Raw genomic sequence first — 115343 nt, forward strand, 5'->3', positions numbered from 1 at the left:
AGGCCGGAAGTGGAAGCGGGGACTAAAGACCCGTGGAGCTGACCGGTACTAATAAGCCGATCACTTCACCACACCAACAAGCTCAAAATTGTTGCGACGCGTCCACTGTGCGGTTCCCGAACCACCAACACACCCCAACCAGACACACCCCTTCGGGTGCGGAGTCTGGTCTGGGAAGGTTTGTGTTGATAGTTCCATAGAGTTACGGCGGCCATAGCGAGGCGGGAAACGCCCGGCACCATTCCGAACCCGGAAGCTAAGCCCCTCAGCGCCGATGGTACTGCCCTGGAGACGGGGTGGGAGAGTAGGACACCGCCGAACACCCATTAAGCCGAAAGGCCCCACACCCCCCGGTGTGGGGCCTTTCGCACACCCACCACCAACCCACCAGCGCACACGCACAGCCCAGTACCACCTCGGACACCCAGCCCCACCGAGCCCCGCACCCCTGGCGCGGGGCTTTCCTGCATCCGCGACGGGTATTCCGCGTTCCCGCTCGTGTCCGGTGGTTCTCCTTCCTCCTTCTCCTTCTCCTTCCTCCTTCTCCTCCTCGCGGTGTGGGTACCGAAGCGCGTGGTTAGGGTGGGGTCAGGACCGGTGAGTTCAGACGAGGGGGCGGCGATGCTGCGCGTGACGGTGAGTGGCTCCGGGGCACCCCGGGTGGTGCTCGGCCCGGGGGAGACGCTTCTCATCGGGCGGGCGCCTGATCAAGCACTTCCCGAACGCGACGCGACGGAGCAGCTGCGCCTGACGGCGCTGGCACTGCCCAGGGTCGCCGGCCACGTGTCCCGTCTCCTCGGTGAGGTCGCGGTCGGCGAGGAGGTCGTGCGCCTGCGCTGGCGTGGCAGCACGGGGGCCCAGCTCTCCAGCCTGTTCGACGCCCCCGGCGGAGCCCGGCGCGTCACCCTCTCGGAGGGCATGGTCGCGCTGCTGGACGAGGGGGATAACCAGCTGCTGGTGCTGCAGGGGCGTCAGCACCCCGATGGCACCTTCACCGACCTCCTCGTCTCGGTCGACGTCGAGCTGGTCGACACCCCCGCCGTCGTCGCCTCCTGGGTGCCGCAGCCCGATCCCGACTCCGCTCCCACCACCGAGGCGCCACGGCTCGAGCCCTGGTCACGGGAGTGGTACGTCGCCCTGGCGCTCGCCGAACCGTGGCTCAGCGGCGAGGACGACTACCCGCGGCCGCCGTCGAACCGCGAGATCTACGAGCGCATCCTCGACTGGCGGGGACACGCGTGGAACCTCGAGCGGGCGCAGCGCGTCGACGATGCGATCCGCGTGGTCGCCCGCATGGCCTTCGGCATCGCCGACGATCCCTTCACCCAGGTCGAGGGGCGCGTCCAGAACGTCCGGTTCGCCGTCGGCCGGCGGTCGGCCGAGGTCCAGCTCGTCACGTCGAGCGACCTCTCGGCGGTGCTGGGAGCCCAGGCGCGAGGCGAGGGCCTGCGTCCGGTCCTCGGTTCCAGCCCGGGCTGACCGGTCGCGCCCGACGCGCCGCAGCCCGACCCCGTCCCCACCTCCACCCGTACGCCCTCCCGGACGCCTCAGCGTGGGGGAGGGCGTCGTCGTCGCGCCTGAGATCGACTGTGCTCGGCCCGTGCATCGGCCCCACGTGGCGGAACCTTCCACCCCGGCGGGGCTCCCGTTCGGTGGCCGTCGAACCTAGCGTCGAGGACACCAGATCCCGACGTCGAAAGGCACGGCCATGTACGACAGGAACACCTTCTACGGGCTCGACCCGGAGTACTCCCGCAACGCCTCCCGCGGCATGGAGCAGGGCGCCGGGGACCTCGGCAGCCTGGTGGGCTCGATCTCCGCGATGCTCGACTCCGTCACCTGGGAGGGCGCCGGCGCCAAGCGGTTCCTGGGGGACTGGAACGGGGCTCTGCGCCCCGAGCTGCAGGCGGTGACCGAGTCGCTCGCCGAGTCCGCGCAGGAGCTGCGCGTGCGGGCCGAGATGCAGGAGAAGGCGAGCAGCTGACCCGGAACCTTCCACCCCCCGCAGGGGTGCGGCGGCGGTCACGTCCGACCTAGCGTCATCGACACCACGTACGAACCAGACACCACGACACAACGGAGAGGAGGCGGGAGATGTCCTTCCAGGGAGCCGATGTCAGCGCACTCGACAAGATCGCCACCACCTGCCAGGAGGGTGCCGACTTCGCCCAGCAGGTCGTCGTCGCGCTCAAGGTCGTCGTCGCCGCGCTCAAGGCGATGTCCTGGACGGGGTGGGCCGCGGCGTACGCGGCCTACCTCGAGGCCACGGTCATCCCCTGGGTTCAGGCGACGGGCCGCTACCTCGAGAACGCGGCGCGCATGCTGTCGCTCGTCTCGCAGATCCAGAAGTCCACCAGCGAGGACTCGCCCACGGTCACCATCCCGAAGGGCGGCTACACCCCGGTGCAGCTCCCCGCGGGGACGGCCACCAACCCGCCGCGCCTGAGCACCCCCGAGGTGCGCATCACCGTCACCGTGGCCGGTGGCGGCGCGGCTGGTGGCGGCGCGACGGTGTCCACCCCCACCGGGATCGGCGGTGGCGCCACCACGGGTGGTGCCGCGACAGGCGCTGCCACGGGCGGCGGGGCGACCGTCACCACCCCCGTCGCCCCGACCGCGGGGGCGGGAGCGGGTGCGACGACGGCGGCCAGCTCAATCACGGGAGGAACCTCCCTCGGCGGCTCGATCTCCCAGGCCGGCGCCGCCATCTCCGCCATCGGCAAGGGCATCACGGGCATCGGTGACGGCGTCTCGCAGATCGGCGCGGGGATCGACCAGATCCGCGGTGGGATCGAGTCTCTGACCGGGGGCGGATCCGGCAGCGCGTCCGGGAGCACCGGGGCCGGCGGAACGATCGGAGCCATCGGTGCGGGCGCGATCGGCGCCGGCGTCGTCGGGACCGGTGCGGGTCTCGGAGCGCTGGGGTCGAGCGGAGCGCTCGGGTCGAGCGGGTCGCTGGGCTCGATCGGGTCGTCGGGCTCGATCGGTTCCGGCGGCGTCGGAGCCGGCCTCCCGGGTCTGACCGGTGCCGGGGGCGGCTCCGCGTCGGGTGCCGACGTCGGCTCGGCCTTCCAGATCGCCCCGGGTGGTGGCTCGCTCGGATCGGGGGGCCTCAGCTGCTCCGGCGCAGGAACCAGCTCGTCCGCCGGGCTCGGTTCCGGGTCGGGCGGAGGCCTCGACCTCGGCGGCTCGTCCCTCACGTCCCCGTCCCTCACCTCACCGTCTCCGACGTCGCCGACGCCGATCGCACCGGCCTCGGCCGGTGGCGGCGGGGTCGAGTCCTCCGGTGGCGGATCCGGATCGACCGGCGGTGGCACCGGCGGCGGGACAGGTGGGGGCTCCGGCTCCGCACCAGGGTCCACGACCGGAACCGACGGCGGTGCGATCCCGGCCGCCCCGGCCACCCCGGCCCCCGACGCCCCCGTGACGACCGGTGCCGCCTCGGCGTCGCCGTCGTCCCTGGGCAGCACCGTGGACCCGCCCGTCACCGCCACCCTGAGCTCGGGCTCGCTCGCTGAGAGCGCCGGCGGCCTCCCGCCGGCCGCGCTCGCCGCACCGCTCGGACTCGCCGGCCTCGGGGCCGCGGGCCTGGGGGCGCTCCGCGGCAAGGCCCGGCAGCAGGACCAGGGCGAGCTCGCCCCCGAGATCGTCTGACCGCACCACCAGCACCAGCACCCAGCACCACCTGACCGACGCCGTCCGGCCGCCGGTCACCACCTCCTCGCCACCTCGGTGGCACCCACGAAAGGACACTCATCATGAGCACCACCGTCTACGGCATGGACATCAACGCGGCCCGCGACCTCGTCCGGGTGATGACGACCGACGCCGACACCATCACGCAGCTGACGTCCCGCCTCACGCAGCAGCTCGAGGGCACCCCGTGGCAGGGCCCGGACTCCCAGCGCTTCCGCACCGACTGGCAGGGTCAGTACGTGCCGGCGCTCAACAGCGTCGTGCAGGCGCTGCAGGAGAACGCCCAGATCCTCGCCTCGCAGGCGGACGACCAGGAGCGCGCCTCCAGCTGACCGGCGCACGCACGACGGCGGCGGCCACCCTTCGGGGTGGCCGCCGCCGTCGTGCCGCCTCGTGCCGGAACCTTCCACCCCCGGCCGCGTGGACGCGGCCCCCGGCCCTTCCTACTGTCGAACCAGCAGCAGTTCTGCAGCGACGAAGCGACGAGGGAGAGCCATCATGTGGCGACTGAGTGTGGTGCCGACCGCGGAGAGCGCGCTGGAGCCGGTCGACGTCGTGATCGACTCAGCGCCGCACGGGTGCGTCGCCGACCTCGCGGCCAGCCTCGGTGAGCACCTCGTGGGTGCGGGATCGCGCGTGCTGCTCGCCCCGGTCAGCGACGGCCGTCCGTGGCCGGCGCAGCAACGGCTGCTCGACTCCCCGCTGCGCGACGGCGGCCTGCTCCACGTGGCCTCGGTCCCGAGCGACTGGCTGACCCGCCCCGCGCGTCAGCGGCGACCGCGCGCCGTGCTGCGCGTGCTGTCCGGCCCCGAGGCGGGCCGCGAGGTCGAGCTGCACGGCGACGTCGTGACGCTCGGTCGGGGGAGCGACGCGCAGGTGCGGCTCGCCGACCCGCTCGTCAGCCGGACCCACGCCCGCCTGCTCCTGGGGGCGACGCCGTCCGTCGTCGATCTGGGCTCCGCCCACGGCACACGCGTCGGCGACCGCGAGGTGACCGGGGCGCAGCCGTTCGCGTGGGGCGAGCCGATCGTGCTCGGCGCCACCGAGGTCGTCCTGCGCCCGAGCGGTGAGGTCACGACGCCTGAGCGCGAGCAGGGCGTCCTGCGCCCGCCGCGTTTCGGGACCGCCGTCGTCGCGACGGAGCTCGATCTGCCCGCCCCGCCCGCCTCACCCAGGAAGACGCCGTTCCCCTGGCCGATGATGCTGATGCCCGTGCTCATCGGCGGTGGCATGCTCGCGATGAGCCGCAGCCCGATGTCGCTCATCTTCATGATCGGGTTCCCGCTGATGATGGCGATGACGAACATCGTGCAGCGCCGGCAGGCCCGCAAGGAGTTCGAGGCCGAGCGCGACCTGTGGCGCGGTGACGTCCGCGAGGTCCTCACGACGCTCGACACCTCGGCCGCGACCCAGCGCGAGAACGCGTTCGACGACGAGCCCGATCTCGACGCCGTCGTGGTGCGGGCCCGCACCCGCCACCACTCCCTCTGGACGCGGCAGCAGGACGACGACGACTTCCTCACGGTGCGCTCGGGGCTGGGGGAGCGCCCCGCGCTCGTCACGGCCAAGCGCCCCGGCGGCGGCGACCGCGCGCTCCGAGCCGAGGTCAGCCGCGCGCTCGCCGAGCGCACCACGCTGCCCGACCTGCCCGTCCCGCTCGACCTCACCGCCGGGCTGAGTGCGGTCACCGGTCCGGTCGACGACGTCGACGCCTGGGTCAGGGCGGCGATCGTCCGCCTCGCCGTCACGCACTCGCCCACGGACCTCGCCGTCACCGCGGTGCTGGGTCCCGGCCGCAGCTCGCTGGAGACGTGGCTGCGCTGGCTCCCGCACGTCAGCTCCGCCGGGCCGGCGCCGGTCGCGATCGGTGCCGCGCAGGGGCAGGCGCTCCTGGAGAGCCTCACCGTCACGGGCGGCGGGACCGGGCACACGCTCTGCCTCGTGGACGAGGGCGCCGGCCTGACCCGCCGGCACGTCGAGGCGGTGGCGCAGCAGGCGGCCGAGCGCCAGCTCCACCTCCTCTGGCTGGGGGAACGGAGCGAGGAGGTGCCGGCCGCGACGGCGCGACTGGTCGACCTGCGCACGGGCGAGCTCGCCCACGCCCGCCGCGGCGGCGTCGAGGAGATCACCACCCCCGAGACGCTTGACCTCGCGGTGGCCTGGTCCACCGCGCGATCGCTGGCGGGGTATCGGGACGAGGCCGCGGTCGGTGCCGCCGAGGCGCTGCTGCCGCCCGTGGTCCGCCTCCCCGACCTCACCGGCTGCGGGAGCGACGACGTCGAGCAGGTGCTCGAACGCTGGGCCACCAGCCGCGGCCTGCGCGCCCAGCTCGGCGCCGGAACCGACGGGGCCGTGACCATCGACCTGCGCGAGGACGGTCCGCACGGGCTCGTCGCCGGGACCACCGGCGCCGGCAAGAGCGAGCTGCTGCAGTCCCTCATCTCCTCGCTCGCGGTCAACAACCCGCCGAGCCGCATCACGTTCCTGCTGGTGGACTACAAGGGTGGTGCGGCGTTCCGGGAGTGCGCGCAGCTGCCGCACACGGTCGGGTACATCACCGACCTCACCCCGGCCCTGGTGCAGCGGGCGCTCGTCTCGCTGCACGCCGAGCTCACCACGCGCGAGCACCTGCTCGAGCGCTACGGCGCCAAGGATCTGCCCGACCTCGAGCGCAGCCACCCCGAGGCCGCTCCGCCGAGCATGCTCATCTGCGTCGACGAGTTCGCCGCGCTCCTGGCGGAGGTACCGGACTTCGTCGACGGCATGGTCTCGATCGCGCAGCGCGGCCGGTCGCTCGGCATGCACATGCTTCTGGCCACGCAGCGCCCGGCCGGCGTCGTGACACCCCAGATCAAGGCGAACACCGACCTGCGCATCGCGCTGCGCGTCGCCTCGCCCGACGACTCCACCGACGTCATCGACGCGCCCGACGCCGCGCAGCTCTCGCGCCGCAACCCCGGCCGGGCCTGGCTGCGCCGCACCGGCCACGGCACCCGCGAGCTCGTCCAGGTCGCGTGGGTCGGGGCTCGTGAGCTGCGACGCGAAGCTTCCGCACCGGTCGAGGTCCGGCCCTTCGACGCGCGCGGCGGCGCCGCGCTCGCCGTGGCCGACGAGGAGGACGGCCGCCTCCACCCCCGCACCGACCTCGAGCGCCTGGTCGACACCGTCACGACGGCGCACCTGAGGACGGGTGCCACCGCACCCCGGCGCCCCTGGCTGCCGCAGCTGCCCGAGGTGCTGCCGCTCGGCGTCGCCGGACCCGGCCGCCTCGTCATCGGCGCGGACGCCGCTCAGGCCGCGCTGGTGGACGGCGCGGGTGCGCTGGAGTCGCTCTCGGTCGAGCCCGGCGCCGGTCAGGCGGTGCTCGGCATGATCGACCGACCCTCGGCGCAGACCCAGGAGCCGTGGGTCGTCGACTTCGCCCGCGCCGGCCACCTCCTCGTGCTCGGCTCCTCCGGTGCGGGCAAGACGGAGCTGCTGCGCACGCTCGCCGTCGGCGTCACCGCGGGCGGCGACCCCGCTGCTCCGCTCGTCTACGGCCTCGACTGCGGCGGCGGCGGCCTGGCGGTGCTGGCGGGTCTGCCGTCCGTGGGCACCGTCGTCGTCGAGGCGCAGCGCGAGCGGATGCAGCGGCTCGTCCGCATGCTCCACCGCACCGTGTCCGACCGGAACGCCGCGATGGCCTCGCGCGGCGTGGCCGATCTCGCGGCGCTCGCGGCCACCGGGGTCGACGTGCCCCGCGTCCACGTGCTGATCGACAACCTGCCGGCGCTGCTGGAGTCCTTCGAGGGCGGTGGCTCGATGCGTCGCCAGCACTCGGACATGCTCGTGACGATCCTGCAGGAGGGGCGTCGCGCCGGTGTCCACGTCACGGCGACGGCCCCGCAGCGCACGGGCGTGCCCGCCCCGGTCGCGGCGGCGTTCGGCCAGCGCCTCGTGATGCGCATGACGATCCCGGACGACTACATGATGCTCGGCGTCCCCGGTGGCGTGCTCGACGCCGACAGCCCGGCCGGTCGCGCGCTGCTCGGCAAGCACGAGGTCCAGGTCGCCACGATCGGCGGCGCCGGAACGCCCCTGCAGGGCGAGCGGCTCGCGGCGGTCGCCGCCCAGGTCGCCGAGCGCTACCCGGAGGGGGCGACGTCGGTGCCGGGCATGCCCGACCGGCTCCCGCAGACCGCGCTCCCGGTGCCGGTGCGGGACGAGGTGACGGTCGGGGTCGAGGAGGACATGGTCGCGCCGGTGACGCTCGCGCTCCTGGAGGGGCCGGTGCTGGTGACGGGTCGTTCGCGCAGCGGCCGCACCACCCACCTGATCGGGCTCTCGCAGCTCGCGCGCCGCGCGCAGCGGCCCGTGGCCGAGGTCGTCCTGGTGGGGCCGCGGGCGGCCGCGACGGCGCAGGCGTGGCCGGGTGAGGACCTGCTGGTGCTCTCGAGCCCCGAGGAGGTGACGGACTGGCTGGCCGGCCCGGGCGCCGTCGGCCCGGTCGGGCCCGCGTCCTCCCGCGGCGAGGACGCCTGGCGCCTCGTGCTGGTCGACGACGTGCACGAGTGGGAGCGCGCGTGGGAGGCCTCGGGCCCCGAGCGCCGCGCCGTCGAGGCCCTCGCGGCGTGGGCCGGAGGAGCGGCAGCGCGACGGACGGCGCTGGTCGTGGCGACCGACGCCGACGACGCCCGCACCCGTCAGCACATCCCCGGTCTGGTCTCGACCGTGCGCCGCTCGCGCCGCGGGGTGCTCCTGAGCCCCGAGATGGGCGACGGCACGCTGCTCGGCGCCCAGGTGCCGATGTCCAGCCACGAGACGCTCGCCGGACCGGGCCGAGGGCTCCTCGTCGCCGCCGGAACCTTCCTGGTGATCCAGGCCACAGCCGCCACGATCGTCGTGGAACAATCGGCGGCAGCACAGGGCGGGAGCCCACGATGACCACCACACGAGGGAAGGGGCCGACCATGCGCGGGTGGCGGAGGCCGAACGGCGAGCGCGGCGCGGTCGAGGTCGGCGTCGCCATGGCCGGGGCGCTCCTCGTGGTCGGCGCGATCGTCGGCAACGGCGTCGCCAGCACGCTCGTGGACATGTCCGACGGCGCCACCTGGCTCCCCGAGGACGAGCAGGGCACGGTGGTCCAGATCAACCCCGCGACCGGCGAGCCGGAGCGCCGGCTCCAGATCGCGGCGGCCGACGCCGAGCTCGAGCTCGCGCAGCGCGACGGCCGGCTCATCGTGACCGACCGCGCCAGCGGGGCCATCACCGCCATCGACCTCAGCACGCTCCTGGCCAGCGGTCAGCGCACCGCGGCCGATCCCGCCGACACCCGCGTGCTCGTGGGCGGTGGGCACGTCGCCCTCGTCGAGCTCGGTGAGGGTGTGGTGCGCGCCGTCAGCCCGCTGACGCTCGCCGACATCGGCACGCCGTACCGGACCAACGCGCTCGCGGACGCCGCGATCGACGACTCCGGCCGGGTCTGGGTCATCGGCCAGGACGGTCAGCTGCAGGAGCTCGAGTACCGCGCGGACGCCCGCGAGCACGCGGTCCGCACCGACGTGCCCGTCGAGGCCGCCGGCCCCGCGTCGCGGCTCGTGCCGCACGCGCGGGGCGTGACGGTCTTCGCCCCCGACCGCGGCGCCGTCGTGCAGGTCGGGTCCGGCAGCGACATCACCGCGGGTGTGCCCCAGCTCGAGGGTGCGGTCGAGGTGGCGCCGCGCTCGCCGTCGGACCTGGTGCCGGCCTCGGTGCCGGAGCTCGGCCGCGTCGTCGTGCTCAGCGGCCGCAGCGTGCTGTCGGTGGACGTCTCGGCCATCGGGTGCGAGCGTCCGGCGCAGCCGCAGACGTTCTCCGGCCGCATCTACGTGCCTTGCTCCGGGGCGGGCAAGGTCGTCGTGCTGAACGCCGACGGCACCCGGGCGGCACCGGACATCATCGTTCCGGGCGGCGGTGACCCGCGCCTGACGATCGACGAGGGGCGCCTCGTCGTGCACACGCGGGACGGGTCGGGCGGCTACGTCATCGTCGACGGGTCAGGGACGACCCGCGTGGTCGAGCCCGAGCCGACCGCCGTGACACCGGTGCCGGTGGACCGCGCGCTGCCGCCCCGACCCCAGGTGCCGGTCGTTCCGCCGCAGCAGAGCGGGACGACGCCGCCGACCACCCCGCCCACCACGCCCCCGGGTCAGCCCACGACACCTCCGGTCGAGACGGAGACGCCGACCGACCTGCCGACGACCGCGCTGCCGACGCCGCCGACCCCGACCCTCCCGACACCGACGCTGCCCAACCCCACGGACACCGGCACGAGCACCCCGCCGCCGAGCACGGGTGGACCGACGGAGACCGGGACCGGGACGGCCCCGGTCGGTGACTACGCGCCGTCCGACGTGCGCGTGGTGGCGACGGCGGATCCGACCGTCGCGACCGTGACGTGGCAGGCCTCCCAGGTGCCGGCCGTGCGCTACCAGGTGACGGCGTCCACGGGCGTCGGCACCGAGGTCGCGGCCGGTGCCGCGCTGACGTCACCGCTCACGGGGCTGACGTGCGGCCGCACCGTGGACGTCCGCGTGACAGCGGTGCACCAGCCGGCCACGACCGAGTCCGTGACCCGCGAGGTCCCGTACACCACGCCCGCGTGCGCGCCGGGGGTGACGCCGACGGACACGCCGACGACGACCGAGCCGCCGACGGACACCCCGACGACGACCGAGCCGCCGCCCCCGACGAGCGAGCCGCCGACGGACACCCCCACGAGCGAGCCGCCGACGGACACCCCGCCGACGGACACCCCGACGACGGGACCGACGTCCCCACCGCCGCCGACCGCCGCGCCCGTCACCAACGTCACGGCGACCGCCCAGCCGAACGGCACCGTCGTGGTCAGCTGGAGTGCCGCACCGGAGGCCGACAGCTACAGCGTCCAGCCCGCCGGGAGCGGGACCGGCACGTCCACCACGGGTACGAGCGCGACACTGCCCCAGGCACCGGGGACGTCCGTCGCGTACGACGTCATCACGCATCTGGGCACCAGCACGGCGCGATCGGCCCCGAGCCAGACGGTGACGGCGGCCGGTGCTCCGGCCGCCCCGGGCGTCGGCGTGACGGTCACGCGCGACTCGCTCGAGCAGGTGACGCTCTCGTTCGCCGTCACCCCGGGAGGCGACGGCGGTTCGCCGATCACGGGCTACACGCTGAACTACTCGGGAACCTCGATCACCCCCAACCAGGTCCCGCTCGGCACGCAGACGACGCACGTGGTGGCCGTCGACTGCTCCGGCCAGGCACTCTGCCGCGACGGCGGGACCGTGGAGGCGACCGTGACGGCGACCAACGCCGTCGGCACGAGCGGGAACGGACGGGGATCCGGCAGCCTCGGACCGGCGGCGATCCCGCGCGACGGCGATCAGGTGCTGAACGGATCGACGAGCCGAACGACCACCAGCACGGTGGAGCTGTCCATCACCTACACCCCTGTTGCCGCCTGGTCAGAGACGCCCGGGACGTGCACCTTCCAGGAGGACGGGGGACCGGTGCAGGTGATGGACTGCGCGTCCTCGACCCGTGTGGCTTCCGCGATGTCCCAACGGAACGCAGACCGCTCGATCAGCGCGACCGTCACCTTCACGGGTGGTGGAATCACGGCGTCGACGAGCCTGAACGAGTTCTGGCCCGGTGAGGCCTACTGCGACCCCAGCGGGATCTGCTACCAGCTGCAGTCCGCCCCGGACACCGAGGTCGAGATCGTCCCGCTCCCGTGGACCCCGCCGCAGGTGCCGAACCCGCCCGTCGTCGCGGCCGGGACCCTGATGCTCGGTCTCGCCGGTCTCCTGCGCGTCACACGCCGTCGCACCGAGGCCACCCACCCCGATCCGACCGCGGCCGACGCGCCCACCACCCCGGAGGACCGATGACCACGCCCGCCACCACGACGGACGTCACCGAGGCCCAGGTCGCCTCCTTCCGGGTGCTCCACGACCGCATCGTCGACGCGGTCGAGCAGGCGCTGCGCGGCAAGCGGCCGGTCGTCGAGCTCGCCGTCGTCTCGCTGCTGGCCGGCGGCCACGTGCTCCTCGAGGACGTGCCGGGCACCGGCAAGACCACGCTGGCCCGCGCCGTCGCCGCGGCCCTGGGCGGCAGCTCGCGCCGCATCCAGTTCACGCCGGACCTCCTGCCCTCCGACGTCACGGGCACCTCGGTGTTCGAGCCCAGCACGGGCGAGATCACGTTCCGTCCCGGGCCGGTGTTCACGCACGTGCTGCTGGCCGACGAGATCAACCGCGCCGCCGCCAAGACGCAGTCGGCCCTCCTGGAGGTGATGGCCGAGCGGACGGTGACCGTCGACGGCGTCGGCCGCCGCGTGCCCGACCCGTTCCTCGTCATCGCGACCCAGAACCCCGTCGACCTCGACGGCACCTACCGCCTGCCCGAGGCCCAGCTCGACCGGTTCCTGGTCAAGATCGAGATCGGCTACCCCGACGCCGAGCACGAGATCGACGTGCTCCGTCCCGGCAGCCGCGCCGGTTCGGTCGAGCACGTGCCGCAGGTGACGACGCCGGACGAGGTCGCCGCCGCGTCCGCGGTGCTCCGCGGTGTCCACGTCGCCGAGCCGATTCTCAGCTACATCCGGGCCGTCGGCGCCGCCACCCGCGACGACGCCCGCCTCCGGCTCGGAGCCTCGACCCGCGGGCTGCGCGGGCTCGTGGCCGCCGCGCAGGTGTGGGCCGCCACGCAGGGTCGGCACTACGTCGTCCCGAGCGACGTCCAGCGGCTCGTCGTCCCGGTCCTCGGCCACCGCGTGATCCTCACGCGCGACGCCGTCCTGGCCGGTACGGGCACCGAGCAGGTGCTCCTGGACGTGCTCGACCGTGTCGAGGTGCCGCGCCCCGGCGCGGCCTGAGCCCGTGCCGTCGATCAGCCCGGACCGCTGGGGTTCGCCGCGCCTCACCGCGCGAGGCACCACGGCCGCGACGCTCGGTGCGCTGCTCCTCCTCGGCGGCCTGTGGGCCAGATACCCCTCGCTCGTCGCGCTCGGCGCGGGCCTGGTGGTGCTCGTGTTCGCCTCCGTCGTCGGCGTCCTCGTCGCCGTCCCCGTCCGCGTCGAACGCCGCACGAGCAGGACGCGCGTCACGCGGCTGGCCGACTGCACCGCCGAGATCACCGTCACCAACCTGTCCTCCTGGGCGTCGATCCAGCTCGAGGGCTTCGACCGCGTCGGCGCCGATCTGCGCCCGGTCGCGCTCCCGCGCCTCGCCCCCGGCACGAGCGGCATCGGCACCGAGGTGATCCCGACGGCGCACCGCGGCCGCGTGAGGTTCGGGCCGCTTGTGCTGCGCCGCTCCGGCGTCGCCCGCCTGGCCGTGCGCACGAGCGAGCACGGCGAGGCCGCCAGCGTCCTGGTCGAGCCCCGCGTGCTCGACGCGATCTCGCTCGCACCCGGGCTGCGGCGTGGCCACACCGGCGCGCAGGAGCGCATCGAGCACGGCGGGACCGACCTCGTCGGCCTGCGCGAGTACATCGCCGGCGACGACCTGCGGCGCCTGCACTGGGCCACCAGCGCCCGGCGCGGTCAGCTCATGGTCCGGCAGGACGCCGACCCCGCGCTGCCTCACCTGACCGTCCTGCTGGACGACCGGCTCGCGAGCTACGCCGCGCCCGCCGATCTGGAGGAGGCCGTCGACGTCGCCGCGAGCCTTCTCGCGACGGCGGCGGCCACCGAGAGCCCGGGCCGACTGCTGACGATCGCCGGTGACCTCGAGCTCGAGAATCCGCCGAGCCGGGTGGCCGACGGCGGCTCCGACCTCGCGCCCGACGTGCGGGAGGCGCTCGCGCTCCTGGTGGGGCGCGACGACGACGCCGGGCACCCGGGGGCACCGTCGGCGACGGTCGACGGACCCGACGTGCTCGTCGTCCTCACGGGCGTGCGCGCCGACCTCGGTGCGCTGCTGCTCGAGGCCGCCGCCGCGCCGGCGGCGGTGATCGCCGTCGTCGACCCCGATCCTGTCGCGCTCGTCTCGGCCGTCCAGGGCGTGACGCTGCTGCGCGGCCCGCGCGCCGAGGACCTCGTGCACGGCTGGCGCTCGGCGGTGGCGCGATGACGACGGCGGTCCCCGAGCAGGACGCCCACCCCCGGGCGTGGTGGGTGCCCGTCTGGACGGTGGCGCTGCTCCTGCTCGGCTGCGTGCCGTACGCCTCGGCCTACGCGTGGTGGCCGGCGCCGCTGGTGCTCGCCGGTGTCGTGCTGGCCGCGTTCGGCCTCGTGCTCCTCGGTTCGCTGCTCCGGCTCGCGCGCTGGGTGGTGGGTGTCGTGGGGGTGGGGCTGCTCGCCGTCATCACCTCGACCATGGCCAGCAGCGGGCTGGACGGCGTGCCGGCCGGCGCCCGCTCGGTCGCACCGCTGCTGGACGCACTGCCGCGCCTGCTCACCGCGCCCCGCCCGGCGCCCTCCGGCGCCGCGTTCCTCGCGCCCGCCGTGCTGCTGGTGGGGGTGGTGGCCCTCGCGGTCGCGCTGGCGGTGGTCGGGACGGGGCTCGCACGCGGACGCGATCGCGCGGATCGGTCCCGTCAGGGTGGGGTCGCCGGCCTGGTCGGCACGATCGCGCTGCAGGTCGGTGCCGCGCTGCTGGTGGCGGGCCAGGACGTCACCGCCGTCGTCGTCGCCGTGCTGACCCTCGCCGTCGCCGGCCTCGGCTGGGTGCTCGGCGACGCCCCGGCGCGCGCCGCCTCGGGCCGCCGCCACGGCGTCGCCCTGCCCGGCGCCCTCGTGCTGCTGGCGGCGACCACCGCCGTCGTCGCCCTCGCCGTCCCGACCGCGGGCGCCTTCGAGGCCCGCCGCTACGTCACCCCGCCGACCCTGCCGGCCGAGGCCGTCAACCCCGTCCCCGACGTCACGGGCTGGCTCCGGGGCGGGGAGACCACGCTCTTCAGCGTGACGTCGCACGGTGGTCCGCTGCCGCAGCGGCTGTCGCTGGCGGTCCTGCCGGACTTCGACGGTTCGACCTGGCGGCTCGAGGCGCGGCTGCGCGCCCCGGGCGTCGTGGACGAGCCCGACCTGCCCGCCGGGACGAGCCGGGCCACGCTCGACCTCGAGATCGCGGTCGACGAGCTCGGCACCGCGTGGCTGCCGACGCTCGGCAGGGTCGAGCGCATCACCGGAGCCGCGCCGCTGGCCGACGTCGACACGGGATCCCTGGTCCTGGCCGACGGTGCGGGTGGGAGCGTCGCGGCCACCGACTACCGCGTCCGCACCACCGTCGATGCTCCCGAGCAGGATCGCGCGGCCGGGGCGGGGGTGCCCGACGCCGTCGAGGCGGCGCGCTACCTCGAGGTGCCGCGCGTCAGCGACGACCTGCGCGCCGAGGCGGTCGCCCTCACGCAGGGCGCGACGACGCGGCTCGAGCAGGCGACGCTCCTGGCGGAGGGGATCCGTGCCGGGCGCGAGCTCGACGACGCCGCCGTGAGCGGGTCCTCCTACGGCCGGCTCGCCGAGTTCCTGTTCCTGCCGGCCGAGGAGGGCGGGATGCGGGGCACGCGCGAGCAGTTCGCCGGGTCCTTCGCCGTGCTCGCGCGCACGCTCGGGCTGCCGTCCCGCGTGGTCGTCGGTTTCGAGGTCCCCGGCGCGGGTTCCGCCGACGGCACGGGCGTCACCGCCGCGACGGTCACCGGCGCCGACGCCACGATCTGGGCCGAGATCTACCTCGCCGAGGTCGGGTGGGTCGCGTTCGACCCGAGCCCCGAGAGCAGCGGGGGCGACGGCGGCGGCGCGGCCGTCACGCCGTCGCCCGCGGGCGACCCCGGTCCCGACGGCGAGGAGAGCCCCGTCGCGGACGAGCCGGAGACGCTGCGCGACGACGTGCCGGCCGACGGCACGCTCGCACCGGACGCCGGCGGGGTCGGGACCGGCGCGTTCGTCGGGGGCGGCGTGGTGATCGCCGTCGGGCTGCCGCTCGCGGCGCTCGCGCTGCTCCGGGAGCGGCGCCGGCGACGGCTGCGCCGCGCCGGTGCGCGCGGTGCCTGGCAGCACGTGACGGACGCGGCCTGGCTGGCGGGGATCGAGCAGCGCCCCGGCGACGACGCCCGCGCCGTCGCCGCCCGCGTGGTCGGTGCGGGCGCCGAACCCGCGGTGCTGCGGCTCGCCGAGCGCGCCGAGGCGGAGGAGTTCGCGCCCGCCGCGGCCGCTGGGCAACCCGGTGGCGACGGCGGTGCCGACCGGTCGCGGGCCGCGGGGGAGTGGGAGCTCGCGCGCCGTGCGAGCCGCGCGCTGCGCGGCGGGGTGCCGTGGGTCCAGCGGCTGTGGTGGGGCGTCTCGCCTGCGGTGCTGCGGCGCTGACGGCGCCGCGCGGTCCGGGGCGCCGGACGTCAGCGTTCGAGGCAGCGCGACGCCGAGGCGCCCTGGTCGAGGGCGCCGTCCACGGTCCCGATGCCGACGACGGCGAAGCACACCCGCACGCCGGGGTCGAGGCCCTCGGCCACGAACGCGGTCGTGCCCGCCTCCAGGAGGTCGTAGGCCACGATCGGACCGCCCTCCACCTGGCTGGCCACGAGCACCTGGGCGGCCTCGTCCGGCGGCGCGTTCCAGGTGATCTCGGCCGACGTGCCGCGGTCGACGGCCGCGAGGCCGGTCGCCGCGAGGTCGGGGTTGCCCGTGGCGGCCTGCGCGCTCTCGTCCAGGAGCGTGCCGACGTACTCCGGGATCGCGCCGGTCGTCACCGTCTCGCCCGAACCGGTCGCGACGTCGGTGCCGCCGTCGGGCGTGCCGGGGCCGCTCGTGCCCGTCCTGGGATCCGCGGGCGACGTCGAACCGTTCTGTCCACCCTGCGGTGCGTCACCCCCGCGCACCATGTCGACGACGACCGGTCCGACGCCGATGGCCGCCCCCACGAGCAGCGCGCCGCCCAGGAAGGCCGCGACGCGACGGCCGGTCGAACCCGAGCCGGCCGACCGGGTCGGCGTCGGAGCCGATGCGTTCGGCGCGTCGTCGGGGGCGAGCCCGGTCACGTCCTCGTCGGCCGGGACCGAGGCCGGTCTCCTCGTCGTCGGCGCCGACGAGGGGGACGGAGCAGGGGCGGCAGCCAGGTGGCTCAGAGCCGATCGAGCGACGGGAGCCGCCGCGCGCGGCGAGGGGGCGGGGGTGGCGGCGACGGCGGTCGATCGCTCGCGCGTCGCGTCGGCGTCGCCATCCCCGTCGCCGCGCCCGACGTCGCGCCCACCAGCATCCGCCGACACCCCGTGCACCTGCGCGGGATCCCAGCCGCGGTCCTCCGTCGGCACGGCGCGCAGCGCGGCCAGCACGGCCGCGGCGCCGTCGGGCCTGGTCCCGGTGTCCGGAGCGAGGCACGCCTCCAGGAGCGCGACGAGCGACGGCGGGACGTCGTCGCGCACGAGCCGCCGTCGGTCACCGGTCCTGACCTTGCGCAGGTAGGCGAGCGCGGTGTCCTCGTCCGGATCGTCAGCGGCGAACGGCGCGCGGCCGTCCAGGAGCGTGAACAGCGTGGAGCCGAGCGACCAGACGTCGTCGGCCGGGGTCGGGGTGAGGCCGTCCAGGACCTGCGGGGACGCGTGGCGGTAGCTGAAGCGCTCGAGCGAGGCGGTGCGCCCGGCGTCGACCATCCGGGCGATCCCGAAGTCGGCCAGCACGTACGACGTCGGCAGCACGAGGACGTTCTGCGGCTTCACGTCGCGGTGCAGCACGCCCTGCGCGTGCGCGTACGCGAGGGCGTCGGCGATCGCCGTACCGGCCGCGACAACCTCGGCGACGGGGAGCGGTCCGTGGCTGCGGAGCCGGTCGTGCAGCGACCCGAGGTCGTGGAAGTCCATGACGAGGCACGGGCGGCCCTCGGTCGTCTCCGGCGTCGCCAGCACGGTGACGATGTGGGGGTGGGCGCGGCCGAGGCGCACGGTGAGCGCGACCTCGCGCTCGAACCGCGAGCGGACCTCCGGCTCGGCGAGGTCGACGACCTTGATCGCCACCTCGCGGTCGACGGCGAGGTCGCGCGCCCGCAGCACGACGCCGTCGCCCCCGCGCGCGATCTCGACGAGATCGGTGTAACCGGGGACGGTGATCGTGGTGGCGACGCCCGTCGCGACGGCGGGGGTGACCGTGGCGGTCGGCGTCGGCTCGACACCGACCGCGAGGGCCAGGTCGTCCCGGGGGGCGGGGGCCCAGGCGTCGTCGTCGTCCACCACGGTGCGCTGGTCCTCCCGCTCGGCTGGCCGATCCGAGCGTCGGCCCGACCAGTATCGGCCACGCGCGCGCGATGAGGGGGACGAGGGGCCCGGTGTCGGGCAGCACCGCGGTGAGGTTCCGCGATGCAAGACGGTGATTCCACTGGTTGGTATTCAACGGGGATCGGGTCTACTGTGTCTCTCATGCAGCTCGCCTCGGTCCTCCTCGTCGTACCCACCTCGGGCGACTAGACGATCCTGCGATCCCAGCGCCCCTCAGCAGCCGAACCGGCTCGAGGGGCTTTTGTGTGTCCCGACCTCGTGAAGGAGTGACGATGACCAGGAGTTCCGGCTCGGTCCCGTCCCGCGGCCCCGCCTCACCCCAGCGTGCGCCCATGCCCGGTCGCCCGCGCCTCGCGCCGGCACCGTCGCCCGGCCCCGTCCCGGTCTCGCAGGGCGAGCGGATGACCGGTGCGCAGAGCATCGTCCGCTCGCTCGAGGCGGCCGGCACCGAGGTCATCTTCGGGCTTCCGGGCGGCACGATCCTGCCCACGTACGACCCGTTGCTGGACTCGGAGAAGATCCGGCACATCCTCGTGCGGCACGAGCAGGGCGCCGGCCACGCCGCGTCCGGCTACGCGCACGCCACGGGTCGTGTCGGTGTCTGCATGGCGACGTCCGGACCCGGGGCGACCAACCTCGTCACGCCTCTCGCGGACGCGAACATGGACTCGATCCCGATGGTGGCGATCACGGGTCAGGTCGGCGCCTCGAAGATCGGGACAGACGCGTTCCAGGAGGCCGACATCGTCGGCATCACGATGCCGGTGACCAAGCACGCCTTCCTCGTGACCGACCCCGCCGACATCCCGGCGCGCATCGCCGAGGCGTTCCACATCGCCAGCACCGGTCGCCCCGGTCCGGTTCTCGTGGACATCGCCAAGAGCGCGCAGGAGGCCGACACGATCTTCCGCTGGCCGGTCGAGCTGGACCTGCCGGGCTACCACCCGACCACCAAGCCGCACCTCAAGCAGGTGCGCGAGGCCGCGCGGCTGCTCGCGACGGCGCGCCGCCCCGTCCTGTACGTCGGCGGCGGCGTGATCCGGGCCGGTGCGAGCGACGCCCTGCGCAGGCTCACCGACCTCTCGGGCGCCCCCGTCGTGACGACGCTGATGGCGCGCGGTGCGCTGCCCGACTCCCACCCGCAGAACCTCGGCATGCCGGGCATGCACGGCACGGTTCCCGCCGTCGCCGCGCTGCAGCGGGCCGACCTCGTGGTCGCGCTCGGCGCTCGCTTCGACGACCGCGTCACCGGTCAGCTCTCGAGCTTCGCGCCGCTCGCGACCGTGGTGCACGCCGACATCGACCCGGCCGAGATCTCCAAGAACCGCCGCGCCGACGTCCCGATCGTGGGCGACCTCCTCGAGGTGCTGACCGACCTGGCGACCGAGCTCGCGAGCGAGCACGGCCACCACGGCCTGCCCGACCTCGAGGCGTGGTGGAACCAGCTGAACAAGCTGCGCGAGACCTACCCCCTGGGCTGGACCCCGACCGACGACGGGCTGCTCTCGCCGCAGCACGTCATCTCCCGCATCGGTGAGGTGACCAGTCCGGAGGCCACGTACGTGGCCGGTGTCGGCCAGCACCAGATGTGGTCCTCGCAGTTCATCCGCTACGAGCGACCGAACTCCTGGATCAACTCCGGCGGCCTCGGCACGATGGGCTACGCCATCCCGGCCGCCATGGGCGCCAAGGTCGGCGAGCCCGACCGCACCGTGTGGGCGATCGACGGCGACGGCTGCTTCCAGATGACCAACCAGGAGCTCGCCACGTGCGCGCTCGAGGGCATCGGCATCAAGGTCGCGGTCATCAACAACTCCTCGCTCGGCATGGTGCGGCAGTGGCAGACCCTGTTCTACGAGGGCCGCTACTCCAACACCGAGCTGAACACGGGGCACCAGTCCCGCCGCATCCCCGACTTCGTCAAGCTCGCCGAGGCCTACGGCTGCATCGGCCTGCGCTGCGAGAACCCCAAGGACGTCGACGAGACGATCCGCAGGGCGAACGAGATCGACGACGTGCCCGTCGTCGTCGACTTCGTCGTGAGCCGCGACGCGATGGTCTGGCCCATGGTGGCCGCCGGAGTGTCCAACGACGCGATCCAGTACGCCCGGGACATCACCCCGAGCTGGGACCGGGAGGACTGAGACCCATGAGCCGCCACACGCTGTCCGTGCTCGTCGAGAACAAGCCGGGTGTCCTCACCCGGGTCTCGGCCCTGTTCGCGCGCCGCGCGTTCAACATCCACTCGCTCGCCGTCGGCCCGACGGAGCACGACGACGTCTCGCGCATCACCGTCGTCGTCGACGTCGAGGAGCTCCCGCTCGAGCAGGTGACCAAGCAGCTGAACAAGCTGATCAACGTCATCAAGATCGTCGAGCTCGAGGAGAAGGCCTCGGTCCAGCGCGAGCTGCTGCTCGTGAAGGTCAAGGCCGACGACGCCTCCCGCACCGCCGTGCTGCAGGTCGTCGACCTGTTCCGCTCGCACGTCGTGGACGTCTCCCCGGAGGCCGTCACGATCGAGGCGACCGGGGGTCCCGAGAAGCTCACCGCCCTGCTGACCGCGCTCGCGCCGTACGGGATCCGCGAGATCGTGCAGTCCGGCACGGTCGCCATCGGTCGCGGCGGCCGCTCCATGACGGAGCGCGCCCTCGACCGCGTGGCCCGTTCCGCCTGACCGCCGCAGCCGGCCAGCACCACCCGCGTTCGCGCACCACCTGCCAAGCACCCACCCGAAACAAGGAGATACCCATCGTGGCTGAGATGTTCTACGACGACGACGCCGACCTGTCCGTCATCGCCTCGAAGAAGGTCGCCGTCATCGGCTACGGCTCCCAGGGCCACGCCCACGCGCAGAACCTGCGCGACTCGGGCGTCGAGGTCGTCATCGCGCTGAAGGAGGGCTCGAAGTCGGCCGCCAAGGCGTCCGAGGACGGCTTCCAGGTCAAGTCCGTCGCCGACGCCTCCGCGTGGGCCGACGTCATCATGATCCTGGCGCCCGACCAGCACCAGCGCTCGATCTTCACCGACCACGTGAAGCCGAACCTCGCGCCGGGCAAGACGCTCGCGTTCGCCCACGGGTTCAACATCCGGTTCGGCTACATCGAGGTCCCCGAGGGCATCGACGTCATCCTGGTCGCCCCCAAGGCCCCGGGCCACACCGTGCGCCGCGAGTTCGTCGCCGGTCGTGGCATCCCGGACATCGTCGCCGTCGAGGTCGACGCGTCCGGCTCCGCCTGGGAGACCGCGCTGTCCTACGCGAAGGCCATCGGCGGCACGCGCGCCGGAGTCATCAAGACGACCTTCACCGAGGAGACCGAGACCGACCTGTTCGGCGAGCAGGCCGTCCTGTGCGGTGGCACCTCGCAGCTCGTCCAGTACGGGTTCGAGACGCTGACCGAGGCCGGCTACCAGCCGGAGATCGCCTACTTCGAGGTCCTGCACGAGCTCAAGCTCATCGTGGACCTGATGTGGGAGGGCGGCATCGCCAAGCAGCGCTGGAGCATCTCCGACACCGCCGAGTACGGCGACTACGTCTCCGGCCCGCGCGTCATCTCCCCGGACGTGAAGGAGAACATGAAGGCCGTGCTCGCCGACATCCAGTCCGGCGCGTTCGCCAAGCGCTTCATCGAGGACCAGGACGCCGGCGCGCCCGAGTTCACCGAGCTGCGCGCGAAGGGTGAGAAGCACCCGATCGAGACCACCGGTCGCGAGCTCCGCAAGATGTTCGCGTGGCAGAAGGCCGCCGACAGCGACTACGTCGACGGTCAGGTCTCCCGCTGATCCGGAGCTGACCCCGCGCCGACGCCTCACCGGCGACGACGAACGCCTCGACCCGCCCAGGGTCGGGGCGTTCGTGCTGGTGGGAGCTCGCGCTGGTTGAATGGAGCCATGACGACGACGCCCCGTGACGACGACACCACGCCCGCCGTCCCGTTCGCGGGCGAGTCCTTCGACCAGGGTGAGGCCATCCAGCTCTACTGGGAGTCGGTGCGGGCCAAGGCGCGCATCGGCCGGCTCGCCGTCTACATGGGTACCGACCTGAGCGCCGCCGTCGCGCCGCCCGCGTGGTCGTTCGGCGACGATCCGAGGCTCGCGGACGAGCTCCTCGGGCACGTCCTGACGGGCCGCAAGACCGCGACGTCGACGGCGCTGGTCGAGTTCGGCGACGAGGCTCTGCCGCGGGTGGGCGAGCTCGCCATCCTGCTCGACGGCGCGGGCCACCCCCGTGCGCTCGTCCGCACGACCGCGGTGGAGACTGTCCGTTTCGACGAGGTCGACGAGGCGTTCGCCGCCGCCGAGGGCGAGGACGACCTCAGCCTCGGCTCCTGGCGCGAGCAGCACGAGATCTACTGGCGCCGCGTGCTCGGCCGGGACACGGTCGACCCGTCGACCGAGATCGTGCTGGAGCGGTTCGAGCTGCTCGACCCGCGCGTGGGCTGAGGGCGGCCGTGGACGACGCGGACGCCGTGGACGAGAACGCCGTGGACGCCGTCGAGCCGCTCCCGGAACCCCCGACGCCGGACCGGCTCGCCGCGCTGCACGCCCGCGCCGCGCAGATCGCGCCCCCGCTCGCGCGTGCCGTCCGCTGGCTCCGCTGGCCGTCGCTGCTCCTGCTGGTGGTGGCGCTCGTCGCACCGGTGCTGCTCGGTGCGCTCGCCCTGAGCTGGCAGGGGTGGCCGCGTCTCGTGGGCGTCGTGGTCGCCGTGCTCGCGCTCGTCCCCGCGCTCCTGTTCGGCCGCTCGCGCGCCGGAACCCTGCGGGCGGCCGAGGACCCCGAGGCGCTCGTCGCCGAGCTCACCGCCTTCACGAGCCACGTCCAGGGCGGGCTCGGCATCATGGACAAGCTCGCCGCGGTGACGCAGCGCGGCGGGGTGCGTCTGCTGGCGCGCCTGCGGGCCCTGTGGGGAGTCCTCCAGCTCCCGGGCGAGACGCTGGACCACCTCGACTCACAGACCCACCTGCGCTGGATCCTCCCGCCGCGGGTGGGGGAGACCTGGGCCAGGCTGCTCGCCACGGTCTGGACGACGGTCGGCTGCTACGTCGCGGCCGCCGTGCTCGGAGCGGTGTCGCTGACCGGAGCACTGTGACGCCGGCCGGTCACCTGCCGCCCGCCAACCCGTCCAGCCGAGCGTCCGACTGACGAGACGCCAGGTTTCATCAGGTGGGACCGGCGCTAGTCTCGACCCATGACGCGCACACTCGATCTTGCTGTGATCGCCGGCGACGGCATCGGTCCCGAGGTGGTGGCCGAGGGCCTCAAGGTGCTCGACGCCGTCCTGGCGGGTTCCGACGTCGACGTCGCGACGACGCCGTACGAGCTCGGCGCCGCCCGCTGGCACGCGACGGGGGAGACCCTGACCGACGCCGACCTCGAGGCGATCGCCAAGCACGAGGCGATCCTGCTCGGGGCGATCGGCGACCCCGGCGTGCCGAGCGGGGTGCTCGAGCGCGGCCTGCTGCTCAAGCTCCGGTTCGCGTTCGACCACTTCGTCAACCTCCGCCCGTCCGTGCTCTACCCGGGCGTGCCGACGCCGCTGGGCAACCCCGGCGAGGTCGACTTCGTCGTCGTCCGAGAGGGGACCGAGGGTCCCTACGTCGGCAACGGCGGCGCGCTGCGCGTCGGCACCCCCGCCGAGATCGCGACCGAGGTCTCGGTCAACACCGCCTACGGCGTCGAGCGCGTCGTGCGGGACGCGTTCGCCCGCGCCCAGGCGCGGCCGCGCAAGAAGCTGACGCTGGTGCACAAGCACAACGTGCTCGTGCACGCCGGGCACCTGTGGCGCCGTCAGGTCGAGGCCGTGGCCACCGAGTTCCCCGACGTCACGGTCGACTACTGCCACGTCGACGCCGCGACCATCTACCTCGTCAACGACCCGGCGCGCTTCGACGTCATCGTGACGGACAACCTGTTCGGCGACATCCTCACCGACCTCGCCGCCGCGATCACCGGCGGGATCGGGCTCGCTGCCTCCGGCAACATCAACCCGACCGGTGAGTTCCCCTCGATGTTCGAGCCCGTGCACGGTTCCGCGCCCGACATCGCCGGCCAGCAGAAGGCCGACCCGACCGCCACCGTGCTGTCCGTCGCCCTGCTGCTGGAGCACCTCGGTCTCACCGAGCAGGCCGCCCGCATCGTCCGCGCCGTCGAGACCGACATCGCCGAGCGCGCCGGGAGCACCGCCACCCGCACCACGAGCGAGATCGGTGACGCGCTGGCCGCACGAGTAGCCGGCTGAGACGCCGGCCGCCCGTCGAGGCCGGCGCCCCCGGAGCGAGATCGCTCCGGGGGCGCCGTCGTCCGTCGGACCGGGCCCACCGCGCGTTTCTGGCGTAGGTTCACCTCGTACTGATCCTGGAGGCTTTCCCGTGACCACCCCCCTTGCCGCAACGGCAGCCACACCCGCGTCGACGCCGACCTCGTCCTTCGAGATCCGCCCGTCCTCGAACCCCCGCACCGTCACCGAGCGCGGGGCCGTCCTGGCCGACCTGAAGTTCGGCACCGCGTTCACCGACCACATGGCGCACGCCACCTGGACGGTGGACGCGGGCTGGCAGGACCGGCGCATCGAGGCGTACGGCCCGCTCCAGCTCGACCCCGCCGCCGCCGTCCTGCACTACGCGCAGGAGATCTTCGAGGGCCTCAAGGCCTACGCGCACCCCGACGGGTCCGTGTGGTCCTTCCGCCCCGAGGCCAACGCGCGCCGGTTCGCGCGCAGCGCCGAGCGCCTGGCGCTGCCCGAGCTCAGCGAGGAGGACTTCCTGGACTCGGTGCGCACGCTCGTGCACACCGACGTCGACTGGGTCCCGACCACACCGGGCTCCTCGCTCTACCTGCGACCGTTCATGTTCGCCTCCGAGGCGTTCCTGGGCGTGCGCGCGGCGACGCGCGTGGACTACCTCGTCATCGCCTCGCCGGTCGGGCCGTACTTCGCGCGCGGCATCACCCCCGTCCACATCTGGGTGAGCGACGAGTACGCGCGCGCCGCGCCCGGGGGCACCGGCGCCGCGAAGTGCGGCGGCAACTACGCCGCCAGCCTGCTGCCGCAGGCGACCGCGGCGGCCCGGGGCTTCGACCAGATCCTCTTCCTCGACAGCGCGGGGGAGAACATCGAGGAGCTCGGCGGCATGAACGTCGTCGTCATCGGCAGGGACGGCACGGCCAGCACGCCGCGCCTGAACGGCTCGATCCTCGAGGGTGTCACCCGCTCCTCGATCCTGACCCTCCTGGCCGAGCAGGGCCTGGACGTGCAGGAGCGCGACATCTCCCTGGCCGAGCTCGTCGACGGCGTCCGCTCGGGCGAGGTGACCGAGGTGTTCGCGTGCGGGACGGCCGCCGTCGTCACCCCCATCGGCCGGTTGGCGGGCACGGACTTCGACGTCACCGTCGGGGACGGCGAGGCCGGACCGCTCACGCGCGACGTGCACGACCAGCTGACGGGCATCCAGTACGGCACGCGCGAGGACACGCACGGCTGGCTCACCCGCCTGGTGTGAGGTCCGCGGGTCCGACGGAGGGCGAGGTGGGTCGCTGTGGCATACTGCCTGCGTGGCACACCTCGCCCTCGTCATTACCTAGCGCGTCCGGCCCACCCGGACGCGCCGCCTCCCGCACCCTCGGGAGGCTTTTTCGTGTCCGGGCGAGCAATCCGTCAGCCTCCTCGGACGCGGCGGACGGGATCCACGGGATCAGGCAGGGCCACCGGCACCACCCACGCCGGAGACGCCGACTCCCACACTCGCGGTGAAAGCAGGCAACAGACATGACGACGCCCCACGCGCTCGACGGCGTGACCGTCGAGATCTACGACACCACCCTGCGCGACGGCGCGCAGCAGGAGGGCATGAACCTCACGGTGGCGGACAAGCTCGCGATCGCCCCCCTGCTCGACGAGCTCGGCGTGGCCGTGATCGAGGGCGGCTGGCCCGGCGCCATCCCGAAGGACACCGAGTTCTTCGGTCGGGTGGAGAAGGAGCTCGAGCTCCCGCGCGCCCAGATCGCCGCGTTCGGCTCGACCCGCAAGGCCGGTGGCCGGGCCCACGACGACGTCCAGGTCCGCGGCCTGCTCGACTCCGGGGCGCCGATCGTGACGCTCGTGGCCAAGAGCGACGTCCGGCACGTCGAGCGCGCGCTGCGCACGACGCCGGAGGAGAACCTCGCGATGATCACCGACACCGTGCGGTACCTGCGCGAGGCCGGGCGCCGCGTGATCGTGGACGCCGAGCACTTCTTCGACGGCTACCGCTACGACAGCGACTACGCCCTGCGCGCCGTGGAGGCCGCCTTCGCGGCCGGGGCCTCCGACGTCGTCCTGTGCGACACCAACGGCGGCATGCTGCCCGACTGGGTGCACGCGATCGTCACCGACGTGGCCTCACGCACGAACGGCACCCTGGGCATCCACGCCCACAACGACTCCGGCTGCGCCGTCGCGAACTCGGTCGCCGCCGTCGTGGCGGGTGCGCGTCACGTCCAGGGCACGATCAACGGCTACGGCGAGCGGACCGGCAACGCCGACCTCCTCGCCGTCGTGGCGAACCTCGAGCTCAAGCTCGGCGCGCGCTGCCTCGCGCCCGGAGCGCTGGCCGAGGCGACACGCATCGCGCACGCCGTCAGCGAGGTCACCAACATCCCGCCGTACGGACGCCAGCCCTACATCGGCGCCAGCGCGTTCGCGCACAAGGCCGGGCTGCACGCGAGCGCGATCAAGGTCGACCCCGACATGTACCAGCACATCGATCCGACGCTCGTGGGCAACGACATGCGGATGCTGGTCTCCGACATGGCCGGCCGCGCGTCGATCGAGCTGAAGGGCCGCGAGCTCGGCTTCGACCTGACCGGTCAGCCCGAGCTGCTGGCGCGCGTGGTCGACCGCGTGAAGAACGCCGAGGCGGAGGGCTACACGTTCGACGCCGCCGACGCCTCGTTCGCGCTCATGCTGCGCGAGGAGATCGACGGCGCACGCCCGGCCTACTTCCGCGTCGAGAGCTGGCGCGCCTCGGTGAACTACTCCGAGCGCGTGGGCGGCGACGGCGAGAGCGAGGCGACCGTCAAGCTGCACGCCGGCGGCGAGCGCGTCGTTCGCACGGGCGAGGGCAACGGTCCCGTCAACGCGCTCGACCACGCGCTCCGCGACGCGCTGCGGGGCATCTACCCGGAGATCGAGACGTTCGAGCTCATCGACTTCCGGGTCCGCCTGCTCGACACCTCGCACGGCACCGATGCCGTCACGCGCGTGCTGATCCAGACGACCGACGGCACGGACGTGTGGAGCACGGTCGGCGTCGGGGCGAACATCCTGGAGGCCTCCTACGAGGCGCTCGTGGACGCGCTGGTCTACGGGCTCGTGGCCCGGGGCGTCGAGATCCGGTAGGCCGGAGCCGGTCGTCGGTCAGGCGATCTCGGCGAGGGGCGCCTGGTCGACCACGAGGCGCACCCGGACCGCCTTGCGTGCGAGCTGCTTGCGCGCGGAGGCGAGCACCTCGGTCACCTCGGCGTCGACCGTCTCCTCGGCGATCGTCACGTTCAGCACGACCGGGTACTCCGGATCGGCGTCGTGCGGCGCGGGGGAGTGCTCGCCGACGGCGGCCGCGAGCCCGTTCTCGAGGGCGGCCCGCAGGTCCTCCGCGCTGCCGGCGGCGGACGGTGCCGTGTGCACGATCCGCACGACGACGCCACGCAGGCCCGGGTTCCACGCCAGCACCGGCGCGGGCTGGTCGGAGGGGACGATCTGCTCGGCGACCTGGAGCGTGGTGGCGGAGCCGAGCTGGTCGGTGACCGGATCGGGCTCGGGGAAGGGCTCGGGGTCGGGCTCGACGGTGGGCTCGGGGTCGATGACAGGCTCGGGCTCGTACGACGGCTCAGGAGGGAGATCTGGCTCCGGCTCCGGGTCGATCGCGGGCACCGCAGAGACGTCGTCGGGCGCGGTGACGTCCCGCTCCCTGACGCCTTGCTGCTCCTGGACGACGTCCTGCTGCTCGTCGACCTGCGGGGTGTTCTTGCGCCAGCGGAACCAAGCCATGCCCCAGGATCTCCCGCCGCCACCCCTCGAGGCAACACCGCGCGCGCCGGTGGGAGGATGGAGGCATGGTCGCTGCGAGCAGTCACGGTGAGTACAAGGTCCCCGGCGGCAAGCTCGTCGTCGCCGACGTCACGCTGGACGGGGAGGGCGACGGTGCCACCCTGAGCGGCGTCGCGATCTCGGGGGACTTCTTCCTCGAGCCCGACGAGGCGCTCGACACGATCAACGGCGCCCTCGTGGGCGTCCCGGCGTCGGCGAGCGTGGCGTCGATGGCGGCGGCGGTCGCTGCGGCCGTGGGCGACGACGTCGCCATGGTCGGGTTCTCGCCCGAGGCGGTCGCGATCGCGGTGCGCCGCGCCCTCGGCCACTCCACGAGCTGGGGCGACCACACCTTCGAGGTGATCCGTGGCGAGGCCGAGGTGCCGTTCATGCAGATGGCGCTCGACGAGGTGCTGGCGCAGTCCGTCGGTGCCGGCACCCGCGGGCCCACGCTGCGGTTCTGGGAGTGGGAGCGCACCACCGTGGTGATCGGCTCGTTCCAGTCGATGCGCAACGAGATCGACCCCGAGGGTGCGGGGCGGCAGGGGGTGACTGTCACGCGCCGCGTGTCGGGCGGTGGCGCGATGTTCATCCAGCCCGGGAACACCATCACCTACTCCCTGTACGTGCCCGCCTCCCTCGTGGACGGGCTCAGCTTCGAGCAGAGCTACGCGTTCCTCGACGACTGGGTGCTGGGTGCGCTGCGTGACCTCGGCATCAGCGCCACCTACGTGCCGCTCAACGACATCACGTCGCCCGCCGGCAAGATCGCGGGCGCCGCGCAGAAGCGGTACGCCTCCGGCGCGGTGCTGCACCACGTGACGATGGCCTACGACATCGATGCCGACGCGATGCTCGACGTGCTCCGCATCGGCCGCGAGAAGCTCTCGGACAAGGGCACCCGCAGCGCCAACAAGCGGGTCGACCCGCTGCGCAGCCAGACCGGCCTGCCGCGCGCGGAGATCATCGACGCGTTCCTGGCGCACTTCGCCTCGCGCTACGACACGCGCGCCGGTGACATCACGCCCGCCGAGCGGGCGGAGGCGGAGCGCCTCGTGGAGCAGAAGTTCGCCACGCCGCAGTGGTTGAATCGGGTCCCATGAGCTTCCACATCGCCAACCTGCCCGAGGCTGACGCGGTCCTGGACGAGGACTCCTTCGCGGTCGTCGTCGGGATGATGCTCGATCAGCAGTACGGCATGGAGCACGCGTTCCGCGGCGGCTGGAAGGTGCGGTCCCGGTTCGGCACGCTCGACCCCGCGGCGATCGCGGCCGCCGACCCCGAGGACTTCGTCGCGCTCTGCAGCCAGCCGCCCGCGATCCACCGGTTCCCTGGGTCGATGGCCAAGCGGCTGCAGGAGCTCGCCGCCCTCGTCGTGGAGCGCTACGACGGCGACGTGACGCGACTGTGGACCGAGGCGACCAGCGGCCGCGACCTGCTGAAGCGGGTGCAGGACCTTCCCGGGTTCGGCAAGCAGAAGGCGCAGATCTTCGTGGCCCTGCTGGCGAAGCAGCTCGACGTGCGGCCCGAGGGCTGGGAGGCCGCCGCGGGCGACTACGCGCTCGAGGGGTACCGGTCGGTCGCCGACGTGGTGGATGCCGAGTCGCTGCTGAAGGTCCGTGACTTCAAGCAGCAGAAGAAGGCCGCAGCGAAGGCGGCTGCGGCCGAGGACTGATCACCACGTCCCCCGCCACTCCCGGATGATCGCCACGACCTCGTCGAGGTGGGACTCGAGGAGGAAGTGGCCGCCGTCCAGCAGCTCCACCCGGGTGTGAGGGGCGTCGCGCAGGAACGCGGTCGCGCCCGCCGACGCGAAGATCTCGTCGTGCCGGCCCCAGACCGCCAGCACGGGCACGCGTGAGGACCGCAGCCAGGCCTGAACGGCGGGGTAGAGGTCGCGGTTCGTCCGGTAGTCGGCGAAGAGGGCCAGCTGCACCGCCTCGAGGCCCGGGCGGGCCAGGAGCGCGAGGTCGTGCTCCCACGCGTCGGGGTCGACCGTGGTGGGGTCAGGGACGCCGTGCAGGTACTGCCACTCGACGGCCTCGCGACCGAGCGCGGGAACGAGGGCGGCCCGGTTGGCGGGTGACCGGTCGTCGCCGTACGACCAGATCGGTGCCCAGAAGTCCGGCACGAATCCCTCCTCGTAGGCGTTGCCGTTCTGGGAGATGACGCCCTCGACGGCATCGGGATCGGCCAGCGCCAGGCGCCAGGCGACGGGTGCCCCGTAGTCCTGGACGTAGACCGTGTACCGCGCGATCCCGAGGTCGGCCAGGAGCGACCGCGTCACGGCGGTGAGGCGGTCGAACGTGTACTGCATCTCGTCGGTCCCGGGTGCGCTGGAGCGGCCGAAGCCGATGTGGTCGGGCGCGACGACGCGGTAGCGGTCCGCCAGGGCGGGGATGAGGTGGCGGAACATGTGGGAGCTCGACGGGTACCCGTGCAGGAGCAGGAGGACGGGGGCGTCGGCCGGCCCCGCCTCGCGGTAGAACACCTCGAGTCCGTCGATGGTGGTGGTGCGGTGGTGGACGGTGACCATGACTAACCTTCTATCGTTTGGTAACTGGTTAGTGAGACGGTAGCATGGTCGTCGTGGCGCCGAACCAGGGAAGAGGAGTCGATGTGCTGGACGACGAGGAGCTCGTGCTGGGTGTGCTCAACACGGCACCGGTCGTCGACGGTCGACCCACGGACGAGCTCGACGAACCCGGTGCCGCGGAGCTCGCCAGGCGACTGGGCGGTGACGGCTCACCCGCGGAGCTCGCGCAGCTGCGCGAGGTCCGCGAGCTGCTGCACGCCGTCGTGCGTGGGGAGGCAGGGGCCGTCGAGGACCTGGCCGTCTGGCTCGACGGCGTCGTCCTCGTCCCCGAGGTGGGCTCCGCCGGGATCGCCTGGACGCTCCGGGCGCCGGCCCACCGCGTGCTGGCGGCGCGCGTCGCGACAGCCTGGTCCCGCGTCGTCGCGGCTCGTCCCGGTCGACTGCGACCGTGCGGCAACGACGAGTGCCACCTGTTCCTGATCGACCGCAGCCGGCCCGGCACCGCGCGGTGGTGCTCGATGGCGACGTGCGGCAACCGGATGAAGGTGCGCGCGCACGCTGCACGGCGCCGCGACGAGGCGGCGTCGAGCGAGCGGGTCGACTAGCCCTGCGTCACGCTGACGTTGAAGGTCGCCGTCGAGAGGTAGAGCTCCTCGAGCACGACGAAGGTCGATCCCGGTGCCAGGTCGAGCTCGACGTAGGGGTCGTACTCGCTGCCGCCGATCGTCTCGGCCACCGTCTGGCCGCGGTCGTCGATCGAGGTGACCCTGGTCCCGGTCAGGTAGGTGAGCTGGCCGTCGAGCTCCTCGCTCGCACCGCGCACGTCGACGACGGCGCCCGCCTCGACGTCGGTGGTCAGCTTCAGCACCGCGATGCCGGCGTCGTCGGTCAGCTCCACGTCCACGGGCGTGCCGGGAACGACCTCGACGACCGTCGCGGGTTCGGCGACCAGGGCCGCCGTGGTCTCGAGACCGTCGCGCTCCGTGAGCACGACGTCGTAGCTCCCGGCGGGCAGCGTGAGCCAGTACCCGGGATCGCTCCAGGTGCCACCGACGAGCGCCGCCAGGGCATTGCCGCGGTCGTCGGGCAGCGCGAGCGGTTCGGTGGTTCCGGACGGCGTGATCGTCATCTCGACGTCCTCGTCGCCCGTCGCCCCGACGAAGTAGTCGCCGTCCGTGGTGATCTCCAGGACGGTGGTGAGCGCGCCGTCGGCCGGCACCGTTCCGGTGGGGGCGTCCGCGGGGGCGAACGGCGGCAGGGTCGAGGTGGAGGAGGGGACGGGATCGGCGCCGCCGCCCGGGTCGGCATTCGACGAACCGCCGTCGATCAGCGCGTTGGCGGCGACGGCGATGATCGCGATCACGACGACGCCGGCGCCCACGAGCCACCAGACGAGTCCGCCGCCCGAACGCCGAGGGCCGGTCGCGCCAGGGGTCGCCAGCACGGGCGCCGGGGTCCACGTGCTGACGGTGCGCGGCCCCTGGGTCGCCCGGAGGTCGGCGTCCGCGAGGTAGGGGTAGTCGTCCAGCGCCGTGGTCGGTCCGTGCGCCACCTCCTCCAGGGGCGCGAACGGCTGGGTGTAGTCGGTCCAGTCGTCACCGTCCCACAGTCGCACCTGGGGCAGGCCCTGGGGGTCGGGGTACCAGCCGGGTTCCTTCGTCAGCACGGTCCTAGTCTCGCCTACCTGGTGATCCGTCTCGCCTACCTGCTGATCCAGGGGGTGACCTCGGCCGTGCCGGCGGCGCCGTCGAAGTCGGCGACCATCACGACCACGCGGCCACCCTGGACGGCGTCGGGCTCGACGTAGGGGTCGAACGCGTCGCCACCGACGTCGGCGATCGCCTCGTCCGACCGGTCGTCGTTCTCCCAGAACAGGCCGTCCGACGCCACGACGGCGGCCGTGAGGTCGTTCCCGCTGGTCGATCGCACGTCGAGCTCGAGGTCCTGGCCCTCGGTGAGGTCGAGGTAGCCCACCCACACGCCGCCCTCCGGCACCTCGACGGAGGTGGGGACGGCCTCGGTCAGTGCGCCTCCGCCGTCGCCCAGGCTCGTGAGGGTCACGTCGATCTCCGCCGCCTCGGAGTAGTAGTCCGAGATGCCGACGGTGTGCTCGCCCGCGGCGAACCACCCCGCGATCATCGCGTCCTCGCCGGACAGACCGAGCGCCTGCGCGGGCAGCGGGTGGTAGTCGGAGAAGGAGAGCGCACCCTGCGGCGTCGAGAGGGCCACGTAGGCGTCGGAGTCGTCGGTCGAGCTGGCCGTGATGAGGTACAGCCCGTCGGCGGGGAAGGTGACGACGGCCTGCGCCTGAGCACCGGCCGGTACCGAGACCGAGGTGGTGGCACCCAGGGGCACGTCGACGTCGACGACCTCCTCGGCCCCGGTGGTCGGTGCCGCGGTGGCGCCCGTGGGGTCGGAGGAGGGGTCGCTCGGGTCGGCGGAGCCGGTCGCGACCGGCGCGGGGTCGGGCTGCGCGCGGTCGAACCAGCCTCCGCCCACGGCTCCCCACGTGACGACGCCGGCCACGCCCAGCACCAGCACGGCGCCGACGACGACGAAGGGCCAGCGCGGCGTTCGGGAGGCGGTCGAGGCGGACGTGGCGTAGCCGGGTTGGCCGTAGCCCTGGCTGCCGTAGCCCTGGCTGCCGTAGCTCTGCTGCGGGTAGCCCTGCTGCGCGTAGTTCTGCCCCGCGTAGCCCTGCCCGGCATACTCCTGGCCGGCGGGGTAGCCCTGGAACGTCGCGGCGGGCACCGTCGGAGCAGCTGGTGCCGCCGGAGCCGTGTGCCGGGTCCAGGCCGATCCGTCGTGGTATCGGACGTTCCCCGGATCGTCGGGGTCGGGGTACCAGCCGGGTACCGCGCTCATGCCGCTCGCTCCACCGCGGTCTCCTCGCGTCAGGTCAGGGGCCCGCCGGGGGGCGGTGCTGCACGGAGCCTACGGCCCGGCGACGTCCCTCGACCACGCCCCGCGAGCGGGTCTCAGAGCTGCGCGAGCGAGAGGGGCCGCACGACGACCTCTGTCGCGGCGTCGCACGCGTCGAGGTCGATCTCGAGGATGAGGCGCCAGTCGTGGTCGCCGTCGGGATCCTCGAGGATCTGGGTGACGTACCAGGTGCGACCCTCGGGCTCGATGAGGAGCAGCGACGCCGAGCGCGCGGCGCCGTCGGTGCCGATGTCGTCGTACTCGCTCCAGTACGGGCCCAGGGCGTCGGCCCAGCGCTGCGGGTCCCAGCCCGCACCGCCGTCGAGCGCCCCGAGCGCGGCGTACTGCTCGCGCGCCAGGAGCTCGACGCGGCGGAACGCCGCCCCGCGCACGGCCGTGCGGAAGGCGCGCTCGTTGGCCGTGAACGGCGGCGGGGTCTCGGAGTCGCCGAAGCGGCGTTCGGCCGCCTCGAGCTCCGCATCGGTGAGGCCGTCGGCGTCGACGGCGTCGCTCGCCGCCCCGGCCAGCGCCTCCCACTCGGTCAGGAGCGAGGAGTCGACCTGGCGCACCACCTCACCGAGCCAGGTCAGGACGTCCTCGACCTCGCTCGTGCGCAGGTCCGTCGGGATCACCTGGCGCATGGAGCGCAGCACGTCGGTCAGGTACCGGAGCACGACGCCCTCGCTGCGCGTCACGCTGTAGCGCGAGACCAGCTCGGAGAACGTCATCCCCGTCTCGATCATCTCGCGCACGACCGACTTGGGCTCCAGCTCCCAGTCGCTCACCCACGGGTTGGCGCGCGCGTAGATCTCGAACGCGCCGGCGAGGAGCTCCTGCAGCGGCTGCGGGTAGGTGATCTCGTCGAGGAGCTCCATGCGCTCCTCGTACTCCAGGCCGTCGGCCTTCATCTGGCCGATCGCGTCGCCGCGCGCGGCGTGCTGCTGCGCCATCAGCACGGGGCGGGGACCCGGCGTCGTCGCCTCGATGACGGAGACCACCTCGAGCGCGCGCGTGAACGGCTCCGCCTCGGGATCGAGCAGCTCGAGCGCCGCGAGCGCGAACGGCGAGAGCGGCGAGTTCAGCGCGAAGTCGTCGGGCATGTCCGCCTCGAGCGTGACGGTCGGCTCGCCGTCGCGCACGTACTGGCGCGGGGTGTGCTGGACGAGACCCGCCGACCGCAGCGAGCGGTAGATGCCGACGGCGCGGCGCAGGTGGGGGTCGGCCGCGCGGTGCGGCTCGTGGCTGTCGAGGACGAGACGCGTCATGCGGGCGACGGGGTCGCCCGGCCGGGCCAGCACGCCCAGCACCATGGCGTGCGTGACGTGGAACTGGGAGGTCAGCGGCTCGGGTTCGGAGTCCCGGAGCCGCTCGAAGGTCTTGTCGGTCCAGTTGACGTGACCGTCGGGCGCCTTCTTGCGGACGATCTTGCGGCGCTTGCGCTCGTCGTCGCCCGCCTTGGCCAGCGCCTTGGCGTTCTCCACGACGTGGTCGGGGGCCTGGACGACGACGTCGCCCACCGTGTCGAAGCCCGCGCGGCCCGCGCGACCCGCGATCTGGTGGAACTCGCGCGCCGTCAGGTGGCGCGAGCGGACGCCGTCGTACTTCGTCAGCGACGTGAACACGACCGTGCGGATCGGCATGTTGACGCCGACGCCGAGCGTGTCGGTCCCGCACACGACGCGGAGGTGACCGGCCTGCACGAGCCGCTCCACGAGCCGGCGGTAGCGCGGCAGCATGCCGGCGTGGTGGACACCGATGCCCAGGCGCAGGAGGCGGGACAGGGTGGTGCCGAAACCGCCCGCGAACCGCTCGCCGCTCAGAGCCTCGGCGATGGCCTCGCGCTGCGGCCGCGTGGTGACCTGGACCGAGGTGAGGGCCTGGGCGCGCTCGAGCGCGGCGGCCTGCGTGAAGTGGACGACGTAGACGGGCGCGCGACGCGTGGTGAGGAGCTCCTCGATGACCTCGGTCAGGGGGTCGAGGGAGTAGGCGAAGTGCAGGGGGACGGGGCGCTCCGTGTTCGCGATGACCTGGCACTCGCGGCCCGTGCGGCGCGTCAGGTCCTGCGTGATCGAGGTCATGTCGCCGAGCGTCGCGGACAGGAGCACGAACTGGGCGCCGGGGAGGTCCAGCAGCGGGATCTGCCAGGCGGCACCCCGCTGGGGGTCGGCGTAGAAGTGGAACTCGTCCGCGACCACGACGAGGTCGGCGTCGTTCTCGGTGCTGGCGGGGGTGGCGCCGAGCTGACCGCGCAGCGTCTGGGCCGCGAGGATCTCGGCCGTGCAGCAGATGACCGGGGCACCGGGGTTGATCGAGATGTCACCGGTGACCATGCCGACGTTCGCGGCGCCGAAGACGGCGGCCAGGTCGAAGAACTTCTCGCTCACCAGCGCCTTCACCGGCGCGGTGTAGAACGTCCGCGCACCACGGGCGAGGGCGGCCGCGTGCGCGGCGATCGCGACGAGGCTCTTGCCGCTCCCGGTCGGGGTGGCCAGCACCACGTGCTCGCCGCCGAGGACCGCCAGGGCGGCCTCCTCCTGGTGCGGGTAGAGCGTCAGACCCCGGTCGACCGCGTACGCCTCGAACGCCTCGTAGGCGTCGTCGGGCGACGTCCCCCGAGCCAGGGCGAGCGGGTGCGCGGGCGAGAGGGTGGTGGTGACGGGAGCGCGGGTCGGGGCGGGGGAGGGCACCCTGAAAACCTACCTTCGCTCCCTGGACAGCAGCACCAGCACCTCGTAGTGGTCGGTGTGGGGGAACATGTCGAGCACCTGGGCGCGCTCGACCCGCAGCGAGGGCATCGCCGTCAGGTCGCGCGCGAGGCTCGCGGCGTTGCACGAGGAGTACAGGACGTGCTCGGCGCGGGAGGTCTCGAGCCAGCCCGCGAGGTCGGGTCCGATGCCTCGCCGGGGCGGGTTGACGACGACGACGTCGGGCGCCCGCGCGGGATCGCCCAGGGCGACGGCTCCGGCGTCGTCGGCCCGGAAGGTGGCGCGGTCGAGCCCGAGATCGCGCGCGGTGCGCTCGGCGCTCGCGACGGCCTCGGGGGAGACCTCGACGCCGAGCACGTCCAGGTCGGGCAGCGCGGTCGCGGCGTGGAGCGCGAACCCGCCGACGCCGCAGTACAGGTCCCACAGCGTCCGCGGCCGCAGCTCCGCGAGCCAGTCGGTGGCGTGCCGGTAGAGGGCGGTGGCAACGGCCGTGTTGGTCTGGAAGAACGACCTCGGCCGCAGGTGGAGGGGGAGGCCGTCGACGGTCATGGTGAGCGTCGCGCCGTGCAGCACGATCTCCTCGGGCCCCTCGAGCACGGCCGCGTGCTGCGGGTGGATGTTCAGGCTGACGACGGCGATCGTCGGCAGCGACGCGAGCAGGGCCGGCAGGTGCTTGCGGATGCGGACCTCGGCCTCCCGCGAGCGGAGTACGAGGCGGACCATGAGGTCGCCCTCGGGGCTCGCCGTGACCAGCACGTACTTGAGCTCCCCGCGGCGGGAGGCGACGTCGTAGGGGGTGAGGGCCGCGGTCGTGACGAAGCGCCGGAGCTCGGGGAGGGCGTTCTCGATCGCCGGGTCGTGCAGCGGGCAGCGCGTGAGGTCCGTGACCTGCCCGGGCGGTCCCTCGATCGACTGGATGCCCAGGACGGGCTCGGCCACGGTGCCGCCGACGACCATCTTGGCCTTGTTGCGGAACCTGCTGTCGGGGCTGACGACGGGGGGCAGCCAGACCTCGGCGGGCAGGGCGAGCGGCGCGAGCAGGCCGCGCACGGCCGCCTCCTTGCGCGCGACCTGCGTGTCGTAGGGCAGGTGCAGCAGGGTGCAGGAACGGCACAGGTCCCGCTCGAGGTAGTCGCACCGCACGGTGACGATCCTGCCACCGTGCGGTGCCGGCTCACTCCGGCCCGCTCACTCCGGCCCGCTCACTCCGGCCCGCTCACTCCGGCCCGCTCACTCCTGGGGCGCGCCGCCGATGTTGACCATCCAGTAGGTGCCGAACCTGTCGAACGTCATGCCGAAGACGTCGCCCCACGGAGCGGCCACGAGCTCCTCGGTGATCCGGCCGCCGTCGACCAGCTTGGCCCACTGCTCCCGGATGACCGCATCGTCCTCCGGTCCGCCGAACAGGGAGATGGCCACGGAGGAGGACTCGGGCAGCGCCATCGACGCCGGGGTGTCCGCGGCCATGAGCCAGGCTCGGCCGTCGATGACGAGCTGGCTGTGCATGATCTTGCCGACCTCGGCGGGGTCCTCGGACAGGCCGAAGTCGCCGTAGGTCGAGAAGGTCGCCTCGCCACCGAAGACGTCGGCGTAGAACTCCATCGCGGCGCGTGCGGTGTCGCGGAACTGCAGGTACGGATTGACGTTGACGGTCATCGGAGTGTCCTTTGCCTCGAGGTCGTGCGAGAGGTCGAGCTGGCGGTTCGGACGATAGACCCGCGCACCGACACGAACTCATCGGTCGGGCCGGCTCGGGTCGGGTTGCACCGGATCGGGTCGGCCCCGACCGGAGCTACGGTCGCTCGGCGATGACCAGCTCGTTGCCCCACGGGTCGCGGAGCTGGGCGAACCTGGCGCCGGGGTCGCCGTCGGGGCCCGCGTGCGGGATGAGCCCGAACTCACGCCCCAGGTGGGTGAGGTCGCCGTCGAGGTCGTCGGAGTAGAGGATCAGGGCGGGGTCCGACCCCGTCTGGGTGCCGACGCGGTCCGACGTTGAGTCCAGGAGCCACACCCCCGTATCCCCGACGCCGCCCGTGCCCACGTGGAGGGCGCGGAAGTCCTCGCTGATCCGCGCGTCGAGGAGCACGGAGAACCCGAGCCCGCGGGTGTAGAAGTCGTGGGCGTCGTCGAGGTCGGTGACCAGGACGACGACCCGTCCGAGCGTCAGCACCGGTGATCGCTCCGCATCAGTCGAAGAAGTCCTCGAACAGCTCGCCGAGGACCATCCCGCCCAGGAGGCCTCCGGCGAGTCCGCCGAGGTCGTTGCTCCGGCGGCCGCCGCCGAAACCACCAGCGCCGAGACCACCAGCACCGAAGCCGCCGCTGCCGCGTCGGCGATCGCCACCGCCCCAGTCGTCGCGGTCGCCCCAGCCGCCGCGATCGTCGCGGCCGTACCCGGCCTGACCACCGTCGATGTCTCGTCGCGCCAGGTCGAGCGCCTCGGCCGCGAGCGACGCGGCGCGGCGGGCGAGCCCGAACGCCTGGTCGCGGGCGTCCTCGTCGGAGCCGTACCGGTGCACGTCGGTCAGGGCGCGTTCCGCCTCCGCGAGTCGGGTGCGGGCGTCGGCGCCGATGTAGCCACGGTGACCCGCGACGACGTCGCGCGCGATCGCCAGCTGTCGCTCGGCGTCGTCGATCGCGTGGGCGAGCTGGTCGCGGGAGGGGACGGGGCGTGCCGCCCGCTCGCGCGCGGTGTCGACGGCGCGGTCCAGGGCCGTGTTCGCCTCGCGCAGCCGGGACAGCTCGGCGAACGGGTCCGACGGCGTTCCCGCGCTCGGGAGGGCGGCGAGCGCTGCCTCGAGATCGGTCGCGGCCGCCGTGACGGCCGGGGTCGCGGGAACCTCCCGCACCGCGATCAGGTCGCCGCGCGAGTCGGCGACGACGGCGGCGAGCGTCGACTCGGCGCGGAGCGCCTCGATCTCGTAGGTCTCGACGGCCTCGAGCAGGGTGGCCGAGCGTCGGACGCCCTCCGTGGCCGCCTCGAGCGCCACGGTGGAGGCCGCGGCGTTGCCGGAGTCCCGGCGGCGCGCCGCGACGTCGAGGCTGTGCTCGGCGAAGGAGATGAGCTGCTCGACCTCGGCCGCGTTGTCGGCCACCTGGCGGACGGCGCCGTCGGAGTACCGCTGCCGCAGCCGCGCCACCGTCTCGTGCGCCTGGGGCACCTGCGCACGGATGCGCTGCGCCTCGCTCCGGACGTTCTCCACGACGGCGGGCGCCTCGCGGACCTTGGCGACGGCCCGCTCGAGGTCGGCGGTCCTGGCGTCCAGCAGGTCCTGCGCCCAGTCGGCGAGCTGGACGATCCGGGCGTTGCGCTCGCGCAGCTCCTCGGGGGTGTCGGGGATGTGGTCGGTGTTGAGCTGGTGCAGCCGGAACGCCTCGCCGAGGTGAGTCCGCACGCTCGCAACCGCCTCGCGCAGGTCGGAGGTCGCGGCGTCGCCGAGCTCGGCGACGGCGAAGTCCAGCTCGTCAGAGGTCAGGCGCAGCCGCTCGTCAGCCTCGACGAGGGCGCGACCGGCACGCTGCGCGAGAACGGCGTCCCGAGCGTCGAGCTCGTCCTGCTGCTGGTTCTTGCGGGTACGACCCCAGAAGAGCGATGCCATGGGCCGAGTCTAGGTCGGGTGTCCGGAGGGATCGGCTGTGGGGGGAGCGAAGGGATCGCTCACCCTCACGTCCTCGGGTGGGGTTCCACCTCGACCACCCGCACGGGGATCCTGCTGGCGAGGTAGGCCTCGATCGCGGACACGGTTGCGGTGAGGTCGAGGTTGCGGACGTAGTCCGGAGGCCGGCGGCGTCGGGGCGACGGCATCGACGGCATTTTGGACGCAGTCGCAGTCGCAGTCGCAGTCGCTGTCGTCGGTCCAGGCAGATCGGGAGCGGTCGAGGCGTAGCGGTGACCGGTGGGGGTCGTGGTGGTGACGACGGCGTCGGTCGATGTCGCGCTCCATCCCGGAGCGGTCTTCGCGTAGTTGCACGCCTCGCACAGTCCCTGGAGATTCGCGCTGTCGGTGGCGCCACCGCGGTGGTGGTCGACGACGTGGTCGACGTGGAGGATGGGCGCGTCGCACCACGGCGTGCGGCAGGTGTCGTCGCGCAGCGAGACGAAGTCGCGCAGACCCGCCGGCGCCGACCTGGAACGCGACTCGAGCGCGGCCAGCTGGTTCGAGCCGGGACGTGTGAAGAGGCGGCGGAGCCACACCCGCTCAGGTTCTTTCCCGAGCGTCGAGGCGACGAGATCGCGTGCCCACGGCGCCGGGACGGGCCCGTACCCGGTCAGCCGGGCCGGTTCGTTCCGGCCGGGCGAGCCCGGGGGAGCGAGCAGCGCCGCATCGGTCATCACGAGCCCGACCTGGAGGGGCACGGCCTCCACCACCTCGCGCCCGGTCAGGCGTCCGACGAGGGTGTCGGCCATGACCTGACCGCGCGAGCGCACGTCGCCGCCCGAGCGAGCGGCGTCCGCGGCCTGCGTGAGGGCGGCGTACGCACCGACCCCCTGCGCGACGGGGAGCAGGGCCGTCAGGTAGACCATCGTGTCCGGGGCCGGACGGATCGTGACGCACCGGTCCGCCACCGCCCTGCGGGCCCGACGCACCAGCGCCGCGGCGTCGAGGCGCTGGGCGATCCGTCGGGCGCGGGCGGCGAGCGAGCGGGCACCGACGCCGACCAGTGCCGCCGCGTCACCGCACAGCTCCCGGTCCAGGAGCTGACGGTCGGCGACGTCGAGGCACGCGGACTCGCGCACGAGAACGGTGGCGCGCCACTCGTCGAGCGTTCCGGTAGCCAGCGCGTTCAAGGTGTGGGGCATCTCGGTCGTCAGGGCCTTCGCGACGCCCAGCAGGGTCTGGCCCGCGTGCGGCGACTGCCCCCGCGCGAGCGCGATCTGGCCGCCGATGCCCGCACCCTGCTGCTTCGCCGGGAGACCGGCCGCCCGCTGCGCGGCCCGCTGCTCGCGGTCGAGGTCCGCCGACAGCCGGGCCTGCGCGGCCGTCGCCGCCGCCTTCAGCCGCTCGAGGGCGGCGATGACGTCAACGAGATCGGCGCCGGACGGGTGCGTTCCGAGGGTGCCCGGCGTGGAGGTCACGGTCGCCCGCGCGAGAGCGACGCCCACGAGGGCCGAGGACAACGACGCGATCGAGCCGAGCGCGAGATCGTCCGCGCGCAGGCGTTCGCCGCCCCTGTCGCCAGCGGCACTCCCCGACGCGGAATCGAACATGTGTCCAGTGCATCACCCGCCACCGACATCCGCTCCTGGACGCGCGCGCGTCCCGTGATCCCAGGCTGCCGGGAGCCGCTGAACGTCACGATCGCGTCACAACGTCGCGCGCGCCGCAAGACCGCACCCCGCGCCCACACTCTCCGGTCACGGGGCACACGCCCGCCACGACACGGGAGGCGGCACGACGATGCGAATCGCGAGATCACCACGAGGCGGCACCACCACCGCAACCACGCGCACCACGGCAACCACGCCAACCACGCGCACCGCTCGAACAGCCGCGACCCTGGCCGTCGGCCTCGCGCTCCTCGCCGCCTGCTCGGGCGGAGGCTCGACGTCGGCCGACCAGGACGTCCCGCGTCCCCAGCAGGGCTACGACTCCGGTGCCGAGAGCGCCGCTGCCGGCAGTGCCGACCTCCCCGCCCCCTCCGACCTCCCCGCCCCCTCCGACGGCAGCGCTCCCGCGGACGGCAGCGCCTCGGCCGACGGCTCGCTCGCCTCGGCGGAGCGCCTCGTCATCTCCACGGGCGATGTCCACGTCTCGGTCGAGAACCCCGTCACCGCCGCCGACGAGGTGGTGGCGCTCGTCGAGGGCGTCGGCGGGCGCATCGACAGCCGATCGATCGTGGGGGAGACGGAGGAGCAGCACCCGTACGCGAGCCTCGTGGTCCGCATCCCGTCGGCCGACCTCACCCCGACCCTCGCCTCGCTCGACGACATCGGCGAGACCGTCCGCAGCGAGATCGCGGCGCAGGACGTCACCGGCACCGCCCAGGACCTCGACGCGCGCATCCGCGCCAAGGAGCTCTCGGTGTCCCGCCTCGAGGCGCTGCTCGCCTCCGCCAGCACCAACGCCGAGCTGATCGAGGCCGAGTCCGCCCTCACCACGCGTCAGTCGGAGCTCGAGGAGATGCAGTCCCAGCGCGCCCGGCTGGGGGATCAGGCCGCGATGTCGACCATCACGATCGAGCTGACGGTGCCGTCGGAGGTCGAGGTCCCCGCCGTGCAGTCCCAGGGGTTCACGGGCGGTCTCGGTGACGGCTGGGCCGGCCTGGTCGCCTTCGTCTCGTCGGCGCTCGTCGTCGTCGGCGTGCTGCTGCCGTGGGTCGTCGCGATCGGCGTCGTCGGCGGTCTGGTCCTCCTCGCCGTCCGCCTCCGGCGCTCGCGGCGTCGTCCTACCGCCCCGCCGCCAGCAGAGCCCGCGTGAACGGATGGGCCGGATCGGCCCACACGCGCTCGACCTCACCGTGCTCCACCACGCGCCCGTCCTTCATCACGACGACGTCGTCGCACACCTGCCGCACGACGGCCAGGTCGTGCGAGATCAGGACGAGCGACAGTCCGCGCCGCACCTGCAGGTCGCGCAGCAGGTCGAGGATCTCGGCCTGGACGGTGACGTCGAGCGCCGAGACCGGTTCGTCGCACACGAGCACGTCGGGGTCGGCGGCCAGGGCCCGCGCGATCGCGACCCGCTGCCGCTGCCCGCCCGACAGCGTCCGCGGCCGCCGCGCGGCGATCTCCGGTCCGAGCAGCACCTGCGCCAGCAGCGAGTCGACCTCGCCGCGCTCCGGTCGGCGGCCGACGCCGGTGATCGCGTCCCGGAGCACGGCGCCGACGTCGAGGCGCGGGTCGGTGCTGGCCAGCGGATCCTGCGGCACGAGTCGAACGTGGCGGCGCAGAGGCCGTCGCGCCCGCTCGTCGAGGGAGCTCCACGGCTCGCCGTCGCGCCGGACCTCGCCGGTGTCGGGCCGCTCGGCCGCCAGCAGCAGGCGTGCCAGGGTCGACTTCCCCGATCCCGACTCACCCACGACGCCGAGCGCACGGCCGTGCTCGAGGCGCAAGGAGACGTCATCGACGGCGGCGAGCGCGCCGCCGCCCGGCAGCGGGTAGGTGCGGCGCAGTCCGGTCCCCTCGAGCGCCGCGGGGCGATCGGGCGACGACGGCGCGCCCCCCGTTGCGGGCGGTGGCTTCGGCCCCCGCGGCACCGCCGCCACGAGCCGCTGCGCGTACGCCTCGGCCGGTGCGGACAGCACCTGCGCCGTCGTCCCCTGCTCCACCACGACCCCGTCCCGCAGCACCACGACGCGGTCCGCGACCCGCGAGACGGCCCGCAGGTCGTGGCTGACCAGGATCATCGCGGTGCCCTCGTCGCGCAGCCGCGCGAGCAGCGCGAGCACGCCGGCGGCGACCGTGGCGTCGAGCGCGGTGGTGGGCTCGTCGAGCACGAGGAGGTCGGGGGATCCGACGATCGCGGACGCGATGAGCGCACGCTGGCGCATCCCGCCCGACAGGTCGCCGGAGCGCTGCGCCGCGCGCACCGCCGGCTGGTCGAGGCCGGCATCGGCGAGCGCCGTGAGGACCGCCTCGTGACGGTCGGCGCGCGACCGCCGTCGGCCCGGGTGCGCCTCGAGCGCCTCCCGCACCTCGGCCCCCACCGTGCGCAGCGGGTCGAGCGAACCCAGCGCGTCCTGCATCACGAGGCCCACGCGCGCCCCGCGCAGCCGCCGCCACCGTCGCTGGCTCAGGTCGCGCGCGTCCTGCCCGGCGAGGTCGAACCGCGCGGCGGTGACGGTCGCCGTCGACCCGCCCTCACCCGCGAGGCCGAGCAGCGCGCGCGAGAGCACCGACTTCCCGGCCCCGGACTCCCCGACGACGGCGACGCACTCGCCCGGCGCGACGCGCAGCGACACCCCGCGCAGCACGGACGCCGCGCCGGCGCCGCGCCCGAAGGTCACGTGCAGGTCCTCGACCGTCAGCACGTCCGTCACGACGCCACCCGTCCCAGCCGGCGCCCGAGCACGGTCAGGGCCGCCGCCGTCGCCGTGATCACGAGCCCCGGGCAGACCGTCAGCCACCACGACGTCGTCAGGTAGAGGCGACCGGCGTTCAGCATCGCACCCCACTCCGACGACGGCGGCTTGGCGCCCAGCCCGATGAAGCTGAGGGCGGCGACCCACACGACCGCCTGCCCGATGCCGAGCGTGACGACCGCGACGAGCGGCCAGAGCGAGTTGGGCAGCACGTGACGGCGCAGCACCCACGCACCGCTCCGGCCCTCGAGCCGGGCCGCCGCGACGTAGCCCGAACCCGCGACCGTGCGTGCGCGAGCGCGCAGGATCCGCGCGTACCCGGGTGCCGTCGCGAGCCCGACGGCGAGCACCGAGGCCGCGACGCCCGGCCCCTGCACGGCCACGAGGAGCAGCGCGAGCACCATGGTCGGCAGGGCGTAGAGCACCTCCACGACGCGGGCGACGCCGACGTCGAGCCACCGCGGCCCGAGCCCCGCGGCGAAGCCGAGGACGAGCGCGAGGCCGGTCCCGATCGCCGTCGCGGCCAGTCCGACGCCCAGGGACGACGACGCCCCGTGCACGACCCGCGTCCACACGTCCCGCCCGGACTCGTCCGTGCCGAACCAGACCCCCCACCCCGGCGCCTGCATCGCGCCGGCGGGGTCGATCGCGGTCGGGTCGCCGGGGGCGAGAACACCCGGTGCGACCACGGCCAGCAGCATGAGCGCGACGACGGCGGCCGCCACGCCACCGGGGACGCCGAGGCGCCGCGCCGTTCCCCTCACGACAGCGCCCCTCACGACAGCGCCACCGGCTCGGCGGACGCGTCGTCCGGCGTCGCCACCCCTGCGCGCGGCCGGCGCAGCCGCGGGTCCAGCACCCGCTCGAGCAGGTCGGTCACGGTCACCACGACCACGTACAGCAGCGCGACCAGCACGACGGCGCCGATCACCACGGGCACGTCACCCACGAGGGTCGCGTCCACCAGGAGGCGGCCGAGGCCCGGCCGTCCGAACAGCAGCTCCACCACCACGGCGCCCGACAGCAGCGAGCCGACCGCCCATCCCGACAGCGCCAGGACGGGGAGACTGGCGTGCCGCAGCGTGTGGTGCGTGAAGACCCGGGCGGGGGAGGCGCCCCTGGCGCGCGCCGACGTCGTGAACGGCGCCGTCCCCGCCTCCTCGAGGCCGTCGCGCATCAGCTGCCCGAGGAAGCCGGCGAGCGGCACCGCCAGCGTGATCGAGGGCAGCACGAGGCCGGCGGGCTGCCCCGGGGTGCTCGTCGCCGGGAGCCAGCCGAGGCCGGCCGCCACCACCGCGATGAGCACCGCCCCGAGCCAGAAGTGCGGGGTGACCGTGGCGACCACCTCGAGGCCGCGCAGCACCCCGGCGACGGCGCGCCCCACCGGCCCGCGGGCGCCGACGGCGACGAGGGCGACCACGAGCGCGAGCGCCCACGCGAGGACGAGCGACGTCGCCGCGAGGACGACCGTGCTCGGGAACGCGTCGCGGAGCAGGTCCGCGACCGGCACCCGACGCGAGAAGGACGTGCCGAGGTCGAGCGTGGCGACGCGTCGGAGCTGGTCGAGGTACTGCACCACCACCGGGTTGTCGAGCCCGTACTCGGTTCGAGCCGCTTCGACCGCCTCGGGTCCGGCCTGCGAACCGGGTCCGCCGAGGATGGCCTCGAGCGGGTCGCGACCCCCGCCCCGGAGCGCGAAGAACACCACGGTGGCGGTCACCCACACCACGAGCGCGGCGCGTCCGAGCGCGCCGAGGACGAGGCGGAGAACGGTCATGCGGACATTCTCGCTCGGTCCGTCCTGTCCGTCGCCGCGCGTCCCGATCGCGTCAGGACTGCGTCAGGGCGGCGTCGACGAACGTCGGTGTGGACACGGTGCCCAGGGTCTCGACGCCCTCGACGCCCCGCGTGAGGAAGTGGTTCTGCTGGTCGTACAGCGGGAGGATGTAGAACCCCTCGAGCACGATGGCCTGCGCCTGGGCGTAGAGGTCGGCGCGCTCGGCCTCGTCCTGGCTCGCCGAGGCTGCGTCCAGCAGGGCGTCGAGCGCCGGGTCCTTCACCTGGGCGTGGTTGGCGAAGTAGCCCGACGGCGCCGGCACGGTGGAGTCGGAGTGGTACAGGACGCGCAGCACGTCGGGGCCGACCTTCGTGTACGGGGCGCTGACGGCCTCGTAGGCGTTCTCACCGAGGGCGGTGTACCAGGCCGACAGGTCCATCGGCTCGAGCACGACCTCGAAACCCGCCTGCCGCGTGTTGGCCTGGATCTGCTCGAACAACGACTGCTCGGCCGCCACCGACTGGTTGGTGCTGACGGGGAAGCGGACCGTCAGACGCTCGCCGTCGCGCGTGCGGTAGCCGTCGGCGTCGCGCTCGGTCCAGCCCGCACCGTCCAGCAGCGCCTCGGCCTCGTCGAGGTCGTAGCCGAACAGGGACTCGTCGGAGTAGGCGGTGGGCTCCACGGACGCGAGCGGGGAGTACGACGGCGCCGTGACGCCCGCGAACAGGGTCTCGATCCCGGGCTCGGGGTTCGCCGAGCGGATGAACGCCTCGCGCACGGCGACGTCGTCGAACGGCGCCTGCGCGGTGTTGAGCTCGATGCGGTTGGAGCTGCCCGGTCGCGGGGCGTCGATGTGCGTGATGTCTGTGCCCTCGGACGCGACGATCGAGTCCGGCTGCGGGTTGTCGATGACGTTGACCTGACCGGAACCGAGCGCGGCGTAGCGCGTCGCGGCGTCGGGCAGGAAGCGCCACGTGATGCCCTCCAGCGCTGCGGGCTCGGCGGTGCCGTCCGGGCGGACGTAGTCCTCGTTGCGCACCAGGTCGACCTGCTGCTGCGGGGTCCAGGCCTCGACCACGAACGGGCCGGTGCCGATGGGGGCCGCGCAGTTGGCGTCCTGGCCGCGCTCGATCCCGGCGGGCGACTGGATGGCGGTCCACTGCTGCGACAGCGACTCCAGGAGCGCCGCGTCGGGGGCGGAGAGGTGGAAGCGCGCCGTCGTCGCATCGACGACCTCGACCTCGCTCACCTTGCCGACGGCGAGGTAGCCGGTGGAGGAGCCGGTGTCCGGATCCTGGAGGTGCTCAACGTTCGCCTTCACGGCGGCGGCGTCCACGGGGGTGCCGTCGGTGAACGTCCGGCCCTCGGCGAGCGTGAAGTCCCAGGTCAGGCCGTCCTCGCTGACGGTCCAGCCGGTCGCGAGCCACGGGGTGATCGTGCCGTCGGCGTCGCGGCCCACGAGCGGCTCGAGGTACTGCGTGGAGATCAGCGCCTGCGGGTAGTTGCCGCCGACGTGCGGGTCGAGGCACGTGGGTTCGGCGTCCCCGGTGGCGTAGACGAGCGTGCCGCCCGCCTGCGCCGACCCCGACGGGTCGCTCGACCCCGAACCCTCGCCGTCGCCCCCCGTCGAGCCGGAGCAGGCGGACAGCACGAGCGCGAGGGCGCTCAGGGCGATGACGGGGGCGGGACGGCGCACGGGGGCCTCGGTTCGGTTGGACCCTGCGCGGGAAGCCGTCGCGGGTCGGATTGTTGGTCGCGGTCCAAGTTTAGGCCGGCGGCGTCGTGATCCCCCGCCTAGGATCGCGTGATGACCACCACACGCGGTGCCGGCCGGCCCAGGGCCGCCTCCCGCGCGCTGCTGGAGGAGGCCGCGTGCGAGCTGTTCCTCGAGCAGGGCTACGCCGCGACGTCGGTCGCCGAGGTCACGATGCGCGCGGGGGTCAGCCGCTCGACCTTCTTCAACTACTTCGACACCAAGAGCGACCTGCTCTGGTCGGCGTTCGACGAGCAGGTGGTGGCGCTCGCGGCGCGGTTGGTGGCGGGCAACGGCGACGCTGCCGCTGCCGCCGTCCGCGAGCTGCGGGTCTTCGCGGCCGACCTCGGCCCGGACAGCGTCGCGCTGGCGTTCTCGCAGGAGGCCGCCATGGGGCTGGGGGAGGACCTCCGGCTCGCGGCGGTGCGGCGGCTCGCGGACGTGCGCGACGTCGTCGCGTCGTCCCTGCGCGCGGGCGGCGCAGGCGCCCTTGCGGCCGAGGTGACGGGCGCCGCCCTCGCGGGTGCGCTGCTGGCCGCGGTGCGGTCCTGGTCGCTGCGCGGGCCCGGTCGCGTGGCGCTGCCGGACGTGCTGGAGGAGGCGCTGAGCGCTCTGGGTCCGCTCGTGCGGCCCGCATCGCCCGCCCCGCGTTGACCCGATCCGGTCGCGCGACCAGCATGGAGGGATGGGACTCTTCTCCGGCGGTGGCGACCAGGCTCTCGAGCGACGCGTGACCGAGCTCGAGCGCGAGGTGCGCGACCTGCGGCTCCGGCTCGCGGGACTGACCGGCGCCCCGGGCGGCTACCCGACCACCGACGCCCCGGCGCGCTCGGGCGGCTACGAGCCGAGCGCGCGCGTGCTCTCCCTCCTGGCCGGCGACCAGGTGATCCAGGCGATCAAGGTCGTGCGCGAGGAGACGGGCTGGGGCCTCAGGGAGGCCAAGGACCACGTCGATCGCCTGCGCGGCTGATCCAGGTCCCACCGCTCGGCTCCGCGGTCGAGGCACCCGTGGTCGCGCGCTCGACGCACGCCTGCAGCGCCGCGACGTCCTGGCTCGCGACGGCGATCCGCAGGTCCACCTCGGCGCCGTAGCCCGCCTCGACGGGCCAGTCGCGCCGGCGGGCCTCGGCCTGGACGACGGCCGCCTGCGCGTACCCCGTGCGCACGTCGAACGTCAGCAGCCGGCGCCGCACCACGGGCGCGGCGAGGGCCAGCGCGTCCGTGACGGCGCCGCGGTAGGCGCGCGTCAACCCACCGGTGCCGAGGAGGACCCCGCCGAAGTAGCGCACCACGACGGCGACGACGTCGCTCACCCCGGCGCTGCGCAGCGCCTCGAGCATGGGCGCACCCGCGGTTCCGGACGGTTCGCCGTCGTCGTTGCTGCGCTCCAGGCCGCCCCCGGGGCCGATCACGAACGCCGTGCAGTGGTGCCGCGCGCGGGGGTGCAGGGCGCGCGCCTGCGCGATCCGCTCGCGCGCCCCCGCCTCGTCGGGCACAGGTGACAGCAGGCACAGGAACCGGGAGCGCGAGATCTCGGTCTCGCCGGTGACGGCGGCGGCGATGGTCGTGTACTCCTCGAGCGTCATCGCGGGGTGTCGTCGCCCCCGGTGAGGATCTCCAGCCGGGACCGGGCCACGCGGGCGTGCCGCTCGGCGTCGCGGAGCTTGCGTCGCCAGGAGGCGACGTTGGTCCGGGTCGAGTCGCGGTCGCGCGTCATCGTGGCGAGCTCGCTCTCGAGGACCTCCAGCATGCGGACGAGCGACTCGACCGTGTCGCGGGCCGCGCCGAGGTCGTTCTCGGCGTCCACGAGATCGGCGGTGGCGCGCTGGACGGCGGCGCGGTCCTCGCGGCCGTGCAGGCTGGGGTGCGTCATGGGTCGCTCGGGCGGCACGGCCGCGGGGAGCAGGGTGATCGTCGGACCGCGCCGGTCGCGGGGACCGCCGGAACCGCTCTGACCGGCTTCGGCGTCGGCCTCGTCCTCGTCCGCGTCCGCGTCCAGCAGCGTGAACCCCTCGTGCACGACGGTCCGCGCGAGCGTCCCGGCCCGCACCTGGTCGGCGACGGCGGGGTCCATCACCGCCGCCGTGAGCGTCTCCAGCACCCGGGTCAGCGTCTCGTTCGACGGCGCGCGGGCACCGTCACCCGCCTGCTCCCCACCGTGGTGCCACAGCAGGGACATCAGCGCGTCGGTCTTGAGGCGTCGCGCACGGTCGAGCCGGGCGAGCTCGGCGCGGTCCCTCGCCGTCGTGGCCCCGCGCAGGTCGGCGCCGACCCGCAGCAGGTCGTCCAGCTCCTCGGGCCACCGCCGGGCGACGCGGTTGACCCACGACGCGGCCACGGTCGGCTTCGGCAGCTTGCGCACGCGGGCCGCCCCGACCTCGTCGCCCTCGGCCTTGAGGTCGGCGGCCGCCCGGGCGCGCGCGGCGACGAAGTCCTCGGGCGCGAGCTGGTACAGCGACGCGACGACGTCGAGCGGGCCGGAGGACATGGCCCCAGCCTGTCGTCCGCGGGCCGCGCCGTCCACAGGGGCGTCCCGGCACGGGGCGGGGCGCTCAGGGCGCGGGGGAGTCCAGGAGCGTCTCGCAGACCCGGAGCAGCCGGCGGCGCACCGGCGCCGACCGCTCGGCCAGGTCGCGCTGCGCCGCGACGTAGGCAGCCTTGCCCGCCGGGGTCTCGATCGCGACCGGCTCCAGCCCGAAGGAGGACACGTCGTAGGGCGAGGCCCGCATGTCGAGGACGCGGATGTCGCGCGCCAGGGCGAACGCGTCGAGCGCCAGCTCGCCGGGCACGGCGGGGCCGAGGTGGATCGCGGTCTTCAGCAGGTCCATGCCGACGTGCAGGCAGCCGCCCTGGTCGAGCTCGACCTGGGTCTCACGCGTCGGCGTGGTGGCGTTCAGAGGCTGCGCGGCGTCGGTGAAGAACCGGAACGCGTCGATGTGGCTGCAAACGAGACGGTGCGAGCGGACGACCTCGTCGGTGCCCCGCTCGCCCAGCCGGAGCGGGAGCGCGTGCCGGTGCTCGCCCGGTGCCTCGCCGTAGACCATCGCCCACTCGTGCAGCCCGAAGCAGTCGAACCGCGCCGGGCGCTCCTCGACGGCGGCCAGCAGCGTGCGGTGGAAGCGGACGGCGCCGCCGCGGTCGGCCAGGAAGGTTCTCGGATCGAGGGCGACGACGCCGTCGTGCTCGACGAACCAGCGCACCGTCGCGAGCCGGCTGTCGGCCGCGTCCGCCAGGGCGACGCCGACGCCGGGGCTCCAGCGCGCGAGCAGCCCGGGCTTGACCGGGTAGTAGGTGAACAGGAAGTCCTCGACGGCGTGCGTCGCGCCCCGCGCCCGGCGGTCGCGGTAGGCGCCCGTCAGGTTCTCGGCCCGGGCGACGTGCGCGGCCTCGGCCCGCCTCCAGTCCGGGCGCGCGAGGGTGGTGGTCGCCGTCGTGGTCGCCGCCGCCGTCGTCCCGGGGGCGAGGCTCATCGCGGCCCCGTCGGCACGAGGAGCGAGGCGACGCCGTCGGAGGAGATCTTGAGGAGCCGCTCGAGCGGCCCCTGGCCCAGCACGGCGCGCCAGCCCCACGAGAACGCGATCGACGCGAGCGCCAGCACGAGCAGGGGCACGTTCGACCCGGGGTAGTAGACCGCGTCCGGGCCGAGCACGGCGATGACCACGAGCTGCGCCGAGTAGATCGTCAGCGACATCGCGCCGAGCGCCGCGAGCGGCGACAGCGCCAGCTCGCCGGCCCGCACCGACGTGAGCAGCAGGCAGAGGCCGACGACGGCGAGCCCCACCCCGATGTTCCCCGCGACCTCGAAGGCGGAGTTCGAGTGCGGCTCCACCGAGAGCAGGACGTCGGGCCAGAACAGGACGTCGACGGGGTACAGGCCCTGGCCGACCGCGGCGGTCAGGACCGTGCCGAGGCCGTACGCGATCGCCGCGAGCGCCGTTCCGCCCCCGAGGAGGATCGCCGCGTAGCGGCGCGAGGCGAGCGCGCCCCGTCCGACGACGACGCCCACCAGCAGGTAGCCGATCCACACCAGCGCGGGGTAGTAACCGGTCACGAGCTCACCGATGACGGGCCCCTCGAACGAGAACACGACGCTGGGCTGCACGCTCCCGGTCATGGTCTGGCGCAGCCCCAGCACCAAGACCGGTCCGAGCGTCACGGCGACGCCGGCGATCAGGAGCAGCCAGCGGTTGCCCAGGCGCAGCACGGGCAGCGCCATCAGGAACATCACGGCGTAGGCGGTGAGGATCACGACGACCGGGGTGCCGAGCACCTGCAGCACGACGCCGAGCACCAGCAGGATGACGGCGCGCACGGCGATCTTGACGCGCAGGCGGCGCCAGCCGGGACGGTCCTCGCGCGCCGTCGAGCGCGACATGAGCGCGAGGCTGACGCCCGCGAGGGTGGCGAACAGGGCCGAGGAGCGGCCGTCGAAGATCCACATCCACTGCTCGCCCCAGCCGCCGCCACGGCTGTCGTGGCCGGTGCCGAGGTGGGCCACGAGCATCCCGATGATCGCGACGGAGCGGGCGACGTCGACGCCGGTGATGCGGCGGGTGCGCGGGGGGCGCGGGTCGGACGGCGCCGGTCGCGCGTGCTGCTGGACCGGGGCCACGGGCGACGGCGGAACGGGCGACCCCGGGGGGAACTGCGGTGAGCTCACCGTCCCAGGGTAGGAGATCCGCGGTGCGGGGCCGGAGCGGCGGGTCTACGGTGGAAGGACCAGCGACGAGGAGGACGCCATGGCCAGGTACACGCACGGACACTCCGAGAGCGTGCTGCGCTCGCACACGTGGCGGACGGCGGAGAACTCCTGCGCCTACCTGCTGGACGACCTCGGCCCCGGCGTCGACCTGCTCGACGTCGGCTGCGGCCCCGGCACGATCACGACCGACCTGGCGCGGATCGTCGCGCCGGGACGGGTGGTCGGCGTCGACACGTCCCACGAGGTCCTGCTCAAGGCCTCCGAGCTCGCCTCGGCCCGCGGCGTCACGAACACGATGTTCGAACCGGCCGACGTGTACGCGCTGCCGTACGGGAACGCGAGCTTCGACGTCGTGCACGCGCACCAGGTGCTGCAGCACCTGGACGACCCCGTCGCCGCTCTCCGCGAGATGCGGCGCGTGCTGCGCCCGCACGGTGTGCTCGCGGTCCGCGACGTCGACTACGGCGGCATGCGCTGGTTCCCCCGCCTCCCGGGCCTCGACGAGTGGCTCGACCTGTACCAGCAGGTCGCGCGCCGCAACGGCGGTGAGCCCGACGCCGGACCTCGCCTGCTGGGGTGGGTGCGTGCCGCGGGCTTCACCGACACGACCGCGACGGCCTCCACCTGGTGCTACGCCGACGACGAGACCCGGCGGTGGTGGGCCGGGGTGTGGGCCGACCGCGTGCAGCACTCGCGGTTCGCGGAGCACGCCGAGGACCTCGGCCTCGCGGACGCCTCCGGGCTCGAGGCGATGGCGACCGCGTGGCGCGAGTGGGGCGAGCGCGAGGACGGCTGGTTCGCGATGGTGCACGGCGAGGTCGTCGCGCGACGCTGACCGTAGGGTGGACGGACGATCGCTCCCGACCCGATGGAGATCCTCGTGACCACCACCACCGCCGCGACCACGACCGCCTCCACCACGACCGCGCCGACCGCGCCGACCGCGTGGCAGCTCGGGCCGCTGGCCCCCCGCATCCGTCCCGCACTGCTGACCGGTGCCATGACGGTCGCCTACTACGCGAGCCCCGACGTCGTGCGCCACCGCACCCTGCGCGGGGTCGTCAAGACCGCGCTGGTGGGAGGGATCACCGCGGTCTCGATCGACGACTGGAAGCGGGATCGCGCCGCTGCGGCGCAGGCGGACGGCGCCGACGCCGCGGCCGGTGCGGCCGCCGACGACGAGACCGAGGCCGACGAGGAGCAGGTCCCGACCGCCGAGCTCCTCCGCCGCCTCCCCGCCCGGAAGGGCGCGACGCTCGCGGCCGTCGCCGGGGGCGCGATGGCGGCGTCGATCGTCGTCACGGTCGCCGCCGAACGGTGGATCCACCGCCGGGGTCAGGCGCGGGCGGCGGCCGGATCGCGGCTGCCGCACACGCTGCCCGCGCTGCTGTGGGGCGGGATCGCCGCCGCGCTGACGCTGATCCCGACGCCGGAGGACACCGAGCGCGCCTAGGGTGGTCGCATGCTGATCGCTCGAGTCGCCGTGGGCGACGACCCCCGCTACGCCGTCGTCGAGGGAGAGGGCGAGAACCTCTCGTACGCGCTCATCGCCGGTGACCCCTTCTACGCCGGTGTCGAGCGGACGGGCAAGGTCCTGCCCGCCGACGGCGTCCGGCTCCTCGCCCCCGTCATCCCGCGCTCGAAGGTGGTCGGCATCGGCCGCAACTACGCCGAGCACGCCGCCGAGCTCGGCAACGAGGTGCCCGAGGACCCGATGGTGTTCCTCAAGCCGAACACGTCCGTCATCGGTCCGGACGACCCGATCGTGCTGCCGTCCTACTCCAGCGACGTGCACTACGAGGGCGAGCTCGCCGTCGTCATCTCGCGCATCTGCAAGGACGTCCCCGTGACGCGCGCGCAGGACGTCATCTTCGGATACACCTGCGCGAACGACGTGACGGCGCGCGACCAGGGCGCGACCGGTCCGTGGGCGCTGAAGAAGGGCTTCGACTCCTCGTGCCCACTCGGCCCGTACCTGGCCACGGACCTCGACCCCGGCGACCTCGCGGTGCGCACCTATCTCGACGGCGAGGTCGTCCAGGACGGGTCGACGGCGCAGATGGTGCGCGGCGTCAACGAGCTGGTGGCCTACGTCTCGACGATCTTCACGCTGCTGCCCGGCGACGTCATCCTGACGGGCACGCCCGCCGGCGTCGGCCCGATGGTGGCCGGCCAGCGCGTCGAGGTCGAGATCGAGGGCATCGGACGGCTGTCGAACCCGGTCCTGCGCCGCTGACGGCCGGGTGGGACGCCTCGCCTAGGCTGGTTCCTCGTGAGCACCCACCCCGCCAGTGACGTCAAGGTCCGCTTCTGCCCCTCGCCCACGGGCATCCCGCACGTCGGGATGATCCGCACGGCCCTGTTCAACTGGGCGCAGGCGCGACACACGGGCGGGACCTTCGTGTTCCGCATCGAGGACACCGACGCCGCGCGCGACTCCGAGGAGTCCTACGCCGCGATCGTCGAGTCGCTGCGCTGGCTCGGGATCGACTGGGACGAGGGCATCGAGGTGGGCGGCCCCGACGGGCCCTACCGCCAGTCGCAGCGCGGCGAGATCTACGCCGACGTGATCGAGAAGCTCAAGGTGGGCGGCTACGTCTACCCCTCGTTCTCGACGCCGGAGGAGATCGAGGCGCGCAACGCGGCCGCCGGTCGGGCGGCCCAGATGGGCTACGACAACGCCGAGCGCGACCTGACCGAGCAGGAGGTCGCGGCGTTCCGCGAGCAGGGCCGCGAGCCGGTCTGGCGGCTGCGGATGCCCGACGACGACATCACCTTCACCGACCTCATCCGGGGCGACGTGACGTTCGCCGCCGGTTCGGTGCCGGACTTCGTCGTCGTGCGCGCCGACGGCAAGCCGCTCTACACGCTCGTCAACCCCGTGGACGACGCGCTCATGGGCATCAACCACGTGCTGCGCGGCGAGGACCTGCTCTCGTCCACGCCGCGCCAGATCGCGCTCTACCGCGCGCTGGTCGAGATCGGCGTCGCGGCGGCGGTCCCCGCGTTCGCCCACATGCCACTCGTGCGCGGGACGGGGAACAAGAAGCTCTCCAAGCGCGACCCCGAGTCCAACCTGTTCGTCCACCGCGACCGGGGCTTCATCCCCGAGGGCCTGCTGAACTACCTCGCGCTGCTGGGCTGGTCGATCGCGCCGGACAACGACATCTTCACGATGGACGAGCTCGTGGCGGCGTTCGACATCTCCGACGTCAACCCCAACCCGGCGCAGTTCGACCTCGCCAAGGCCGAGGCGATCAACGCCACGCACCTCCGTCTGCTGGCGCCCGAGGACTTCCGCGCCCGTCTCGTGCCCTACCTCGCCGACGCGCTGTCGGCACCGAGCTACGAGCTTCTCAGCGAGCGCGAGCAGGTCATCCTCACGGCGGCGGCGCCGCTCGTGCAGGAGCGCATGGTCCTGCTGGGGGAGGCCCCCGGGATGCTCGCGTTCCTGTTCACGGCGGGCGACGACGTCGTGGTCGAGGAGGACGCCCGCGCCACGCTCAAGGACGGCGCCGCCGACGTGCTCGACGCGGCGACCACGGCGCTGGCGGGGCTGGACGACGCCGGCTTCACGGCCGAGCCGATCCAGGCGGCGCTGCGCGAGGCGATCGTCGACGGTCTGGGCGTCAAGCCCCGGCTCGCGTTCGGCCCGCTGCGCGTGGCCGTCAGCGGACGCCGCATCTCCCCGCCGCTGTTCGAGTCGATGGAGATCCTCGGGCGCGAGGTCTCGCTGTCCCGGTTGCGAGCGCTGCGCGCGACGCTGTGAGCGAGTCGAGGTCCGCGGTGCGCGGCGTGCTGCTCGACATCGACGACACGCTCCTCGACACGCGTGCCGCGTTCGTCACGGCGCTCGACGCCGTCGCGGACGCCTACCTGCCGCACCTCACGACGGCGGAGCGCGCCGCGGCGCTGGACGTCTGGCGCGCCGACACCCACGGCTACTACCGCCGGCACACGACGGGGGAGCTGACCGCCGACGAGCAGCGTCGCCTGCGCGCGGCCGAGCTGCACGAGCGGTTCGGCGGGCCCGCGGTCGACGAGGCGTTCTTCCCGGCGTGGAACGGCGTCTTCCGCGAGGGGTTCGAGGCCGGCTGGGTGCTGCACCGCGACGTCGCCGGGCTGCTCCGATGGCTGGCCGGCACCGAGCTCGCCGTCGGACTGCTGACGAACGCGCCCCTGGCTCTGACGAGGCGCAAGCTCGAGCGGACGGGGCTGGGCGAGGACGTGCCCCTGCTCGTGACGCTCGACTCGTTCGGGTTCGGCAAGCCGGACGCGCGCGTCTTCCTCGAGGGGTGCCGGCTGCTCGGCACGTCGCCCGCGGAGACGCTCTACGTGGGCGACGAGCTCGACGTCGACGGTCTCGGTGCCCGCGGGGCAGGTCTGCGGGCCGTCTGGCTCGACCGGCCGGGCGCGCGCCGGGGTGGTGTGCACCTGGAGGACCCGGCCGTCGCACGCGAGGCGGGGGTCGCCGTCGTGCGCGGTCTCGACGAGCTTCCGGCCCTGCTGGGAGCGGTCTGAACCGCGGAATCCCGCCGGTTTGGTCAGCCCCGATTTTCCTTGTACAGTTGACCGGCGGTTGAAGGAAGGCTAGCGGCGGGAATTCCCGGCGTCATGCGGATCCGGATACCCCCTTGGGGTATGGTGTAATTGGCAGCACGACTGTTTCTGGTACAGTTAGTCTAGGTTCGAGTCCTGGTACCCCAGCGGTGAAGACGGTGCGGATTTTGCTCCCGGGCAGAGTTCGGATAGAGTCTTCGAGGCCGCTCAGCGGCTGACCAGCACGGCCCCATCGTATAGCGGCCTAGTACCTCGCCCTCTCACGGCGGTAACGCGGGTTCGAATCCCGCTGGGGTCACAAGCGCAAGGCCCCCGATCTTCGGATCGGGGGCCTTCGTCGTTCCCGGGCGCGGGGATCCCCCGGGCGACGAGAACGCCCCGTGCTGCTCGACGGGGCGCGTCGAGCCGCACGGGGCGTTCCGGGGTGTTCGGGCGGAGTGCGGGCGGTGGGGGATCGCCGAGCTCAGCCCCGCCGAAGCTCAGTGCTCGTCGGAGCGCTTCAGCACCTCGGACAGCCGGTTGGCGGCGCTCATCACGGCGGCGGCGTGCATCCGGCCGGGCTGGCGCGTCATGCGCTCGATCGGCCCCGAGATGGAGACCGCAGCCACCACGCGCCCGGACGGGCCGCGCACGGGCGCCGAGACCGAGGCGACACCGGGCTCGCGCTCGGCGACGGACTGGGCCCACCCGCGGCGTCGGACGCCCGACAGGATCGTCGCGGTGAAGGACGCGCCGTGCAGCCCGCGGTGCAGGCGGTCGGGCTCCTCCCACGCGAGCAGCGTCTGAGCGGCGGAGCCCGCCTGCATCGACAGCTGCACGCCGACCGGGATCGAGTCGCGCAGGCCCATGGGTCGCTCGGCGGCGGCCACGCAGATGCGGGCGTCGCCCTGGCGGCGGAAGAGCTGGGCGCTCTCGCCCGTGTGGTCGCGCAGCGCGGTCAGCACCGGGCCGGCCGCGGCGAGCAGCCGGTCCTCGCCCGCGGCCGCGGCCAGCTCGGCCAGGCGCGGTCCGAGGACGAACCGGCCCTGGAGGTCGCGCGTGACGAGGCGATGGTGCTCGAGGGCGACGGCGAGGCGGTGCGCCGTCGGCCGCGCGAGATGCGTCGCGGCGACCAGCTGTGCCAGGGTCGAGGGGCCTGCTTCGAGAGCCCCGAGCACGATCGCTGCCTTGTCGAGAACTCCGACTCCACTTGTGTCCATGCGCTGATACTGGCGTCTCGGTCGCTGAGACGCAAGTCCGCGGCCCTGCGAGTTGCAGCACAATCGATCCGTCGGTTCCGGGCTGGACGGCACGATCTGCACGTCCGGCGCAACGTGATGAAGGTGAGCGGGTATGGGCAAGACCCTGGCTGAGAAGGTGTGGGAGGCGCACATCGTGCGCAAGGGCGAGAACGGTGCGCCCGATCTCCTCTACATCGACCTGCACCTGTGCCACGAGGTCACCAGCCCCCAGGCCTTCGAGGGCCTGCGGCTGGCGGGACGCCCCGTGCGCCGCCCCGACCTCACGATGGCCACCGAGGACCACAACACCCCGACGCTGGACATCGATCTGCCGATCGCGGACCTCACGAGCCGCACGCAGATCCAGACGCTCCGCAACAACGCGGAGGAGTTCGGTGTCCGCATCCACTCGCTCGGCGACGCCGATCAGGGGATCGTGCACCAGGTCGGTCCGCAGCTCGGTCTGACGATGCCCGGCATGACGGTCGTGTGCGGCGACTCCCACACCTCCACGCACGGCGCGTTCGGCGGCCTGGCGTTCGGCATCGGCACGAGCGAGGTCGAGCACGTGCTCGCCACCCAGACGCTCCCGCTGCAGCCGTTCAAGACCATGGCGATCAACGTCGTCGGTGATCTGCCCCCCGGCTCCACGAGCAAGGACATCATCCTGGCGATCATCGCCAAGATCGGGACGGGCGGCGGCGCCGGCTACGTCCTGGAGTACCGCGGCGCGGCCATCGAGAAGCTCTCGATGGAGGCCCGCATGACGATCTGCAACATGTCGATCGAGGCGGGCGCCCGCGCCGGGATGATCGCTCCCGACCAGACCACGTTCGACTACGTCGAGGGCCGTCCGCACGCGCCGCAGGGCGAGGACTGGGACGCCGCGGTCGAGTACTGGAGGACGCTGCACACCGACGACGACGCCGTCTTCGACGTCGAGGTCGAGCTGCGCGCCGGCGACCTGGAGCCCTTCATCACGTGGGGCACCAACCCCGGCCAGGGGCTCCCGATCAGCGCCTCGATCCCCGTGCCGGAGACCATCGCCGACGAGAACGAGCGCGTCGCCGCCGAGCGCGCGATCGAGTACATGGGCCTGGTCCCCGGCCAGCCGCTGCGCGAGATCAAGGTCGACACGGTCTTCATGGGCTCGTGCACGAACGGCCGCATCGAGGACCTCCGCTCGATCGCCAAGGTGATCCAGGGCAAGCACAAGCACGACGACGTCCGCGTGCTCGTCGTGCCCGCCTCGGCGCGCGTGCGCCTCCAGGCCGAGGCCGAGGGCCTGGACCAGATCTTCCTCGACTTCGGCGCGGAGTGGCGCAACGCCGGCTGCTCCATGTGCCTGGGCATGAACCCCGACCAGCTCGCGCCGGGGGAGCGTTCGGCCTCCACCTCCAACCGCAACTTCGAGGGCCGCCAGGGCAAGGGCGGTCGCACGCACCTCGTCTCGCCCCTCGTGGCGGCGGCGACGGCGATCCGCGGCACGCTCTCCTCCCTGAGCGACCTCGACCTGCCGGTCGGCACCGACCTGACCACCTTCGACGGCACGCCCCTGGCGCCGCTGGACCCGAACGTCCTCGTTCAGGTCTGACGGACAGGGACTGACGGCAACGAGGAGAGGGACACCCCATGGACAAGTTCACGACCCACACCGGCATCGGAGTCCCGCTGCGACGCGGCAACGTCGACACCGACCAGATCATCCCCGCCGTCTACCTCAAGCGCGTCACGCGCACGGGGTTCGAGGACGCGCTCTTCGCCGCCTGGCGCGGCGACCCGTCGTTCATCCTGAACCAGGACGCCTACAAGGCCGGCAGCGTCCTCGTGGCAGGCCCGGACTTCGGCACCGGCTCCTCGCGCGAGCACGCGGTCTGGGCGCTGAAGGACTACGGCTTCAAGGTCGTCCTCGCCTCCCGGTTCGCGGACATCTTCCGCGGCAACTCCGGCAAGCAGGGCCTCGTGGCCGGCCTGGTGGAGCAGGAGGACGTCGAGCTGCTGTGGAAGCTGCTCGAGGCGACCCCCGGCCTGGAGGTGACGGTCGACCTGGTCAACCGCACGGTGACCGCCGGCGAGGCGACCGTGCCCTTCCAGATCGACGACTACACGCGCTGGCGCCTGATCGAGGGCCTGGACGACATCGGCCTCACGCTGCAGCACGAGGCGGAGATCACCGCGTTCGAGGCGACGCGCGAGGCGTGGCGCCCGAAGACCCTCCCTGCCCGCACGCTGCCGAAGATCGACATCGAGGCGGCTCGCAGCTCGTCCTGACGCAGATCCGCGGTGCGGAGTCCTAGGGTCGGGCACCGCACGCGGTTCGCACGGCACCACCCCAGGACGGTCCCGAGATGACGACGACGCTCGGTCGGGTGTCCTCCTCCCCGCCGAGGAGGTCGAGGCCCCCGGGGCCGTCCGCCCCGCGAGCGTCCGCCGCCCGGTGGGTGCGCGGGCTGCGGGCGCCCGGGTCCGGGCGAGCTCGGCTCCTCGCCCTCGGGGCGACGACGGCGGTGCTCGCCCCCGAGCTGGGTGCGCTCGGCGTGGGGGTCGACGCCGTGACGTCGCGGCAGTTCTGCAACGAGCTGCTCGCGCGGGTCGCGGGGGAGTACCCGCACGCGCGGCTCGTGGACTGGTCGAGCGCGGCCGCCGCCCACCCGGAGTGGCTCTACGGCGACCTCATCCACCCGCGCGAGGGCGCGGAAGCGGCGGCGATGACGGACCTGCTCTGGACGGCGATTCAACCGGGCTGACGACGCCCTGCCGGAGACCGAGCGTCAGGACGCGGCCTCGGCCGCCGTGATGGCGCCCCTCAGAAAGCGCACGACGACGACGCGCTCCTCCTCCGTCAGCGACGCGTCCACCTCGGCGATCGACCGGAACATCGCACCGAGGTGCGAGACGACCTCGCGCCGTGCCGAGTCGGTCAGGACCACCTCGGTGCGACGACGGTCGCGCCCGTGAGGGCGTCTCTCGACGTGCCCCTTGGCCTCCAGCCGATCGACGATGCCCGTGGAGGCCGCCGTCGAGACGTCGAGGAGGCGGGCGATCTCGGCGGGACCGATCGGACGGCGCGAGAGGTGCTCGAGCGCCTGGACCTCGGTCTCGGACAGGCCCGTGGCGCTGGCGAGGTGTGCGCGGACGCCGGACTCCAGGCCCATCACCTCGCGCAGGAGCGTGAGCGACTCGGTCTGCTTCCAGGCGCCCCGCGCTGCGAGGTCGGCGACGTCGGACAACTCATTCACCTACTTAGTTACTCACCGGTCTGACCATCGTAGACCGCGTCCCGCCCGACGCCGTTCGTGACTGCGCGAGCGACGACGCCTACCGTCGAAGGAGGCGGGGATCCTCGTGGTTCCCGGCCCCTCGAGCCGACACCGAACGAACGGAAGGACACGCCGATGCGTACCCAGTACACGTTCATCGACCCCACCACCCTCTACGCCGACATCTCCTCCCACCCCGACGACCAGGCCGAGCCCGGTCTCGACGCCGTCCTGAACGACCGGGCCGACCTCGGCGAGAAGACCTACACCGGCACAGGGCGGCTGAAGGGTCGCAAGGCGCTCGTCACCGGCGCGGACTCGGGCATCGGTGCCGCCACCGTCATCGCGTTCGCCCGCGAGGGCGCCGACGTCGCCCTGGCCTACCTGCCGCAGGAGCAGGTCGACGCCGATCGCATCGCCGCCATCGCGCGGGAGGCCGGCGTCACCGTCGCGCTGCTGCCGGGCGACCTGACCGACAAGGCCTACGCCAAGGGGCTGCCGGACAGCGCCGTGGCCGAGCTCGGTGGCCTCGACATCCTCGTGAACAACGCGGGCAAGCAGATCTACCACGAGGACCTCGAGACGCTTCCCGACGAGCAGTTCGAGGAGACCTTCACGGTCAACGTCCACGCGATGTTCTGGGTGACCAAGGCCGCCCTGAAGCACCTCCCGGCGGGTTCGGCGATCATCAACACGACCTCGATCCAGGCGTACTCCCCGTCGGACATCCTCGTGGACTACGCCTCGACCAAGGCGACGATCAACGCGTTCACCAAGGCGCTGGCGCAGCAGCTCGCACCCCAGGGCATCCGCGTGAACGCCGTCGCCCCCGGCCCGATCTGGACGCCGCTGCAGGTGACCGACGGCCAGCCGCCGGAGAAGATCTCCGAGTTCGGTCAGAGCACGCCGCTCGGCCGGATGGGTCAGCCCGCCGAGCTCGCACCCGCGTACGTCTTCCTCGCCTCGGCGGAGTCGAGCTACGTGATCGGCGAGACGCTGAACGTCAACGGCGGGATGCCGACGCCCTGACGTCGTCCGGAGGGGATGCCGCCGGGCTGGACCTGACGCGGCCGGGTCGTCGTATAGTTCAGTTGCTTAGCAACTAACGAAGCGATCGATCTGGCCGCGCGTCGGCCGCCCCGGAAGGACGTCCCATGTCGAAGCCCCTCGCCGAGCGTCGAGCCCTCATCTGGTTCCTCGCCCTGGTCCCGCTGATCCTCGGGGCCCTGATGATCGCCGTCGTCGGCGGGGGAGAGCGGGACCGCCTCCCGACCGACCAGCTGCCCGCGGGGTACGACTCCACGCTCGGCACCGCGCTGGCGCAGAACCTCCCGGACGACTCCGGCTCGACCGCCGTCATCGTCTTCAGCGCCGACACGCTCACCCCCGACCAGCTCGGCGGCATCGGCACGCTGCTGTCCGACCTCACCGGGGCGGACCCGGTGCTGGTCCCGTCGGAGGACGGCACGGCGGCCCTCGGCATCGTGCCGCTCGAGGCGACGAGCGCGAGCGCGGTGGCCGACGCCGTCGTCGACCTGCGCAGCGAGCTCGCCGCGGGTGTGCCCGACGGCGTGACAGCGCAGGTGACGGGCCCCGCGGGCATCGAGGCCGACCTCGCCTCGGTGTTCGACGGTGCGAACTTCCGGCTGCTCGCCGTCACCGCCCTGGTCGTGGCCGTGCTCCTGATCGTCACCTACCGCAGCCCGATCCTGTGGATCGTCCCGCTCGCCGTCGTCGGCATCGCCGACCAGACGGCTGCCGCCGTCGCGACCCGCGTGCTCGCCTCCGTCGACATCGCGTGGAACGAGTCCACCACCGGCATCCTGTCCGTCCTCGTCTTCGGTGCCGGGACGAACTACGCGCTGCTGCTCATCTCGCGCTACCGCGACGAGCTGCGCACGACCGAGAACCGGTTCGCCGCGATGGAGCACGCCGTGCGCCGCACGCTCGAACCGGTGCTCTGCTCGGCCGGCACCGTCGTCGTCGGCCTCCTGACGCTCCTGCTCTCATTGGTCCCGACCACCCGCGGGCTCGGTCTCGCGTGCGCCGTCGGCATCGCGGTGGCCGCGTTCTTCGTGCTGGTCTGCCTGCCCGCGTGCCTGGTCCTGTTCGGGCGGTGGATCTTCTGGCCGAAGGCGCCGAGGGTCGGCGACCCGCTCGCGAGCGAGACGCGCTCGGTCTGGCGCCGCATCGGCGACGGCGTGGCGCGCCGCCCGGTCGTGGTGGGCTCGAGCGTCGTCGTGGTGCTCGCGCTCCTGGCCGTCGGGACCACGCAGCTGCGCCTCGGCCTCGACACGGCCGAGCAGTTCCTCACCAAGCCCGAGGCGATCTCCGCCGCTGAGCGCATCTCCGAGTCCTTCCCTGCCGGCACCTCCAACCCCACGCTGGTGACCACGCGCGCCGACGCCGCGCAGGTGACGAGCGCGATCGAGGGGGTCGACGGCGTCGCCTCGGTCAGTCCCGCCGGCTCCGGCGACGGCGTCACGCAGCTCCAGGTGGTGCTCGACGCCGCCGAGGGCAGCGCCGCGGCCGACGACGCGATCCTCGCGCTGCGGGGTTCGCTCGACGGCCTCGAGGACACCTACGTCGGGGGACCGGAGGCGCAGCGCCTCGACGCCACCGACGCCGCCGCCCGCGACCGCGGCCTGATCATCCCGCTCATCCTGGCGCTCGTGCTCGTCGCGCTCGCGGCCCTGCTGCGCGCCGTCGTCGCCCCGGTGCTCCTCGTGGCGACGGTGGTCGGCACCTACGGCGCCGCGCTCGGCCTGTCGTGGTGGATCTTCACGGGGCCGCTGGGCTTCTCGGCGCTCGACGAGGGCGTCCCGCTGCTGGCGTTCCTGTTCCTGGTGGCGCTCGGCGTGGACTACAACATCTTCCTGGTCACCCGGGCGCGCGAGGAGAGCCTGACGCACGGGCCTCGCGAGGGCATGCTGCGCGCGCTCGGCGCGACGGGCGGGGTGATTACGAGCGCCGGCATCCTGCTCGCCGCGGTGTTCGCAGTGCTCGGCGTGCTGCCGCTGGTGGTGCTGGCGCAGCTCGGTGTGATCGTCTGCATCGGCGTGCTGCTGGACACCCTCGTGGTGCGCACGATGCTCGTGCCCTCGCTCGCGCTGGTGCTGGGAGAGAGGTTCTGGTGGCCGCGGCGTCTCACCGTGCAGGCGAAATCTTCCGCCATCTGAGACGAATCGGGGTGCGCGGCAACCGCATCGAGATCGCTCCTAGCCTCGGGACCACCGACGTACCGAACCGAGGAGCCCTTCGATGTCACGCACCCCCTCCGGCCGCCGCCTGGCCGGTCTCACCGCGGTGGTCTCCGCCACGGCGCTGCTCGCGGCCTGCGGGTCCGGCGGCGACGCCGGTGGCTCCGGCACCTCCGACGGTTCGGCGTCCGGCACGGAAGCGGCCGCCGGCGAGCCGATCGAGGGTGGCGAGCTGCTGTACCTGGAGTACCAGCCCTACACCACGCTCTACCCGCCGCAGTCCGGGTTCTACCCCAACGGCGCGCTGATCGCGAACATCACGGACCGGCTGGTCTACCAGGACCCCGAGACGCTCGAGTTCTCGCCCTGGATCGCCACGGACTGGACCGTGAACGCCGACGCCACGGAGTACACGTTCAACCTGCGCGACGGCGTGACGTTCTCCGACGGTTCGCCGCTGGACGCCGAGGTCGTCGCGAAGAACTTCGACGCCTACGGCCTGGGCGACGCCGAGGCCGGCTTCCCGGTGTCGGAGCAGATCAACAACTACGTCAGCAGCGAGGTCGTCGACGCCGACACGGTGACGTTCCGCTTCTCCGCCCCCTCGCCCGGCTTCCTGCAGGCGACGTCGGCCAACGGCGCCGGTCTGCTCTCGTCCGACACGCTGGACGGCGACCTGGACGCCTACGCGCCGGGCAACGGCACGGGCGTGGTCGGCTCCGGCCCGTTCGTCATCGCCGAGGAGACCGTCGGCACCGAGATCCTGCTCGAGGCCCGCGACGACTACGACTGGGCCCCGGCCGAGTCCGAGCACCAGGGACGCGCCTACCTCGACGGCGTCCGGTTCTCCGTGACGCCCGAGGACAGCGTCCGCATCGGCGCCCTCACCTCCGGCCAGACGGACGTCATCCGCTACGTCCAGGCCTACGACGAGGCCCAGGTCGAGCAGGCCGGGCTGCAGCTGTTCGCCCCGCAGACCCAGGGCGTCAACAACAGCCTGTCGCTGCGCTTCACCAACGGGATCCTGGCCGACATCGACGTCCGCAAGGCGATCGTCGCCGGTGTGAACGCGCAGGAGGTCGTGGACACCGTCTTCACGCCCAACTACCCGGTCGCCACCGGAATCCTGTCCCACACCGCCCTCGGCTACGTCGACCACGAGGCCGAGCTCGCCTACGACCCCGACGAGGCGAACCGTCTGCTCGACGAGGCCGGCTGGACCCTCGGCTCCGACGGCATCCGCGAGAAGGACGGCCAGAAGCTGACCCTGGTGGCCAGCGAGGCCAAGCCGCAGCCCCTCTCGCGCGACACCCTCACGCTCGTGGCCCAGCAGCTCAAGGCGATCGGCGTCGATCTGCAGATCCTCGCGGCCGACTCCGGCACCTACGCCGAGGCCATCAAGGACCCTGACCAGGTGCAGCTCTACCACTCGATGGTCGGCCGCACGGACCTCGACGTGATCAAGAGCCAGTACGCCTCGACCAACCGCGACGCGAACCTGTCCGACGACGCCGAGCTGGACCGCCTGCTGGGGCTCGTCGCCTCGACGGCCGACCCGGCCGCCCGGCTGCAGGCCAGCGCCGACGCCCAGCAGTACCTGGTCGACCAGGCCTACGTCATTCCGCTGTTCGAGGAGCCGCAGGTCTACGGCGCGCAGGACTACGTCCAGGGCTTCGGCTGGGACACCGTGGCCCGCCCGGTGTTCTACAACACCTGGCTCGCGCAGTGACCTACGCCCTCGGCCGCGTCGCCTCCGCCGCGGGGGTGCTGCTGGCGGCCTTCACCGTCGCGTTCCTCCTGCTGCAGGCGCTCCCCGGCGACGCCGTGATGATCCGCTTCGAGAACCCCGAGCTGGGGCTGTCGGCGGAGCAGATCGCGAGCGTCAGGGAGAGCTACGGCGCGGACGTGGGGCTCCTGGCGCAGTACTGGCACTCCCTGTCCGGATTCCTCGGAGGCGACCTCGGCTTCTCGGTCGCCTCCGGGGCCCCGGTCCGGACCCTCCTGGGCTCCGCGATCCCCTCCACCCTGCTGCTCGCCGGGCTCGGGTTCGTGGTCGCGGCGCTGCTGGCCGCGGCGCTCGCGTTCGGCGCGATCCTCAGCCCCTCCGGGTGGCTGGCGAACGTGCTCCGATCGCTGCCCTCGCTGTTCGTCTCGGTCCCGGTGTTCTGGCTCGGGATCGTCCTGATCCAGATCTTCAGCTTCCGCCTCGGCCTGATCTCCGTGATCCGGCCGGGGCCGCTGGAGGCGCTGATCCTGCCCGTCCTCACCCTCGCCGTCCCGATCAGCGCGCCCATGGCGCAGGTGCTCGTGCGGGCGATCGACGACGTGCAGGCGCAGCCGTTCATCACCGTCGTGCGCTCCAAGGGCGCGGGAGAGGCGTGGATCCTCCTGCGCAACGTGCTGCGGAACGCCGCGCTGCCGGCCCTGACCATCGCGGGCGTGCTGCTCGGCGAGCTCATCGGCGGCGCCGTCGTGACCGAGACGGTCTTCGCCCGCTTCGGCGTCGGCCGCCTCACGGCGGACGCGCTGGACGCCCAGGACATCCCCGTCCTGCAGGGCATCGTCGTGCTCGCCGCCCTCGCCTTCGTCGTGGTCAACCTCCTGGTCGACCTCGTCGCCCCCCTCATCGACCCGCGCCTGAAGCGCCGGGTCCACGCCTAGCAGACCGAGGTAGAAGGATGACTCTCGAGCTCCAGCGCACCGCGCTGCTGCCCGCCGACGGCGCCGCCCCGCAGGCGCCGGCGCCTCGTCGCCGTCGCCGACGCGGACCCCGCGTCACCGTCCTGCTCGCGGTCGCCGTCCTGGTCCTGGTCGTCGCGTGGGCCGTGCTGCCGCAGCTGTTCACGTCGCACGACCCGCTCGCCGGCGTCCCGGCCGACGCCCTCCAGGGTCCGAGCGCCGCGCACTGGTTCGGCACCGACCCCACGGGCCGCGACCTGTTCAGCCGCGTCGTCCACGGCGCCCGCTACTCGCTCACGGGCGGCGTCGTCGCCGTGGCGGTCGGGCTCGTCGCCGGGACGGCGATCGGTGTGATCGCCGGTTCGATCGGCACGATCGTGGACGAGATCCTCATGCGCGTGGTCGACGTCCTGCTCTCGATCCCCGGTCTGCTGCTCAGCCTGTCGGTCATCATCCTGCTCGGGTTCGGCACGACGAACGCGGCCATCGCCGTCGGCGTCACCTCGGTCGCGGCGTTCGCGCGGCTGTCCCGCTCCGAGGTCGTGCGCGTGCGCCGGTCGGACTACGTCGAGGCCGCGTTCGGCAGCGGCGGCCGGTGGGGCAGCGTCCTGCTGCGCCACGTGCTGCCCAACTCCCTGACCCCGGTGCTCGCGCTCGCCGCGCTCCAGTTCGGCACCGCGATCCTGGCGATCTCCACGCTCGGGTTCCTGGGCTACGGCGCCCCGCCACCCACGCCGGAGTGGGGTCTGCTGATCTCCGAGGGGCGCAGCCACCTCGCCACCTCGTGGTGGTTGACCACGCTGCCGGGGGTGGTGGTGGTCCTCGTCGTCCTGTCGGCCAACCGCCTGTCCGGCGCCATCTCGCAGGCTCGGACGGCCCGGTCGTGAGCGCGCAGCAGACCCCGTCACCCGCGCCGGTGCTGGACGTCCGCGGTCTGTCCGTCGGCTACGGCGGCGGTCGGGGCGGCACGACCCAGGTCACCCACGAGATCTCCTTCTCCGTCGCCCCGGGCGAGATCCTCGCCCTCGTGGGCGAGTCCGGCTCCGGCAAGACGACGACGGCGCAGGCCGCCATCAACCTGCTGCCCCAGGGCGGCCAGGTGCTCGCCGGCTCGATCGCGCTCGACGGCGAGGACGTCACCGACGCCTCCGCGTCCCGCTGGCGCTCGCTCCGCGGCCGCCGGGTCGGGCTCGTGCCGCAGGACCCCGGCGGGTCGCTCGACCCGACCAAGCGCATCGGGGACTCGATCGCCGAGGCGTTCCGCATCCACCGGGCCGCCCCGCGCCGGATCCTCGCCGACCGCGTCGTGGAGCTGCTCGAGCGGGTCGGGCTCGACGACCCCGTCCGGCGCGCGAAGCAGTACCCGCACGAGCTCTCGGGCGGCATGAAGCAGCGGGTCCTGATCGCCGGCGCCATCGCGCTCGGTCCGGGGCTCCTCATCGCGGACGAGCCGACCTCGGCGCTCGACGTCACGGTCCAGCGCCGCATCATGGAGCTGCTCGACGACCTGCGCCGCGAGTCCGGCACGGGCATCCTGCTGGTCACGCACGATCTCGCCCTTGCAGGCGAGGCCGCCGATCGCGTGCTCGTGCTGCAGGGCGGCCGGGTGCAGGAGGAGGGCACGAGCGAGGTGGTCCTGGGCAACCCGACGGCGGAGTACACGCGCCGTCTGCTGGCCGACGCCCCGACGCTCGCGACCCCCGTGCACCGCGTGGCCCGCACCGAGGCGGACCGGGCGCCCGACGAGGCCCCGGTGCTGGCGGTGTCCGACCTGACGGTCGAGTTCGGCGGTGGCTTCCTGACGCGCACCCCGGTCTTCCGGGCGGTCGACGGCGTCAGCTTCGCCATCCCGCGCGGCACCACGCACGCGCTGGTGGGGGAGTCGGGCTCGGGCAAGACGACCACGGCCCGCGCGGTCGCCGCGTTCCAGGGCGCCGCCTCGGGATCGGTGACGCTGCTGGGGCAGGACGTGCTCGCGCTGCGGGGCCCCGCCCGCCGTGCGTTGCGCCGCCAGGTGCAGCTCGTCTACCAGAACCCGTTCGGCTCGCTCGACCCGCGCCAGACCATCCTCGAGTCGGTGCTCGAACCGCTGACGAACTTCGGTCTCGAGGCCTCGCCGGGCGCGCGTCGCGAGCACGCCGTGGCCGCCCTCGAGCGCGTCTCGCTCCCGGCCGCGCTGCACCGGCGCCGGCCTCGCGAGCTGTCCGGCGGTCAGCGCCAGCGCGTCGCGATCGCGCGCGCCATCGTGCTGCACCCCGAGCTGCTCATCCTCGACGAGGCCACGAGCGCACTCGACGTCACCGTGCAGGCGGAGATCCTCCGCCTGCTGGACGACCTGCAGCGCGAGCGCGGCATGACCTACCTCGTGATCAGCCACGACCTCGCGGTGGTGCGGCAGATCGCCGACACCGTCACGGTCCTGCGTCGCGGTCGTACCGTGGAGCAGGGCACGACGGCGGAGATCTTCGCCTCGCCGCAGCAGGACTACACCCGCGACCTCATCGCATCCATCCCTGGAGGAGTTCACCCATGACCGCGCGGCTCGGCGTCTTCACACGCCTGCTCGACGAGACCTCACCCGGCGAGCGCTACCGGAACGCGACCGACCAGATCGTCGCGGCGGAGCGGCTCGGCTACCACTCGGCGTGGGTGGCGCAGCACCACTTCCACGCGCTCGAGGGCGGGCTGCCCGCGCCGGCGGTCTTCCTGGCCTCGGTGGCGGCGCTGACGCGCGACATCCGGCTCGGGTTCGGCGTCATCACCCTCCCGCTGGAGCACCCGCTGCGCGTCGCGGAGGACCTCGCGGTCCTCGACGAGATCTCGCGCGGTCGCGTCGAGGTCGGGTTCGGGACCGGTGGCACGCCGTCGTCCTTCCGGGCCTTCGGCTTCGACGCCGCCGACCGCCGTCAGATCTACGCCGACCACCTCGCGGTCGTCACGGACGCCTGGGCCGGCCGCGACCTCGCCGACCCCGAGAACCAGCTCTACCCGCCGGCTCCGACGCTCGCCGACCGGCGCTGGGAGGCGACGTTCTCCGCCGACGGCGCCGCGCGCATCGGCGCAGGCGGTTCCGGCCTCATGCTCTCCCGCAGCCAGCCGCGCCCCGAGTCGACGCCGGACGCCGAGATCTGGGAGCTGCAGGAGGCCGTCGTGGACGCCTACCTCGAGAACCTGCCCGACGGCGTCGCGCCCCGGATCGCGGCGTCCCGCTCGGTGTTCGTGGCCGACGACGAGACCACGTGGCGCCGCGAGGCCGAGCGCGGTCTGCGCGTCGTGGCCAACCGCGGGTCGCTGTGGGGGCTCGACCCCGACGACCCCGTCGAGAAGCTGATCTCGCGCTCCAACTCGGTCGTCGGGACGAGCGAGCAGGTGGCCGAGCAGCTCACGCGCGACACGATCCTGCCGCGCGCCACCGACCTGCTGGTCCAGGTGCACTCGATCGACCCCGTCCACGAGCTGGTGCTGCGCTCGCACGAGCTGCTCGCCCGCGAGGTCGTCCCGGCGCTCGGTGGCCTCGTCGAGCTCACCACGCCCCACCTGGAGGTCGCCCGATGACCGCGGCGACGTCCGCGCCGAACGCCTCGGGCACCACCCTGCACGCCCTTGCCGCACCCGACCTCGTCGACGCGCTGCTGGGCGTGCGCGAGGGCGACGCGATCGACGTCGTGCGCCGCTCCCGTCCCGCCGCGCGCGAGCACACCCAGGCGACGCTCGTCGCGCTGCTCGACCCGGTCGACGACGGCGCGTTTGCCGTGGCCGACCGGCTCGCGGTCGCCACCTTCGTCGTCGCGCTGCACGGCGGCTCGCCTTTGCACGCCGTCTACGAGGCGGACCTGTCGCCCTCGACGCGCGCGCTCGTCGCGACGCTCGCGGCGCAGGCCGGGCGTCCGGGCCCGTACGGCGTCTTCCGCGAGCCCGGTCTTGCGGGGGAGTCTGTCGAGGGTGAGCGCTGGATCGCGCCGACGGCCGAGGTCGGCGAGCGGCTCGCCACCGCCCTCACGCACGCCGCCCTGCTCGTGCTCCGTCCGCGCGAGTCCCAGCCGGAGGCGCTGCGGGCGCTGCTGGACGCGGGCTGGACCCGCGAGGGCGTGGTGACGCTGTCGCAGCTCGTCGCGTTCCTGACGTACCAGGTGCGGATCGTCGCCGGCCTGACCGTGCTCGCGCACTCGCAGCAGGCGCGGCAGACGAACCAGCAGCAGTCCGAGAACTCCCCGGGGGTCCCCGCATGACGTCTCTGCACGAGCACCTGATCGCCCACCCCGACCTGGATCGCCCGGAGCACTTCACCCGCGCGAACCTCGACTGGGTGCCGTGGCTCGAGCCGCCGACCGTCGAGGAGCTGACCGAGGCGCAGTACGAGGGACTCGTCGAGCGCAAGCGGGACTCCAGCCCGTACTTCCGACTGCTGGCGCTCGACCCCGCGGTGCTCGCCGCGCGGACGAAGGCCGACATCGACATCTTCCACACGTCCTCGCGCGACGGCGACGGGCTGCCCCGTCCGGAGCGCGAGCTCGCCGCCGCCGTCGCCTCCCGCGTGAACGGCTGCGTGTTCTGCGCCAGCGTGCACGCGCGGTTCGCCGCGACGCTCTCCCGGCGTCCCGACGACGTGGACCTCCTGCTCGAGCGCGGTGCGGACGTCGCGGCCGAGCAGCTGGACGAGCGCTGGTCGGCGATCGTCGAGGCCGCCCAGGCCCTGACGGTGACGCCGCCCCGGTTCGCGGCCACCCACGTCGACCGCCTGCGTGCGGCGGGCCTGAGCGACGAGGCGATCGGCGACCTCATCTCCTCCGCCGGTTTCTTCTCGTGGGCCAACCGCCTCATGCTGTCGCTCGGCGAACCGGAGAACCCGCCCGCCTGATCCGCGGGTGACATCTGTCAGCACCCCCGGCGTCCGGGTGGTGACAGGGTGGAGGGCATGAACGGCAGGAGCGTGCGCGGCGTCGAGGGGTACACCCGCTGGTCGCTGATCTCGCTCGCGGTCGGCGAACCGGTCCTGCTCTGGCTCCTCCTGCACACCCTCCACGACGGCGGGTCCGCCCTCGCCGGTCCCGGGGTCGCCGTGCTCGCTGTCCTGGTGCTCGCGCACACGGCGGCGTGCATCCACGCGATGATCGCCGCCCTGCGTCGCGTCGACCCCGACCGCGGGCGACGGGGCCTCCTCCCGCTGGCGGCCACGACCGCGGCGGTGCTCGTCGCCGTCGTGGTGGTGCTCCCGCTGGACGGACCGGCCGAACCCGTCCTCGCCTCCATCCCGCGAGCCTCGGCGGTCGCGGTGATCGGGCTGGCAACGATCGGTGCGCTGTCGGCGCGGTGGCCGATGCGGATCCTGGCGGCGCTCACGGTGGTGGTGCTGGCGCTCGTCACGCTCACGCAGCTCGGCAGCCGGATCGGCGGCATCATCTACCTGCTGCCCGCCTACGCGCTCGTGCTGGTCTCGATGATCGCCAGCTTCAGGCTCACGGTCTGGCTGCTCGAGGTGGTGCGCGAGCTCGAGGTGAGCCGGGAGTCGCACGCGAGCCTCGCCGTCGCCGAGGAGCGTCTGCGGATCGCGCGCGACATCCACGACGTCGTCGGGCGCGGGCTGTCGGTCGTGGCCGTGAAGAGCGAGCTCGCCGCCACGCTCGCCAGCCGCGGGGACGAGCGCGCCGAGCGCGAGATGCGGGAGGTGCGCCAGGTCGCGCAGGACTCGCTCGAGCAGGTGCGCACGCTGGTCAGCGGCTACCGCGCCACCGACCTGGGGACCGAGCTGGCCGGGGCGCGCGCCGTCCTGGACGCCACCGGGATCCGCGTCACCGTGACGGGCAGCGCCGACGGCGCGAGCCCCGCCGCGCAGGACGCGCTGGGCGCCGTCGTGCGCGAGGCCGTCACGAACGTGGTGCGACACGCGCGCGCGACCTGGTGCACGCTCGAGCTCGGCGCTCCCGGCGGCCGAGGAGCTCCCGGCGTGGAGGACGGCGAGTGGTGCCTCGTCGTGGCCAACGACGGCTCGCGGGGCGACGGCGCGGGACCGGGGACCGGCGTGGACGCCGTCGTCCCGGGCAACGGCCTGCGGGGCCTCGCCGAGCGCCTGACACCCCTCGGCGGCACCCTGACCACCACCCGCTCCGACGGCGTCTTCACCCTGACGGCGTCCGTCCCCTCGAGGGAGACCGCATGATCCGACTGCTCATCGCCGACGACGAGGCGCTGATCCGGGACGCCGTCGCCACGCTGCTCGACCTCGAGGACGACCTCGAGGTCGTCGGTCGCGCCGGCTCGGGCACCGAGGCGATCGCGCTGGCGCCGCGCGTGCGCCCCGACGTCGCCGTCCTGGACCTGCAGATGCCGGGTGCCGACGGGATCGAGGTCGCGCAGGAGCTGGCCACCTCGGTGCCGGGCTGCGGCGTCGTCATCGTGACCTCCCACGGCCGGCCCGGCTACCTCAAGCGCGCCTTCGCGAGCGGTGTCCGGGCGTTCCTGCCCAAGACCGCCTCGGCCAGCGTGCTGGCCACCGCCATCCGGCAGGTGCACGACGGCGGCCGCTACGTCGACCCCGTGCTCGCGGCCGAGGCCATCGCGTCGGGCGACTCGCCGCTCACCGCGCGCGAGGCCGACGTGCTCGAGCTCGCCGCCGCCGGCGCCCCGGTCGAGGAGATCGCCCGGCGCGCCCACCTCGCCAGCGGAACGGTGCGCAACTACCTGTCCTCCGCCGTCGCCAAGCTCGGGGTCGCGAACCGGCACGAGGCCGCCCGCCTGGCGCGCGCCAAGGGCTGGCTGTAGCGACCCCGCTAGGATCGGCGACCGTGACCACGACGCGCAGGTACTCCGCCAGCTACCGCTTCTTCGCGGCGGTGATCAAGCCGATCCTGTTCGTCATCTCCCGCAGGGAGTGGCGCGGGACCGAGCACCTGCACCGCAGCGAGGGCTTCATCGCGGCCGCCAACCACGTCACCGAGCTCGACGCCATCACCACGGCGCACGTCCTGTACGACAACGCCGCGCCGCCGCGGATCATGGCCAAGGTCGAGCTGTTCCGGGTGCCGGTCCTCGGCGCGCTGCTGCGCTCGTCCGGGCAGATCCCCGTGCACCGCAACAGCCGCAACGCGGCCGACTCCCTCGCCGCCGCCCAGGAGGCACTGGCTGCGGGGGAGTGCGTGATGATCTTCCCCGAGGGCACCCTGACTCTCGATCCCGAGGAGTGGCCGATGGTCGCGCGCACGGGGGTCGCACGCCTCGCGCTCAGCACCGGGGCACCCGTGATCCCGCTCGCGCAGTGGGGTGCGAGCGCGATCCTGCCCCGCAAGTCGTTCCTGCTGCGACCGTTCCCGCGCAAGACCGTGCACGCGCTGGTCGGACCCCCGGTCGACCTCGCCGACCTGCAGGGCAGGCTCGACTCGGCCTCGCTGGTGGAGGCGACGGCGCGCATCATGGCCGCCATCACCGCCCAGGTCGCGCAGCTGCGGGGCGAGGATCCGCCCGCCGAACCGTTCGACCGGCGCCGGGCGGGGGTGTAGCGGTGCGCTGCGCCGTCCTGGGGTCCGGGAGCTGGGGCACGACCTTCGCGCAGGTGCTCGCCGATGCGGGCAACGACGTCGTCGTCTGGGCGAAGTCCGCCGCCACGGCCGAGGCGATCACGACCGACCACGTCAACCCGACCTACCTCCCCGGGGTCGCGCTGGCCCCGAGCATCACCGCCACGACCCACCTGCGCGAGGTGCTCGCGGGCGCCGAGGTCGTCGTCGTCGCGCTGCCGTCGCAGATCGTGCGCGAGGTGCTGACGCCCTACCGGGACGCGGTGCCCGCCGAGGCCGTCGTGGTCAGTCTGATGAAGGGCGTCGAGCTCGGGACGGACGAGCGGATGAGCCAGGTGCTCGCCGGGATCTGGGACCTGGCGCCGGACCGGGTGGCCGTGGTCTCCGGACCCAATCTGGCGGGCGAGATCGCGCGCCGCCAGCCGACCACCACGGTCGTGGCGTGCGAGGACGAGCACGTCGCCCACCGGGTCGCGCAGGCGTGCTCGACGCCCTACTTCCGCACGTTCACCACCACCGACGTCATCGGCGTCGAGATCGGGGGCGCGGTCAAGAACGTCATCGCGCTCGCGGTCGGGATCGCCCAGGGGCTCGGCTACGGCGACAACACGATGGCCTCGATCATGACGCGCGGGCTGTCCGAGGCTGCGCGCATCGGAGCGGCCGTCGGTGCGCAGCCCGCGACGTTCGCGGGGCTCGCCGGCATGGGCGACCTCATCGCGACCTGCTCCTCGCCGCTCTCGCGCAACCACCGGCTGGGCTCGCTGCTCGGTCAGGGGATGTCGCTCGAGGGCGCCATCGAGGAGATCGGGTCGACGGCGGAGGGCGCGAAGTCGTGCCGCTCGATCCTCGACCTCGCGGACCAGCACGGTGTGACGACGTCGATCATCGCGGCCGTGGTCGCGGTGCTGTACGACGGGGCGTCCGTGCCGGAGACCGTCGCGGGGCTCGTGGACCGACCGCCCCGGCCGGAGGACTGAGCGGTGGCGGCTCCCGGCTCACCCCGCGCCGCCGACGCCGCGGCGACCCTGCGCGACTGGCGGCCCGCCGACCCCGACCAGGAGGGCCTGCGCGCGGAGTACCTCGCGTTCGTCGACGCCCGCGGTGAGGACGCGCTGCGCCGGGCGGGTGGGCCGGAGCATCTCACCGCCTCGACGTTCATCCTCTCGACCGACCTGACGCACGTGCTGCTCGCGCTCCACCGCAAGGCTCGCGCGTGGCTGCAGGTGGGCGGCCACGTCGAGGACGACGACGCGGGGCTCGCCGCGGCGGCTCGGCGCGAGGCGCTCGAGGAGAGCGGGCTGGCGGACGTGACGCTGTGGCGCGAGCTGCCGGTCGAGCTGGACAGGCACGCGCTGGGGGAGCGGTTCGCGTGCCGCGCGCACTGGGACGTCGGCTTCGTGGCGCTCGCGGGACGCGACGAGGCCATCGCCGTCAGCGACGAGAGCGACGACGTCGCGTGGTGGCCGCTGGACGCGCTCCCCGCCGACACCCCGCCCGACCTGCCGATCCGGCTCGCGCGAGCCGTGGCGGCGGTGCGAGCGGGGCGCTGACCGCCCCGATCGCTAGGCCTGGGAAGCCCGCAGCGCCTGGTCCAGGTCGTCCCACAGGTCCTCGACGTCCTCGATGCCGACGCTCACGCGCAGCAGGTCCTCCGGCACGGTCGGGGCCTCGTTGGGCCAGCGACGGCGGCGCTCCACCATCGACTCGACGCCGCCGAGCGAGGTCGCGGGCAGCCACAGGTGCACGCCCCCGGTCAGGCGCGCCGCGGCCGCCGCGCCGCCGCGCACGCGGAGGGTGAGGATCGAGCCGTAGCCGTCCATCTGGTTCGTGGCGAGCTCGTGCTGCGGGTGGTCGGGCAGGCCCGGGTAGGCCACGGCGAGCACGGCCGGGTGGTCCTGGAGGCGGCGGGCCAGCTCGTGCGCGTTGGCCTGGGCGCGCTCGACCCGGAGCGCGAGGGTGCGCAGCCCGCGCAGCGCGAGCCACGCCTCGAACGGTCCCGCGACGCCGCCGGCCGTGGTGCGGCGCTGCCGGACGCGGGCGAGCAGGTTCTCGTCGCGCGTCACCACGGCGCCCAGGATGACGTCGGAGTGCCCGGCGAGGTACTTCGTGACGGAGTGCACCACGACGTCGGCGCCCAGCTCGAGCGGTCGCTGCAGCAGCGGCGTCGCGAACGTGTTGTCGACGACGACGATCGCGCCGACCTCGTGCGCCGCCGCCGAGATCGCGGCGACGTCGGCGATCTCGAGCATCGGGTTGGTCGGGGTCTCGAGCCAGACGAGCGCGGCGGGGCCGGTGTCGGCGGCACCGAGATCCGCGCCGTCACCCCGGATCGCGGCCCGCACCGCGGCGGTGTCGGCGATGTCCACGAGACGCGGGCGCACGCCGGAGCGCTCCGCCTGGTGCCGGAGCGCGACGAGCGACTCGTGGTAGGCGTGGCGGGGAGCGACGACGGCGCCGCCCACCGGGGTCAGGTCCAGCGCCGCCGAGATCGCGGCCATCCCCGAGGCGAACAGCAGGCCGGGGCGGCCGGCGTTCTCGAGCTGCCCCAGCGCCTCCTCCAGGGGCTCCCAGGACTCCGTGCCGATGCGGGCGTAGACGAGCTCGCCCGGTCCTGGCTGCTCGTGGCCGACGTAGGTGCTGGACATGACGATGGGGGAGTTGACGGGGGCGCCGGGCGTGCGCACGGGGCGCCCCGCCTCGACGACCACCGTGGCGGGGCGGAGGCGTCGCTTCATGGCCCCGACCCTACGCGCGGCGGTCCCCGGGAGCCTCCTTCGCGCCGCGTAGTCTCGCCGGGTGACCAGGACTCGAGTGGCGATCATCTTCGGCGGCCGCAGCAGCGAGCACGCCATCTCGTGCGCGACGGCGGCGGGGGTGCTGACGGCGATCGACCGCGACCGCTTCGACGTCGTCCCGATCGGGATCGCCCGCGACGGCTCCTGGCTGCTGCTCCCCGACGACCCCGCCCCGCTGCGGCTCGACGGCACGCGGCTCCCCGAGATCGTCGCGGCCGAGCACCCCGCCGTCGTGCTGCCGTTCGGTGCCGAGCGCGGTCGCGTGATCGTGGCGCCCGCCACCGAGGCCGCTCGCGTGCTGGAGGGTGTCGACGTCGTGCTGCCGCTGCTGCACGGACCGTTCGGCGAGGACGGCACGCTGCAGGGCCTGCTGGAGCTGACGGACCTGCCCTACGTCGGCTCCGGCGTGCTGGCCTCGGCGGCCGGCATGGACAAGCACGTGATGAAGGTCCTGCTGGCGGGCGCCGGCGTGCCCGTCGGTCCGTACACGGTCATCCCGCGCACGTCGTGGGAGCGGGACAGGGCCGCGGCGCTGGACGCCGTCGCCGCCCTGTCGGACGTCGTGTTCGTGAAGCCGGCCCGCGCCGGGTCGAGCATGGGGATCACGCGCGTGGTCCGCAGCGCCGACGACGGCGACGCCGCCCTGGTCGCGGCGATCGAGGAGGCGCGGCGCCACGACCCCAAGGTGATCGTCGAGTCGGCGATCGACGGCCGCGAGATCGAGGTCGCGGTCCTCGGTGGTCGCGGGCTCGACGCGCCGCGGACGACGGCTCCCGGCGAGATCGTCGTCGGCGGGGACCACGCGTTCTACGACTTCGAGGCCAAGTACACGGGCACGGACACCACCTCGCTCGAGGTGCCGGCCAGCCTGGCGACGCACGTCGCCGACGCGGCCCGCGAGATGGCCGCGCAGGCCTTCGAGGCGCTGGGCTGCGAGGGCCTGGCGCGCGTGGACCTGTTCGCCACGGGCACCGGGCTGGTCGTGAACGAGGTCAACACGATGCCCGGCTTCACCCCGTTCTCGATGTTCCCGAGCCTCTGGGCCAACGAGGGCCTCGCCTACCCTGAGCTGATCACGGAGCTGATCGAGCTGGCGCTGGAGCGCCCCACCGGCCTGCGCTGAGGCGCGGCAGAGACAACGAGACGCGCCGCTGCTCCCGGGTGGGGAGCGGCGACGCGTCTCGGGTTCCTCGGCCGGGTCGCGGCCGAAGCGGTGGGTCGAGCCGGTGTCAGGCGGTGTGCGCGACGACGTCGCGCACCTCGTCGACGACCAGCGACCAGGTCTGGGTGTCCATCTCGACGCGGCGGGCACGGGCCACCGGCAGGTAGGCGGTGACGGCCTCGCGCACGAGCGCGATCGCCTCGTCGTGGACGTCGGGGATGGTGAGGGTGCTCATCGGTGTGTCTTTTCGTCGGGGTGCGCCTTGTGGGCTTTCCGATATCGATGTTACGTGCCGGAAACACGGCGCGGGAGGGTCGACGCGGGTGACGTCGGCCTCATCTCGCCCGGAATTGCAACGATCATGAGCATTCTCGGGAGAGCGCTTGGTCAACGTCCGGGGGGCACGTGACCTGCGCCCCCTCGACCGCTGCCGGCCGCCGCCTACAGGCCGATGCAGCGGCTCTCGGTGGTCGTGGTCCGGGAGACGGCGGCGCCGAGGTCGACGAGGATCGCGGTGGAGTCGGTTCCCGCGTACTCCACGGGCACGACCACCTCGATCGCCGGCGTGCGCCCGTAGGTGGTGAACATGAACCGGCCGCGCTCGGTGTCGGCGTCCTCGCCGGTGCCGACGACGTCGTCGTTCTCCGCGACCACCCAGTCGATCTCGGTGCCGTCCCCACCCGTCACCGCGATGCAGCGGTCGGTCGTGGGGTCGAGCGGTTCGACGCCGCAGCGCAGCGTGATCGCCGGGTCGCCCCAGGCGCGCGAGGCCTGCGACGTCGTCGGACGCTGGTCGGCGCCCCCGAGGACGCCGGGCGTCGCCTGGAGCACCCGGGCGCAGACGGGGTCCGACGCCGAGGGCGCCGGCGCCGTCGGGACGTCGCGCGCGCAGCCGGTCACGATCAGGAGCGCGAGCGCTGCCAGGACCGTGACGGCGGGGGTGGGGACGGGGCGACGGCGGGCGGGGGCGGCGAGCACGCCGCCCAACCTACGACACCTGCCTGGACGCCCGTGGCTGACCCGTCCGCCACCGGGCCCCGACCTAGGCTGATCCCGTGCCCGACCCTGACCGCGACCCCGCGCCCGAGACCGTGCCCGAGACCGTCGCCGACCTCTCCGAGACCGATCTGCTGGCGAGGTTCGTCCCGCGGCTGCCCCGCGGCCGCGCCACCGAGCTCGGACCCGGGGACGACGCCGCCGTCGTCGAGGTGCCCACGGGTCGCGTGGTCGTGACCGCGGACGTCCTGGTGGAGGACCGCCACTTCCGCCGTGCGTGGAGCACGGGGGAGGACGTCGGCCGTCGCGCGGCGGCGCAGAACCTCGCCGACGTGGCCGCGATGGGTGCACGCCCCACCGCCCTCGTCGTCACGCTCGTGATGCCCGCCGACCTCGAGGTCGCCTGGGTCGTCGGCCTCGCCGACGGTCTCGCCGCCGCCAGCGCGCCGCACGACGTCGGCGTCGTGGGGGGCGACCTGTCGTCGGGGGAGCGGATCGCGGTCAGCGTCACGGCCTTCGGCGAGCTCGACGGCGTCGCCCCCGTGACGCGGTCGGGTGCGCGCCCGGGCGACGTCGTGGCCGTCGCCGGCACGCTCGGACGCTCGGCCGCCGGCCTGGCGGTGCTCCTGGACGGGACGCTGGACGCGTCCGAGCACGACGTCGTCGGCACCTACCTGCGCCCCGACCCGCCCCTGACGGCCGGTCCGGAGGCCGCGCGCGCGGGCGCGACGGCGATGCTGGACGTCAGCGACGGGCTCGTGCGCGACGCCGGACGCATCGCCGTCGCGAGCGGGTGCGGCCTCGAGCTGAGCACGAGCCTGCTGGCGCCCGACGTCGAGGCGCTGACCGTCACCGCGGAGGAGCTCGGGCTCGACCCCGTGGACTGGGTGCTCACGGGTGGTGAGGACCACGGCCTCCTGGCGACGTTCCCGGCGGATCGGCCGCTGCCGCCGTCGTTCCGCCGGATCGGGGCCGTGGTGGCGGGCGCCGGCGTCCGCGTCGACGGCGTGACGCCCACCGCCGAGGGCTGGGACCACTTCCGCGCCTGAGACCTCCGACCACCGCCCCGGGGGTTCGTCCCGGGAACGACGAAGGCCGCCACCCCGGAGGGTGACGGCCTTCGTGAACGGCAGCTCGCTCAGAGAGCGCGCGTCACCTTCCCGGCCTTCAGGCAGGAGGTGCAGACGTTCAGACGGGTGGGCGTGCCGTTGATCACGGTGCGCACCTTCTGGATGTTCGGGTTCCAACGGCGCGAGGTCCGCACGTGCGAGTGCGAGACGCTCTTGCCGAAGCTCGGGTGCTTCGCGCACACGTCGCAGGTCGAAGCCACGGTCGTTCTCCTCGGTGTGGGCCGCCAGGAAGACAGGCGGCGAAACTTGACGGGCGTCGCGTACGGGGCAGGCCCAGCCGGAGTGCAGCGGGCAACCCGTCACAACGCAACCGAAGGAGCGTACCCCAGCCCTGTGGACCCGACCAACTCGTCGGTCCCTCACCGTAGGCTCGCGGCGTGCCAGACGAGCCGCCACCCCCGCCGATCCAGCTCCACCCGCACGCCGCGCGCCCCGGCGACGACGGCATCGTCCGCACCCCCGCGCTCGACCGCAGCCTCCGCCTGGCCACGAGCGAGGCGAAGAAGTTCGAGCGTCTCGGGCTCCGCACGGTCCGCGACCTGCTCGAGCACTACCCGCGGCGCGTGGCCGACCCCGGCACCCTGACCGACCTCGCGAGCCTGCGGATCGGCGACCACGTCATCCTCATCGTCGACATCGCCTCGTTCACCGCGCGCACGATGCGGGCGCGCCGCGGTTCGGTCGTGACGATCGAGGTGACCGACGGGCAGCGCCGCCTGCCCCTGGTCTACTTCGCGCCGCACCCCGGCCGCGTGGCCTACCTCGAGGCCCGGCTGCGCGTCGGGAAGCGCGTGACGGTCGACGGCGTGGTGAACACCAAGAACGGCGTGCTGCAGCTCACCCACCCGAAGATCGCCGACGTCGACAGCGACCTCAGCGAGGAGGAGATCGAGCGGCGCGCGACCTTCCCGCAGCTGCGCTACGGCCAGACCAAGGGCCTGGAGAGCGAGAAGATCTCCGCGCTCATCCGTTCGCAGCTCGCCTCGTTGAGCGACGCCGACCTGCCCGATCCCGTTCCCGCCGACGTCCGTCGCGAGCGGGGCCAGGTCGACCACGCGACCGCGCTGCGGACGGTGCACGAGCCCGAGACGATGGCCGGCTACCGCAGCGCGCAGGAGGCGCTGCGCTTCGAGGAGGCGTTCGTCCTGCAGGTCGCGATGGCGCGCCGCCGGGCCGAGGCCGCCGCGGTCCCCGCCACCGCCCGCCCGCCGCGCCCCGGCGGCATCGCGCAGGCGTTCGACGCCCGGCTCCCGTTCACGCTCACCCCCGGACAGGTGGAGGTCGGCACCACGATTGCGCAGGAGATCGCCGGGTCCGTGCCGATGCAGCGGCTCCTGCAGGGCGAGGTCGGCTCGGGCAAGACGGTCGTCGCGCTGCGCGCCATGCTCCAGGTCGTCGACGCCGGAGGTCAGGCCGCGCTCCTGGCCCCCACCGAGGTGCTCGCCGCGCAGCACGAGCGCTCGATCCGCGCGCTGCTGGGAGAGCTGGGGGAGGCCGGGATGCTCGGGGGCGCCGACGCCGCCACGCGCGTCGTGCTCCTCACCGGTTCGCAGACCGCGGCGCAGCGCCGTCGCGCGCTGGGAGAGGCTGCCGGGGGCAGCGCCGGCATCGTCATCGGCACGCACGCGCTCCTCCAGGAGCACGTCCAGTTCGCCGACCTCGGCCTCGTGGTGGTCGACGAGCAGCACCGCTTCGGCGTCGAGCAGCGGGACGCGCTGCGCGCCAAGGGCCGCGCCGCACCGCACCTGCTGGTCATGACGGCGACACCGATCCCGCGCACCGTGGCGATGACGATCTTCGGCGACCTCGAGGTCTCCACGCTGCGCGACGTGCCGATCGGGCGGGCCGAGGTCCTCACCCACCTCGTGCCAGCGGGCAATGCCGCCTGGGTCGCACGCGCCTGGGAGCGCGTGGCCGAGGAGGTGCGGCAGGGCCGCCGTGCGTTCGTGGTGTGCCCGCGGATCACGGCCACCCAGGCGGAGGCGGGGGAGTCGTTCGTGCCGCAGGACGCGCCCGGTCGTGACGAGCTCGGCGACGGCGTGCTGGATCTTGACGGCACGGGCGGCACCGGCGGCGACCCCGACCAGCCCCCGCGCGAGCTCGCGGCGGTCGAGGACGTCGTGGAGCTGCTGCGGGCCGAACCCGCCCTCGCGGGCATCGCGATCGGCGAGCTCCACGGCCGGCGCAGCAGCGAGGAGAAGGAGGCCGCGATGGCCGACCTCGCCTCGGGCGCGCTCGGCGTGCTCGTCGCGACGACCGTCATCGAGGTGGGCGTCGACGTGCCGCAGGCGAGCGTCATGGTGATCCTCGACGCCGACCGGTTCGGCCTGTCCCAGCTCCACCAGCTGCGGGGACGCATCGGGCGCGGCAGCCTGCCCGGCGTCTGCCTCGCCGTCAGCCCCGTGCCCGACGACTCCCCGGCGCACGAGCGCCTGACGGTGTTCGCGGGGACGCGCGACGGTTTCGTGCTGGCCGAGGCCGATCTGGGTCAGCGCCGCGAGGGCGACGTCCTCGGGGCCGCGCAGTCGGGCGGATCCTCCTCGCTCCGGCTGCTGCGCGTGGTGGCCGACGCCGCGGTGATCGAGGCGGCCCGCGGGGCGGCGCGCGCCGTCGTCGAGCGGGATCCGCAGCTGCGGGAGCACCCGGCGCTGGCCGAGGCCATCGCCCGCGCCCTCGACCCGGTGGCGCAGGAGTACCTCGAGCGGACCTGACCCGGACGTAGGCTGCTCGTCGTGCCTCCCGCGAACTCTGCTGCCCGGGCCGTTCCGGCCGTGCGCGCCACGTCCCTGCTCGTCGGCTACGGGGAGTCGGTGGACTCCGCCGTCTGCCCGCCCGTCACCATCGAGGTGCCCGCCGGTCGGGCGCTCGCGATCGTCGGCGCCAACGGCACCGGCAAGTCCACGCTGCTGCGCGCGTTCGTCGGGCTGCTCCCGGCGCTGTCCGGCAGGGTCGAGGTGCTGGGGCGCGAGGTCGACGAGCGCGAGGCGTCCTTCCGTGCGGCGGTCAGCACCGTGATGGACGAGGACACGAGCTTCCCCTCGCTCACGGTCCGGGAGCACCTCCTGCTGCTCGCGCGCGGTCACGGCGTCAGCCGCGCCAGCGCGCTGGTCACGGAGCTGATCGCCGAGTTCGGCCTCACCGACCGCGCCGCCGCGATGCCGACCGCGCTCTCCTCCGGCCAGCGCCGCCGCATGCTGCTCGCCTCCGCCTTCGTCCGGCCCCGCCGCGTGCTCGTGCTGGACGAGCCGGAGCAGCGCCTGGACGCCGGCATGCGCGACCGGCTCGCGCAGCGCCTGATCGCCGAACGGGCCGACGGCGTCACCGTGATCATGGCCACGCACGACCCCGCGCTCGTCAGCACCGTGGCGACCGAGGCGCTCCTGATCTCCGAGAAGGCCGCCAGGCGGACCTCGCCGAAGGACGCCGTCGCCGCCATCGAGGCGCTGTGAGCGCGACCGACCCGACGCGCCCCACCGGGGACGCCGACGTCGCGGTCGACACCGTCCCCACCGGCGCCCAGCTCCGCTCGCTCACCCGCGCGGCCCGGCGCGGCCACGGCGGCGCCCCGCTCTCGCAGCTCGTGGGTGACATCTACACCTACCTGTTCACGTTCGCCGTGACGGTCGCGATCGCGATCAGCGGCGCGCACGTGCTCGGTGCCGACTTCTCCGGCACCACGTCCACCTCCACGCTCGACGGTCGGTGGCTCTGGATCGTCGCCGGGCTGACGGCGGCGGGTCTGATGCTCGGCGTGCTCGCCCGCCTGGGACCGATCGGCGTCGGCGGCGCCGGCGCCCTGTGGTGGCTCCCGACGCCGGTCGACCGGCTCTCGCTGCTGCGCCCGACGGCGACCTCGTGGATCGCGGTCACCGCGCTCGCCGGCGCCATCGCGGCCGGCGCGATCAGCGCCCTGACCCGCACCGACCCCGGCGAGATCGTCTGGGCCGTGATCGCCGGCGCCGGACTCGGCGCGGCGCTCGCGGCCGCCGTCGCCCTCACGCAGACCGTGCCGTCCACGCGCGCCAGGGTCCGCCGCCTCGCGCTGGTCGGTGACCTGATGGCGGGCGTCGCGGTCGCGGCCTGGATCGCGGTCGGGATCGCCGACGTCGACGCCCCCGTGGTGCCGGCCCTCGCCGTCGCCGTGGTCGGGGTGGTGGCCGGCGTCGTGGCCGTCGTCGTCCTCCTGCGCCGCCTGGCGCAGATCCCCGGGGCGGCGCTGCGCGAGCGCGGCGCCCGGACGGGCATGGCGTCGTTCGCCGTCACCACGCTGGACTTCCGCGAGCTGGGACGCGTGCTGACCGACCCCGGCCGCGACCAGCGTCGTCGCACGCTGTCGATGGGCTGGGTGCGGGGCGTCGTCGGTGCGCTGACGACGGCGGACACCCTGCTCCTGCTGCGCGCCCCGCGCCAGCTCGTGGTGCTGCTGGCGAGCCTCGGGCTGCCGATCGCCGTCGCGTCCTCGGGAACGTCGGAGGTGCTGGCGGCGCTCGCGTTCGTGGTCGGCGTCTACCTCGCCGCCAATGCGGTCACGGCCGGGGCGCGCGAGGCCGAGCACGCGCCCGCGCTCGACCGGGCCTTCGGCGTCTCGGCGCGTGCCGCCCGAGCGATCCGGCTCATCGTGCCGACGCTCGCGTGCCTGCTGTGGTCCGTCGTCGCGATCGGCATCCTGCGCGGCCTCGACGCCGGCTGGGTGATCCAGCTGGTGCTGTTCGCGCCGGCGATCGCCGCCGCGGCGCTCAAGGCCGCCTACCGCAACCCACCGAACTGGGGCGCCCCGCTGGTGGTCTCGCCCATGGGCGCCTACCCGCCCGGCGTCGTGAACTCGCTCGCGACCGGCCCGATCCTCGCGGTCATCGCGTGCCTGCCCGTGGTCATCGCGCTGTTCGTCCAGCCGATGGCGATCCTCGCGTTCGCCCAGGTGCTGGTCACCGGCATCCTCGTGCCGGTCGCGATCCACGCCAAGGCCCGCAAGGCGGGCAAGAGCGGTGGGGCCGGGGCGTTCGGCGGCGCCCGCGCCTGACGCACGTAGGCTGATCGGGTGGCACGGATCATCGCGGGAACGCACGGCGGACGCACGGTCGCCGTCCCGGCGAAGGGGACCCGTCCGACCACGGACAGGGTGCGCGAGGCGCTGTTCGCCCGGCTGGACCACGACGACCTCGTCGACGGTGTGGAGGTCCTGGACCTGTACGCCGGCTCCGGCGCCCTGGGCCTCGAGGCCGCCAGCCGCGGTGCCTCCCGCGTGGTGCTGGTCGAGGCAGCGCGCCAGGCCGCCCAGGTCTGCCGCGACAACGTGACCTCGCTCGGGCTCTCCCGCGTGGTCGAGGTGGTGCCGCGCAGGGTCGAGGCCTACCTCGCGTCCGCTCCGTCGCGCTCCGGCGGCTTCGGGCTGGTGTTCGTGGATCCGCCGTACGAGATGGGGGAGGACGAGCTCGCCAGGGTGCTCGACGCCCTGGTCGCGCACCTGGACGAGGACGACGCCGTCGTGGTCGTCGAGCGGTCGACCCGCAGTCCTGCACCGACGCTCCCGCCCGCCCTGGAGCTGTGGCAGACGCGCACGTACGGCGAGACGGCCCTGCACCTGCTCCACCCGGCGACCGAGCCGGCCTCCGACCCTGCGACCGACCCGACGGCCGAACCCACCCCGGACGGTGCCGCCGACGTCCCCGCCCACGACCACCCGCAGGCTTAGGCTGCACGGGTGCGTACCGCCGTCGTCCCGGGGAGCTTCGACCCGGTCACCCTGGGCCACCTCGACGTCGTGCGCCGCGCGCTCGCCGTGGCCGACGAGGTCGTCGTCGCCGTCGGCCGCAACGCCGGCAAGTCCCCGCTGCTGACCGCGGACGAGCGCCGCGACCTCATCACCTCGGCCGTGGCCGACATCCCCGGCGTCCGCGCCGAGATCATGCCGGGGCTGCTGGTGGACTTCTGCCGCGACCTCGCGCACGCCTCCGGCGGCGACGTCGTCATCGTCAAGGGGCTGCGCGGCGGGGGAGACCTCGACGCCGAGGCGCCCATGGCGGCGATGAACCGCCACCTGTCCGGCGTCGAGACGGTGTTCCTCGTCGGCGCCGGCCACCTGAACCACATCTCGAGCTCGATGGTGCGCGACGTGGCGCGCCACGGCGGACCGATCGACGACCTCGTTCCGGCAGGCGCCGCCGACCTCGTGCGGGCGCGACTTCACCCAGGAGGAACCACATGAGCACGGACCCCGAACGCCAGGCACCGCTGCTGGCCCTGCTGGACGACGTCGCCGACGTCGTCCAGGGCGCGCGCGCCATGCCGATGAGCGCCTCCGTCATCGTCAACAGGGCCGAGCTGCTCGACCTCGTCGCTGCGGCGCGCGACGCCGTGCCCGACCAGGTCGCCGCCGCCGACCAGATCGTCAGCGACGCCGAGGCCGTCCTCTCGCGCGCCAAGGCCGAGGCCGCGCAGATCCTCGCGGACGCGCGGGCCGACGGCGAGCGCCTCGTCTCCGAGCACGAGATCACCCAGGGCGCGCACGGCCGTGCCGCGGAGATCGTGGCCGCGGCGCAGGCCAGGGCCGTCGAGCTCGAGGCCGGGGCGGACTCCTACTGCGACTCGCGGCTGGCACAGTTCGAGGTCGACATCGACGCCGTCAAGCAGCAGGTGCTCGCCGGCCGCGCCCGCCTCGCCGCCCGGCAGGGCGGACGCCTCGAGTAGGGCGTGAGTTAGACTGGTCAGTCGGCCCGCAGGTCTCCGCGCGGTCGACCCACCACTTCCGTCAGGAGCTGCCGCGTGCCCTCACGCTCACCGCTGGTCATCGGGACGCACGACCTCGCGCGTCGTCCCGGGGCGCAGCGCACCCTCGACCTCACCGTGCCGGCGCCCCCCGCGCTCGCCATCGAGGTGATCGGCGTGCCCGAGGGCGCGCCCGTCGAGCTCCACCTCAGGCTCGAGTCCGTCCTCGAGGGCGTGCTCGTGACCGGCGAGGTCCGTGCCCCGCTGGTCGGGGAGTGCGTGCGCTGCCTCGGCGAGGTGACGGACACGGTCGACGTCGACGTCTCCGAGCTCTACGCCTACCCCGGCGCCATCGAGGTGCACCCGGACGACGAGGAGGCCGAGGACATCCAGCTCCTCAAGGGTGACGAGATCGACCTCGAGCAGTCGGTGCGCGACGCCGTCGTGCTCGCGCTGCCGTTCCAGCCCTACTGCCGCCCCGACTGCGCCGGCCTGTGCTCGCAGTGCGGCAAGAACCTCAACGAGGACCCGCACGACCACGACCTGATCGACATCCGGTGGGCGGCTCTGAAGGAGTCGCTGGAGTCGGACGACGAGAACGACGACGACGGGCGCGAGGCCGACAGCGACAGCGAGCGGCCCTCGTCCTGACCGTGGCGCCGATGCCGTAGGATCGTCTGCGGCTCCGAGTGTCTCAACGCACTGATCCGAGCATCGACCTTTGAAGGAATGAGGAATTCCCGTGGCTGTTCCCAAGCGCAAGATGTCGCGCAGCAACACCCGTGCGCGCCGTTCGCAGTGGAAGGCGACCCCGGCGACGCTGAGCACCTGCTCCAAGTGCAAGGCCCCGCGCCTCTCGCACCAGGCGTGCCCGTCCTGCGGCGCCTACGGCGAGCGCACCTACGCCGAGGCGATCCGCTCCGACGCCTGATCTCGTGACGAGATCCACCGCCCCCCGAGGGGGACGATCAGCGCCCCAGGCCAGTCCTGTGGCGCTGATCGCGTCTCTCGGCGAGCAGATCGACCCCGAGCTCCTCGTGCTCGCGCTGACCCACCGGTCGTTCGCGCACGAGAACGGGGGACTGCCCACGAACGAGCGCCTGGAGTTTCTCGGCGACTCGGTCCTCGGCGTCATCGTCACCGAGCACCTCTTCACGAGCCACCCCGACGTCCCGGAGGGGGCCCTGGCCAAGATGCGTGCGGCGTGCGTCTCGCAGCGCGCGCTCGCGAGCGTCGCCGGCCCCCTGGGGCTCGGTTCGGCGCTGCTGCTGGGACGCGGCGAGACGACGTCCGGCGGGGCGGAGAAGGACTCGATCCTCTCCGACACCCTCGAGGCCGTCATCGGGGCCGCCTTCCTCAGCATCGGTCTCGAGCGGACGCGCGCCATGGTGCTGCGGCTGCTGGCCGACCTGCTGACGAACGCCGCGATCGCGGGCGCCGGCCTGGACTGGAAGACCAGCCTCCAGGAGCGGTCGGCCGAGCTCGGCCTCGGCGTTCCCCTCTACACCGTGGAGCACACCGGACCCGACCACGCGCGCACGTTCACGGCACGCGTGACGCTGTCCGGCGTCGAGCACGGTCACGGCGCCGGGACCGCCAAGAAGCACGCCGAGCAGGGCGCCGCCGAGATGGCGTTCCGCTCGCTGTCCGACTGACGTGCCCGAGCTCCCCGAGGTCGAGACGGTCCGCGCCGGCCTCGAGGCGCACGTCGTCGGACGCCGCATCGCCGCCGCGACCGTCGGCTCCACCCGCGCCGCGCGCCGCAGCCTCGGCGGCGCGGCTCACCTCGAGCAGGTGCTGCCCGACGCCGTCGTGACCGCCGCCGTCCGACGCGGCAAGTTCGTCTGGCTGACGCTCGCGGGCGAGCCCTCCCGCGGACCGGCCGAACCGGCCGAGTCCGCCGGCGCCCTCCTGTTCCACCTCGGCATGAGCGGTCAGCTCCTGGTCCGGCAGGACCCGGGTGAGGCGCCGCCCCGCCACCTCGCCGCCCGGCTGACCTTCACCGACGACGGCGTGCTCGACTTCGTCGACCAGCGCACCTTCGGCTACCTCGCGCTGGACGCGCTCGTGCCCACCGCCGACGGCGGACCGGGCGGCGACGCCGGTGCCGGCTCCGCCGGGGCGGTGCTCCCGGTCCAGGTCGCCCACATCGCGCGCGACCTGCTCGACCCCACGCTCGACGTGCCCGCGCTCGTGCGCCGCGTGAAGCTGCGCCGCACGACGATCAAGCGGGCGCTGCTGGACCAGACGCTCGCCTCCGGCGTCGGCAACATCTACGCCGACGAGGCGCTCTGGCGTGCCCGCGTGCATCCCGAACGCCCGATCGCCGCGATGGCGCCCGTCACGATCCGCCGCGTGCTGGACCAGGCGGCCGACGTCATGCGGCAGGCGCTCGTCCAGGGCGGCACGTCCTTCGACGCGCTGTACGTCAACGTCAACGGCGCCTCGGGGTACTTCGACCGGTCGCTCGCGGTCTACGGGCAGGAGGGCCGGGACTGCCCGCGCTGCGGATCGCGCATCGTGCGGCTCGCGTTCGCCAACCGGTCCTCGCACCTGTGCCCGCGGTGCCAGCGGGCGCCGTAGCGCCGCGGCCCTGGCCGGCGGGCCCTTGGTCCCGCACCGGGGCGGGACCGGCTCGGTAGGGTCGAGACGTGAACGAGATCACCAGCGTCATGATCGTGGACGACCACGAGGTCGTCCGTCGCGGCATCGCCGACGTCGTCTCGGCCGCCGACGGCCTCGAGGTGGTCGCCGAGGCCGGAACCGTGGCCGACGCGGCCCGGCGCGGCGAGCTGCTCAAGCCGGCCGTCGCCCTCGTGGACCTGCAGCTGCCCGACGGCACCGGGATCGACGTCGTGCGGGCCCTCGCGGTGTCCTCGCCCGCGACCCGCTCGATCGTGCTGACGTCGTTCGACGACGACGACGCCGTGGCGGCCGCCGTCGAGGCGGGCGCCCGCGCCTACGTCCTCAAGACCGTGCGGGGCGCCGAGATCGTGGACGTGGTCCGCGCCGTCGCCGCGGGTCGCACGCTGCTGGACGAGCGGACGCTCACGCGTCGCCGCCAGGCGCACCCCGATCCGACGTCGTCGCTGACGGCGAGCGAGTCCAAGGTGCTGGACCTGGTGGCGACCGGCATGACCAACCGCGACATCGCCGACGCGCTCGGCCTGGCCGAGAAGACCGTGAAGAACCACGTCACCTCGATGCTCGCCAAGCTCGGCCTCTCGCGCCGCACCCAGGTCATCGCGTGGGTCGCGAGCCAGCACAGCACCACCTGGCGCTGAGGCAGGGGCCTCCCGCACCTCAGCGGATCCACGCCTCCCACAGCAGCTCCGACCCGCCGTCGGGACCCGGCGAGAGCCGGGCCACGCCGTCGTGGTCCTGCGCGCGCGCCGTGAGGTTGGCGAGCCCGCTGCGACGGTCGACGGTGAGGTCGGGACCGCGGCCGTCGTCGCTCACCAGCACGCGGACGGTGCGCGGTGCGACGTCGATCTCCACCCTGGCGCTCGTGGCCTGCGCGTGGCGTGCCACGTTCGACAGGCCCTCGCGCACGACGGCCACGACGTCGTCGCCCAGCTCGACCCCGAGCCTCGCGTCGATCTCGTCCGACTCCCCGCCCCCGGCGTCGATCTCCGCCAGCTGCTCGCCGTCGAGCGTGAGCAGCATGGACGGGGCGAACCCCAGGCTCGAGCGCGCGAGGGACGCCTCCCGCACGAGGCGCTCGACCACGGGCAGCTGCTCGTCGCGGTCGCGCAGCGAGCGCACGATGCCGCGGATCTGGCGCACGCCCTCGTCGACGCCGCCGATCGCGTCCTCGAGCTCGCCCCGGATCTCCTCCTCGCGGGGTGCGCCCGCGAGGAGCCCCTTGGCGTGCTCGAGGCGCATCCCGGTCGCGAACAGCTGCTGGATCGCGAGGTCGTGCAGGTCGCGCGCGATGCGGTTGCGCTCGGACAGCAGCGAGGCGACGTCCTCGGCGTGCCGGGCGGCGGCGAGCTTGAGGGCCAGCGCGGCCTGCGCGCCGAAGTCGTGCGCGACCGCCAGGTCGTTCTGCGTGAAGGCCGGTCGGCCGGGCAGCCGGAAGAGGATCAGGACACCGACGCTCGCCGCGGTGACGTCCCGGGCGCCGCCCGCGCCCCCCGCCCCGCCCCCGCCGGCCTGGAGCGGGGCGTACAGCGCGCGCTCGAAGATGCGCGCCGGCTCGACGAACCGCTCCGCGTCGCGCGAGATGGAGTCCACCAGCAGGCCCGTACCGGTCGTCACGGTCTGTGCCGCTGGTCCGTGCTGGGGGAGCGTCTGGCCGATCAGCGCCTGGGTGTGCTCGCCGTCGACGATCTCCACCACCCACGCGTCGTCGAGCGAGGGCAGGACGATCGCGGCGCCGTCGGCCCCCGCGACCTCCCGGATGCGGTGGGCGACGAGCTGGAGCACGTCCTCCTCGTCGTCCGACCCCTCGAGCAGCTGCGTCGTGATCTCCTGCGACACCGCGAGCCACCGCTCGCGCACCTGCGCCTGCCGGTAGCGACGGGAGTTGTCGATGGCGACGGCGGCCGCGGCCGCGAGCAGCTGCACGGTGTCGACGTCGGAGTCGGTGAACCCGCCCTCCTTCTCGGCCAGGTAGAGCCGGCCGAGGACCACCTCGCCGGCCGTCACCGGCACGCCCAGGAACGAGCGCAGGATCGGGTGACCGGGCGGGTAGCCGCCGAACTGGGGGTGCTGCGTCAGGTCGTCCAGCAGCAGCACGCCCTCGCCGGGCAGCGCGCCGAGCACGCCCGTCCCGCGCGGCGGGTGCCCGAGGGCGCGGACGGTCTCCTCCGGCATGCCGTGCTGGACGAACGTGGAGGTCTCGCCGTGGCTGTCGACCTCGGCCAGCGCGGCGTACGTCGCCCCCGTGTGCTCGGCGGCGTCCAGGACGAGCTGGGCGAGCACCTGCTCGGCGTCGAGCTGCCCGGCCAGGCGCAGCAGGCGGGTCAGGAGTGCCGGACTGACGGGGCTGCTCATGTGCTCGGGCTCATGGTGGTCGTTCCGATCCGTAGGACGGCGTCGGCACGGTCGACGGCGCCGGTGTGGTGGGTCACGACCACGACGCTACGTCCCAGCGCCGTCAGCGCGAGCAGGTCGGCCACGAGCGCGTCGGCGACGTCGGTCGGCAGGTGCTCGCCCGGCTCGTCCAGCAGCAGGAGCGGGGCGCGGCTGACGAGAGCGCGCGCCACGAGCAGGCGCCGTCGCTCGCCGCCCGAGACGGTCTCGCCCGAGATCGGCGTGTCCAGCCCGTCGGGGAGCGTCTCGACCCACGCGGCCAGCCCCGCCTGCTCCAGGGCCCGGACGGCCTCGTCCCGCGTGAGGTCGCCGCGAGCGGCCCTGAGGTTCTCCAGCACGGTGGTGGTGAAGACGTGCGCGTCCTCGGTGGTCAGGGCGACGTGCGCGGTGCGCTCGGCGCCGCGCAGCAGGCGGGGCTCTGTGCCGTCGAGCGTCACCGTGCCGGCGCTCGGCGCGAGCATGCCGGCCAGGGTGAGCAGGAGCGTGGTCTTGCCGGTGCCGCTCGGGCCGACGATCGCGAGGCTCGTGCCAGGCGGGACGCGCAGGTGCAGGTCGGTGACGACGGGGGCGTGGCCGGGCCACGCGCACGCGAGGCCGTCGGCGACGAGGCCGGGCCCGGTGCGGGGCGCGGGCGTCGGTGCCGGTGCCGTCGTCGGTGCCGTCGTCCGGTCGTGGGGGGCCGTCGCACCGCTCCCGGCGTCGGCCAGCAGCGCGGTGATCCGGCGGGCCGCGGCCGCGGAGCGGTGCAGCTGCGTGACGGCGGCGGGCAGCGGCGCCGTCGCCTCGAACGCCGCCAGCGGCAGCAGCACGACGACGCCGAGCTCGGTCGCGGTCAGCGTGCCCGCCAGCAGCGCGGGCACCGCCACGAGCAGCGTCCCGACGACGCTCGCCCCCGTAGCCAGCACCGCCAGCGCGGCCGAGGCGGCCAGCGGGCGCGCGGCTCGACGCTCGGCGTCGGCCGACCGCTCCTGCGCGCGCCCGAGCGCGGCGAGCTCGCTCTCGCGCCGTCCGGAGACCGCGAGATCGGCGGCGCGCGCGACGAGCGACTCGCTCGCCGTCGCCACGTCGGTGCGGGCCTGCACGCGCTCGCGCTCGGCGCGGGCGTCCCCGCGCGCCGCGAGCAGCGGGACGACGAGCGCGCCGACCGCGAGGCACGCCAGCAGCACGAGCGCCGACGCCGGCGAGAACAGCGCGACCGCGACGACCGAGCCGAGCGAGACCACCGCGGCCACGGCGGCGGGGACGAGGCCGCGCACGACGACGTCGCCCACGTCGTCGACGTCGACACCCGTGCGCGCCAGCACGTCGCCGCGGCGCAGCCCCGCCACGCTCTCGGTGCGTCCCCGCGCGAGCCCCTCGTAGACCGCGGTCCGCAGGTTGACGACGCCGCGCAGCGCCACGTCGTGCGCCGCGAGCCGGTCGAGGTAGCGCGAGACGCCGCGCACGATGCCGAACGTCCGCACGCCGACGGCCGCGACGTTGAGGAACATCACCGGCGGTGCCTGCGACGCGCGCACGATGAGCCACGCGGCGACGCCGGACAGTGCCACCGAGGCGGCCAGCGTCAGCGATCCGAGGGCGACGGCGCGCGCCACCAGCGCCCGCCGCAGCCCGAGCAGAGGCAGCACGGCGCGGACGTCGCGCAGGTCCTCGCGCAGCGTGCTCATGCGGGCACCGGCGCGGTGGTCGGCTCCGGGGCGGGGGTCGACCGGACCGTCACGACCCGGTCGGCCGCGGCCAGCATCGTGGGCCGGTGCGCGATGACCACGACGGCGGCCCCCGCCCGCGCCACGGCGCGGACCGCGTCGACGACGGCGGCCTCGTCGCGCGCGGCCAGGTGCGCCGTCGGCTCGTCGAGCACCACGAGGCGTGAACCGCTCACCAGGGCGCGCGTGAGCTCGAGGCGCTGGGTCTGACCGACCGACAGCCCGGAGGACAGCCCGCCCTCGCCGCTGGCCAGCGGCGTGTCCCACCCCCGGGGGAGGGAGGCGACGACGTCGAGCAGCCCGGTCGCGGCCGCGGCGGCGTCGCGGATCGCGTCGTCGGTCGCTCCCACGTGGCTCGCGATCGTGCCGCCGACGGTGGCCACGCGCTGCGGCACCCACGACGTCTGCGCCCACCAGCCGTCCGGCCCGTCGGTCGCGACGTCCGCGAGGTCGGTGCTCCCGTCGTCGTGCTCGAGCCGGATCGCGCCGTCGTCCAGCGGCTGCAGCCGGAGCAGCGTCATCGCCGCGGTGGTCTTGCCGGCCCCGCTGGCGCCCGCGAGCGCCGTCACGCACCCGGGTTCGACGACGGCGTGCAGGTTGCCCGGCGCGAGGTAGCCGCGGTCGCCCGCGCGCACCCCGACACCCGTCAGGTGCAGCCGCGTCCAGGCCGGGACGGGCCGCGTACCGGCGGCGGGGAGCGGCTCCTGCAGCACCTCGAACGTCCGCTGCGCCGCAGCCAGGCCGTTGGTGGAGGCGTGGAACTGGGCGCCGACGGCGCGCAGCGGCAGGTAGATCTCGGGTGCGAGGATGAGCACGGTCAGGCCCGTGGTGAGGTCGATGTGGCCGTAGACGAGCCGCATCCCGATCTCGACGGCGACCAGCGCGACCGCGAGCGACGCGAGCAGCTCCAGCACGGCGCCGGACAGGAAGGCCACCCGCAGCGTCTGCATCGTGGTGCGGCGGTAGGCGTCGCCGAGCTGGCGCACGCGCCGACCCGGACCGATCTCGCGACCGAGCGCGCGCAGCGTCGTCAGCCCGGCGAGGAGGTCGAGCAGCTGCGAACCCTGGCGGGTGAGGGCGGCGAGCCGCTCGTCGGCGTAGGTGCGCGTCGTGACGCCCACGAGCCACATGAACAGCGGGACGAGCGGCAGCGTGACGGCGATGATGACGCCGGAGATCAGGTCGAGCCGCAGCACCACGACCAGCGCGATCGGCGTGAGGATCGCCGTCAGCAGCAGCTGGGGCAGGTAGCCGGTCAGGTAGGGGACGAGGTCGTCGAGCCCGCGCGTGGCCAGCACGGTGACGTCGTCGCCGCGCCGGACCCGCCACCGGTGCGGCATCCGCGTGGCGTGGCGCAGCAGCGCACCGCGCAGCTCGCCGACGGTGGCGACGGCGGCGCTCTGACCGAGCCGCTCGCGCAGCCAGACCAGACCGGTGCGAGCGAGGACGGCGCCGAGCAGCACGCCGACCGCCGGGAGGACGTCGACCAGCTCGGCTCGACCCTCGACGACGGGGGCGAGCGCGTGCGCGATCGCGAACGCGCTGACGATCACCGCGAGCGTCGCCCCCACCGACAGCAGCGCCGCGAGCACGACGAACGTGCGCGCCGAACGCGCGTGGCGCAGCAGCCGGGGGTCGAGGGGCTTCACGGGGCGGTGGGGGCTTGCTCGCCACCGGCCGCGGCCGCCGCCAGCTCGCTCGGCTGGGGCGGGATGGACTCGCGCGAGAGGCGCTTGCTGAAGACCTTGAACGTCCAGCCCTGGTAGAGCAGCACGACGGGCACGAGGAAGAGCGCGACCCAGGACATGACCATGAGGGAGTACGGCGAGGCGCTCGCGTTGGCGATGGTGAGCGAGGTCGCGGGGTCGGTGCCGGGCATGACGGCGGGGAAGATCGAGCCGAACACGAGCACGACGAGCAGACCGATGGCGACGGCGTTGGACGTGAAGGCCCAGCCCTCGCGCCGTGCGCGGGTGGCGGCGACGACGCCGACGAGGGCCGCGGCGACGACGGCGACCACCGCCCAGGTCCACGCGTTGCGCGAGTGGGCGAGCTGCGCCCACAGCACCCACACCCCGGTGACGACGGCGCTCGGCACCGCGAGCCGGGCGGCGAGCGCCACGGCCCGCTGCTGGTACTCGCCCGCGGTCTTCAGCGCGAGGAACACGGCCCCGTGGGTGAGGAACAGCGACAGCGTGACGGCGCCGCCCAGGAGCGCGAAGGGATCGAAGATCGCCAGCAGGCCGCCCACGTACTGCATGTCGCCGTCGATCTCGACGCCGCGCACGAAGTTGGCGAAGATGACGCCCCACAGGAACGCCGGCACCCACGACCCGATCTCGATGCAGCGGTCCCAGCCCTCGCGCCAGCGCGGGGTGTCGACCTTGTGGCGGTACTCGAAGGAGACCCCGCGCAGGATCAGCGCGACGAGGATGAGCAGCAGCGGCACGTAGAAGCCGGACAGCAGCGTGGCGTACCAGTGCGGGAACGCCGCGAACGTGGCACCGATCGCGGTGATGAGCCAGACCTCGTTGCCGTCCCAGATCGGGCCGATCGTGTTGATCGCCAGGCGGCGGTCGGTGTTGTCCTTCGCCAGCGGGCGCATCAGCATGCCGACACCGAAGTCGAAGCCCTCCAGGACGAGGTAGCCGGTCCACAGGACGGCGATGAGCAGGAACCAGAGCGTCGCGAGATCCATGGTCGGTGTCGTCCCGTCTCAGTAGGCGAAGTCGAGGGGCTTCACGGCGGCGTCACCGGCGCTGCCGGTGCCCTCGCCGTCGGCCGTGTCCTCGCGGTCGGGGGAGTCGGGTGCGGCATCGGGCACGCCGGCCAGGACGTCCTTGCGCAGGAGTCGCAGCCACACGACGGCGAGCGCACCGTAGATGAGCGTGAACGCCACCAGCGAGAGCAGGACGGTCGGTGCCGAGACCACGGTCGAGACGCCGTCGGCCGTCCGCAGCCGGATGTCGAGATCGCCGTCGGCGCCGATGTTCGGGACCACCACCCAGGGCTGCCGTCCCATCTCTGTGAAGACCCAGCCGGAGATGTTCGCCAGGAACGGTGCGGGCAGGGCGATCAGGCACAGCCGCGAGAACCAGGGGCTGTCGGTGACGCGACCGCGGCGCAGCGTCCAGAGCGCCGCCAGGGCGAGCGCACCGGAGACGACCGCGAACCCGATCATGAGGCGGAAGGACCAGTAGCTGATCATCAGGTTCGGGATGTACTGCATGTCCGCGCCGTAGGAGTCGCCGAACTCCGCCGCGAACGCCTCCTGGACGTCGTTGGTCCCCGGCACGTAGCTCTCCTCGCCGCTGAAGCTGCCGGTCGCGAGGAACGACGTCAGGCCGGGGATCGACAGGACGTGCACCAGGTCGTCGCACGCGTCGGGGTCGCCGACGGTGCCGTTTAGGTTGCCGAGCGTGAGGAGCGAGAACGGTGCGGCCTCCTGGCCGACGCACAGCGACTCGGCGGCCGACATCTTGCCCGGCTGCTGCTCGTACATGACCTTGGCCTGCTGGTCGCCGGTGATCGCGAGCCCGACGCCGGAGACGACGATGGCGATGAGGCCCACGTAGGCGGCGGGCCGGTAGATCGTCCGGGCCTTCTCGACCTCGCCGCGCCGGACCGAGCGCACGATCCACCAGCCGGCGATGCCGGCCACGAACGTGCCGCCGACGAGCCATGCGGCGGTGATGACGTGCGGGAACGCGGCCAGCGTCGTGGGGTTGGTCAGGACCGCGCCGATGTCGTTGAGCTGGGCCCGGCCGAGCTCCTCGTTCCACTCGGCACCCACGGGGTGCTGCATGAAGGAGTTGGCCGCGAGGATGAAGTACGCCGACGCGGTCGTGGAGAGCGCGACCATCCAGATGCACATCAGGTGGACGCGGCGCGAGAGCTTCTCCCAGCCGAAGATCCACAGGCCGAGGAACGTGGACTCGACGAAGAACGCCGCGAGGGCCTCCATGGCCAGCGGGGCGCCGAACACGTCGCCCACGAAGCGCGAGTACTCGCTCCAGTTCATCCCGAACTGGAACTCCTGCACGATGCCGGTGACGACGCCGATGGCGAAGTTGACCAGCAGCAGCTTGCCGAAGAACCGGGTGATGCGCAGCCAGCGCTCGTCGTTCGTCCGGTGCCAGATCGTCTGCATGATCGCCACGAGCGTCGCCAGGCCGATCGTGAGCGGCACGAAGACGAAGTGGTAGACGGTCGTGATGCCGAACTGCCAGCGGGCGAGGTCGAGCTCTTCCATGGTTCTCCTGCCGGTGCGTGCCCGCGGGCGATCGGGTCTGCTCCACCGTAGGAGCGGGGCGACGGCGGGGGAGGGGACCTTGGTCCCGGGTCTGCCGCGTCGCGGGGTGTCGCAGGATCGCTCGCCGGGTGCCCTGTGCGATACTGGGCTCGGCCGGAAGGGGCACACCTACCTCCCGGCTCGACGTCGGCTCCGTCCCTTGCTGGACAGCCCTGCTCCGCCTCGCACCGCCAGGTCATCGTCACCCGGCGTCGTGCGGCGACGAGGGTGACGTGCAGACGACGTCGGCCCCGCCTGGGGCACCACAGACTTCCGGTGCCGGACCTCGGTCCGGCTCCGATCGACACAGCACGGGTCATCGAACTGGTGTGGCGGTACCCGTGAGCATGGAGCCTCACATGGCAACCGACGACAACTCCGTCGCCACCGGGACCGACGCGGGAGAGGGTGCGGCCGCAGCGCCCGCCCCCAGGCGTCGAGCCCCCCGCCGCGCCACCCGCGGCGTCGTGACCACCCCGGACGCGCCCGCGGCGTCCGCGACGCCCTCCCCGACCGACGAGCAGCCCGCTCCCGCGTCGCAGACCGCCGCTGCCGCCCCCGTCGCCGCTGCTCCGGCCGCCGAGCCCGTGGCTGCTGCCGAGGCCGCCCCCGCCGCGGCGCCCCGCAAGCGCGCCCCCCGCCGCGCGAGCACCGCGAGCGTCGTGACCCCGGCCGAGGTCGTCGAGCCCTCCTCCGCGACGGCGGCCGCCGCCGTCGAGGCGGGAGCCGACGAGCGTGCCGAGGCCGTCGAGGCGCCCGAGGCGCCCAAGAAGGCCCGCGCCCCCCGCAAGTCCCGCGCCAAGGCGGCGGCGGAGCCCGTCACCGAGGCCGCCCCCGTCGACGAGCCCGTCGCCGCGCAGCCCGCTCCCGCCGACGAGGCTCCCGCCCCGCTGAAGAAGCCCCGCCGCTCGCGCGCCAAGAAGGTCGCCGAGCCCGAGGTGGCCGCCGAGCCCGTCGAGCCCGAGACCGCGCAGCCGGCGGCGGACGATGCGGTCGACGGCGAGACGCCCACCGCGTCTTCGCTGAACCCGTTCTCCGCCCCGCGCACCGTCGTCGCGCCGACGCGCGACCCCGAGCAGCGCATCGACGTCCTGGCCGCGTTCGGCCTCGGGACCGCCGCCCCGGTGTCCCGGACGGCCGCCGCGCAGCCGACCGAGCCCGAGCCGGCCGAGGACGAGGTGGACGAGGACGCCGAGGACGAGCAGGCCCCCGAGACCGAGACCGAGGACCCCCGCCTGCCCGCGGCCGCGCTGCTGTTCCAGCCGCCGACCGCACGCCGCCGTCGCCGTCGCAGCGACGACGCCGAGGGCTCGGAGGCCGCCAGCACCACCGGAGCCGGTGCCGCGGACCCCGCCCCGACCGAGCAGGCCGGCGAGCAGGCCGGCGAGCAGCAGCCGAGCGGTCGCTCGCGCGGCCGCCGCAGCGGACGCCGTGGCGGTCGCCGCGAGGAGACCCCCGTCGTCGACGAGACGACGACGGTCGAGGACGACGTCGAGCTCGACCTCGACGTCGACGCCGTCGACCCCGAGGACACCGCGACCGGCGCGGCAGAGGACGAGAACGACGACGAGGCCGACGGCGACCGCGACCAGGGTCGCCGCCGTCGCCGCCGCGGCGGCCGCGGCCGCAAGCGCCCCGTCGGTGGCGAGTCCGACGACGACGGCGAGTCCGACACGGACACGTCGGCGACCGAGCGCGACTCCGACGTCGACACCGACGGCGGAGCCGCCGCCGCCGACGCCGGCGAGGGCGACTCCGACGCGGGTGACGACGACGGTGCCGGATCGTCGCGCCGCCGTCGCCGCCGCCGCGGACGCCGTTCCGAGGACGGTGGCTCGGCCCCCGCGTCCGCCGCCCCGGCGCGCGCCCCGCGTGACGAGGTCACCGCGCTCAAGGGCTCCACCCGCCTGGAGGCCAAGCGTCTGCGACGCCGCGAGGGCCGCGACGCCGGTCGCCGTCGCCAGATCATCACCGAGGCCGAGTTCCTCGCGCGCCGCGAGAGCGTGCAGCGCGACATGGTGGTGCGCGAGCGCGCCGGCATGACGCAGATCGCGGTCATGGAGGACGGCGTGCTCGTGGAGCACTACGTCGCCCAGGAGAAGCAGACCTCGATGGTCGGCAACGTCTACCTCGGTCGCGTGCAGAACGTCCTCCCCAGCATGGAGGCCGCGTTCGTCGACCTCGGCAAGGGCCGCAACGCGGTCCTGTACGCCGGCGAGGTCAACTGGGAGGCCGCAGGACTCGAGGGCCAGCCGCGGCGCATCGAGCAGGCACTCAAGTCCGGCGACCAGATCCTCGTGCAGGTCACCAAGGACCCGATCGGGCACAAGGGTGCGCGGCTGACCTCGCAGATCACGCTCGCCGGCCGCTACCTCGTCCTCGTACCGAGCGGCGCCATGACGGGCATCTCGCGCAAGCTCCCCGAGAACGAGCGCGCCCGCCTGAAGAAGCTCCTCAAGGAGATCGTCCCGGCCGGACAGGGCGTCATCGTGCGCACGGCCGCCGAGGGCGCCAGCGAGGAGGAGCTGCGTCGCGACGTCGAGCGCCTCACGGGCGAGTGGGCCGACATCTCGGCCCGCACCTCGGCCAAGAAGGTGACGGCGCCGGCACTGCTGAAGGGCGAGCCCGAGCTCGCGCTGCGCGTGGTCCGCGACGTGTTCAACGAGGACTTCGCCTCGCTCACCGTCGCCGGCAACGGCGCGTGGGAGACCATCTCCGGCTACGTCACCTCGGTGGCCCCGGACCTGGCGGAGCGGCTGCACCACTGGAGCGGCGGCGAGGACGTGTTCGCGAGCAAGCGCATCGACGAGCAGCTCGCCAAGGGCATGGACCGGAAGGTCTGGCTGCCCTCGGGCGGTTCGCTCGTCATCGACCGCACCGAGGCCATGACGGTCGTGGACGTCAACACGGGCAAGTTCACCGGATCCGGTGGCACGCTCGAGGAGACCGTCACGCGCAACAACCTCGAGGCCGCCGAGGAGATCGTCCGCCAGCTCCGGCTGCGCGACATCGGCGGGATCATCGTCGTCGACTTCATCGACATGGTGCTCGAGTCCAACCGGGACCTCGTGCTCCGACGCCTCATCGAGTGCCTCGGCCGCGACCGCACGCGGCACCAGGTCGCCGAGGTCACGTCGCTCGGGCTGGTGCAGATGACCCGCAAGCGCGTGGGTCAGGGTCTCGTGGAGGCGTTCTCCACGCCGTGCGAGCACTGCCACGGCCGCGGCTTCATGGTCTCCTCGCAGCCGCACGAGCACGTCGAGCCCGAGGTCGAGCAGGAGGACGCCGAGTCGTCCTCGCGCGGTTCGCGCCGTCGTGGTGGCCGCGCCACCCGCACCGCGGGCGCACCGGCCCCGGCCCCCGCCCCCGCGGTCGAGGTGGATCCCGCGGCCCGCGAGGCCGTCAAGGCCACGCTCGCGCAGATCGCGGCCGCCGCGCAGCACGCGCACGACCACGACGGTGCCGAGGGGTCGGAGGTCGCGGTGAGCGCCGAGGACGCCGTGAGCGCTGACGGCGCACCGGACGAGGCAGGCACGGAGTCCGCCGAGGAGACGCCGTCCGCCGACGAGGCGGGCACTGACCAGGTGGACACCGATGAGGTGGGCGCCGAGGCGCCCGCCGAGGACGCCGTCGCCTCCGAGGCCGACGAGGACACCGCGGGCGCCTGAGCGGCCCCGCACGCAGCAGCGCCCCCGGCACCCGGTGCCGGGGGCGCTGCTGTCTCCCTGGCCGAGCGTCGGCCGCGCGCCGGCCGAGCGTCGGCCGAGCGTCGGCCGCGCGCGGACCTGGCCGGGGTCGACCGGCCGACCTGCGCTACGGCTTCGTGCGCCCGATCCGGAGGTGCGTGGCGAGCGCGACCGCGGCCGCGCCGCCGTAGGTGAGGGCGACGGTGACGAGCGCGAGCCACTGCGAGCGGTCGGGCCCCGCGAGGCTGAGCAGCGCGGCCGGCGTGGCGGCGAACCCCAGGATCAGCAGGCCGCGCGGTCGCGGCCCGAACGTCCGGGCGCCCGCGGCGGCGGATCCGCGCACCACGGCGTCCTGACCGAGTCGCGGGAGGGGCGCGGCCTCCTGGTCGGCGAGCTCGAGCCGGGCGCGACGGGCGAACGCCTCCAGATCGGCGTAGCGGTGGGCCGGCGCCCACTCGGCCGCGGGCAGCACGGCGCGCCAGCGACCGCGGGCGTCCGACAGCGCGAACCCCCAGGCGCGGTCGTCCTGGAGGAGCCGGACGAGCCGCGTGACGCCGAGGTCGGCGTCCTGCGGCCCCGGCACCCACGTCTCGTGGCCCGACGCCGACCGGATCACCAGGAACCGGTCCGTCAGCGTGAGGCGGGGACGCCCGGGCGTGCCGGGGGAGTAGCTCGCGCGTCGCGCCGGGCGGGGCACGGCGTCCCGCAGCAGCGCCACGAGCCAGGACACCCAGGGTTCGGCGACGACGGCCAGAGCGAGCACGAGGATGCTCAGCTGGAAGGCGTTGCGGCCCCCGCCCGGCCAGATCAGCAGCGGGGCCAGCGCGATCAGCCACGGGGTGACAGGGCGGATCCAGCCGGAGATCGACGACCCCGGCCCCAGGTCGGTGTTCCACCAGCGCGAGCGCGCCCGCCGACGCGATGCGACCCGGGCCGGCGCGAGGTCGCGCCCCCGGTACGGTGCGCGGTCCTCGCCGGCGCGCAGCGTGCCGAGCGTGTCGGTGGCCGACGGCGGGTGGGCGACGCCCCGCAGGAGCGGCACGCCGATCGTCGTCGCCCCGCGTGCCACGCCGATCGCGTGCAGCGCGAGGACGCCTCGCGCGGCGCCGAGGGGGAGGTCGCCGATCGTCGAGTCCACGAGCGCCTGGTCCACGACGGTGGTCGGCTGGCTCGCCCAGTCCGCGACGACGAACGCCACCAGGCTGCGCCCGGTCGTGTCGAGCACGTGGACGGTCCCCAGCGCATCGTGCTCGGGGCCGGTGACCGCGGCCTCGTCCGGTGCCGTGGCGACCTCGGGTGCCGTCGTGACGGGCGGCGCGACCCAGAGGAGCGATCCGATGGGGCTGCTCTGGCCGACGGAGATCCGTCCGGCGCTCGTGACGATCTCCACGCGGCCGGGTGTGAACCGCACGCGGGCGCGCTGCGCCCACCGGCGCACCGGGGCGGCGCGCCCCGCGGGGTAGAGCTCGACGTCGCCCCCGACGCCGGGCAGCTCCGGCGTCCCCGGGTGCGCCGCGGCGTGCACGTGCGCGACGACGACGTCGGCCAGCCGCTCGACCCGCGCCGACGCCAGCGCCACCTCGGCGAGCCACGGCACGATGACCACGGCGGGGGAGTGCCGGCGGGGAACGGACCCGAGGGTGCGCACCGCCGACGCCAGGGACGTCAGGGCGCCGCGCAGCGAGACGCGCAGGCCGTAGATCATCTCGGTGGAGGTCGCCAGCGGCACGTCCAGCACGAGGGCGCCCAGCGGCGTGCGCGGTTCGAACGGGAACGGCGCGGGGTTGGCCGCGAACGCGGCCAGGTCGGCGATCGAGGTGTCCCCGACCATCCGGGCGGCGAGGTCGAGCTGGCCGCGCGCGTAGGAGAACGCCTCGTGCAGGTCGTCGTCGGTCCCCGCCAGCAGGTCGACGGCGTCCTCGACCGCCAGCAGAGCCGTGCGGACGGCCTCGGACGCGCCGGCGACGGGGTCGGCGTCGAGCGCCAGGAGGCGGGTGGCGGGCCCGTTCACGACGAGGCGCGGATCCGGCCCGCGGGGCGGCAGCGACGCCGAGCGCGTGACTTGGGAGACCCGGGCGGCGAAGCGGCGTGCCGACGTGGAGGGCGCGGTGGAAGTCATCACTGGGCACAGTAGCGAAGCCGCCGTGGCGCCGCGGGATGCTCGGGGTGGGCGCATTTGACCCGGGGGGCGGCGCTGCGTAATCTTGACCGTCGGCGTGCGCTCGTCTGTGCATGCCGAAAAAGCCCAGCTGCTGCTCTCCCGGGACGGTCACCCGTCCGTCGGTTGACGTGCAGCAGTCCGATGAGGAGAGATGCACCGTGGTTTACGCGATCGTCAAGATGAGCGGCCGTCAGGAGAAGGTGGCCGTCGGTGACATCGTCGTCGGCAACCGAGTTGAGGGGAAGGTCGGCGACACGCTCGAGCTGACCCCCATCCTCCTCGTCGACGGCGAGAAGGTCACCTCGGCCGCCAACGAGCTGGCCAAGGTCAAGGTCTCTGCTGAGATCGTTCGGGACGAGAAGGGCCCGAAGATCATCATCATGAAGTACAAGAACAAGACCGGTTACCGCAAGCGTCAGGGTCACCGTCAGCCGCTGACCCGCTTCAAGGTCACCTCGATCGCCTGAGCCGTTCGGCTCCCATCAGAAAGGAGTGTGCGTCATGGCACACAAGAAGGGCGCAAGCTCCTCCCGCAACGGTCGCGACTCCAACGCTCAGCGTCTGGGCGTCAAGCGCTTCGGTGGTCAGGTCGTCAAGGCCGGCGAGATCATCGTGCGTCAGCGCGGCACCCACTTCCACCCGGGCGAGAACGTCGGCCGCGGTGGGGACGACACCCTGTTCGCCCTGCAGCCGGGTGCCGTCCAGTTCGGTCAGCGTCGCGGTCGTCGCGTGATCGACATCGTCGCCTGAGCCCAGCTCGGCGCATCTGTTTTCCCGCGAGGGGGCGTACCGCACAGGCGGTACGCCCCCTCGCGGCATGTGCATTTCCTGAGGAGTTGTCGTGGTCTCGTTCGTTGACCGGGTAGTGCTGCACGTGAGTGGTGGCGACGGCGGGAACGGCTGCGCCTCCGTCCGTCGCGAGAAGTTCAAGCCGCTCGGTGGTCCCGACGGTGCCAACGGCGGCAGCGGCGGTGACGTGACGCTCGCCGTCGACCCGCAGATCACGACGCTGCTGGACTACCACCACCGTCCCCACCGGCACGCCGAGTCCGGGGGCGAGGGCAAGGGCGACCTGCGCCACGGCAAGAACGGCTCCGACATCGTGCTCGGGGTCCCCGACGGCACGGTCGTGCGCGACGTCGACGGCACCGTGCTCGCCGACCTCGTCGGCGCCGGCGCCCGCTACGTCATCGCTCGCGGCGGCCAGGGCGGGCTCGGGAACGCCGCGCTGGCCTCGCCCAAGCGCAAGGCCCCCGGGTTCGCGCTGCTCGGCGAGCCCGGCGACGAGGCTGAGGTCGTCCTCGAGCTCAAGTCCGTCGCCGACGTCGCCCTCGTCGGCTTCCCGAGCGCCGGCAAGTCCTCGCTCATCGCCGCCATCAGTGCGGCCCGGCCCAAGATCGCCGACTACCCGTTCACGACGCTGGTGCCGAACCTCGGCGTCGTCCAGGCGGGCGACGAACGCTACACCGTCGCCGACGTCCCTGGTCTCATCCCCGGGGCGAGCGAGGGCAAGGGCCTCGGCCTGGAGTTCCTGCGCCACATCGAGCGGTGCGCCGTCCTGGTCCACGTCCTCGACTGCGCGACGCTCGAGCAGCGCCGCGACCCGATCACCGACCTCGACGTCATCCTCGGTGAGCTCGCCGCCTACGCGCCGGACCTCGAGATCGCCGGTGGTCGCGTGCCGATCCTCGAGCGTCCGCAGCTCGTCGTGCTGCACAAGGTCGACGTGCCGGAGGCCCGGGAGCTCGCCGAGTTCGTGCGCCCCGAGCTCGAGGCGCGCGGCTTCCGCGTGTTCGAGGCCTCGAGCGCGTCGCACGACGGTCTGCGCGAGCTGACCTTTGCGCTCGGCGCCCTGGTCCGTGAGGCCCGTCTGAACGAGCCCGCGCCCGAGCCCGCACCGGTCGTCATCCGGCCGCGTGCGCACGGCGACGCCGGCTTCACGATCGACCGCGTCACCACGCCCGACGGCGAGGTGTTCCAGATCCGCGGCGACAAGCCGGAGCGCTGGGTGCGCCAGACCGCCTTCTCCAACGACGAGGCCGTCGGCTACCTCGCCGACAGGCTCAACCGCATCGGCATCGAGCAGGCGCTGGCGAAGGCCGGTGCCGTGCCTGGCAGCACCGTGGTCATCGGCGAGATGGTGGGCGGCGTCATCTTCGACTGGGAGCCGACCACGATGACCGGTGCCGAGCTGCTGTCCCCGCGCGGGTTCGACCCGCGCCTGGAGGCCGAGCGCCGCCGGACCACGCCCGAACGCCTCGAGCAGTACAAGGCGCGCATGGACGGCAAGACGGCGGCCCGCGACCAGCTGCGGCGCGACCGCGACGAGGGTCTCTGGACGAGCTCGGAGGAGTGAGCGGCACCGTGGGCGAGAGCGTGGACGACGGGGTGCGAGCGGCGGGCCAGACGCCGGGCCGCGGTGCGCTGACGGCGGCGCGACGCATCGTCGTCAAGATCGGTTCGTCCTCCCTCACGCGCGCCGACGGCGCCCTCGACCCGGCCGCCGTGACCGCGGTGGCGGACGCGCTCGCGTCCCGCCGCGGCGACGGCACCCAGGTGGTGCTCGTCTCCTCGGGGGCGATCGCCGCCGGCATCACGCCCCTCGGCCTCGCCTCGCGCCCGCGCGACCTGGCCACCCAGCAGGCCGCGGCCAGCGTGGGGCAGGGCCTCCTGGTGGCGCACTACACGCGCGCGTTCGCGACCCACGGGCTGACCGTCGCGCAGGTCCTGCTCACGGCCGAGGACGTCATCCGTCGCGGGCAGTACAAGAACGCGCAGCGCGCCCTGGAGCGTCTGCTCGCGCTCGGCATCGTGCCGGTCGTGAACGAGAACGACGCCGTGGCCACCGACGAGATCCGCTTCGGCGACAACGACCGGCTCGCCGCCCTGGTCGCGCACGTCGTCCAGGCCGACGCGCTCGTGCTGCTCACCGACGTCGACGGTCTCTACGACGGCCATCCCAAGCTTCCCGGTTCACGCCGCATCGCGCGGGTCACCTCGGCGGCCGACCTCGAGGGCGTGGTCGTCACCGGCCGCGGCAGCGGCGTCGGCACCGGCGGGATGACGACGAAGGTCGACGCCGCGGTGACCGCGACGGGGGCGGGCATCCCCACCCTGGTCGCGGGGGCGGCCGACGCCGGTCGCGCGCTCGGGGGCGAGGACGTGGGCACCTGGTTCGAGGCCACCCACCCGCGTCCCCGGACCCGTCGACTGTGGCTGGCGCACGCCGCGGCCACGCGTGGTCGCCTCGTGCTCGACGACGGCGCCGTCCGAGCCATCACGCACGGCAAGCGGTCGCTGCTCGCGGCGGGTGTCGTCGGCGTCGAGGGCGTCTTCGAGGCGGGCGACCCGGTCGAGCTCGCGGACTCCGACGGCGTCGTCGTCGCGCGCGGGCTCGTGGCGTACGCGAGCGAGGAGCTGCCGGAGCGGTTCGGCCTGACGACGCAGCAGCAGCGCGAGGAGTTCGGCGACGGTCGTGACCGCGCCGTCGTCCACCGCGACGACCTGGTGGTGGTGGCGCGGCGGTAGCCGCTCGGCCGCTCTCGCCTCGGCGGCCCGGCGGCCGGGTCAGCCTCGGCTCAGCCGACCTGCGACTGCTCGCCGGTGCGGTGGTAGGTGCGGTCGACGTAGACCAGTCGCGGCTGGTCGGCCTGGGCCGGCGTGGCGTCGTCGTGCACCTCGGTGACGTGGGCCGTCACGAGGAAGCTGGCACCCGCGGGGACCCGCTCGGCGATCTCCACGCGGGCCCACGAGGTCACCTCGGTCAGGCGCGGCTCGCCCGTGGGGAGCCACGTCAGCGGCACGTCGGAGAATCGGTCGATGCCGGGCGTCGCGAACCTGACGGACAGATCAGCCTGGTCGTGCGCGAGGAAGCTGACGACGGCGGAGCGTGCCTCGCGCAGCGCCGGCCACGACGACGAGATCGACGTGATCGAGAACGCCAGCACCGCGGGGGCGGCCGAGACGGAGATCACCGAGGTCGCCGTGAAGCCGACGGGGACGCCGTCCTCACCCGCGAGCGTCACGACGGCGACACCGGCGGGGTGCAGGCGGAACAGATCCTTGAAGGCTCGCGGATCGAGCGCCGTCGAGGGAGCGGCGTGGCTCGAGGTCAGGGGCGTCAGGGGGGCGTCGGGATGTGCAACCACCTCCCGACCGTACGTCGCCGGGGGAGCACCGGTGCCGTCCAGCCGAACCGTTCCACGATCTGAACACCTCGGACCCTTCGAACCGCTCGCCATCCGCCACCGACCACCGACTCCCGGTTGCCGGTCAACCATTGCTCGCCGGCAGCCGCCGACCGCAGCGATTCCACCGCCTCACCACAGCAGCGCCGGGCAGTCGGGAGGGAGGTCATCGTCGTCCGGCGGTTGTCGGCCCGCGTGCCGGACTCCTAAGGGCACGCGTCGGGATGTCGCCGCGTGCGTGACCGGCGCGACTGGTGTGACCGGCGCGAGCTGTGGGTCAGGTGGGCGAGCACCCGCAGGGCGTTCTCGCGGGCCGGATGCCCGAGGCGGACCGGCCCGGGGGACGAGCAGGTCGTCGTGCAGGCGGGTGGTCGTGCCGATCGTGCGACCGCCCGACTCGGCGAACGCGAAGCCGCCGCGCACCGCGAGGATCGTCACCCGCTGCTCGTGGACGCGGTGGTGGTGCGCCGAGCAGAGCGTGATGGCGTTCGTCAGATCCGTTCCACCCCCGTGGGACCAGTAGCGCAGGTGATGGATCTCGCACCACCACGCCCGCATGCGACACCCCGGCCACTGGCAGTGCCGGTCGCGCACGAGCGCAGCCCGACGCAGCGAGCCCGTGAAGGTGCGAGCGGTGCGACCGACGTCGAGCGGCTCACCCGCGGGGTCGAGCACGGTGCGCTGCAGCGTCGCGTCGCAGGCCAGCACCTCGAGGGCGCCGAACGGCACGAGCGTGCCGTCGATCAGCTGGGCGAGCGGGGGAGGAGCGAGGAGGGCGCCCTGCTCGAACGCCGCGCCGGTGAGGCCCTGGCGAGGGAGGTCGTCGTCCTCGGAGCCCGCGGCGGCTCCCGCACCGTGACCGAGCGCCCGCCGCCGGGCGAGAAGCGCCCAGGTGTCCTCGCGGAGAAGGACGTTCAGGTGTGGACGCAGCTGCGCACCCGCCCGATCGACCCCGACGCCCAGGGCTCTGCCGCACAGCGCCACCAGCGCGTCGGCGCTGCGCTGCTGACCGGACCGGTCGTCGTCCGCGGCCGGTACGGGTGTGACGGCCTCGAGAGCGGTGCGCACCGTCTCGCCCGCGATCGGGTCGAGGAAGCCTGAGATCTCGACGCCGTCGGCTCGCGTGACGAGTCGCAGATGGCGGCGGTGACGCGCCCCCGCGAACGAACGATCGGCCGCGTCGGCCTCGAGCTCGGCGGCTCGCCTGCGCAGGACGCGTCGCAGCTCGGGAACGTCGAGGTCGCGGGCGGCCTCGACGATCTCCTCGGCATGCTCGACCATGACCCCGCGGGCGCGTTCGCCCGTGCGGCCCATCACGTCGGCGACCGCCTGGGCGTGGTCGAGCGTCATCGTCCCGTCCTGCACCGCGGCGGACACCTCGGGCATGAGCGTCAGCGCGCGCCCGAGCTCGTCCTCCGCGAGCGCCCGGCCGCGTCCCTGACGGCTGCTCAGCCCGCGGCCGGCGACGAACTGCCGCTCGCGTTCGGGATCTCCCGCAGCCGCATCGGCCTTGACGGCACCGAGCAGCCGCGCCTGCACCAGACCCAGCAACGAGACGGCACGATCGACGATCGACAGGGCCGATCGGCGATCGTCCGCCGTGACGCCGGGGTCCGCCAGCCGATCGCCCAGGTCGCGGACCCGGTCCACGAGCGCTGCCGCCTCCGCCCCGAGATCGCCCCCACGCGGGACGAGCGCCAGGGGAGAGGGCGCGCCGCGGGCCGTCCCCCTCCCGTCGGCCTCGTGCGCCGCCGTCCCCCTCCCGTCGGGTCCGCCCGCCTGGGGGCGCAGGTCGAGCGCCACCGGTACCGCTCCTGCCATCGTCGCCACCCCCGGATCGGCTCTCCGTCGCCTTGATCAGTCGTCGAACTGATGTGACGAATCTATCTCTGACCACCGACATCGGGCGGGCGGGCAGGGCGGGACGCCGCGGCCGGGTACCCCGTCCGCAGACAGCTCCCGCGCCGGCACCACCACTCAGGTTGACACGGCAACCAAATTCGACGTAGCGTCCCGATCACGGTCTTGAGTACCAGCGCGACAGCCCCGGCTTGCTGGTCGGCAACCCTCCTCCTGCGGCGGGGTGCCCCGGGTGACGACCAGGCCCTGGCTACCTGCCGGAGCAAGCGCTCGTCCGCACCTCTGCGGAAATGACGAGGAAGAGTACCGATGGTTCCGGCTCAGCAGATCACCACCCTGCGACCCTCCACCACGTCCCTCATGTGTTGCGCGCCGGTGGCGCGCACGTGTATGCGCTGACGGCGGCCGGAAGAACCCCTCGCACACGCTCACCGCGTCCCTGCCGGATCTCCCCGCTGGTCCCCGACCAGCTCCTGCCGTCGTGCCCCGGCTCCGCTGCTCCCGCAGCTGAGCGACCCCGTCCCGCCGCACCCCCGGCCGCGTCGGAGACCCGTTGACCCACCCGCGACCCGGTCGCGAGGTCCACGGCTCCGCGCCCGGCCAGAGGCGAGTGCCCCGGACGGTCCTACACGTCACACGACCCCCGCGAGGCGGGGGAGAGGACCCACCACGATGTCTCAGCACCAGAACGCTCAGCCCCAGAACGCCAGCGGCACCCCCACCCTGACCCTCGGTCTCGACCTCACCACCCTCGGCGCCAAGGCCTCGTCCTTCCGCCGCCCCGACGCCAGCACGGGTGAGCGGGTCGAGCTCTCCGACGTCGCCGAGTACGTCGCCCTCGCCCGCGAGGCCGGCGTCGACCTCATCGCCTTCGGCGAGGCCTTCCGTCTCGACACGAACGCGCGGCACGACGCCTGGCTCGACCCGGCCGTCATCTCCTCGCGCCTCGCGGCGACGGGCGCCCTCGCCGACGGTCCGATCGTCGTCCCGGCCCTCCCCGCCGGGTTCCTGGACCCCGTCCGGCTCGCTCGCGCCGTCGCCGGCATCCACGCCCGTTCCGCCGGCCGCGCCGGCTGGCAGCTCCCCATCAGCGCGACGGCGGGCGGCGTCCACGCCGAGGTCCGCCGCGTCTGGGAGGCGACGCCGGACGCCCAGGTCGGCGGCCGCACCCCCCTGATCGTGACGGCGCCCCTCGAGGCGACCACCGCCGTCGTCGCCGGCCGCTACTCCGACGTCGTCCGCCTCCAGGTCTCCGACCTCGCGGAGGCGCACCGCCGTCGCGCCGCCATCCGGACCGCGGCCGAGCAGGCCGGCCGCAACCCCGACGACGTCCGCGTGGTCGTCGACGCCGTCACCGTGATCGCGCAGGACGCGCCGAGCGCGCTGTTCCGCGCCGACCTGCTGCGCGACCTCGGCACGCACGCCGACCACGACCAGCTCACGGTCGCCGGCACGGCGCGCGGCGTGGCCGACGTGTTCGAGGACTGGTTCACGCAGGGTGCCGTCGACGGGTTCGTCGTGCTCCCCGGATCGCTCCCCGCCGACGTGCACGCCCTGGCGCACGAGCTGGCGCCGGCGCTCGTCGAGCGGGGCCTCCTCGCCGGGGTGTCGTCCGGCGCGTCCACCACGTCGTCGACCGCCTCGCGCGCGCTGCGCTGAGCCCTACCCTGGGGGCATGTCGGTGATCGAGACCTCTGCCCCCGGCGGTAGCGCCGACGTCGCGCACGACGCCACGACGGACCCCGTCACCGAGGGCGTCCACGCCGCGGCACGTCGGGCCAAGGCCGCCTCGCGCGTCCTGGCCCGCGCCACCCGTGCCACCAAGGACGCCGCGTTGCACGCCATGGCCGACGCCCTCGTGGACCGGGCACCCGAGATGGTCGCGGCCAACGCCGTCGACGTCCGACGCGAGCGCGAGAACGGGATGAGTCCCGGCCTCCTGGACCGGCTCACGCTCACGCCCGACCGCCTGGCCTCGATCGGGCAGGCGCTGCGCGACGTCGCGGCCCTACCGGACCCCGTCGGTGAGGTGGTGCGCGGCAGCACGCTGCCGAACGGCCTGCGGGTGCGCCAGACGCGCGTGCCGCTCGGCGTCGTCGGCGTCATCTACGAGGCGCGTCCCAACGTGACGGTCGACGTCGTGGGGCTCGGCCTGAAGTCGGGCAACGCCGTCGTGCTGCGCGGGGGTTCGGCGGCCGCGGCGTCGAACACGGCCATCGTCGCGGTGCTCCAGGACGCCCTGGAGGCGCTCGGCCTGCCGCGCGACGCCATCGGGAGCATCGACGCCTACGGCCGACCCGGGGGAGTGGCGCTGATGCGCGCCCGCGGGCTGGTCGACGTCGTGGTCCCGCGCGGCGGCGCCGACCTCATCGCCACGGTCGTGCGCGAGTCCACCGTGCCGGTGATCGAGACGGGTGTGGGCAACTGCCACCTCTACGTCGACGCCGGAGCGGACGTCGCGCAGGCCGTCGCCATCCTCCTCAACGGCAAGACGCAGCGCGTCGGTGTCTGCAACGCCCTCGAGACGCTGCTGGTGCACGCCGACGCCGCCGAGGCGTTCCTGCCCGCGGCCCTCGCCGCGCTGACGGACGCGGGGGTGCGGCTGCACGCCGACGACGCCGCGACGCCGTACTCACCGGCGGGGGCCGACGTCGTGCCCGCCACCACGCAGGACTGGCGGACGGAGTACCTCAGCCTCGACATCGCCGTGAAGGTGGTGGCGGACATCGACGAGGCGCTCGAGCACATCCGGACGTACTCCTCGGGCCACACCGAGGTGATCTGCACGCCGAACCTGGCGGCCGCCCACCGCTTCAGCACCGAGCTGGACTCCGCGGCGATCATGGTCAACGCCTCGAGCCGCTTCACCGACGGCGGCGAGCTCGGCCTCGGTGCCGAGCTCGGGATCTCCACCCAGAAGCTGCACGCGCGCGGTCCGATGGGCCTCGCGGAGCTCACCACGACCACCTGGATCGTCCAGGGCGACGGGCACGTGCGTCCCTGACGTTCGAGGTGGCCTCGCACGCGCGACGTGCGAGACTTGGCGATGGTTCGGCACGATGCCGCGCGCGAGAGGATGAGATTGATGACGAGCTCACTGCTGGTTCTGGCCGAGGCGGCCGAAGAGGTCACCCGCCCCAACCCCTGGCTCTACGGCGGCATCGCCTTCGCCACCCTCATGCTCCTGCTCCTCGCGACCTACGCGTTCCGCAGCGTCGGCACGCGTCGCCGCTGAGGCGGTGTCGCTGCACTCACCGAGCGACGTCGTCCCCCGACGGCGCCGCACCGGGATCATGGGTGGCACGTTCGACCCCGTGCACCACGGCCACCTCGTGGCCGCGAGCGAGGCCGCGTCCGAGTTCGACCTCGACGAGGTCGTGTTCGTGCCCACCGGGACGCAGCCGTTCAAGGCCGCGAGCAGGGTCGCCCCGGCGGAGCACCGGTACCTGATGACCGTGATCGCGACGGCGTCCAACCCCGACTTCACGGTCTCGCGCGTGGACATCGACCGCGCCGGCACGACGTACACGATCGACACCCTGAACGACCTGGCGCAGCAGCGACCCGACGAGGACCTGTTCTTCATCACGGGCGCCGACGCGATGAACCAGATCCTGTCGTGGAAGGAGTCGAGCCGGCTGTTCGACCTCGCCCACTTCATCGGGGTGACGCGTCCCGGCCACGAGTTCGACGTCGGACACCTCCCCGACGAGCGCGTCTCGCTCCTCGAGGTCCCCGCCATGGCGATCTCCTCGACGGCGTGCCGCGAGCGCGTGCAGACCGGCCGACCGGTCTGGTACCTCGTGCCCGACGGCGTCGTGCAGTACATCAGCAAGCACCAGCTCTACCGACCCGAGAGCAAGGGAGGTGCCCGATGAGCACCGAGGACAGCAACCGCACGCTGGGTGAGCGGCGCCGCCGCCGACTCGAGGCCGCGCGTGCCGCCGAGACCGCGACGCCGACAACCGAGCCGACGACGGTGTCCGAGCCGTCCCCCTCCGACACCGCCGAGCTGACGGCCACCGGTCCGATCTCGGCGATCGACGGCGACGGCCCGCCCACCGCGGGCGGCACCCCGTCGCGGCGTCAGCTGCGCGAGGCGCGCCAGCGCGAGGAGGAGGCCCGCCGGGCCGCTGCCGGGGCCACCGCCGACGCCGAGGACGCGGCGCCCGAGATCGAGCCCGCGCCCGCCGCCCCCGTCAGGGTCGCCCGCGCCGATCGCACGGCGTCCCTGCCACCGGTCGCCCCCGCGCGTCCCGAGGCGCCCGCCGCCCCCGTCGAGGATCAGGCCGGCCCGACGCCGTCGGGCCGCACCCCGAACCGTCGTTCCATGCGTGACCGCAGGGTCGAGGGCCCGGCCGGCCCCGCCGGCCGGGGCGAGCGCGTCCCGGCGCAGCGACCCGTGGTCCGCACGCCGGCCGCCGCGCAGGGCATCCGCCGCGTCGACGAGACCGGCGCGCTGACCGGGGTGACGTCGACGCGCGCCACCGAGGACTCCCCGATCGAGGTCACGGGACCGATCGACTGGAGCTCCTCGCTCGAGGTCGCCTCCCCGGTCGAGCCCGAGCCCGCCGCCCCTGCGACGCCGACGGCGGCACCCGTGACACCCGAGCAGGTCGAGCCCGCACCGCCCGTCGTCCCGCCCCGCGCCTCGCTCGCGACGCCGCCCGCCGACGCCGTCACCCCCGCCCGCCGGTCCGTCCTGGCTGCCGGGCGCACCGCGCAGCCCGCGTGGGAGTCCGTGACCGGCGAGGGTCGCGGCGCCGCCGTGCCGCAGCCCGAGGAGTCCGAGGTGCCGGACGTGGAGGGCGTCTT

101 protein-coding genes, 2 tRNA genes, 1 rRNA gene and 1 riboswitch (1 of these 105 running past the window's edge) are annotated in these 115343 nt (G+C 73.9%); of the genes, 71 read left to right on the plus strand and 33 right to left on the minus strand.

What is annotated here, in order from left to right:
• The first annotated feature begins 203 nt into the window (after positions 1 to 203).
• The 10 genes from rrf to SERN_RS09185 all read left to right on the plus strand — a co-directional run bounded on the left by rrf (position 204) and on the right by SERN_RS09185 (position 16006).
• Positions 204 to 321, plus strand: a 5S ribosomal RNA gene (rrf, locus tag SERN_RS09140).
• Positions 322 to 597: 276 nt separating this feature from the next.
• Complete coding sequence (locus tag SERN_RS09145) at positions 598 to 1479, plus strand: hypothetical protein (RefSeq protein ID WP_233251590.1); 882 nt, start codon at positions 598 to 600, stop codon at positions 1477 to 1479.
• A 229-nt stretch (positions 1480 to 1708) separates the two neighbouring features.
• Positions 1709 to 1984, plus strand: coding sequence for a hypothetical protein (locus tag SERN_RS09150; protein ID WP_135849855.1), 276 nt, complete (start codon positions 1709 to 1711; stop codon positions 1982 to 1984).
• A 110-nt stretch (positions 1985 to 2094) separates the two neighbouring features.
• Positions 2095 to 3654 carry a hypothetical protein gene (locus tag SERN_RS09155; protein WP_135849856.1) on the plus strand — a complete coding sequence of 520 codons (1560 nt, stop codon included), beginning with the start codon at positions 2095 to 2097 and terminating at the stop codon, positions 3652 to 3654.
• A 104-nt stretch (positions 3655 to 3758) separates the two neighbouring features.
• Positions 3759 to 4028, plus strand: coding sequence for a hypothetical protein (locus SERN_RS09160; RefSeq protein ID WP_135849857.1), 270 nt, complete (start codon positions 3759 to 3761; stop codon positions 4026 to 4028).
• A 166-nt stretch (positions 4029 to 4194) separates the two neighbouring features.
• Positions 4195 to 8619 (plus strand): FtsK/SpoIIIE domain-containing protein, encoded by a 4425-nt coding sequence (locus SERN_RS09165; RefSeq protein ID WP_135849858.1) that lies wholly within the window; start codon positions 4195 to 4197, stop codon positions 8617 to 8619.
• Positions 8616 to 11591, plus strand: coding sequence for a hypothetical protein (locus SERN_RS09170; RefSeq protein WP_135849859.1), 2976 nt, complete (start codon positions 8616 to 8618; stop codon positions 11589 to 11591). The genes SERN_RS09165 and SERN_RS09170 overlap by 4 nt, the downstream gene beginning before the upstream one ends.
• Positions 11588 to 12577 carry an AAA family ATPase gene (locus tag SERN_RS09175; RefSeq protein WP_135849860.1) on the plus strand — a complete coding sequence of 330 codons (990 nt, stop codon included), beginning with the start codon at positions 11588 to 11590 and terminating at the stop codon, positions 12575 to 12577. The genes SERN_RS09170 and SERN_RS09175 overlap by 4 nt, the downstream gene beginning before the upstream one ends.
• Positions 12578 to 12581: 4 nt before the next feature.
• Positions 12582 to 13775 (plus strand): DUF58 domain-containing protein, encoded by a 1194-nt coding sequence (locus tag SERN_RS09180; protein WP_135849861.1) that lies wholly within the window; start codon positions 12582 to 12584, stop codon positions 13773 to 13775.
• The gene (locus tag SERN_RS09185) at positions 13772 to 16006 is read left to right on the plus strand and encodes a transglutaminase domain-containing protein (protein ID WP_135849862.1); all 2235 of its coding nucleotides are present in this window, start codon (positions 13772 to 13774) and stop codon (positions 16004 to 16006) included. Before SERN_RS09180 ends, SERN_RS09185 begins: the two co-directional genes overlap by 4 nt.
• A gap of 29 nt (positions 16007 to 16035) precedes the next feature.
• Here the strand turns inward: SERN_RS09185 and SERN_RS09190 are convergent, their stop codons facing one another.
• A complete protein-coding gene (locus SERN_RS09190; protein ID WP_135849863.1) occupies positions 16036 to 17862 on the minus strand; it encodes a serine/threonine-protein kinase in 1827 nt (608 codons plus the stop codon).
• Between the two features lie 314 nt (positions 17863 to 18176).
• Here SERN_RS09190 and SERN_RS09195 point away from each other — a divergent pair, with 314 nt between their 5' ends.
• The 8 genes from SERN_RS09195 (at position 18177) to cimA (ending at position 27275) form a co-directional block, all read left to right on the plus strand.
• Positions 18177 to 20048, plus strand: coding sequence for an acetolactate synthase large subunit (locus SERN_RS09195; RefSeq protein WP_135849864.1), 1872 nt, complete (start codon positions 18177 to 18179; stop codon positions 20046 to 20048).
• Between the two features lie 5 nt (positions 20049 to 20053).
• Complete coding sequence (gene ilvN / locus SERN_RS09200) at positions 20054 to 20578, plus strand: acetolactate synthase small subunit (protein ID WP_135849865.1); 525 nt, start codon at positions 20054 to 20056, stop codon at positions 20576 to 20578.
• Positions 20579 to 20664: 86 nt separating this feature from the next.
• Positions 20665 to 21684 (plus strand): ketol-acid reductoisomerase, encoded by a 1020-nt coding sequence (gene ilvC, locus SERN_RS09205; RefSeq protein WP_408640871.1) that lies wholly within the window; start codon positions 20665 to 20667, stop codon positions 21682 to 21684.
• Between the two features lie 108 nt (positions 21685 to 21792).
• On the plus strand, positions 21793 to 22344 hold the full coding sequence (locus SERN_RS09210; protein ID WP_233251591.1) for an ASCH domain-containing protein: 552 nt from the start codon (positions 21793 to 21795) through the stop codon (positions 22342 to 22344).
• An 8-nt stretch (positions 22345 to 22352) separates the two neighbouring features.
• Complete coding sequence (locus SERN_RS09215; RefSeq protein WP_135849867.1) at positions 22353 to 22991, plus strand: hypothetical protein; 639 nt, start codon at positions 22353 to 22355, stop codon at positions 22989 to 22991.
• Positions 22992 to 23090: 99 nt separating this feature from the next.
• The gene (locus SERN_RS09220) at positions 23091 to 24140 is read left to right on the plus strand and encodes a 3-isopropylmalate dehydrogenase (protein ID WP_135849868.1); all 1050 of its coding nucleotides are present in this window, start codon (positions 23091 to 23093) and stop codon (positions 24138 to 24140) included.
• Between the two features lie 130 nt (positions 24141 to 24270).
• Entirely contained in the window at positions 24271 to 25398 is a 1128-nt protein-coding gene (locus tag SERN_RS09225) for a branched-chain amino acid aminotransferase (RefSeq protein ID WP_135849869.1), read from the plus strand.
• A 266-nt stretch (positions 25399 to 25664) separates the two neighbouring features.
• Positions 25665 to 27275, plus strand: a complete 1611-nt coding sequence (gene cimA / locus SERN_RS09230; protein ID WP_135849870.1) for a citramalate synthase — start codon at positions 25665 to 25667, stop codon at positions 27273 to 27275.
• 18 nt (positions 27276 to 27293) lie between these two features.
• On the opposite strand, the gene SERN_RS15325 is transcribed toward cimA, so the two are convergent.
• Positions 27294 to 27923: a hypothetical protein gene (locus tag SERN_RS15325; protein WP_158292626.1), complete on the minus strand. Its 630-nt coding sequence runs from the start codon at positions 27921 to 27923 to the stop codon at positions 27294 to 27296.
• A 65-nt stretch (positions 27924 to 27988) separates the two neighbouring features.
• Between SERN_RS15325 and SERN_RS09245 the strand changes: the two genes are divergently transcribed.
• Positions 27989 to 29065 (plus strand): lipoate--protein ligase family protein, encoded by a 1077-nt coding sequence (locus tag SERN_RS09245; RefSeq protein ID WP_135849872.1) that lies wholly within the window; start codon positions 27989 to 27991, stop codon positions 29063 to 29065.
• A complete protein-coding gene (locus SERN_RS09250) occupies positions 29062 to 29637 on the plus strand; it encodes an HhH-GPD-type base excision DNA repair protein (RefSeq protein WP_135849873.1) in 576 nt (191 codons plus the stop codon). Before SERN_RS09245 ends, SERN_RS09250 begins: the two co-directional genes overlap by 4 nt.
• Here SERN_RS09250 and SERN_RS09255 read toward each other — a convergent pair whose 3' ends face one another.
• Positions 29638 to 30498, minus strand: coding sequence for an alpha/beta fold hydrolase (locus SERN_RS09255; RefSeq protein WP_135849874.1), 861 nt, complete (start codon positions 30496 to 30498; stop codon positions 29638 to 29640).
• A gap of 53 nt (positions 30499 to 30551) precedes the next feature.
• Between SERN_RS09255 and SERN_RS09260 the strand changes: the two genes are divergently transcribed.
• Entirely contained in the window at positions 30552 to 31103 is a 552-nt protein-coding gene (locus SERN_RS09260; RefSeq protein ID WP_233251592.1) for a CGNR zinc finger domain-containing protein, read from the plus strand.
• Here the strand turns inward: SERN_RS09260 and SERN_RS09265 are convergent.
• The 8 genes from SERN_RS09265 to SERN_RS09300 form a co-directional block, all read right to left on the minus strand.
• On the minus strand, positions 31100 to 32164 hold the full coding sequence (locus SERN_RS09265) for a DUF2510 domain-containing protein (protein ID WP_158292627.1): 1065 nt from the start codon (positions 32162 to 32164) through the stop codon (positions 31100 to 31102). The genes SERN_RS09260 and SERN_RS09265 overlap by 4 nt on opposite strands.
• 35 nt (positions 32165 to 32199) lie before the next feature.
• Positions 32200 to 33363, minus strand: a complete 1164-nt coding sequence (locus SERN_RS15805; RefSeq protein WP_135849877.1) for a DUF2510 domain-containing protein — start codon at positions 33361 to 33363, stop codon at positions 32200 to 32202.
• Positions 33364 to 33476: 113 nt separating this feature from the next.
• Positions 33477 to 36107, minus strand: coding sequence for a DEAD/DEAH box helicase (locus SERN_RS09275; protein WP_135849878.1), 2631 nt, complete (start codon positions 36105 to 36107; stop codon positions 33477 to 33479).
• A gap of 9 nt (positions 36108 to 36116) precedes the next feature.
• Positions 36117 to 37268 carry a 23S rRNA (uracil(747)-C(5))-methyltransferase RlmC gene (gene rlmC, locus SERN_RS09280; protein ID WP_135849879.1) on the minus strand — a complete coding sequence of 384 codons (1152 nt, stop codon included), beginning with the start codon at positions 37266 to 37268 and terminating at the stop codon, positions 36117 to 36119.
• Between the two features lie 87 nt (positions 37269 to 37355).
• Complete coding sequence (locus SERN_RS09285) at positions 37356 to 37781, minus strand: VOC family protein (RefSeq protein WP_135849880.1); 426 nt, start codon at positions 37779 to 37781, stop codon at positions 37356 to 37358.
• 136 nt (positions 37782 to 37917) lie between these two features.
• Positions 37918 to 38295: a VOC family protein gene (locus tag SERN_RS09290; RefSeq protein ID WP_135849881.1), complete on the minus strand. Its 378-nt coding sequence runs from the start codon at positions 38293 to 38295 to the stop codon at positions 37918 to 37920.
• A 16-nt stretch (positions 38296 to 38311) separates the two neighbouring features.
• Positions 38312 to 39724: a hypothetical protein gene (locus SERN_RS09295; protein WP_135849882.1), complete on the minus strand. Its 1413-nt coding sequence runs from the start codon at positions 39722 to 39724 to the stop codon at positions 38312 to 38314.
• A 65-nt stretch (positions 39725 to 39789) separates the two neighbouring features.
• Positions 39790 to 41334, minus strand: coding sequence for an HNH endonuclease (locus tag SERN_RS09300; RefSeq protein WP_135849883.1), 1545 nt, complete (start codon positions 41332 to 41334; stop codon positions 39790 to 39792).
• Positions 41335 to 41524: 190 nt separating this feature from the next.
• On the opposite strand from SERN_RS09300, the gene SERN_RS09305 reads away from it, so the two are divergent.
• The gene (locus SERN_RS09305) at positions 41525 to 42544 is read left to right on the plus strand and encodes a DUF4349 domain-containing protein (protein WP_135849884.1); all 1020 of its coding nucleotides are present in this window, start codon (positions 41525 to 41527) and stop codon (positions 42542 to 42544) included.
• On the opposite strand, the gene SERN_RS09310 is transcribed toward SERN_RS09305, so the two are convergent.
• The 4 genes from SERN_RS09310 to SERN_RS09325 are packed head-to-tail and all read right to left on the minus strand — an operon-like array spanning position 42513 to position 47620.
• On the minus strand, positions 42513 to 44105 hold the full coding sequence (locus SERN_RS09310; RefSeq protein ID WP_332888467.1) for an ATP-binding cassette domain-containing protein: 1593 nt from the start codon (positions 44103 to 44105) through the stop codon (positions 42513 to 42515). The two genes, SERN_RS09305 and SERN_RS09310, sit on opposite strands and share 32 nt — an antisense overlap.
• On the minus strand, positions 44102 to 44911 hold the full coding sequence (locus SERN_RS09315; RefSeq protein WP_233251593.1) for an ABC transporter permease: 810 nt from the start codon (positions 44909 to 44911) through the stop codon (positions 44102 to 44104). The genes SERN_RS09310 and SERN_RS09315 overlap by 4 nt, the downstream gene beginning before the upstream one ends.
• 11 nt (positions 44912 to 44922) lie before the next feature.
• Positions 44923 to 45924, minus strand: a complete 1002-nt coding sequence (locus SERN_RS09320; protein ID WP_135849885.1) for an ABC transporter permease — start codon at positions 45922 to 45924, stop codon at positions 44923 to 44925.
• 52 nt (positions 45925 to 45976) lie between these two features.
• Complete coding sequence (locus SERN_RS09325; RefSeq protein WP_135849886.1) at positions 45977 to 47620, minus strand: ABC transporter substrate-binding protein; 1644 nt, start codon at positions 47618 to 47620, stop codon at positions 45977 to 45979.
• Between the two features lie 111 nt (positions 47621 to 47731).
• Here SERN_RS09325 and SERN_RS09330 point away from each other — a divergent pair, with 111 nt between their 5' ends.
• Both SERN_RS09330 and SERN_RS09335 read left to right on the plus strand, forming a co-directional pair.
• Positions 47732 to 48331 (plus strand): TetR/AcrR family transcriptional regulator, encoded by a 600-nt coding sequence (locus tag SERN_RS09330; protein ID WP_135849887.1) that lies wholly within the window; start codon positions 47732 to 47734, stop codon positions 48329 to 48331.
• Between the two features lie 31 nt (positions 48332 to 48362).
• Positions 48363 to 48647, plus strand: coding sequence for a ribosomal protein L7/L12 (locus SERN_RS09335; RefSeq protein ID WP_135849888.1), 285 nt, complete (start codon positions 48363 to 48365; stop codon positions 48645 to 48647).
• Here the strand turns inward: SERN_RS09335 and SERN_RS09340 are convergent.
• From SERN_RS09340 to SERN_RS09355, 4 genes are all read right to left on the minus strand, one after another.
• On the minus strand, positions 48607 to 49263 hold the full coding sequence (locus SERN_RS09340; RefSeq protein WP_135849889.1) for an IMPACT family protein: 657 nt from the start codon (positions 49261 to 49263) through the stop codon (positions 48607 to 48609). The genes SERN_RS09335 and SERN_RS09340 overlap by 41 nt on opposite strands.
• A complete protein-coding gene (locus tag SERN_RS09345; RefSeq protein ID WP_135849890.1) occupies positions 49260 to 50165 on the minus strand; it encodes a hypothetical protein in 906 nt (301 codons plus the stop codon). The genes SERN_RS09340 and SERN_RS09345 overlap by 4 nt, the downstream gene beginning before the upstream one ends.
• A 64-nt stretch (positions 50166 to 50229) precedes the next feature.
• Positions 50230 to 51147 carry a 3-methyladenine DNA glycosylase gene (locus tag SERN_RS09350; RefSeq protein ID WP_135849891.1) on the minus strand — a complete coding sequence of 306 codons (918 nt, stop codon included), beginning with the start codon at positions 51145 to 51147 and terminating at the stop codon, positions 50230 to 50232.
• A complete protein-coding gene (locus tag SERN_RS09355) occupies positions 51144 to 52337 on the minus strand; it encodes a heparan-alpha-glucosaminide N-acetyltransferase domain-containing protein (RefSeq protein WP_135849892.1) in 1194 nt (397 codons plus the stop codon). The genes SERN_RS09350 and SERN_RS09355 overlap by 4 nt, the downstream gene beginning before the upstream one ends.
• 79 nt (positions 52338 to 52416) lie before the next feature.
• Here SERN_RS09355 and SERN_RS09360 point away from each other — a divergent pair, with 79 nt between their 5' ends.
• The 7 genes from SERN_RS09360 to SERN_RS09390 all read left to right on the plus strand — a co-directional run bounded on the left by SERN_RS09360 (position 52417) and on the right by SERN_RS09390 (position 57237).
• The gene (locus SERN_RS09360; protein ID WP_135849893.1) at positions 52417 to 53214 is read left to right on the plus strand and encodes a class I SAM-dependent methyltransferase; all 798 of its coding nucleotides are present in this window, start codon (positions 52417 to 52419) and stop codon (positions 53212 to 53214) included.
• A 45-nt stretch (positions 53215 to 53259) separates the two neighbouring features.
• Complete coding sequence (locus SERN_RS09365) at positions 53260 to 53832, plus strand: hypothetical protein (RefSeq protein ID WP_135849894.1); 573 nt, start codon at positions 53260 to 53262, stop codon at positions 53830 to 53832.
• Between the two features lie 9 nt (positions 53833 to 53841).
• Positions 53842 to 54615, plus strand: coding sequence for a fumarylacetoacetate hydrolase family protein (locus SERN_RS09370; RefSeq protein ID WP_135849895.1), 774 nt, complete (start codon positions 53842 to 53844; stop codon positions 54613 to 54615).
• Positions 54616 to 54723: 108 nt separating this feature from the next.
• Positions 54724 to 56148, plus strand: coding sequence for a glutamate--tRNA ligase (gene gltX, locus SERN_RS09375; protein ID WP_233251671.1), 1425 nt, complete (start codon positions 54724 to 54726; stop codon positions 56146 to 56148).
• The gene (locus tag SERN_RS09380; protein ID WP_135849897.1) at positions 56145 to 56900 is read left to right on the plus strand and encodes an HAD family hydrolase; all 756 of its coding nucleotides are present in this window, start codon (positions 56145 to 56147) and stop codon (positions 56898 to 56900) included. Before gltX ends, SERN_RS09380 begins: the two co-directional genes overlap by 4 nt.
• 114 nt (positions 56901 to 57014) lie before the next feature.
• Positions 57015 to 57086, plus strand: a tRNA-Gln gene (locus SERN_RS09385).
• Between the two features lie 78 nt (positions 57087 to 57164).
• Positions 57165 to 57237 (plus strand) — tRNA-Glu (locus SERN_RS09390).
• Between the two features lie 181 nt (positions 57238 to 57418).
• On the opposite strand, the gene SERN_RS09395 is transcribed toward SERN_RS09390, so the two are convergent.
• The gene (locus tag SERN_RS09395) at positions 57419 to 58138 is read right to left on the minus strand and encodes an IclR family transcriptional regulator (RefSeq protein ID WP_135849898.1); all 720 of its coding nucleotides are present in this window, start codon (positions 58136 to 58138) and stop codon (positions 57419 to 57421) included.
• Between the two features lie 133 nt (positions 58139 to 58271).
• On the opposite strand from SERN_RS09395, the gene leuC reads away from it, so the two are divergent.
• From leuC to SERN_RS09410, 3 genes are all read left to right on the plus strand, one after another.
• A complete protein-coding gene (gene leuC / locus SERN_RS09400) occupies positions 58272 to 59753 on the plus strand; it encodes a 3-isopropylmalate dehydratase large subunit (protein ID WP_135849899.1) in 1482 nt (493 codons plus the stop codon).
• 38 nt (positions 59754 to 59791) lie between these two features.
• The gene (gene leuD / locus SERN_RS09405; RefSeq protein WP_135849900.1) at positions 59792 to 60430 is read left to right on the plus strand and encodes a 3-isopropylmalate dehydratase small subunit; all 639 of its coding nucleotides are present in this window, start codon (positions 59792 to 59794) and stop codon (positions 60428 to 60430) included.
• Between the two features lie 77 nt (positions 60431 to 60507).
• Positions 60508 to 60906 carry an SGNH/GDSL hydrolase family protein gene (locus SERN_RS09410; RefSeq protein WP_135849901.1) on the plus strand — a complete coding sequence of 133 codons (399 nt, stop codon included), beginning with the start codon at positions 60508 to 60510 and terminating at the stop codon, positions 60904 to 60906.
• A gap of 24 nt (positions 60907 to 60930) precedes the next feature.
• Here the strand turns inward: SERN_RS09410 and SERN_RS09415 are convergent, their stop codons facing one another.
• Positions 60931 to 61398, minus strand: a complete 468-nt coding sequence (locus SERN_RS09415) for a MarR family winged helix-turn-helix transcriptional regulator (RefSeq protein ID WP_233251594.1) — start codon at positions 61396 to 61398, stop codon at positions 60931 to 60933.
• A gap of 156 nt (positions 61399 to 61554) precedes the next feature.
• Here SERN_RS09415 and SERN_RS09420 point away from each other — a divergent pair, with 156 nt between their 5' ends.
• The 14 genes from SERN_RS09420 (at position 61555) to SERN_RS09485 (ending at position 76362) form a co-directional block, all read left to right on the plus strand.
• Positions 61555 to 62448, plus strand: a complete 894-nt coding sequence (locus tag SERN_RS09420) for an SDR family oxidoreductase (RefSeq protein ID WP_135849902.1) — start codon at positions 61555 to 61557, stop codon at positions 62446 to 62448.
• 125 nt (positions 62449 to 62573) lie between these two features.
• Positions 62574 to 64598: an MMPL family transporter gene (locus tag SERN_RS09425; protein WP_135849903.1), complete on the plus strand. Its 2025-nt coding sequence runs from the start codon at positions 62574 to 62576 to the stop codon at positions 64596 to 64598.
• An 82-nt stretch (positions 64599 to 64680) separates the two neighbouring features.
• Positions 64681 to 66348 (plus strand): TIGR04028 family ABC transporter substrate-binding protein, encoded by a 1668-nt coding sequence (locus SERN_RS09430; RefSeq protein WP_135849904.1) that lies wholly within the window; start codon positions 64681 to 64683, stop codon positions 66346 to 66348.
• Positions 66345 to 67280: an ABC transporter permease gene (locus tag SERN_RS09435; RefSeq protein ID WP_199241578.1), complete on the plus strand. Its 936-nt coding sequence runs from the start codon at positions 66345 to 66347 to the stop codon at positions 67278 to 67280. The genes SERN_RS09430 and SERN_RS09435 overlap by 4 nt, the downstream gene beginning before the upstream one ends.
• Positions 67281 to 67297: 17 nt before the next feature.
• Positions 67298 to 68185, plus strand: coding sequence for an ABC transporter permease (locus SERN_RS09440; protein ID WP_135849905.1), 888 nt, complete (start codon positions 67298 to 67300; stop codon positions 68183 to 68185).
• Positions 68182 to 69831 (plus strand): dipeptide ABC transporter ATP-binding protein, encoded by a 1650-nt coding sequence (locus tag SERN_RS09445; protein WP_135849906.1) that lies wholly within the window; start codon positions 68182 to 68184, stop codon positions 69829 to 69831. Before SERN_RS09440 ends, SERN_RS09445 begins: the two co-directional genes overlap by 4 nt.
• Positions 69828 to 70853, plus strand: coding sequence for a putative FMN-dependent luciferase-like monooxygenase (locus tag SERN_RS09450; RefSeq protein ID WP_135849907.1), 1026 nt, complete (start codon positions 69828 to 69830; stop codon positions 70851 to 70853). The genes SERN_RS09445 and SERN_RS09450 overlap by 4 nt, the downstream gene beginning before the upstream one ends.
• Positions 70850 to 71527, plus strand: coding sequence for a CMD domain protein (locus tag SERN_RS09455; protein ID WP_135849908.1), 678 nt, complete (start codon positions 70850 to 70852; stop codon positions 71525 to 71527). The genes SERN_RS09450 and SERN_RS09455 overlap by 4 nt, the downstream gene beginning before the upstream one ends.
• Positions 71524 to 72156, plus strand: a complete 633-nt coding sequence (locus SERN_RS09460; RefSeq protein WP_135849909.1) for an alkylhydroperoxidase domain protein — start codon at positions 71524 to 71526, stop codon at positions 72154 to 72156. The genes SERN_RS09455 and SERN_RS09460 overlap by 4 nt, the downstream gene beginning before the upstream one ends.
• Positions 72157 to 72213: 57 nt before the next feature.
• Entirely contained in the window at positions 72214 to 73455 is a 1242-nt protein-coding gene (locus tag SERN_RS09465; protein ID WP_135849910.1) for a sensor histidine kinase, read from the plus strand.
• Entirely contained in the window at positions 73452 to 74057 is a 606-nt protein-coding gene (locus SERN_RS09470; protein ID WP_135849911.1) for a response regulator transcription factor, read from the plus strand. The genes SERN_RS09465 and SERN_RS09470 overlap by 4 nt, the downstream gene beginning before the upstream one ends.
• 23 nt (positions 74058 to 74080) lie before the next feature.
• Positions 74081 to 74791 (plus strand): lysophospholipid acyltransferase family protein, encoded by a 711-nt coding sequence (locus SERN_RS09475; protein WP_135849912.1) that lies wholly within the window; start codon positions 74081 to 74083, stop codon positions 74789 to 74791.
• Positions 74792 to 74793: 2 nt separating this feature from the next.
• On the plus strand, positions 74794 to 75789 hold the full coding sequence (locus tag SERN_RS09480) for an NAD(P)H-dependent glycerol-3-phosphate dehydrogenase (protein ID WP_135849913.1): 996 nt from the start codon (positions 74794 to 74796) through the stop codon (positions 75787 to 75789).
• A gap of 3 nt (positions 75790 to 75792) precedes the next feature.
• Positions 75793 to 76362: an NUDIX domain-containing protein gene (locus SERN_RS09485; RefSeq protein ID WP_233251595.1), complete on the plus strand. Its 570-nt coding sequence runs from the start codon at positions 75793 to 75795 to the stop codon at positions 76360 to 76362.
• 12 nt (positions 76363 to 76374) lie between these two features.
• Here SERN_RS09485 and SERN_RS09490 read toward each other — a convergent pair whose 3' ends face one another.
• Entirely contained in the window at positions 76375 to 77547 is a 1173-nt protein-coding gene (locus SERN_RS09490) for a trans-sulfuration enzyme family protein (RefSeq protein WP_135849914.1), read from the minus strand.
• A 61-nt stretch (positions 77548 to 77608) separates the two neighbouring features.
• Between SERN_RS09490 and SERN_RS09495 the strand changes: the two genes are divergently transcribed.
• Entirely contained in the window at positions 77609 to 78730 is a 1122-nt protein-coding gene (locus tag SERN_RS09495; RefSeq protein ID WP_135849915.1) for a D-alanine--D-alanine ligase family protein, read from the plus strand.
• A gap of 106 nt (positions 78731 to 78836) precedes the next feature.
• Here SERN_RS09495 and SERN_RS15330 read toward each other — a convergent pair whose 3' ends face one another.
• Together SERN_RS15330 and SERN_RS09500 are read right to left on the minus strand one after the other, a co-directional pair.
• Positions 78837 to 79004, minus strand: coding sequence for a hypothetical protein (locus tag SERN_RS15330; protein WP_158292628.1), 168 nt, complete (start codon positions 79002 to 79004; stop codon positions 78837 to 78839).
• Between the two features lie 206 nt (positions 79005 to 79210).
• Complete coding sequence (locus tag SERN_RS09500) at positions 79211 to 79747, minus strand: DUF3515 family protein (protein ID WP_135849916.1); 537 nt, start codon at positions 79745 to 79747, stop codon at positions 79211 to 79213.
• Positions 79748 to 79824: 77 nt separating this feature from the next.
• Here SERN_RS09500 and SERN_RS09505 point away from each other — a divergent pair, with 77 nt between their 5' ends.
• Positions 79825 to 80814 carry a thiamine-phosphate kinase gene (locus SERN_RS09505; protein ID WP_233251596.1) on the plus strand — a complete coding sequence of 330 codons (990 nt, stop codon included), beginning with the start codon at positions 79825 to 79827 and terminating at the stop codon, positions 80812 to 80814.
• Between the two features lie 89 nt (positions 80815 to 80903).
• Here the strand turns inward: SERN_RS09505 and rpmB are convergent, their stop codons facing one another.
• Positions 80904 to 81095, minus strand: coding sequence for a 50S ribosomal protein L28 (gene rpmB / locus SERN_RS09510; RefSeq protein WP_109227787.1), 192 nt, complete (start codon positions 81093 to 81095; stop codon positions 80904 to 80906).
• A gap of 177 nt (positions 81096 to 81272) precedes the next feature.
• Here rpmB and SERN_RS09515 point away from each other — a divergent pair, with 177 nt between their 5' ends.
• From SERN_RS09515 to SERN_RS09565, 11 genes are all read left to right on the plus strand, one after another.
• Complete coding sequence (locus SERN_RS09515; protein ID WP_233251597.1) at positions 81273 to 83606, plus strand: ATP-dependent DNA helicase RecG; 2334 nt, start codon at positions 81273 to 81275, stop codon at positions 83604 to 83606.
• A gap of 21 nt (positions 83607 to 83627) precedes the next feature.
• On the plus strand, positions 83628 to 84344 hold the full coding sequence (locus tag SERN_RS09520) for an ABC transporter ATP-binding protein (RefSeq protein ID WP_135849917.1): 717 nt from the start codon (positions 83628 to 83630) through the stop codon (positions 84342 to 84344).
• A complete protein-coding gene (locus SERN_RS09525) occupies positions 84341 to 85915 on the plus strand; it encodes a DUF6297 family protein (protein WP_135849918.1) in 1575 nt (524 codons plus the stop codon). Before SERN_RS09520 ends, SERN_RS09525 begins: the two co-directional genes overlap by 4 nt.
• Positions 85916 to 85933: 18 nt before the next feature.
• Entirely contained in the window at positions 85934 to 86587 is a 654-nt protein-coding gene (rsmD, locus tag SERN_RS09530) for a 16S rRNA (guanine(966)-N(2))-methyltransferase RsmD (RefSeq protein ID WP_135849919.1), read from the plus strand.
• 9 nt (positions 86588 to 86596) lie between these two features.
• Positions 86597 to 87100 (plus strand): pantetheine-phosphate adenylyltransferase, encoded by a 504-nt coding sequence (coaD, locus tag SERN_RS09535; RefSeq protein WP_135849920.1) that lies wholly within the window; start codon positions 86597 to 86599, stop codon positions 87098 to 87100.
• Positions 87097 to 87582, plus strand: coding sequence for a hypothetical protein (locus SERN_RS09540; protein WP_135849921.1), 486 nt, complete (start codon positions 87097 to 87099; stop codon positions 87580 to 87582). The genes coaD and SERN_RS09540 overlap by 4 nt, the downstream gene beginning before the upstream one ends.
• A gap of 75 nt (positions 87583 to 87657) precedes the next feature.
• Positions 87658 to 88251: a YceD family protein gene (locus SERN_RS09545; RefSeq protein WP_135849922.1), complete on the plus strand. Its 594-nt coding sequence runs from the start codon at positions 87658 to 87660 to the stop codon at positions 88249 to 88251.
• Between the two features lie 91 nt (positions 88252 to 88342).
• The gene (gene rpmF, locus SERN_RS09550) at positions 88343 to 88531 is read left to right on the plus strand and encodes a 50S ribosomal protein L32 (RefSeq protein WP_135849923.1); all 189 of its coding nucleotides are present in this window, start codon (positions 88343 to 88345) and stop codon (positions 88529 to 88531) included.
• Positions 88532 to 88589: 58 nt separating this feature from the next.
• Complete coding sequence (gene rnc, locus SERN_RS09555) at positions 88590 to 89255, plus strand: ribonuclease III (protein WP_199241579.1); 666 nt, start codon at positions 88590 to 88592, stop codon at positions 89253 to 89255.
• A 1-nt stretch (position 89256) separates the two neighbouring features.
• Positions 89257 to 90183: a bifunctional DNA-formamidopyrimidine glycosylase/DNA-(apurinic or apyrimidinic site) lyase gene (mutM, locus tag SERN_RS09560; protein ID WP_135849925.1), complete on the plus strand. Its 927-nt coding sequence runs from the start codon at positions 89257 to 89259 to the stop codon at positions 90181 to 90183.
• An 89-nt stretch (positions 90184 to 90272) separates the two neighbouring features.
• Positions 90273 to 90884 (plus strand): response regulator, encoded by a 612-nt coding sequence (locus SERN_RS09565; RefSeq protein ID WP_199241605.1) that lies wholly within the window; start codon positions 90273 to 90275, stop codon positions 90882 to 90884.
• A gap of 19 nt (positions 90885 to 90903) precedes the next feature.
• Here the strand turns inward: SERN_RS09565 and SERN_RS09570 are convergent, their stop codons facing one another.
• From SERN_RS09570 to SERN_RS09590, 5 genes are read right to left on the minus strand one after another with little or no spacing between them, the layout of a single operon-like run.
• The gene (locus SERN_RS09570; protein WP_135849927.1) at positions 90904 to 92598 is read right to left on the minus strand and encodes a GAF domain-containing sensor histidine kinase; all 1695 of its coding nucleotides are present in this window, start codon (positions 92596 to 92598) and stop codon (positions 90904 to 90906) included.
• Positions 92595 to 94304: a thiol reductant ABC exporter subunit CydC gene (cydC, locus tag SERN_RS09575; RefSeq protein ID WP_233251598.1), complete on the minus strand. Its 1710-nt coding sequence runs from the start codon at positions 94302 to 94304 to the stop codon at positions 92595 to 92597. Before cydC ends, SERN_RS09570 begins: the two co-directional genes overlap by 4 nt.
• Positions 94301 to 95992 carry a thiol reductant ABC exporter subunit CydD gene (gene cydD, locus SERN_RS09580; protein ID WP_135849928.1) on the minus strand — a complete coding sequence of 564 codons (1692 nt, stop codon included), beginning with the start codon at positions 95990 to 95992 and terminating at the stop codon, positions 94301 to 94303. The genes cydC and cydD overlap by 4 nt, the downstream gene beginning before the upstream one ends.
• Complete coding sequence (cydB, locus tag SERN_RS09585) at positions 95989 to 97041, minus strand: cytochrome d ubiquinol oxidase subunit II (RefSeq protein WP_135849929.1); 1053 nt, start codon at positions 97039 to 97041, stop codon at positions 95989 to 95991. Before cydB ends, cydD begins: the two co-directional genes overlap by 4 nt.
• A gap of 18 nt (positions 97042 to 97059) precedes the next feature.
• On the minus strand, positions 97060 to 98595 hold the full coding sequence (locus SERN_RS09590) for a cytochrome ubiquinol oxidase subunit I (protein ID WP_135849930.1): 1536 nt from the start codon (positions 98593 to 98595) through the stop codon (positions 97060 to 97062).
• 398 nt (positions 98596 to 98993) lie between these two features.
• Here SERN_RS09590 and SERN_RS09595 point away from each other — a divergent pair, with 398 nt between their 5' ends.
• The gene (locus SERN_RS09595; protein ID WP_233251599.1) at positions 98994 to 102302 is read left to right on the plus strand and encodes an Rne/Rng family ribonuclease; all 3309 of its coding nucleotides are present in this window, start codon (positions 98994 to 98996) and stop codon (positions 102300 to 102302) included.
• Between the two features lie 145 nt (positions 102303 to 102447).
• On the opposite strand, the gene SERN_RS09600 is transcribed toward SERN_RS09595, so the two are convergent.
• Complete coding sequence (locus SERN_RS09600) at positions 102448 to 104439, minus strand: hypothetical protein (RefSeq protein WP_135849931.1); 1992 nt, start codon at positions 104437 to 104439, stop codon at positions 102448 to 102450.
• Between the two features lie 200 nt (positions 104440 to 104639).
• Here SERN_RS09600 and rplU point away from each other — a divergent pair, with 200 nt between their 5' ends.
• The 4 genes from rplU (at position 104640) to proB (ending at position 108009) form a co-directional block, all read left to right on the plus strand.
• A complete protein-coding gene (gene rplU / locus SERN_RS09605) occupies positions 104640 to 104948 on the plus strand; it encodes a 50S ribosomal protein L21 (RefSeq protein ID WP_233251600.1) in 309 nt (102 codons plus the stop codon).
• A gap of 34 nt (positions 104949 to 104982) precedes the next feature.
• Positions 104983 to 105231, plus strand: a complete 249-nt coding sequence (gene rpmA, locus SERN_RS09610) for a 50S ribosomal protein L27 (RefSeq protein WP_135849933.1) — start codon at positions 104983 to 104985, stop codon at positions 105229 to 105231.
• A gap of 91 nt (positions 105232 to 105322) precedes the next feature.
• Entirely contained in the window at positions 105323 to 106837 is a 1515-nt protein-coding gene (gene obgE / locus SERN_RS09615) for a GTPase ObgE (RefSeq protein ID WP_135849934.1), read from the plus strand.
• Positions 106838 to 106857: 20 nt separating this feature from the next.
• On the plus strand, positions 106858 to 108009 hold the full coding sequence (gene proB / locus SERN_RS09620) for a glutamate 5-kinase (protein WP_408640872.1): 1152 nt from the start codon (positions 106858 to 106860) through the stop codon (positions 108007 to 108009).
• 50 nt (positions 108010 to 108059) lie between these two features.
• On the opposite strand, the gene SERN_RS09625 is transcribed toward proB, so the two are convergent.
• On the minus strand, positions 108060 to 108629 hold the full coding sequence (locus SERN_RS09625; RefSeq protein WP_233251601.1) for a flavin reductase family protein: 570 nt from the start codon (positions 108627 to 108629) through the stop codon (positions 108060 to 108062).
• A gap of 171 nt (positions 108630 to 108800) precedes the next feature.
• Entirely contained in the window at positions 108801 to 110489 is a 1689-nt protein-coding gene (locus tag SERN_RS09630) for an HNH endonuclease signature motif containing protein (RefSeq protein WP_135849936.1), read from the minus strand.
• A 200-nt stretch (positions 110490 to 110689) separates the two neighbouring features.
• Positions 110690 to 110803: riboswitch (SAM riboswitch) on the plus strand.
• A 397-nt stretch (positions 110804 to 111200) separates the two neighbouring features.
• Here SERN_RS09630 and SERN_RS09635 point away from each other — a divergent pair.
• From SERN_RS09635 to SERN_RS09650, 5 genes are all read left to right on the plus strand, one after another.
• A complete protein-coding gene (locus tag SERN_RS09635; RefSeq protein ID WP_135849937.1) occupies positions 111201 to 112187 on the plus strand; it encodes an LLM class oxidoreductase in 987 nt (328 codons plus the stop codon).
• A gap of 16 nt (positions 112188 to 112203) precedes the next feature.
• Entirely contained in the window at positions 112204 to 113532 is a 1329-nt protein-coding gene (locus tag SERN_RS09640; RefSeq protein WP_135849938.1) for a glutamate-5-semialdehyde dehydrogenase, read from the plus strand.
• An 81-nt stretch (positions 113533 to 113613) separates the two neighbouring features.
• Positions 113614 to 113763, plus strand: coding sequence for a hypothetical protein (locus SERN_RS15580; RefSeq protein WP_199241580.1), 150 nt, complete (start codon positions 113614 to 113616; stop codon positions 113761 to 113763).
• A 4-nt stretch (positions 113764 to 113767) separates the two neighbouring features.
• Entirely contained in the window at positions 113768 to 114406 is a 639-nt protein-coding gene (nadD, locus tag SERN_RS09645) for a nicotinate-nucleotide adenylyltransferase (protein ID WP_269846136.1), read from the plus strand.
• Positions 114403 to 115343: the 5' portion of a hypothetical protein gene (locus SERN_RS09650; protein ID WP_135849939.1), read on the plus strand. 160 nt of this gene lie beyond the right edge of the window; only the first 941 of its 1101 coding nucleotides appear in the window; its start codon is at positions 114403 to 114405; its stop codon lies beyond the right edge, outside the window. Before nadD ends, SERN_RS09650 begins: the two co-directional genes overlap by 4 nt.

It is taken from the genome of Serinibacter arcticus (assembly GCF_004786095.1).
GTDB classification, from domain to species: Bacteria; Actinomycetota; Actinomycetes; order Actinomycetales; family Beutenbergiaceae; genus Litorihabitans; species Litorihabitans arcticus.

Bases quoted from the DNA above. Each gene is read 5' to 3' on its own strand.
- SERN_RS15580 (WP_199241580.1), top strand. From the start codon at position 113,614: ATGACGAGCTCACTGCTGGTTCTGGCCGAGGCGGCCGAAGAGGTCACC.
- ilvC (WP_408640871.1), top strand. From the start codon at position 20,665: ATGTTCTACGACGACGACGCCGACCTGTCCGTCATCGCCTCGAAGAAG.
- SERN_RS15330 (WP_158292628.1), bottom strand. From the start codon at position 79,004: ATGAGCACCCTCACCATCCCCGACGTCCACGACGAGGCGATCGCGCTC.
- SERN_RS09440 (WP_135849905.1), top strand. From the start codon at position 67,298: ATGACTCTCGAGCTCCAGCGCACCGCGCTGCTGCCCGCCGACGGCGCC.
- SERN_RS09345 (WP_135849890.1), bottom strand. From the start codon at position 50,165: ATGTCCTCCGGCCCGCTCGACGTCGTCGCGTCGCTGTACCAGCTCGCG.
- SERN_RS09565 (WP_199241605.1), top strand. From the start codon at position 90,273: ATGATCGTGGACGACCACGAGGTCGTCCGTCGCGGCATCGCCGACGTC.
- SERN_RS09350 (WP_135849891.1), bottom strand. From the start codon at position 51,147: ATGAGCCTCGCCCCCGGGACGACGGCGGCGGCGACCACGACGGCGACC.
- SERN_RS09490 (WP_135849914.1), bottom strand. From the start codon at position 77,547: ATGAAGCGACGCCTCCGCCCCGCCACGGTGGTCGTCGAGGCGGGGCGC.
- SERN_RS09570 (WP_135849927.1), bottom strand. From the start codon at position 92,598: ATGAGCAGCCCCGTCAGTCCGGCACTCCTGACCCGCCTGCTGCGCCTG.
- cimA (WP_135849870.1), top strand. From the start codon at position 25,665: ATGACGACGCCCCACGCGCTCGACGGCGTGACCGTCGAGATCTACGAC.
- gltX (WP_233251671.1), top strand. From the start codon at position 54,724: ATGATCCGCACGGCCCTGTTCAACTGGGCGCAGGCGCGACACACGGGC.
- cydC (WP_233251598.1), bottom strand. From the start codon at position 94,304: ATGAGCACGCTGCGCGAGGACCTGCGCGACGTCCGCGCCGTGCTGCCT.
- SERN_RS09300 (WP_135849883.1), bottom strand. From the start codon at position 41,334: ATGTTCGATTCCGCGTCGGGGAGTGCCGCTGGCGACAGGGGCGGCGAA.
- SERN_RS09285 (WP_135849880.1), bottom strand. From the start codon at position 37,781: ATGACCGTCAACGTCAATCCGTACCTGCAGTTCCGCGACACCGCACGC.
- SERN_RS09150 (WP_135849855.1), top strand. From the start codon at position 1,709: ATGTACGACAGGAACACCTTCTACGGGCTCGACCCGGAGTACTCCCGC.
- SERN_RS09210 (WP_233251591.1), top strand. From the start codon at position 21,793: ATGACGACGACGCCCCGTGACGACGACACCACGCCCGCCGTCCCGTTC.
- SERN_RS09395 (WP_135849898.1), bottom strand. From the start codon at position 58,138: ATGGACACAAGTGGAGTCGGAGTTCTCGACAAGGCAGCGATCGTGCTC.
- SERN_RS09600 (WP_135849931.1), bottom strand. From the start codon at position 104,439: ATGACTTCCACCGCGCCCTCCACGTCGGCACGCCGCTTCGCCGCCCGG.
- SERN_RS09340 (WP_135849889.1), bottom strand. From the start codon at position 49,263: ATGACGCTCGAGGAGTACACGACCATCGCCGCCGCCGTCACCGGCGAG.
- SERN_RS09450 (WP_135849907.1), top strand. From the start codon at position 69,828: ATGACCGCGCGGCTCGGCGTCTTCACACGCCTGCTCGACGAGACCTCA.
- SERN_RS09170 (WP_135849859.1), top strand. From the start codon at position 8,616: ATGACCACCACACGAGGGAAGGGGCCGACCATGCGCGGGTGGCGGAGG.
- SERN_RS09165 (WP_135849858.1), top strand. From the start codon at position 4,195: ATGTGGCGACTGAGTGTGGTGCCGACCGCGGAGAGCGCGCTGGAGCCG.
- SERN_RS09245 (WP_135849872.1), top strand. From the start codon at position 27,989: ATGGTCGCTGCGAGCAGTCACGGTGAGTACAAGGTCCCCGGCGGCAAG.
- SERN_RS09320 (WP_135849885.1), bottom strand. From the start codon at position 45,924: ATGACCGTTCTCCGCCTCGTCCTCGGCGCGCTCGGACGCGCCGCGCTC.
- SERN_RS09470 (WP_135849911.1), top strand. From the start codon at position 73,452: ATGATCCGACTGCTCATCGCCGACGACGAGGCGCTGATCCGGGACGCC.
- SERN_RS09330 (WP_135849887.1), top strand. From the start codon at position 47,732: ATGACCACCACACGCGGTGCCGGCCGGCCCAGGGCCGCCTCCCGCGCG.
- SERN_RS09410 (WP_135849901.1), top strand. From the start codon at position 60,508: ATGACGACGACGCTCGGTCGGGTGTCCTCCTCCCCGCCGAGGAGGTCG.
- SERN_RS09295 (WP_135849882.1), bottom strand. From the start codon at position 39,724: ATGGCATCGCTCTTCTGGGGTCGTACCCGCAAGAACCAGCAGCAGGAC.
- SERN_RS09595 (WP_233251599.1), top strand. From the start codon at position 98,994: ATGGCAACCGACGACAACTCCGTCGCCACCGGGACCGACGCGGGAGAG.
- SERN_RS09155 (WP_135849856.1), top strand. From the start codon at position 2,095: ATGTCCTTCCAGGGAGCCGATGTCAGCGCACTCGACAAGATCGCCACC.
- SERN_RS09335 (WP_135849888.1), top strand. From the start codon at position 48,363: ATGGGACTCTTCTCCGGCGGTGGCGACCAGGCTCTCGAGCGACGCGTG.
- SERN_RS09590 (WP_135849930.1), bottom strand. From the start codon at position 98,595: ATGGAAGAGCTCGACCTCGCCCGCTGGCAGTTCGGCATCACGACCGTC.
- SERN_RS09195 (WP_135849864.1), top strand. From the start codon at position 18,177: ATGACCAGGAGTTCCGGCTCGGTCCCGTCCCGCGGCCCCGCCTCACCC.
- SERN_RS09175 (WP_135849860.1), top strand. From the start codon at position 11,588: ATGACCACGCCCGCCACCACGACGGACGTCACCGAGGCCCAGGTCGCC.
- SERN_RS09420 (WP_135849902.1), top strand. From the start codon at position 61,555: ATGCGTACCCAGTACACGTTCATCGACCCCACCACCCTCTACGCCGAC.
- SERN_RS09160 (WP_135849857.1), top strand. From the start codon at position 3,759: ATGAGCACCACCGTCTACGGCATGGACATCAACGCGGCCCGCGACCTC.
- ilvN (WP_135849865.1), top strand. From the start codon at position 20,054: ATGAGCCGCCACACGCTGTCCGTGCTCGTCGAGAACAAGCCGGGTGTC.
- SERN_RS09220 (WP_135849868.1), top strand. From the start codon at position 23,091: ATGACGCGCACACTCGATCTTGCTGTGATCGCCGGCGACGGCATCGGT.
- SERN_RS09425 (WP_135849903.1), top strand. From the start codon at position 62,574: ATGTCGAAGCCCCTCGCCGAGCGTCGAGCCCTCATCTGGTTCCTCGCC.
- SERN_RS09460 (WP_135849909.1), top strand. From the start codon at position 71,524: ATGACGTCTCTGCACGAGCACCTGATCGCCCACCCCGACCTGGATCGC.
- leuD (WP_135849900.1), top strand. From the start codon at position 59,792: ATGGACAAGTTCACGACCCACACCGGCATCGGAGTCCCGCTGCGACGC.
- SERN_RS09305 (WP_135849884.1), top strand. From the start codon at position 41,525: ATGCGAATCGCGAGATCACCACGAGGCGGCACCACCACCGCAACCACG.
- SERN_RS09370 (WP_135849895.1), top strand. From the start codon at position 53,842: ATGCTGATCGCTCGAGTCGCCGTGGGCGACGACCCCCGCTACGCCGTC.
- SERN_RS09455 (WP_135849908.1), top strand. From the start codon at position 70,850: ATGACCGCGGCGACGTCCGCGCCGAACGCCTCGGGCACCACCCTGCAC.
- leuC (WP_135849899.1), top strand. From the start codon at position 58,272: ATGGGCAAGACCCTGGCTGAGAAGGTGTGGGAGGCGCACATCGTGCGC.
- SERN_RS09630 (WP_135849936.1), bottom strand. From the start codon at position 110,489: ATGGCAGGAGCGGTACCGGTGGCGCTCGACCTGCGCCCCCAGGCGGGC.
- SERN_RS09430 (WP_135849904.1), top strand. From the start codon at position 64,681: ATGTCACGCACCCCCTCCGGCCGCCGCCTGGCCGGTCTCACCGCGGTG.
- SERN_RS09635 (WP_135849937.1), top strand. From the start codon at position 111,201: ATGTCTCAGCACCAGAACGCTCAGCCCCAGAACGCCAGCGGCACCCCC.
- SERN_RS09540 (WP_135849921.1), top strand. From the start codon at position 87,097: ATGAGCACGGACCCCGAACGCCAGGCACCGCTGCTGGCCCTGCTGGAC.
- SERN_RS09360 (WP_135849893.1), top strand. From the start codon at position 52,417: ATGGCCAGGTACACGCACGGACACTCCGAGAGCGTGCTGCGCTCGCAC.
- rpmA (WP_135849933.1), top strand. From the start codon at position 104,983: ATGGCACACAAGAAGGGCGCAAGCTCCTCCCGCAACGGTCGCGACTCC.
- SERN_RS09465 (WP_135849910.1), top strand. From the start codon at position 72,214: ATGAACGGCAGGAGCGTGCGCGGCGTCGAGGGGTACACCCGCTGGTCG.
- SERN_RS15805 (WP_135849877.1), bottom strand. From the start codon at position 33,363: ATGAGCGCGGTACCCGGCTGGTACCCCGACCCCGACGATCCGGGGAAC.
- SERN_RS09250 (WP_135849873.1), top strand. From the start codon at position 29,062: ATGAGCTTCCACATCGCCAACCTGCCCGAGGCTGACGCGGTCCTGGAC.
- cydB (WP_135849929.1), bottom strand. From the start codon at position 97,041: ATGGATCTCGCGACGCTCTGGTTCCTGCTCATCGCCGTCCTGTGGACC.
- SERN_RS09640 (WP_135849938.1), top strand. From the start codon at position 112,204: ATGTCGGTGATCGAGACCTCTGCCCCCGGCGGTAGCGCCGACGTCGCG.
- SERN_RS09255 (WP_135849874.1), bottom strand. From the start codon at position 30,498: ATGGTCACCGTCCACCACCGCACCACCACCATCGACGGACTCGAGGTG.
- SERN_RS15325 (WP_158292626.1), bottom strand. From the start codon at position 27,923: ATGGCTTGGTTCCGCTGGCGCAAGAACACCCCGCAGGTCGACGAGCAG.
- SERN_RS09185 (WP_135849862.1), top strand. From the start codon at position 13,772: ATGACGACGGCGGTCCCCGAGCAGGACGCCCACCCCCGGGCGTGGTGG.